Below are 115,343 nucleotides of genomic sequence, written 5' to 3'. Positions count from 1 at the left end.
ATACATTAAGTTTGAATTTTCCTATGATTCCAATCTTGAAAGTGTAAGCACTCAAGAAGCAATTGAACCAGATCCTTATACCACAATTACTTTTTGCGAGCTGAATTTAAAGCACCCAAAAACACAGGCTCAGGCATGTCTGACTTTTTTAAAAAAGACATTTAATCTTGTACTGTTTTTAAAACAGAAAGAGACAAGTAAGCCTATTAATATCAGATTGTTAGTTAATGGCGAATTATTGGGCAAAATTAACAGTTCCGATATTCACTGTATCCAACAAAGCGAACTTGAAAGTAATAACTGTAAATTCAATATTTATACTTTCTTGGAAGATAAGAAATCAGAGCTTGATATTTTATACTGTGCTAATAATCTAGCTGTTAAAACAATGACATACTCGAGTAATCTTGACAAAAAATATCTTTTTGCTGTAACTTCTGATTATTTCGACCGGAAAGCTAACCCTGAAAGAACGAAATTTGACTTTGACTCAAATGAAGAATTAGCACAGCAGGATATTCTGAATTCAACACCTGATAAAAATTTTGATGATTTAATCAAAAGAGCCTGTTTTAATATTGTTCGAGCAAATGAACCAGAATTGGTGCAAAAAAATATAGCTCAATTAGAAAAATTGAAAGAACAATTTGGTTACATAAATTTTGATAAGGTCGATATCAATGATGTTTCTTTCAATGAAACAGAGATTATTAAAAGCTACCGTGAGAGAAGGGATCGCGAAGAAGATAATCTAATCAGACTGCTTAATAATGACACCGCTAGTCTTGATGAAATAGCAGAAAAGGTATCTGAACAGAATAAGCACGAACTGGCTAAATATATCTTTCATAGAAATTTAATTGTTCAAAAAGGACTTAAATTACAGGGTTCAGATGAAAACGAAAAAATTCTGCATGAGTTATTCTTCCCTCAGAAAATATCTACTGAATCTTATGATGTTGCAAACCCAGAACACTTATATTTCAACAATATTTGGTTGTTAGATGATAAATTTATGTCTTATGCTTATGTTGCATCTGATCTAACAATAAAAACAATTAAATCTGATATAGGAAGCGAAGATTGTGAATGTATATCGCAAAAAAGACCCGATTTATTTGTTTTGTATAATAACCCTGAGGATAGCGATTTACGTAAAGATGTTGTCTTGATTGAGTTCAAAAAAGGAAATATCGATTATAAAGAAAAACTTTCTGCGATCGATCAGGTTGATGAATATAAAGAGAAACTCAAAGAAATTGTTAAAATAAATAATTTCTATTGCTATATTATTTGTGATTTTAAGGCTGATGACAGAGATGTTGAAAGAGTTATGACTAATAGAGCGTTTACAAAAGTCTTTAGTAATAATGAATGTATGTATTATGGCTACTTACAAGGATCGAATACTCATGTCACATTTATTTCATCAAATAGTATATTTGCTGATGCAAAAGCACGAAATGAGACTTTTTTAAATATATTAAAAAGAGATAGTAATTAATAGAGTTACTGATAAATCGCAAATAAAGGACGCATAAAAATACCTGTTCCCGTCCACGCATAATAAAGCCCAGAGACTCTGGGCTTTTTTGTTTGGTTAAGTAGTAAATTACTTATATTACATATGATATTTATTTATAGCGGGTTGGCTAATAGCTAATCCGCTTTTTTGTTGGTGTATGCATATTAACCGGCAAAAAGAGACAAGCCTACTTGCACACGTAAGCTTTTTTATTGGAGATTGCCATGGTGGATACCAACAACTCCGCCATGAGCGGATTAACAGAAAAACAGCAGCGTTTTGTTGAAGAGTATCTAATAGATTTCAATGCCACACAGGCCGCAATCAGGGCAGGATACAGTGCCAGAACGGCAAGTGCAGTAGGGCATGAAAACCTCAGAAAACCTGACATTGTAAAGGCACTGAACGAAGCAAAGCAAAAACGCTGTATGCGTACACAGATTAATGCCGATTATGTTCTGCAACGTCTAGTTGAGATTGACCAGATGGATGTGGCGGACATTCTTAATGCTGATGGCTCGGTTTTGCCGGTTAAGGAATGGCCGGAAGTATGGAGAAAGACATTAAGCGGCTTTGATGTACTTACCATGATGGATAAAGAAGATGGTCAGAGTATTCTCAAAAAGATTAAATGGCCGGACAAGGTGAAGAATCTTGAATTACTGGGCAAGCATGTAACTGTACAGGCGTTTAATGAAAAGACCTCTGTATCAGGTGAGTTAAAAATAGAAACGCGCCCGATTAGTGCGATATTTGAGCAGGCAGATGATTAGTAAACACTTTGCCAAATTTGCCAGACCAGCACGTTACAAGGTTGCTTATGGTGGTCGTGGATCGGGCAAGTCGTGGATGTTCGCAGAGTTGGCAATTGAAATAGCCAGACGTACAAAGACAACTATCCCGTGTGTACGTGAATTACAGCTATCAATTGCTGATTCAGTACACAAGCTACTCTCAAATACTATTTCCCGCCTTGGTTATGATGATGAATTTGAAGTACAGAAATCAACCATTATCCATAGAGGGACAGGCACAAACTTTATCTTTTTCGGGATTAAGAATGATCCGGGGAAGATTAAATCACTTGAGGGTGCCGGCGTATGCTGGATAGAAGAAGCGGAAAGTATCACTCAGGAGATGTGGGATACGCTGATCCCTACAATCCGTACGCCGGGCAGTGAGATATGGGTTTCTTACAATCCGAAAAATATGCTGGACGATACACACCAGCGATTTGTAATCCGTCCTCCGAATAACGCAATTGTTATTAAAGCCAACTATTACGATAACCCAAACTTCCCAGAAGTGCTGCGGATAGAAATGGAAGCATGCAAGGAACGGGATTACGAGCTGTACCGGCATATCTGGCTAGGTGAGCCGGTGGCAGACAGTGAGCTGGCTATTATTAAACCGGCATGGATTGAGGCGGCAGTAAATGCGCATACCCGTCTGGATTTAACCGCAGCAGGCAAACGTATTGTAGGGTTTGATGTGGCAGACGAGGGCGAAGACGCTAACGCAACAGTCGGGCGGCATGGCTCGATTGTGTTCTGTATGGATGAATGGCGCGGACAGGATGTCATCTATTCCGCTGATAAAGTCTATCAGGACGCAATGGAAACCAATATTGATAAGGTTATATATGACAGTATTGGTGTGGGTGCCGGCGTCAAAGCTCAGTTTGCGCGTAAAAAAGGCCGCATTCAGACAGTGGGATTTAATGCCGGCGGCAAAGTTTATAAACCTGAATCGCTGTATATGCCGGCTAAAAAGAACAAAGATATGTTTGCCAATATCAAAGCGCAGGCATGGTGGCATGTGCGTGACCGGTTTTATAAGACGTGGCGCGCAGTTGAGAAAGGCGATAGCTACCCTGCGGATGAGCTGATCAGTCTGGATGGAAGTATCAGGGATATTGAATATCTTAAGGCTGAATTAAGCCGGCCACAGGTGGCTTATGACGATAACGGGCGGGTACGGGTAGAAAGTAAAAAGGATATGAAAAAGCGCGGCATTCCATCACCTAACCGTGCCGATGCCTTAATCATGGCTTTTGCTCCGGTATCCGTTGGTTTAAATATCAATCCTAACAGTCTGAATAATTTATGATGAAATTCTGGAAACGCAACAAACTAAGAGAGCGTGAGCTGGCTGCGCAGGAAGAGGCTAACCGGCTTAAAAAGCTTGAGCTGGAAGCCAAGCATAAGCAAAGTATGGCCAATGAGCGGGCAATTGCCTTTATGCAAGAAATGCAATCAGCGAATACCGGACCACAAGGCTACCAAATGCCTGATATTCCTGCCGGTGTGGTACCGAAGGGCAGAAAGCCGGCTATTGCTCAGGACAGTCTCACATCTTCATATGCTTTTGATATTAATGCGCCTCACTTTTACCCATGTTTTATCGGGTATCAGGCACTAGCCAGCATGTCTCAGTCTACGGATTACCGCTGCGTTTATGAAGCCACAGCGCAGGAAATGACCCGCACATGGGGCGAAGTCAAAGTCGCCAGTGACAGCAACGACAAAGACTACCGCGACAAAATCAAAAGCATTGAAGCGCGTATGGAAGCACTGAATATTCGTGAGCTGATGCGCCGCCATATTGAAAATGAAATGATTTTCGGGCGTTCGCAAATATTCATTAATATCAAAGGGCATGAAAACCAAAAAGACATACCGCTGCTGATTGATAAGGCGGTACTGGGTAAAGGCTGCCTTAAAGGGCTTAAACTGATTGAGCCGATCTGGACAACACCAAGCTTTTACAACGCCAGTGATGCAACTGCTGCGGATTTCTTTAAGCCGTCAAAATGGTTTGTTATGGGCGAAGAGGTACATGCAGACCGTTTGCTAACACTAGTTATGCGTCCGGTAACGGATATGCTTAAGCCTGCATATAACTTTAGTGGTATATCCATGTTGCAGCTTATGCAGCCGTATGTGGAAAGGTGGCAACGCACAGTCGACAGCGTGTCTGAGCTGATTCATTCGTTTTCACTCACCGGCATTAAAACCGATATGAGCAATATTCTGGCCGGCGGTGATGATGGTGTTACTCAGTTACTGCTGCGCTCCAAACTGTTTTCGCAATTACGCGGTAATCAGAATCTGATGCTGCTGGATAACGATAATGAAGAGTTTTTCCAATTCAACACACCGCTATCCACGCTGGATAACCTGCTGCAAAAATCACAGGAACAAATGGCCGCACCAAGCCGTACGCCGCTGGTTAAATTGCTGGGGATTACGCCAAGCGGATTAAACGCCAGTAGTGATGGTGAGATTCAGGTTTATCACGAGTACATTTCCGGTATGCAGGAAGCGCATTTACTGCCACAGCTTACTGCCATTATCAAACTGATTCAGCTTGATCTATTCGGGGAAATAGACCCGCAGATTGTCTTTGTGTTTAAACCGCTGGAGCAGTTGAATAAAGAGCAGGAAGCCAACACCGATAAAATTAAAGCAGAAAGAGACAATGCACTGATTAACGCCGGCGTGCTTTCTCAGGAAGAAGTACGCGCGCGTCTGGCTAAAGATGAAAGCGGCGATTACTCAGGTATTGATGTGGAAGACGTACCGGAACAGCCGCAGTGGGATTTTAATCATGGCAATAATCAGGAAGAAGCCGACAACACTGCCGGCACTATGGCCTAATGCCGGCATAGAAAACAGCTACCGCAAAGCACTTATTAAACTGCTTAATCAGATTTCCGATGAAGTGAATCAGGTGCTGGTGACAGAATTTCGCAAACGTGCTGCTCAGGAAAAGGCTCAGATGGCTATGGACGGAATAGTCGACTGGGTTGCCCACATAGTTGATTTTCTGGCGTCTAAATGGTCAGACAATCTGGACAGGCTGGCACCGGAAATTGCTGAGGCATTTGTCAGTAAAACCGTAACTAACTACGAAAGCCTGTTAAAAACACAAATGCGTAAAGCCGGTTTTACTGTCCGGTTTCAGATAACACCATATCAGCGTGAAGCGTTACAAGCGACAATTGAAACTAATGTCGGGGAGATTAAATCCATTGCTTCACAGTATCTGGAGCGGGTACAGAAGCAGGTATGGCAGTGTGTTACCAGCGGTTATGACCTTTCAGGGCTAGCAACAGAACTTGAAAAAAATTATGACATCAGTAAACGCCGTGCTGAACTGATTGCAAGAGATCAGGGGGCAAAGGCGCATGCGGTCATTGAATGCGCCAAACGGCAGGAGCTGGGTATTACCAAAGCAATCTGGTTGCATTCACACCGCAGCAAAAAGCCACGGCAATCACATTTACAGGCAAACGGTAAAGTATTTGAGGTGAGCAAAGGAATGTATCTGGACGGCGAATGGGTACAGCCGGGCATGCTGATTAATTGCCGCTGCGGCAGTAAAAGCATTATAGACGGGATAGGACAATGACCGAAAAAACTCTGGCTATGGATAAATCCATGCGTTCTTATGATGGTAACGGACATTTACTGGTTGAACGAACAATTATCAGTAAGGCTGCCGTTAATCCGTATTTCGGGCGGGAAATACCGGATTACGAAAGGCTGCAACTGCAACCGGACAAAATTTATTACCTGCTACGTGACAAGGGAGAGCTTGAAAAAGCTCTCCTTTCTTTTAACGGGGTGCAATTGCTGCTCAGGCATACGCCAGTCAGCGCAGAAGAGCCACATAACGATATTACGGTTGGAACAGTAATTAACCCACAGCTAGAGGGTAACGATGTTTATGCCAGCTTGCGTATTTTTGACAAAGAAGCCATTGCACTGATTGAAAACGAAAAGCTGAACGAATTGTCTGCCGGATATGCCTACACCGTAGATATGACTTCGGGCGAATTTGAGGGACAGAAATATGACGGAATTATGAGGAATATCCACGGCAATCATGTCGCCATGGTTGAACGCGGACGGATAGGAAGAGATGCAGTTATTGCAGATGGTTTACCAATCGGACTTATGGAGAATTCAATGAAGCTGAAACAAGGTGCAGTTAAGGCTGTAGCAGAAGTGCTAAAGCCTATTATGGGCATGGATGGCGATATTACGCCGGATGTTGTCGAGGGAGTGATTAAAACGGTTGCAGACAATATGCTGGTACCCGCTGCCAGTGACACGGAAGAGCCGGCAAAAGAAGCGGAAGACGAAGATGAAACAGAAAAAACCGCCGAAGATGAGGAATCTGATAATAAGGAAGAAAAGGCAGAAGACGAAGAGCCGGACGATGCAGAAAAATCCAAGCCGGCTATGGATGCCGATTCAATCCGTGCCGCAGCGGTAAAGGATGTTACTGCGTTGTTTGAAGCACGCGAACAGGTCAAGCCGCTGGTTGGTGTGGTGGCTATGGACAGTGCTGAGGCGGTTTACAAATATGCTTTACAGTAAAAAGGCATAAATATTAATGGCGTGCACCCTAGCGCATACAAGGCAATGGTTGGAATGCTGATTACAACGGCACCTAAACCCGCTGTAGCGATGGATAGCATGTTGGCACCTGCGGATAAGCTTACAGAACGTTTTAAATAAAGGATTAAAAATGGGATTTCAAACACATTTAAATAATGATCTGCCGGTTGGTGTTGAGGGTGATTTTGCCTCTACCAATCCCTATTACTCTGTACTTGCAGGTGAAGGGCAAATCAAAGCTGGTGAAAAAGGCGTAATTGTTGGCAGCTTTGCCTGGTTCGATCCTGAAACAGGATTGGCTACTAATACCAAAGTTACCAATGGATTAATCGGGTTTGTGCGCCGAGACAATACCGCACTCCTTAATGAATATCTGGCTGAATCCAGTTTAACCATTCCAAAAGGTTTTATCGTAACACTATATGATGGCGGCGATTTTTGGGCTCGTTTTGCTGGTGGCGCAAATATTGGTCAGAAAGTTTTTGCCAATACAACCAATGGCAGTGTTGTTGCTGCCGATACAGCACCTGCCGATTACGAAGAAACAGGCTTTATTGTGGCCAGCAAAGCAGAAGCCGGTGCATTAGCCAAGATTTCAAAACATTAAAAGGATTTAAAATGGAATTAAATTTTAATACTTTAAATCAACGCGCAGGGATTGTATTTGCAACAGGCAAAGCTCCCGTGGAGCTAACGGAGAAAAGTCGAATGGCACTGGCTATGGATAGTGCCAGCAACCTGCAAACTTCGCCAAATGCCGGTATTCCCGCTTTGTTTACAACTTATGTTGATCCAAAGGTTATTGAGGTATTGGTAACGCCAATGAAAACGGCAAAAGCATTCGCTGAATGTAAAAAAGGTGACTTTACCTCAACAACGGTGACATTTCAGGTACTAGAAAGCACTGGTGAGACTTCGTCCTATGGTGATTTCAATAATAACGGACTAAGTGATGCGAATGTTAACTATCCGTCTCGTCAGCCCTATCACTACCAGACATTTATTCGTATTGGTGAACGGGAGTTAGCAATAGCTGGTGCTGCCGGACTGGATTGGGCAAGCCGTAAGCAGATTGCGGCTGCCTTGACTTTAAATAAATTCCAGAACAAGAGCTATCTTCGCGGAATTGAAGGCTTGCAGAATTACGGTTTGATAAATGATCCTCGTCTATTGCCGTCAATAGTAGATTCATCATGGGAGAGCATAGACGGACAAGAGGTTTATGATTCAATCCAGCGGCTTTTCGCTCAACTCATAAAACAAACGGACGGTTTGGTTGATCTTGAAACACCAATGACTATGCTGTTGTCTCCAAATGCATCTGTACAACTAACGAAAACCAATACCTACAATGTAAACGTGACCGATCAGGTTAATAAAAATTTCCCGAATCTGAAAATAGTCACAATACCGGAATATAAAACCGAAGCTGGCGAATTGGTTCAGTTAATTGTAGACGAGTACGAAGGTCAGCCGACAGTAGAACTGGGATTTACCGAAAAAATGCGCGTACACCCGCTGATTCAGATGTCATCAGGTTATGAGCAGAAGCGGTCACAGGGAACACTGGGGGCTATTATTTACCGGCCGCTGTTTATTGCAAGTATGCTGGCTTCTTAATTTTTATATAAAGACGACCACCCTCAGGGGTGGTTTTTATTTTAGGAGTTCATATGTCGAATGACACAGTTATTATCGGGTGCAAGATAGCTAATGGCTTGCTTTTACAGGTTGATGATAAAACCGTAAAGATTAACGGGTTTAATACATCTAATGTTATTGGCGGGCATGGTATTACTGAAAATGTGCCGGCGGATTTCTGGCAGGCATGGCTGGCTAAAAATAAGGATCGCGATATTACTAAGAACGGACTGATTTTTGCGCACGGCAACACCAAAGACACTACGGCAGAAGCTAAAGAGAAACGCAAAACTAAATCCAGCACAGAGCCTATTTCGCCACCCAAAGACAACGAGCTGGAATAAGGTGCAACTATGAGCGGTATTGTTCAGTTTGATCTCTCCAAGTTCCGGAAACTGTACCCAAAAATCATTGCAACAGATGATCAACTTAGTATGTTTTTTATTGAAGCCTGCATGCAGTGCAATAACACCGATAAAAGCATTATTAAAAATCTTGATGAGCGTGAATTGATGCTGTTTCTGCTGGTGGCGCATATTGCTACCTTACAGCAGCGTATAGACAGCGGTAACGAGGCAGTAGGTCGTGTTGCCAGTGCTGCTGAGGGCAGTGTGTCTGTATCACTGGATAACGGCCAGACTACCCAGTCGGAAAAGTGGTACCAGCAGACACCATACGGGGCGCGTTACTGGGCATTGATCAAACAATACCGCTCATTCTTTTATGTGCTCGGCAAGTTTCCCATGCCGGTTAGGCGTTAGTATGAAAAAAATCGGTGATTTATCGGATGCACTGAAAAAATACGCAGCCGGGAAAAACAAAAAGGTGCAGGTAGGTATTTTTGAGGAAGCCACCTATGCACAAACCGATGGCGATCCGTTGCCTGTTGCACAGGTGGCGTTCTGGAATGAATACGGCGCACAGATTCAGGTTCCGGAACATCAGATAACCGTTTACCGGCTGGTTAGTGAGAAAACAGGGGATTTCCGGCTTAACGGTCGTTTTGTTAAACAATCTAAAGCCAATTTTGCCACTACTCATACCGTACCGGCGCACACAATCAACATTCCGGCGCGCTCATTCTTTCGTAAAACAGTACGGACACATAAGGGCGAATGGATTAAGGCTTTACCGGGGCTGGTTAACCAGCATGGCGCGGCTAAAGGGCTGGAACTGGTTGGCGAGGCGATGAAAGGCGATCTGGTTGAATCAATCATGACATGGACAGACCCGCCTAACTCAAAAGCAACTATCGCCAGAAAAGGCAGAGATGCTCCATTGCGTGACACTATGCAGATGTCCAGATCGATCGGTGTAGAGGTATCAGATAATGATGAATCTTAGAGGAATGGCTAACAGCATTATTGCTGGCGTTAATCCTGATCAGGAGGCGGTCTTAAAAATCAATTCCGGCTCAGCAGTAGATGAATCCGGTACCGTTGCGCCATGCTTTGAGGAAAAGCCTATAACTATTCAGTTGCAAAGCATTTCCTCAGCCGACCTTGAGCACCTTAATCTGGTTAACCAGCAAGGGCAGTTTATCTATGCCTATCTAACCGGTCAGATAGCTGCAATCCGCCGCTCACAGGGCAAAGGTGCGGAACGGGTAATTTTTACCGCATACGGCGAAAACGAGACCTCAGAATGGATGGTTAAACAGGTGCTGGAATCCTTTCCGGCATGGTGCAAGGTGCTGCTATGGCGACAGTAACGCATAAACAGATTTACACAGAAGTCCGCGCATATCTGCTCGGGCTTTTTTTATGCCTGCCTGAATCAGTCATACAGGGTTACCAGAATGATGCACCTTTACCTGATCAGGCAATTGTTATGTCAATTCTGTTTGAGCAGGCACTGGATGTCTCCGCGCATTATTACGAGCCGGCAGACAATCAGACCTTTGTACAGCAGTCAGTTGAGATAACCATGCAGATTGATTTTTATGGTGCTGATTCAGGCGATAAAGCGCGCAAGCTGTGCAATCTCTGGAAAAGCCACTATTCCACAGCGCGGCTTATATCCTGCCAGCCGCTTTACTGCAAAGACCCTGTACAGATGACGTTTATCAATGAGCAGTCACGCTATGAGCAACGCTGGATGGTCGAGCTGCTTTTGCAATACAACCCTGAATTTTCGCATGAACAGACTTATCTGGACATGCCGGTTATAACTTTGAAAAATCTATAGGAAATATTATGTTACCTTCAATTCCTGCAAGTAATATTGTTACTGTCAATCCGGCGGTAATCGGTACAGGCGGTGATGCGCTGGACTTAAATACCGTCGTACTATCAGACAGCAGTGTGTATCCGATAAATCAGTATGCCAGTGCCGCCGATGTGGGTGCTGTATACGGTTATAACAGTAAAGAGTATCAGTTTGCTCAGTGTTATTTTGATGGTTATGTCGGTTCAACTATCAAGCCCGCAACCCTGTTTATCGCCCGATACAATCAGACTGATATTGGTGCACGGCTGATTGGTGCCAGTGTTAAATCATTGCAGTTGAATGAACTGCAAGCCATCAAAGGGGAACTAACCCTAACCATAGACGGCACGGTAATCACTGCAACAATCGATTTGAGCAAAGCTAAAAGCTTTAGTGATGCCGCGATAAAAATCAAAGAGGCTTTAACTAACGATGTTGTCTTTGATACGCAGTTACAGGCATTTATTATCAGCTCGCCGTCTGCCGGTGCAGGTTCGGCCATTTCCTTTGCCAGCGGAACAGCAGCAGAAGCCCTCTGCTTAACTGAAAATACCGGGGCGATTGCCGATAATGCCACTAAGGCAGACAGTCCGGATTCTGTAATGGAGCGAGTATCAGGCTATACCCTGAATTATGCTGTTATTACTACCATTGGCGATGCATTTACTCAGGATGTTCTGAAAGCACTGGCTAAGTGGAACAGCAAACAGAATAGCCGTTACTGGTTTGTTTATTATGCGCAGGAGCCAACTGCCCTGATTGCCAACAATACCAACTGCTTTGCCTCATGGCTGAAAGAAAATGCCATATCCGGAACAACAGCGATTTACGGCACACTGGAACAGGCAGGGCTGGCTTGCGGTTATGCCGCCTCCATCAACTTTAGTGAAAAAAACGGTCGCTCGACTATGGAATTCAAGCGGCAAAGCGGTATCGCCGCCTCTGTCACCGCCCTTAAAGATGCCACGGCACTGGAAAGCAACGGCTACGCCTATTATGGCGCATGGGCAACAGCGAATGAACGGTTTATCTTTTTCAGAAACACCAGAGTAAGCGGCGATTTTGCCTGGGTAGATACTTACCTGAATCAGGTGTACTTCAACGCTCAGCTGCAACTGGCGTTTATGAATATGCTTATCAGCTATAAAGCTATTCCTTATAACGCGGAGGGTATAGCTATTCACCGCGCAGCCGCACAAGACCCGATTAATGAAATGCTGAATTTTGGTGGTATCCAGCGCGGGGTAAACCTTTCTGAAGCGCAGAAATCGCAGATTAATTATGAGGCCGGTTTTGATGCAGCCCGGCAGATTGAAACAACCGGTTACTGCCTGCTGATAAATCAAGCTTCAGCACAGGTACGCGGTCAGCGCGAATCACTGCCATTAAAGCTCTGGTATGCAGACGGCGGCAGTGTTCATACTGTGAATCTGGCTTCTATCGCGGTGCAATAACTTAACCTGATCTATATCGAGATTCCGCGCTGTTTGCGCGGATTTAATTTTGCAAAAGGATTAAATCATGCCAATGGGACATAACCCGCTAACGATTACATCAGCCAATTCCGTACTTATGCTGCGCTGCGCAGGTGTTTACGACAATTATATTACGATGCAAGGCTTTCAGGCGGATAACGCCTGGGGCTTTGGTGATGCAAACATTGCAGAAACCCGCATGGGTGTGGATGGTAAACAGTCAATGGGCTACACGCCGCACGAAGTGGAATGGACGCTGCATTTAGAAGCAAACAGCCCGTCAATCGAGCACATGGAGAATATCCGCAAAGACTTCAATGCCAACATGGAAACACGCCCGATTGATATTGTGGTTGAAATTCCGTCTGTAAAAAAACGCTATAGCGCCACTGGTGCATTGGTTAAATTAACCGGCGGGGCTTCCGGTCAGAAATTACTAGCAGGCAGCCAGTACACATTCAGATTAGTTCTGAATGGCGCAGAGGAGATTAACTGATGGCACGTAAAACAAAAACAATTCAAATAGATACCGGTCGCGATAAAGGTAAAACTTTTCTGATCACCGAAATGCCGATTATACAGGCGGATAAATGGGCGCAGCGTGCCCTGTTTGCCCTTGCCGGAAGCGGCATTGATACAGCGGGTATCAATCCAAACGGCGGCATGTTGGAAATGGCAAAACTGGCCATTAGTGTTATCGGCAAGATAGACCCGCAGATAGGCGGTGAATTGCTGGATGAACTGCTTACCTGCGTGAAGATAGTACCCTCTGGCGGACTGGCGCGCAGTCTGGATATAGAAAGTGATATTGAGGATTTAAAAACACTGTTTGAATTACGCAAAGAGGCTTTACTGGTGCATATCGATTTTTTAACGAACGGCAATCCCCTAGATATGAACTAACGGCGGGATTGCCTTTCCGTGAGGGTGTGCTTGCACAAACAGTGAATGTCTCTTCTTTAGCCAGTCAGGTTATTACAGCCGGACTGGCTTCTTACGTTGAGCTTGATAGTGTGCTGGGGCTTGAGGATGTACTGAATATTCTTGAGGTTTATCAGGTTTCTGAACATAACAAAATGTTGGTGAATAAGTATGACAACGAATATAGTTGAACAAATGCTTGTCGAGCTAGGGCTTGATGCATCTAAATACACTGCGCAGGCAGATAAAGCGGAAAAGAAAAATCAGGCACTAGAAAAGTCTCTGGATAAAACCGAAAAAGCCTCAAAGCAAGCCGGAAAAGCTAATGAAGAACTGGCTAAGAAATACCATAGTTCAATTGAACAGATTGCAAAAATGGGACAGGAATTAGCCAAAGTCACTAAGGAACTAACTAAGTTTTTTGGTGCCATCATAGGCTCAACAGGGCTGTTTAAACTGGCTAATGATGCTGCACATGCCAATATGGAAGTGTCAAAGCTTTCCGGTCAGCTAGGCATGGCTACTGCGAGTATTACAGACTGGCAGAATGCGGCAGGTGCTTTCGGCGGCAGTGCGCAAGGTATAACAGCCTCTTTAACCGGCATTAAACAGGCTATGAACGGGCTGGTTATGTTTGGTGACGCCAGCATGCTGCCTTATTTCAATGCCTTGGGCGTCAGTGTTGTTGATGATGCCGGTAAGGTTCGCAAACTGGATGATGTAATGCTTGATCTGGCTGATTCATTCCAGAAAATGCCAAAGGAACAGGCTTATACAATCGGCAAAAAAATGGGCTTTGATGACGGCACAATCAACGCCTTAATTTCTGGTCGCAAAGAGTTACAGGAAATTCTGGATATTCAGAAAAGAATGTATCACTCAGATGGGGAAGCCATTGCCCGCAGTCGCGAATTAACCAAACAGCAGGCGATATTGAGCGCACACTGGCAAAGCATGAAGCAGTTGGTGGGTGATGCATTAACACCGATACTGCTTACTTTGATTAAGGTAGTAAACAGCTTCTTTGAGTTTCTGCAACGGCATGAAAAAGTTATTAAGGCAGTATTCCAGACCGCAGCCATCGTAATTGGTATGCTGCTGATTCCTACCTTGCTTAGTGCCGGACGTGCACTGCTGGCGTTTATTGCTCCGTTTACGCCGTTAATCCGCCTGTTTGGACTATTGGGCGCAGCCATCAGCCCGGTTACGATTGCCATTACCGCTTTAGGTGCAGCTTTCTTGTTGTTATTAGACGATTACGACACTTGGGCTAAGGGCGGTAAATCTCTGTTTGACTGGACAGCCTTTGCTAATGGCATTAAAAACAGCAAAATAATGATTGATGCACTTGGGGAGTCGTTTAAAAAATTAAGCGCATCATTTTCTGATATGGCTACCGAAATGATTGCCAAGGCGACAGGTGAAAAGAAAGAGGATATAGCAGATTTCATCGGTGAAAGCGCGTACCGTTTATTTCACGGAGGCAAAACGTATGAAGAAGTAAATGGCTCTTATACACCACCAACTAAGCCCATTGTGATTGGAAAGAAAGGTGCTTCTAACGGTGCTCCTGCTGATACAGCAGTGAAAGCAGCGGATTACGCCACCGGACATGCTTTAAAGGCTAGTGCGCAAAAGTGTGCTGAATATGTTAATAACGCATTAAGAGCACAGGGTATTAAAATCTGGGGACATGGGCGCGATGTAGCAGGTAATTTACTTAAAACAGGAAAATTTCAAAGTATTGCCTACAATGGTAAGTATATTGCCCAGAAAGGAGACGTTATGTCTATACCAAGCATGGCAGGACATCCGCATGGACACGTTGCAATATTTAATGGTGAATATTGGGTTTCAGATTACATTCAGACTAACAAAAGAGGGAACACTGCTGCTCCTGGAGATGATTATTTTGCTGCGATCAAAGCAGATAAAATTACGCCGGTTATTGCACGTATGAAATCATCAGAAACACCAAACCAGAAGAAAACGGCAACCAGTGTACCTGTAAAAGGAAATATGAATTATGCTCAGCAAATCTATGCATCTCTTCGTGAACACGGTTTATCCGCACAGCAAGCAAGAATAATGACTGCTGAGATTGGTCGGGAAAATTCATTTAATCCGGATTTTCTTTTTGGTTCGCATACAGACCCGAAAAATGGTGCAACAAATATTGGACTGATTTCTTGGCAGGGAATTCGGGCTAAAAAGCTAATTGCGGAATTAACAGCAAAGGGTTTATATAAAAACGGGAAAATAACCAGATCAAAAGCTTCACTTGATGAAATGGTTAAGTATATGCTGTCTGAAATATCCAACAACTCCGCGTACTCCAAAACCAAAAAAGAATTTTTGGATAATCCGAATGTCGCATACGATAAAGGACACAAAATATTAGGTGATAATTATATTATCTGGCGGCAGGATGACCCAAAATACAAGAGCGGGCATGACAGACGGGATGCTTTTTTTAAACAGACCGCTAATATGGAAATGGTGTATAACGCAAATCGAATATCAAAAGGAGTTAGCCAAAGCAATCAGTTAGCTGGAGGTAATACAGCAACACATACAGACAACAGAAAATATGTTAATGTTAATATACCAAATATGAATGTTAACACTTCATCAAATACTGTTAGTGGAAATACTGTAGCAGCGATGAAAGAACTACAAAACTATACGTTTAACCAGCTTGGAGTATCGATGACATAACTTAGTTAAATAAATATTTTGAAATTTTTATCAGAAAGAAAAAAATGAAAAAAATACTTTTTGTCTTATTAGGTTTATTTATTGGTGCATGTGCAAATGCGGAAAGTCCTCAAGTACAGTACATAAAAGGGATGTATGAATTAAACGCATCTCTAGCAAAAGGAAGCATAACAGAAGATAACGATCTAAATATTTATAACGATGTTGATCAATCTTTCTTTTTGGATTATCTAGATAGTAATATCAAAAAAATCTACGCAAGAAATGATGAATACCAAGAGGCAACTGGAGATATGGCTTGTATAGACCATAATGTTTTATGGCAGGGGCAGGATTTAAATCCGTTTGCTAAACTAACATTTACTGAACCAAGCGCAGACAGGGTTAAAGTAACAATAGGCGCTACATGGGACTTAGAAGAGCGTTCTGTTACTTATCAGGTTAAATGTCAAAAAGACGGGGATTGCAAAATTACAGAAATCTTTGAATATGGTAAGCCTTTCACTAAAGTAACCTCAAAATGTCTTGATGATTTTTATCGTAATGAAATCAAAAAGCATCGAAATAAATAAACTATATGTTTAACCAGCTTGGAATTAGAGGAACATGAAGAAATTTGTTTTATCCGGTACAGCATATTTGAAGTTTTGTTCATCTTGATTTGTTTGTAGTAGCTAAGATAAAAACTTTGATACTGCATAAGGATTTTTTATGTCTAAACCATCATTAACAAATGAACTTACACGCTTGTATGAATTACTGGAAAAAGGGGCAATAACTCAGGAAGAGTATGAAGAACACAAAGCTTTATTACTAAACCAAGCCCGTAATACATCTTCCCATAATGGGTATGGTGATCCAGTTCAAACAAAGCCAACTGAGACAAAGCCGCAGATTATCATTAATCAAAGTGCATCTGCGGCTGCATCATCTAGCGCGACTGCTGTAGCTAAAAATGGTGGCTGTTTAAAAAGTATCTTGGCAACGATTGGTTTCTTGGTTGTAATTAGTGTAATTCTGAAAGCATGCTATGGCGAAGAAAAGACAGCAGCAAGTACGCCCGCAATAGAGCCAGCAGCTCAAACTGTTACCAATACAGATAGTCAAGAGGATACTCAGGAAAATATACAAGCATCATTACAAAGTGCAAAACAGGAGAATGCAGCAGCAAATGACGAGATAAACACCTTATGGACAAATATGGACGTTGATGTGCGCAACCATTTAAAGCCTCAACAGCTTGCATGGAATCAACAAAAGAAAAAGCAGTGCCAGTCAAACCAATATCCTACGCCGGAGCAGAATCAAATTGAGTATTTAAACTGTGAGACTGAATTGACGCGTAGCCGTATTTCAGAACTTCAAGCACAGCAGGATCAAGTTTATGTCAACGTAAAAGAAGCAAAGCTACAGAAATTAAAGCAAGAAGCAGATGATTCATTAAAAACACTAGAAACAACATGGGATGCTATACCAGAATCAATTAGAGATCAGTTAAGCTCAAACCTTAAAAGTTGGACTAAGAGTGCGGATAATGAATGCAATTCAGAAAAGCCGGCTGATACGGAGGTACAGACAGAAATTAACCGGTTCAACTGTAGAATAAAGCTGATAAAAGCCAAAACCAAAGAGCTTGAGGGATATAAACTTTAATCTTGATTCTGTTACGCAATCAACCACTCTTCGGAGTGGTTTTTTATGGCAAAAAAATGCCCGCAAAGATTCGTACTCTTTGTGGGCTTTGTTATTCAAAGAGTGCTTGAACAACATGGCTAATGATAAACGATTTACATTTAAGTTTCTAGGAGTACATATGGAAGCTATTAATTTCACACCCAAAGAATTGCGCAAAACCATGTGGACGGCTGCGTTAATTATTCTGATGATTATAATTGCGTGGAGATTACCTGAGATTATCAGTGCTATCAGATAATCGAATGGTTGAAAACAAAGGCATCATAGCTATTTCCTGAAATCGGGGCGTGATGGTAAGTCTTTGATTTTCTCAATAAGCTCAAATTTGCGCTCAATAGAGCCACCCACTAAAGAATGATTTTTATTGACAAACTAAATTAAGGTTGGCAATATTGAATCCGAGGTTTAGAACCCTCTGCATAAGCGGTAATCACCCCGTTAGCGTGATTTTTTTGTGTCCATGATTCTATCAATGTCTACTAATCCAATTGACATATGATTCCTTTATGGCCGAGAGGGCGAAGAATACAAGACCTGTTTTACAGGGAATAATTCCAGTCTTCTTATGCGGACGTTCTAACCTCTTGGCCACCTAATTTTAGGCGGATTTAGAACAAATAGCATAAGGAATCTATCATGAATGCAGTAGCTATCGACTTTGAGCAATTCGTTCAAATTAACCATTCCGAACCAGTAACAACCAGTGAATTTGTAGCCAAAGCTTTCGGTAAAGAGCATAAGAATATTTTGCGCAAAATTGAAGAAATTTTCACGCAAGTGCCTGATTCTTTCATTAAACTTAATTTTAAGTTTAATGAGAAGCTCGTAAAAGTTGGCTTTGGTGAACGTCGCGACAAATTCTACGAACTAACAAAAGATGGTTTTATATTATTGGTAATGGGTTTTACCGGTAAGAATGCTATGTCAATCAAAATAGCTTACATCAATGCATTTAATGCTATCGCGGAAAAGCTCAGAAAGATTCAGGCTAAACAATATATAGCCACCAGCAACCAGAACAGTAAACCGGGCAGCCGCTATCCAACATTGAATAAACGGCAGCAATATTTGATTAGACAGGCTGTACTAGATAACGTTGCCGAAACCGCTAATACATTTCATTCCGTGTATAAAAAACTCTATACTAGATTTAATGTATATAGATATCAGGATATTTTAGCCAAAGATTTTGATGAGGCGATTGAACTTTTAGGCGGTGTCGTTAATCCAATCGATAACCTGCCTGTATTACCTAACATTAATCAAAATGGACGCTGGTTATTAGTTGTCAGGAATAATCAGATAGCCGAGGTTAAGAGTTTAAAAGGCTATATATGTTTGAATACAGGTGCGATTAATAAGCTAATTATTTGATTGTGTAACAGATTCAAAGCCGGCACATATGTGCTGGTTTTTATAAAGAGTATTGCTAAGTACTATTGAAGTAAATATAATATATTTACAAATAGCAAACGGAGAGAAAGTGATTGATGGATTTGAATGGAATAATGAAAAAGCTAAGCTCAATCTAAAAAAACATGGTATTTCTTTTGAAGAAGCTGTTACCGTGTTTTGGGATGAATACGGCTTAATCATTTCCGACCCTGAACACTCAGAAAGTGAAGACCGCTTTGTATTATTAGGAATGAGCGAAAACCAACGTGTTCTTGTAGTGGTTCATTGTGAACGTGGTGATAGTATTCGCATTATTTCTGCACGAGCTGCTACTAAACACGAGCGCAAACAGTATGAGGAATATTTATGAAAAAAGAATACGATTTTAGTAATGCTAAGCCAAATCCTTATGCTAGCCAATTAAAGAAGACAATTACGATTCGAATAGATGAAGAATGTATCAGCTATTTTAAAGCGCTGGCGGAAGAAACAGGATTACCTTATCAATCGTTGATTAACTTATTCTTAAAGGATTGTGCTGTTAATAAGCGCAAGCCAGATATTCAGTGGAATAAATAGTAGTTATTTTAAAGTTATACAAGCTGCCATAAGGCAGCTTTTTTATTGGAGGTTGTATGCTACCAATTGAAGGTATTCCTAACATACCAAACTTTAAAGGCTTGAATGTTGCCGGTACTAATGCCCTGATCAGTCTGGGCGGGGCGGCATTGATAAATGCCGTATTCGGTAATTACTGGGGTGTATTTAACGAGTATGGAATACCCATTCTGCTGGCTGATAACGTTACCTCTCTCAAATACAGTAATTCAGCCAAAATAGCACAGGCACCGGTTGAAAAAGGCTCATTCGCCTGTTACAACAAAGTCGCTAATCCGTATAAAGCCACCGTACAGCTAACTAAAGGCTCAGGAGGCACTTTAATGCGCGGCGTGTTTCTCGGACAGATTGAAACACTGGCGGCCAGTACATTGCTGTTTTACATCATTACGCCTGAATATGTTTATACCAACGCCTGTATTGTAGGTTACGACACTGCGCGCGAAGCGTCAGACGGTGCACAACTGATTAAAGTAAATCTCCATCTAGAAGAAGTGCGCGAAGTGGTAGTGAAATACGATACCGAAGAGGTAAAAAATCCTGATGATGCAAAAGAAAGCGATGGTGGAGAAAAACAGCCCGAAAAACCCGGGGAATCTTTGTTATCTCAGGCTGTAAACGCTATTAAAGGGTGGTTTAAATGACAACAGTAACCATACCGCTGGATGCTAATCCTAATCAGAATATATCTTTTGTGATTAACGGCAGTCGCTGGCATATCCGATTGTTTACGCGGCTCGGGCAGCTTTTTGCCAGCGTAGAAAACGACAAAGAAGGCGTACAGGTACAAAACCGCGTCTGTCTCAACGGAACGCCGATAACCAGAAATCTTGTATTCATAGATACACATGGCAGCGATAACCCGGCTTACACCGGCCTGAATGGCCGGTTTGTTTTGGTATATACCGATGAAACGTAAACAGATAAAAGTAACCGTTACCCTGCGGGACAAGGACAAACAGGGTGAGCAGATTGTTTTTACCGGCAACTATAACCAGATCAGTGCAACCGGCTTTCGTGTGATGTGCAACATCATGTTCGGTTACGGCTCAGTAATGCCGGTAGCGCAAATACGAATCTACGGGCTGGCATTAGAGAAAATGGCCAAACTGTTCCGTGTGCACTGGAATACGCTTGATGCACTGATGAACAGGGTAAAAGTTGAAGTCGGAGAAGAGAGTGATCAGCTGATTACTGAATTTGAGGGCAATATTACTTTTGCGACAATGGATTTTTCTGTGGCTCCCGATGTCTGTCTGGTTATTGAATCTCAGGCGGCCATTCTGGAGTACAAAAAACCGCAGCCGCCATATGAAAAAGAAGGTGAGGTGGATATTGCCGATGCAATCAAGGATATCTGCGACAGTATGGGTTATCAGCTTGAGAATAACGGCGTATCTGCAATCACCAAAAATCTGACCTTAAACGGCTCTAATCTGGATAAGCTTAAAACGCTTGAACATGATTTTGAGTTTGATATGTACATTGAGAATAACCTGATTGCGGTTACACCGAAAGGCGGCTCACGCAACATCAAAATTCCGGTCATTACGCCCGCCTCAGGATTGATCAGCTATCCGGTACCCGATATACGCGGCGTAACTTTTAAATGCCTGTACGACCCGTTATTGCGTTTCGGCGGTATCTGCAAGATACAGGATAGCCAGGTTGAAGTATGTAACGGCGAATGGCGCATATACGGCATGCATAAAAGCCTTGAATCCAATCAGCCGGACGGGAACTGGTTTTGTGATATAGCCGCAACATGGAGAGACAGCAAAGATGCAGCAATCAGCAGAATATGAAAATCTGGACAACCTGAATATCAATCATTCACTAGGCGGAGCAGCAGAATTTAACGCGGTTATTTCCAACCTGATATCGCGGGTTCAGACCGTAACCCTTGTCAAAGTGCTGGCGGTTTCAGGTACCGGTGTCAGTCCGGTGGGTGAAGTAAACGTACAGCCGCTGGTGCAGATGCTTGACGGTGCAGGTAATGTCTACTCACCAGGCAGAATATTCAGCGTTCCGTATTTCCGCTTACAGGGCGGCAGCAATGCGGTTATCTGCGATCCGGTCGCAGGCGATATCGGCTTATGTGCTTTTGCCTCACGCGACATATCCGCAGTTAAGCGCAATAAAGCCGAATCCGCACCCGGCAGCCGCCGCCAGCATGACTGGAATGACGGGCTGTATATCGGCGGATTTTTAAACGGTACACCGCAGCAGTACATTAGTTTTTCAGACAGCGGCATAGTGATTCACTCACCGACCAGTATCACGCTGGAGGCACCATCAATCAACATGCAAGCTTCAGCGGTAACTACTACGACAGGCAGCTATGCGGTCAATGCTTTACAGACCGCACAGTTTACCGGTGGCGGCGGTATCAGTGCCGATGGAGATATTAAAGCCGGTTCAGTCAGTCTGCAAAATCACACTCACAAAGGTGTAACTACTGGCAACGGCAATACAGGGAAGCCCAATTCATGAAAACATTATTTTTAATGCCTGATACATGGGATCTGGTGCTTGATGCTAATGGCAATATTGCTGTCGCTGAAAGTACCTATCAGCAAGCACAGGACATTGCCAGCGCCTGCCGTACCATAAAAGAAGATATGTATTTTAACCAGCAGGAGGGAATACCGTATTTAACGCGCATTCTTGGCAATGGTCGCTATCCACTGGCTTTATATCGCAAACATCTTCATGATGCCGCGCTGAGCGTCCCCGGAGTCGTCACAGCTCAGGCAGAGTTAATGCTTGACGGTGACCGGATTATCCACGGACAGATTAAATTTACCAACAGCAATCATAAAACGGGAGTAATTGGTTTATGAGCATTCCGCAATTACAGGTTACTGATAAGGGGATTATTGCACCGTCTACAGATGAGGTAATTAGTGGCTTATGGGAGCTGTTCAGAAATGCTTTCGGACAGGACTTGAATACAGCCATGAATACACCGCAAGGGCAGTTAGTAACTTCTCTGGCCGCCATTATTACCGATGAGCGCAATCAGATGATAACCCTGTTAAATCAGTTCGACCCGCGTTATGCGCAGGGTATCTGGCAGGACGGGCTGGGTTATATTTATTTTATGACCCGCAAACAGGCTACGCATTCCAGTGTAATGCTGGTGCTAAATGGGTTGGTCGGGGTAACTATTCCTGCCGGTACAGTATTTAACGACGATAACGGCAATAAATGGCAGTTAACTAACGAAGCAACCATTGCCCAGGATGGTAAAGTGAGCGCGCATGCGCAGTGCGTATCTGCCGGCAATATCAATGCCTCACCCGATACGATTACCGGTATCCCTAAAGCAATTACCGGCTTAGATCGGGTAACCAACCCATATGCTGCCGTTGCCGGGGTCGAAGAAGAAAGTCGTCTGGATTTTGAAAAACGCCGGCGGGCTTCAGTAGCGATTAACAGTAAAAATACCAATGCCTCAACTTACGGCGCGGTGGCTGATTTAGCCGATGTTAAAGATGTGTATGTTATCGACAACCCGACAGATGAGACTATACAGGTTGGTACCACGAATTATCCGGTTATCCGTAACAGTATTCTGGTTTCCGTAGTGGGCGGAGATGATGAAACCATTGCCCGTACCATTTTAAACAAAGCCGGCTCGGGCTGTTCTTTTAATGGCAATACAGAATGCGTGATAGCGGATACGGAAAATTTCCCCGTCAGACCGCCGACATACACTGTAAAGTTTTTACGACCGGCTTTTGTGCCGGTTTTTTTTCAGGTTATGGTTGATGATCCTGATTTGCTGTCATATCAGGATAGCGAGACTGTAAAAGCGGCCATTATTACCGGTTTTACAACCGGAGCCGCAAAGGCGGCAATCGGGCAGCCGGTTATTGCTTCTAAATTTGTCTGTCCGGTTGCTGCTGCTATTCCTCATTTAAGTATTGTGTCGCTGCGGGTGAGTAAGGACGGTGAAAAATGGGCAGACATGCTCGAAATCGGCGTGGATGAATACCCGACAGCCTCAATTTATCAGATTAAAATATCATGAAAAATATTCAAGACACTTTAATGTCACAGTATGCAAACAGTCCGGTTATCTGCAATCTGATTGAAAGCATGAATGAATGCATAGACCCTGCCAGATCAATTGATGATTTTTACCGGCTGGCTTTCAATGTGAAAACTGCACAGAGTTTCGGGCTGGATATCTGGGGGCGGATTGTGGGCGTGAATCGCAATATCAGTATTCCGCCTGATGATATCGATACTTTTGGGTTTAAAACCACTCCGCAAACTTTTACACCGTTTAATAACCGGCCGTTTAGTGCTTCTGGAGCGCGGTTTGCTGCTTATAAATTATCGGATGAGCGTTTCCGCCTGCTTATTATGATTAAGGCAGCAGCTAATATTCTTCATGCAACGGCGCCAAATATTAATAAATACCTGCGCATGATATTTCCAGAAAAGCGCGTGTATTTTTTAATTACCGGCCACATGAAAGGGCGGTATTTTTTTGAATTCATACCCAATAAATTTGAAAGGCATATTATCTATAACCTGCAATTATTACCGCGCCCGTCCGGCGTTTTAATTGATTATCGTGAATCCCCGCCCGCGGGGATTTTTGGTTTTTCCGGAACAGGTTTTCAACCATTTAACCAAGGAAGTTTCGCATGAGTAAAAATCCAGTATTAATCCCGCAGGCATTTGCGGCTAACGGCAGTAAAAACAATATTCAGAACACCCGGCAGCCCGGACAAGATCCGGAGGATGCAACATGGAGCGACGGTTTTCCGAACGTAACCATGCAGCCGATAGAATCGGGCGGCCTACCTCCAAAGGGTATGGACTTTAACGGCATTCTTAACGCCTTATCCGCCACTATTGTACATATGCAGAAAGGCAATCTGTTCTATTTTGATAAAGCCTATTGCGATGCTTTTGGCGGATATCAGAAAGGTGCGATATTGCTGGCTGATGATGGTACGAAGGTATTTATCTCAGTTGCAGATAAGAACACCAATAACCCTAATCAGAATCCCCAGTACTGGGAGGTTATTGCCGGCATAGGGCTTAACGCTGTTACAGCCTCTTTAGTCAAGCAAAACGCAATCCGTATTCAGGACAGCTAAAGAAAGCAATCACTATTCGGATTGATGAAGATAGTATTACCTATTTCAAAAATATGGCTGATGAAACCGGATTACCGTATCAGGTTTTAATGAATATGTATTTAAAAGATTGTGCCGAGAATAAGCGCAAGCTTGATATTAAATGGACTAAGTGAATTTTTGGGAATTGAATAAGCTGCCAGTAGGCAGCTTTTTTTATGGCAAAAAAATACCCTCAACACGGAGGAGTAATTGAGGGCTTTAAACGTATTAAAGGGGAAATAAATTTAATAATACATTAATAAATGTAAATAGTCAATACACAGCAGCCGTTATGACTGCTTTTTTATTTATGAAAGGTTAGATATGTACAAACTAGGCAGTCGTTCTCTAAACAATTTACGTGACGTTGATGTCAATCTGGTTAAGGTCGTTAAGCGAGCTATTGAAATCACTAAGCAGGATTTTGCCGTCATTGAAGGGAAAAGAAGTAAGGAACAGTTTTCCATCAATTACGGTAAAGGACATACAGCTAATGAATGCGTGAAAAAGGGAGTTGATCCGAAATACGCGCGGCCGAACGAGAAAAAAGTGACTTGGGTAAGTAAGCCGCTGGCGAGTAAGCACGCAACAGGGCTCGCAGTGGATATTTATCCATTTCCAATCAATATGAAAGATAACGACCCGAAGAAATTCGCAGCAATTAACGAGGCTATGCAACAGGCTGCTAAAGAACTGAGCGTCAAAATCAACTGGGGCGGCAATATTTATCAAGGTATTGCCATTTAATATGTGCGAACTTTGATGTTCTCCACACTATAAATGACTAGGTTTTCGGCTATTTAGATAAAATAAAATAGCAATTTATGTAATAAAATCTTTTTTCTTTGCTTGCAATTTAAAACATAAATTTATGTTATAACAAAACTGACCACCAAAATATTTTTCCAATAACAGTAATTGCCCCCGAATCAACCTCTTCCTCAGGATATGAGTTAAAGTTATAACTTTGTATCAGAATTTTGTTGCCAGGCCGTCTTTTTAGGATTTTGATACATAATAAACCACCATGATTAATTGCGTATAATTTACCATCTTTGATCTGAGTATGACTGGTATTGATTCCAACAATTGCTCCATCTGGAATAGCTGGTTCCATACTATCATTATCAGCCACAATACATACTAAACATTTTAGATCAATACCTTTTTGATTTAACATCGTTCGTGAAAAGCGCATTTTCATATTATTAAAATTTTGTATATCTGATACAAATCCGTTACCTGCGCTTAAAATATTATCCGTATAAAAAGGAATTTCAACCTCATCATTCCCCAATGGGCATGATTCGTCATATATATATCTGGGTGCTCCTAGATGAAAGGCATTTGATTGATTAATTTTGATTTTATTGTCTTCTTCTTTAGCTAACCAACCTGATGGTAGATTTAAAGTTCGTTCTATATGTAAAGCCAAAGCGTCGCCAACAGTCCTGCGATTAGTTATCCATTGATTAACTTGAGCTGGAGATCTTTTAATTGCCTTTGCAAATTTTACTTGGCTTCCGTTGAATGAATTATTTATTAAATACAATATTTTATCTCGTCTATCCATTTTTAAATCCTAATATTAGAATTGTGAATTATAGTTAATCGTAAAATCTATTGTTTACCTAGAAATTGATCAGATGCGTAACATTTAGAATTAATTAGTTTTTTTGCCAAGTTTATTATGGTTGCTTGGAATGTATACTATAGAGATTTAAATGTCCTTCAAACAAAAAACACCGGTAAACAGCTGTCGGTATTTACATGCAAAAATACTGCGTTAAAACGGCTGAAATCATTTAAATATTGAAAAATAAAATGTTAATTTAAATTATATATCAAAAAAATCTAAAGGTAATGCTTTCCAAAATTTAATGTGAATTATTAATCGATCTAATTCATCTGGTGTAATATCAAAATCTGTATATGAATAAAGTTTATTATCAGATATTATTTTAATTAGCTCCGATTTCCCTCTTGCAAGTCTTTTAATATAGGTATAACCATCAAATGTTATAAGATAAACTCCGTTATCTTGAAATTTATCTATATCAGTTTTAATGAGTGTTATGGAGCGTTTGGGTATAGTAAGTTCCATTAAATCCCCGTCAGGAGGCATAAGCTGGACACCTTGTAAATTTGTTGTATCCAATAGCTTTATAATCGAATCGTTAGGAATCTCAACTGTCCTAATAAGTACTGGAAATTCTGGAATTATGGTTCCTTGACCGCAAAAAACACTCCTATCATATAATTTCAAGATTATAGAATTGCTATTTACTGTTTCCAATGTGCTTGATTTTTGAGCTAATGAGTCAGTGTCATTTGTCTTATATTTTGGACCTGTTCCATCAGCTAGCCATTGAGCTGAAAATCGTGTCTTCTTTGTTGTTCTACCAAAAGTTTTTTACCAAGCCCTGTATCACCATTAAACCATTGATTAACCAATCCTTTGCTAACCTTAGCAAGATTGGCTAGTTCGATTTGTTTGCTGAGACTACACTCAGCCATTAATTCTATTAAACGATCTCTTAGTGTACTTGGCATTTTATTTGTAATAAATATCCATGGAAAGTTTTATTATAATTTATTCTTAAATAGATCTACGCATTAAGTTAAAACAGACCACCAAAACACCCTACCAATTATATGTATTTCTTCCCGATTGACTTCTTCGTCCTTATATTCTGAAGAATTAAAACTTTGGATCAATAATTTGTTTCCTGGGCGTCTTTTTAAAATATTTATTCGCAGTAATCCATTATGATTTATTGCATATATTTTGCCATCTCGAATATCTTTATCATCTGTATTGATCCCGATAGTACTGCTATCTGGAATAACAGGATACATACTATTGCCATTTGCTGTAACGGACACAACGGATTCTGGATTAATGCCGTGCTTTGCAAAAATAGAACGTGCAAAACAAAGTTTATATATATTGTAATCTTTGATGTATTCTGCAAAATCATTACTTGCCGAAAAACTAATTTCCTTATAAAACGGTACTTCCACTTCAACGTCACCTGAAGGTTTAGAATAGCCCCAGATTTCTAGAGCGCCGAGATATACAGAATTTGATTTTGTATTTTTTTGGTGTTCTTGATCCATCCATCCCTTAGGTTTATTCATGGCTTCTTCTAATTTTGAAGCCATGTTTGATCCGATATTTTTTGCTTTGCCATTTTGGACAGGTGTGCGATTAATGATTTGATATAAGTAACTAGACTGTTTATATCCTGCTCTTTTAGCTAGTTGCGTTACACCCCCAGCTTCTTTGACTAATAGGTTTAAATTTTCAAGTCTAATTTTAGATGTAATTTTCATAATTTATCCTAAATAATTTTCAAAACACAATTCTAGTTGTGACTTTTTATTTTCACTAGTTTTTTATTAAAATTTTATCAATATATTCAAAAGATAAAAGAATCGCTTTTATAGCGGTTTAATTATCAGGAGTTGTCGTGTTTTATTTGCTTTAATAACTAAAAAAGCCCCGGTTAACCGGGGCTTTATAATTAAAAGTAAATCAGTTAACAATATCATTTTTTTTAATATGTCTTGTTAAGAAACGATATAGAATTGGATTAATACAGCATTATAACGATAAGGAATGATCGCAAAAAGGATTTACTCAAGTGATTTAGCAAATTGATTGATTAAAGATTGATATTGCTATAGAAAAGATTCAATTGATCGATTTCTTCAGATTAAGAAAGAAATGATATAATTCTGAAAAAAAGAAGCTAATAGTATGAAAATCGTAATAGTTGTAGATTGACATTTCCTAAGGATAAATTCAGATGATTATTGAAGATTTAAATATAAACTGGAAAGCAGATGGCTTATCAACATATGATTGGCCTGCAATGGATAAAAATGGAAAAATTGCAATAATGGTGAATGAATCTTGGGGGGATTTACCTAAAGCACTATTATCCAATGATAATGCAAAATCATTATTAAATCCTTTTTTTGAACATATCTATGAAGGTCTGGATGAATATAGTCAGTATTCATACAACAAACATGGACAAACAATATTGGATTTATATACAAACAATTATACAAATTTAAAAAAGAGGAAAGATGTTGAAAAGTCAGTAGCAAAGTTATCTAAGCAGAAGGTACTTTTAGATGAGGGACTATCTGCGAAAAAGGGTGTGTTTGTATATTATGGATTTCTTGATTATGAGGAAAATTATTTTTTAGTTGATTATATAGGAAAAATTAAAACTGGGGATTATTATAGATCTTACCTTCCAACAATCTATGCTTCAATCGAAGATTTACCGAAAGAGTTGTGGCCGGTAATCGTCGTATCTGATACGGTGGATTTTACAAAAGATAGAATATTCGATAATGATAAAATTAGTGAGTATTTTCCCAAAATGTTTAGCTAAAATATAGTTTAATTAAAGCTCAGCTTATACTGGGTTTTAATAGTTAAAAATCTGAAAAAATTATTAGTATTTAAAGGAACTGAAAACTTTTAGGAAGTAAAATATTATCGTAAAAAAAACATGAGCTAAGGTAGTCAGTAAAAACATTAATTCTTTAAATATTTATAGACTACTAAAAAATGGTAGCTGGACAAGGCAAGAATACCCATTAAGTATGTCTGGACGATTCCCAAAGAGGAAAAGATAATGGATAAAAGAGAAATTTATATAGAGATGCTTTATTGGGCATTACCTTATATTAGAAATCTTCAAACTCATAGTATGCTTAGAAAAGCTATGGATAAATCCTGCTATTTAGAAGCTCAACTGGTACATAATTTGCCATTAAAACTTTTGAATTCAGATTTTAATGAATCTGATGTGCATTTTTTAAATTATCAGGCTAAATATTATTTTGAAAATTGTAATAATAGAATATCACCAAACTATAATATACATATTGAATGTATTAAAAAATTATTTAAATTAGTTCCCGATGAATTAAAAGAAATACTTGAATGGAGTGGTCCTTAATTCTTAAAAAAAATTAAGCATTTAATAAAGCTAATATAAATTCCCTGTTCTTAAACAGGGAATTTTTTTTCCATGAGTGATATACAAAAATTTATTTAAATTCCAGTTTTGCTAAAAAAATTATTTAGCTAGGCTTTTTTCTTTCAGAGCAAAGCAATATTTTTTAGATATATATTACTCATAATTTTATAAATCTATCTTCTAAAATTATGATGTCTACACGAAATAAGATAAACAGATTCAGCTAATCACAAAAATGGTTATATAAACCAATATGACTAAACATACGAAATTTTCTCCTTATAGAGACTTGGATATAAATTTTATTACTGTGCCTATTTTAGTATTTTGAATTGCAAATAAGAAGCTATGTAGTAGAAATAAGCTAAAGCATATTACTGGTATATGGAAAAAATAAAATTTAGATAAAAGAAATATAACTACTTTTGATGTGCCAAAGCTTATTGATAATAGTCGGAATAGAAAATGTTGAAATAAATAATGCTTATTGCCGAAAAGCAATATCTGAATCACTTGAACCAGTTTAAAATAAAAGTTAGGGAAAATCTAAAAATGCAAAAGATAATTATTTAAATAAAAGGATTATGTACATAAATTCGTAGTTAGAAAGAAATAGTTGAAATAGTAAATAAATATACATAAATTATGAATATTCAGGCATGGTGGAACTGAAAATGGTATTCTAAATGGGTATTAATGATAGGATTATAAAATGTTACAAACTGAAGTGACTATAGAATTTATCATATGCGGCCCCAACTTTAATCCAGATAGTGTAAAATTACTAGGAATTTCGCCTACAAAATATACTATCAGGGGAAGTATGAAAAATTGCAAATATAGCCCAGCTATAGAAACCACCTGGTGTTTACAGCATTGTATAAATTCACTAAATGATCTGGATCATCAAGTACGTCAGATAATTGATAGGATTGAAAACAAATTAAATATATTATTAAAATTTAAAGAAGAGAATGATATAGATTTTGTATTCACAATTTATGGCCATGTATATAAGAATGAACAGCGATCAGATATATATTTGAAAAAATACGTTAGATTTCATATCTGATTTAGGTAGTAAATTAACGATAGATATCGAATTTTGGTAAATAGATATACTAATATTTTTCTATAAACTATAATAGAAAGTGAATTAATAATCAAAAAATCCTGGTTTTCAAGCCGGGATTTTTTAAAGTGATTAACTAAAGCAAATGAGTATTCTGATTTATAAAAGAGGGAAATTAATAGGATTGGGCACATTTATAATAACATTAAAAGTAAAATATTTTAATATAAATTGACATTCAAAATTTAGTATCAAATTAATCTAATAAAAACTGAAAATCAATGCGATAATATGAACATATTAGGAAGTATGTATGAAATATACAAAACGTTGGAGATAGTAAAAATGAAAAACTTATTCGAATTTAAAGGAAGGTTGCACGGGGGTACTCATCAACCATTAAATCACCCATCAACAGAGATCTATTTTAAAAAAGAATTTCAAAGCGTGTACGGTGAAGATGTGGATCTTAATCTACCTACATTACATAATCAATCTACATTAGCAGAGATCTTTAAGGGATTTTTTTACCGAATTACAAGAAGAAAAATTCAATCTGATAAAGGAGTTTATATTGATAATACTACATTAGCAGACATTAATGATACTTTAAATTTATTTGTATCTGCGACCGGCTCCCTTTATTTGGAACAATATAAGCAGAAAGGTATTGAATCTTATCAATTAACACTTTACTCACAGAATCAGAAATATATGGTGATGTTTGCATATTCAAATGTAGGAGAAGATGATGAAATCAGAACTTTTTATGATCCGACACGTCCCGATAACATGGTAAATATGCTTGGTAATTTTTGGAATAATAGAATGGTAGTCGAGGATTTTAGTCTGGTTAAAAGAGCTTTTACTGAATTTTATTTAACAGGTGATATTGATCGTGAAATAGTTTCTTAATGATTAAAAAATCGATTAATTGAGTTTTTTAGTTGAAAAATTAACTAAAAAATTAGTATTGAATATTACTAATATAATATCCTCAAATTTCCTCAAAATATATTCAGATACTCCGTTATCAAGAGTCATTAGATTTTAAGGTAAATAAAACAGAGTTAATTAAAACCTAAACCTGAAAAATAGCTGAATCTATATTTAAATCATCAGATAATTAATAATTTGAATATGTAAGTAACCTAGAAATTGAAATACGTGATGCGAACAGTCAGAATTAAAAACCGGATTATCTATTTGTTCTGAATTCATGGAGCAAAACCAGTATCAAACCCATCAGTAAAGTGGGTAAAAATTGAAAAAAAAATTGCCGGAAATGATTTAAAAAAATTCTAAAATTAAGTTAATTGAAATGGTAAAATAATAAATTAGTGATATTTAATAAACATTTTTCATAGAAAATACAGGATTAAAAGATATGCAACAAATTGATGATTTTGGGTTGGGAACAATAGAGTTTGTAAACTATGGTTGTGATTTATTATTACAATTAACAAGTGTCTACCATGAAGGCGCAGAAATGGGAAAAGTTATATGTAAGGATGTTAAGTTTATTTCTTTTTCGAATTTTGATTTAGAAAAGGATGAGGGATTTGGGTGTCGTTATATTCCATCAATGTTTATTAAAAAATTAGACAATATTTGGTTAGAAGAGCCTTATAAAACAGGACGTTCTGTAATTTATACTGATATTGCTGAAGAAAAAATAGCCGCTTATGAAATTAATTTGGAGACTGGGGATTTTGAAGGAAGAATTATTTGTTTAGAAATCATATTGGATATTAAAGATAAATATAAAAATATACTTATTGAAGTGTAAGCTTTAACTTTTATGGACTAAAATTTTTTGGTTTTAAATCATGACTTAATAGTTAATCTAAACATAATTACTCAATCAATAATTTAAAATATACGTTATTGTTATTCAATAGCACGTCAAAAAATGGATGTTATAATAATCCAATTTGATCCACTTAGTTTGACTCTGCAAAGGTTTGCTGTTTAAGCTTTGTGTTAGTGTGTCGATAAAAGCACTTATTATATCGGTATAACTTTAAATGGCAATATTGACTTGAATTAATACTGCATTATGTAGAAAAGGTTTATCAGCAAAGAGTATGTATTGCGGTTGATTTTGTAAGTCAATTGATTAAAGATTGATTTTCCTATAGAAAAGATTTATTTTATCGATTTCTTCAGATTAAGAAAGGGATAAAATGGTTCTGAAGAAAAAAGGTTAGTGGTATAAAAACTGTAATAATTGCTGAGTGAGATATCTTAAGGATAATTTGAGGTAGTTATTGAAGATTTATATATAAACTGAAAAGAGAACTAAATAATGATTAAGTTTACCGAAGCTTTAAAATTGGCAAGAAACCATATATCTAAAATGAATATTTCTTGTGAAATTGTTCATATAGAAAGATTTTCTGAAGGCTGGTATTTTTGTTATCAATCTAGAAACTATTTAGATACAGGCAATTTTTCTGATATATTAGCAGGTAATGCTCCTATTATAGTTGATAAAGATACTGGAGTAGTCATAAATACAGTATCTGCTTATCCTATAGAACAATATATAGAAAAATATATAAATGAGAAAAAATCAAAATCTAAAAAATAAATTCACTAAAATCCTATCTGAAAAATTGACTGAAGTTGTTTAGGAGTTATTTAAAAACCGATATGATAATGACTGTTATTATATATCAGTGAAATTGTAAACAACTGCATATAAATATTGAGTTAGATGGGAAGGATAATCACCATATTCAGAATATCAGATATAGTTATTATTGTGTGCACTAGTTGATCTTGTTAATTTGGTTCTGACTTCCAAATTTGTAGAATACTAAAAATAAGGTAAAAAATCGTTAATTAGAATCTGATAAGGTAGATATAGTCTGGAAAATATTAAAATACAGATACCATAAAGTTGAAAAAAATAATAAAATAAGCTAATTTAGGTAAACTACTAAATATTATTTCATCCTATGATAGAAAAAGAAAATATATTATATAGAGGCTTATGTCTTGCTAAAAATGATTATTTTGCTGCAAAAATTTCCTATACTCGTGTATTTGGAATAAATATTGATTTAAGCATAGTTATTTATAGAAAAGATACGTGGGAATCTTATGAATCTTTTTACTTTAAGGGCTTAGCTTCTGGTGCTGATCAAAAAGAATGGTTTAAAAAAGCTGAAAAAATGGTGATGCAGTTAGATAAGCCTGAAGACTGGAAAAGACCACATCGTTATTGTTTAGCACTTTATGCTAAACAGGTATTAGAAGATGATTTTTTTAGAGAAAATTTATATTTCGACAAAGAAATAAATAGTAAATATATATACAATTATACTATGACTTCGCGTTTAAAGGAAACTGTGTTAATCAAAAAATTAAACCTGTTATCGGAAGAAGAAAAAAAACAGTTATTTATACTGCGCGAATGGGAAAAAAATATATGGGCTTATGAGGATATACATTATGCATTGTTTGGTCGCGAGTATCTTTACAATAATCTGCATGATAAGGAAAAATTTTCAGATTATTATGAAAAATACAATACAGAATTTCAAATCTTCCTTTCAGACTAAAAGCAGTTTATAAAAAGTATTATATATTGATATTGATGAAGGTAATCGAAAGTGTAGTATGTTAGGAAATTGCAATATAACAACCTTTATAAATCAGATTTTCCATCAGGGAAGTAAAAATAAAACCATCTGATTTATCCTGCAAAAGACTCGTTTATCTAAAAATACCTTTTAAAACACCTTAGCTGTAGCTACAACATTAGTAATGATCTGAATAGGATTAGCAATGATTCTGTAATGAACAGGTATGCTCTATAAGCTAAGTGATGAGTATAGACAGAAGGATGTTATCAACATCCGATAATCGAAATTTAAATGCTATATCATCAAAGCTAAACAGTAACAAAATACAAAGCTGGAAAATTATGAAACATGTTGTATTTGAAAACAGTAAACTGAATGCCATAATTGAAATACCAGAAATCTGTAGTTTCAGAGACAATAAAATGATATAAACTTAATTATTGTAAATGACTGCTGAAATTAAAATGGACAAACAGAGCGATATAGGTTGATCTAATATGATTACCAAAGTGTATAAATACCCAAGGCTAAGTGTGTGTGAATCTCTCAGGATAAGAAATCCAAATGCCAAAATGTTTAATATATAAGAGATTTTATAGCTATAAAATACATTCTGTTATAGGCAGAATACCAGAAATAATGAGATTGGGAAAAATAATATTACATTAATCAATACAACCATAATGGTGTAGATATATGTGGAAAAATATAAGTAACAAAGAATGCTTTAAACAATACGATGTAGAAAAAGTAGTTGCAGAGTTTATGATTTCAATGCCTATATTACCAAATGGGAAATTGAAAATTAGAATTATTGACTTTGCGGAACAGTTTGATAAATCATTAAAAAGATATTTGGGTAGTACTAATATACTGATTATTAAAAAATATCTTGATCTTGATAATGGAGAAATTTGGAATGGATTGCCAATAGGATCAGTTGAAGACGGGGAAACTATTGAAGAAGCATTGGAAAATACTATTCGAGGTTTTTTCGAGAGAATGAAAGAGTGCAATCTGGAAAGCTTGACTGATGAAGATATAGAATATGATGACTACTGTATAAATATGTAATATTCAAATGAAATAAATTATTATTTTATAAAGATAGGAAATATTGTATGTGGCGCCAAATAAATTTTAAAAATGTAAAAATAGAAAAACTGGTCGGTGAATTTGGTTTTTGGGTGGCTATCGGTTATCCTTTCAATATGATGACGATTAGGATATATGAAAATGCAGAAGGTGAATTCAGGGGGTGCACAAGTCTGGCTTTTAAATTTACAGACACAGGTAAATTTGAAAACAATTTAGGTAACGGAAACAGCCTAGAGGAAGCACTCAATAATGTAATAACGAAATTTGACTCGCTTGTAAAAGAAGTAGGTCCTGACAATCTTGAATGTAAACCTGTAGATTGGCATATTTTCTAATAGGAATTAAGAAAAAAATCTCTGTGAAAACAGAGATTTTTTTTGCTGGTAATTTGCTGTAAAAAATTTATACTAAGTCAGAGAGGAAATTAACCGGGATATTTACCATTGGCATTTTAGGGGTTTATTGATACATAAATTTTATAAAAAAATGAGGAAAAGATTTAAAATAACTCGTGATATTTATATAACATCTATTAAACTGTCTTAGAACAAGTTTTTGATATCGAGATGGAAAAACCGATAAAAGACCATTTGACGGAATTGTAAGGTGATAGAATTTCAGATTGGAAAATGTATCAGTAATGTTAATCAACCCAGGTATAATTATGAATTATCGGCTAAATTTTATGAAAAATACAGAAAATTAGAAATTTAAGAGTCACAAAAAAATATAGATGAAAAAACAGGAGTAATGTAATGGTGATATCAGATTCTGAAATGGAAACAACAGCCAAAAAGAAACAAAATGCTGAGGCTATGAAAAGCAATAGAATATCGAAATATGATAAAAATCAAGAAGATTTTGAATTTCAGTATTGGGAGCAATGTCGTCATTTGTCTGAAAAAGAATTAGTTGCTTTACTTAGCCATGATAATTTCAACTTAAGTTTAGAGGCTGCAAAAGCATTACTGTTAATAGGAGGAAGTAAAGTTATTAAACTTGCTCAAGCAGATAGTTATAATAATAGCTATAAACGCAGAGTGCTGGCTGCTTTTATTTTAGGACAAATCAGGCTAAACACTAAAGAAGAAAAAAATTCTTTGAAAATACTATATGATTTAACTTTAAATGATCAGTCTGCTATCGTGCGTTCTTACGCGGTATTATCTTTTGGCCAACGATGTAAGGGTATTAAAAATAAAAACTTAGATTCTTTATTAGCCCTTGCTGAAAAGACCATTCTGGATAAATCTTTCAAGGTGAGAGCGAATACTGCCATTGCTTTATCCATGTTTGATTACGAAGTATCAATTCCATTACTGATTAAGCTTTTAAAAGATACTCACAGTGAGGTAAAAAACTGGGCGGCATTTGCAGTGAATGTAAATGGCTATGATACACCGGAAATCCGAAATTGTTTTGTCTTATTATTGAAAGAAAATAATTTTGATGTTCGATATGAGGCAATAACTGGTTTAGCAAAGAGGCTTAATAAAAGTGTTGCTCAGCTTATAATTCAAGAATTAAGTGAAGATAAGATAGATGATAGAATGATAGAACTAATAAGCTACTTAAGAGATGATTCGTTATTACCTGTGCTTTATCAGATAAAAGATAAATTTGGCTTATCCAAAAAATTAAATATGTGTATTGAAAATTTAGAAAAATTAAAAGTCAAAACAAAATTTATATAATAGAAATTCTGCGCAGCTTGAAGAGCAATAGCGGAGAGTAAATTCTCTGAAAAATGCAGGTAGTAGAAAATTGAGAACTGATAATGACATAAAAAAGTGGAGGTATGATGATGGTAAGATCAGCATATGATAAAAAAAAGGATGATATTCACTTTGAGTATTGGCAACGATGCAGGTATTTACCTGAAGATAAATTAATAGCTTTGCTTGATCATGATAATTTTAAATTAAGCTTAGAAGCTGCAGCATCATTGCAGTTAAGGGGTGGAAGTAAAATTATCCGGCTTGCTCAAATGGATAGTTTTAGTAATCGTTATAAACGCAGAGCCCTGGCTGCTTTTATTTTAGGACAAATCAAGTTAAACACTAAAGAAGAAAAAATATCTTTGAAAATATTGTATGATTTAGCTTTAAATGATCAATCTGCTATCGTACGCTCTTATGCGGTATCATCTTTTGGTCATCGCTGTTTTGGTCATCGCTGCGAAAAAGCTAAAAAGAAATATGCAGACACTTTATTATCCCTTGCTCAAAGTACCGTACTGGATAAATCTGTCATGGTGAGAGTAAGTACAGCTTTTGCTTTATCCGTATTTAAAAATAGAGCATCAATACCATTGCTGATTAAACTTTTAAAAGATACTCATAGTGAAGTAAAAAATTGGGCGGCATTCGCGGTGAATGTAAATAACTATGACACACCGGAGATTCGTAATTGCTTTGTATTATTATTAGATGAAAAAAACTTTGAAGCTCGTTTTGAAGCAATAATTGGTTTAGCAAAGAGGCAAGATAAGCGTGTTACTCAGATACTAATTCATGAATTAAGTCAGGAAAGAATATATGATGAAATGGTTGAGGTTACAGCATATCTGGGAGATGTTTCTTTATTACCAACTCTTTATCAAGTAAAAGATAAATTTGGTACATTCAAAGAATTAAACACTTCAATTAAAGTGTTGGAACATTTAAAGTCAAAACTATAGATTTTTGAAATTAGATAAGATAGGTTAATGCTCAATATAATAACAATAAATTAATAAAATATGTAATAAAAATATAAGGTAAATCAATAGAAATGTATTTAGAAGTAGCGAACCGGAAGCAAATAGTTTGATCCTCTGGATACTGATTTTCCGGATATGTATTACTAATATGGTATCTGGCTCTATCAACTACTTTTAATTGTAACTATGCTTGATAAGCAAGGGGAATCAGATAAACTTAGTAGATAAACATAGGTAGTGAGGTCTGAATGAAAAAATATTAAGTAACTAATAATTGATATGTTTAGTAATTTGTAATTATAATAGCTGCAAATTAATCAGGTTAATGTTTATTTCAATAAATTTTAATATAATATGGTAATTTTTTTTATTATTCTCTTTATTTTTTCTATATTGGTTTCTATTTATATAGATAAAAGTCATAAAAAAAATATTTAGAGAATTTAAAAAATACTAGAAAATATTTGGACGATGAAGAAATTTTGAATTTATATCATGACAGTGAATTCTCTGAAACCAGTATTTTGGAACTATGGCATGAAGTTGCCAATAATTTTGACGTTCCCTCAGGTTATTTGAGACCAGAAGATGAGCTGGCGAATATGGGTATAATAAATTTTACAGAAGATCACCCTAAGCTAGAAGATATAACAGATATTGCAATAGAAAGAATGAAAGCGTTGAATAAACCAATTAATTTACAGGATATTTCAACACTTGATGATTATATAAGAGCATTAGCTGTTAAAAAGTAGATAAATTATTCAATTTAAATATTAGGTAATCTTATTATACTTCTAAATAGAAAATGTCGGATAGAAATCAGCAGAAATTATTTTTTATAAGATTAATGAAATAATTTTGACTTATAATTTCAGGCATTATTAAATGCCAATTTATAAATTAAAAAAACGTTGAAGATTCTAAAAAAATATGATAATAATGTATGGGTAAATAAAATTACGCATTAATTTTACATTAGACTAATATGGAAAGCGGATTAAGAAAAGGTTATTTGGCAAGAAATGATTATTTCCGTGTTTATATTTGCGGATTTGTGGAGAGAATGGATACAGGTGAATCTTATGCAAGTTGTGAAGGTATAAGCGAGTGGGAATATAATACTATTACAGATATAAGAATTAAAGAATTGACGGAGCAAGCTGAAAATTTTATTTATCATTTAGGCAAACCTGAAGACTGGAAACGACCGTATCGTTATTGTGTGGCTCGCTATGCCAAACAGATTTTAAAGGATGATGTTTTTAGTGAAAATCTAAATTATAACAAAGATATAAATGATAAATATATATATCGCTACACAATGATTTCACGTTTAAAGGAAACTGCATTAATCAAAAAATTAAATTTATTAACGTATGAAGAAAAAAAACAGTTGTTTATACTAAAAGATTGGGAAAAGAAAGCGTATCGTTATGAGGACGTATTTTATGGAGTCTTTTGTCGAAGATGTATGTATGAATTTTTGAATGATAAAGAAATTTTTGAAAAAGATTACAAGCGATATGAAGCAGAATTCGAGCGATTCAGAAAAGAATATGAATTATTTAGATAAATATTATTTAAAATAAGTTGATATTTTATGAATAAAATACAAAACAAATTTATAGGATTATGTCTGGCAAAGAACAATTATTTTGCAGCCACTATTTGCCGTTTGGAAGAAGTAGAAGGTTATGCTAATGTATATGTAATGGTGAATAGAAAAGATACATGGGAATCTTATAAATCCTTTAGTATTCAAAGTATATTCTCTGACTTAGGGCAGAAGCAATGGTTTGAGACTGCGGAAAAATTTATTGCTCAGTTAGAAAAACCTGAAGACTGGAAAAAACCACATCGATTCTGTTTAGCCCGCTATGCCAGACAAGTGTTAGCTGATAGTATTTTTCATAATAATTTAGCTTATTTTAAAGAGGTCAACGATGTAGCTGTATACATATGGTATTACTATAGGAATTCCCGTTTTCAGGAGGTTATATTAATTAGAAATTTAAATTTATTATCAGCTGAAGAGACAAAGCAGTTATTTGTACTTAAAGAGTGGGAGAAGCAGGCGTTTTCTTATCAGGATATACATAGTGCACTTTATGGTCGAAAATATCTGTATAAACGCATATATAATAGAAATAAATTTAAAGACTATTATGAGAAATATAACAATGAATTAAAAAATTTTATTGCTGAAAACAAAGACAATATTATTGGAAAATCTTAAAATTCATTGTATTTAACAAAGATGACAAGGTATTCGGAATAATTATTAGATATACCATTATTTTATAAAATATACTTAAAAAGATTATGGTGAAAATTTATAATAAAAATAGATAAGCTTGTCAAAGTCATATCCCGATGATGCTTTTGTAAGCTAAAAAGTAAAAGAAAGCGTGTAAAAATAAAAGCATTGAACAAAAATTTTTACTTACTAATTGAGACTAGTAATCTTCAGAATCCATATTGTGAAGATAAAAAAAAATATGAATCTATTGGGAGGTAAGGATTAATGATAAATTGTTACTTAGGACATAACTGATGATGTACTTAGTTGGCCTGGAGGAAAACTTCATCTGTATATGATGCACTTGAGCAGATTGTTTTGCGTATACTTTTGGAATATTATGATAAAATTTTTGTTCTTATAAAAGAAATAGAGGATGTCATAGTGAGCTTAGTCAATTAAAAAATCTTTAGAGGGTGGAGAATTAGACGATGAAGAAATAAACAGAAAGTAATTAAAATAAAAATTATCAATTGATGTTGATATATTTACTTATATTTTATATATTAGACTTATAAAATATAAACAAAGGATATAAAAAATGCAGACTTTATTTCGTTTAAGTTATGTTACTTATTCATATCATGGAAACAAGAAAATCTCACAGGCGTCACCGAATTCTGACGATTTTGATGGTGAGGCATTTCAAACTTTAGGTATTTATAGTACTTATGAGATAGCTTTAGAAAGAAAAAAAAATTTTTCAAAAATTTATTATGTAAGTAATTTGAAAAGATTAGATATTGATGAGACTTATTTAGATGTGGATGAGTGGCGTGAAGGATTTGTCACTATATAAACAAAACAAAAAGATTAGACTGGGAGTTATTATGACGGAAAAAAAAGTATATCTTTTAATCCATGCTAAGGAAACAAAACAGAGCGGTATACAAGAATTTGTAATTGGTTTTTTTTCTTCCTTGGAAAGAGCAATTGAGGAAAAAAAGAAACGGGAGAATGTCTTAGGTTTTAAAGATTATCCTGAAGGATTCAGAGTAGAGGTATTTGTAATTGATAAAGATATTTGTCAAGAAATCATATATCTGTAGGCAAAAATTTATCCTATAAAATGATGGTAATATGCAGCTTCAAAAAATCTTTTAACGTTAAGCAATAAAAAGATGATAATGAAGCTGCATTAGATTTAGCTAAACTATATAATAGATAGTAGAAAAGAACATATGAAGAGTGAAAATATTATTTAATTGAATTTTAAATATTATATATTCTTAAAAAAGTTGTAGTGGATTTTAAAAACTGATTTAAAAAGAAGATTGAAAAAATTAATATAGCCTAGGAAAACCAGCAAAAAGTGATTCCATAAATTTTTAAAAACTGTTTCTTTCAGAAATAAAATTTAATCTGGAAAATTAAGTATTATTTATAAGAGTATAAAATGTTACAAACTGAAGTGATTATAGAATTTATCATATGCGGAACAGATTTTAATCCAGATAGTGTAACCAAATTACTTGGAATTTCGCCTACAAAATATACTATCAGGGGAAGTATGAAAAATTGCAAATATAGCCCGGCTATAGAAACTACCTGGTGTTTACAGCATTGTATAAATTCACTAAATGATCTGGATCATCAAGTACGTCAGATAATTGATAGAATTGAAAACAAACTAAATATATTATTAACATTTAAAGAAGAGAATGATATAGATTTTGTATTCACAATTTATGGTCATGTATATAAGAATGAACAGCGATCAGATATATATTTGAAAAAAAATACGTTAGATTTCATAGCTGATTTAGGTAGTAAATTAACGATGGATATCGAATTTTGGTAAATAGATATACCAATATATATAAATTATTTAGTAAGCAAGATTTAATGAATTATATTGCAGATATAATTGCAAAATTAGATAGAATTAATTCCGCTTTTATTAGATCATTTTTTTCTATTCTGTTAGATAGTGACGATAAAGAAGTTATTCAGTATATTTCGTCGATTATCAATAGTAATAAGTTAGTAAATAAATTATCTGATAAGGAGTTAACTCTATTGAAAAGACAAATTTTGTAAACTCTTTATTTTTAATAAAGTATGTTTTTTGTATAATAAAGTATAATACAATGTTGATTACACAAAAAAGTAATTGTTAATTTATGAGGAGTAATAAAGTAATGAGTGCCTTTGATGAAGAGATTGAAATTGAAATTGATGAGATAATCAAAAAAAGTAATAATTTTGGATATGATTTAAAACAATATTTAGATAATCTTCCAGAAAAACAATTAAGAAGAGCTATATATATTTTATCAAGACACTATTATCATATGGATGTTTCATCAGAAGAAATGTTTAAATTTATAGTTTATATGTTTTCTGATGATAAAATAATATCCCAAGTTACTTTTGATAATTTTGCTTATTATTTTGTATCGATGAGAGATTTTAATAGTGCTCAAAAATATAAATTGAAAAATATAGTAATGGAAAAAATGGAGATTCTATGCAGAAATTCCGTTGACCCTTATAATATGAACACTTTATTAAATCATTTATTTAGTAAGCAAGATTTGATGGATTATATTGCAGATCTAATTGAAAAATTAAATAGAATTAATTCTGATTTTATTACATCATTTTTCTCGATCTTATTTTATAATGACTATAAAGAAGTTATTCAGTATATTTTGTCGATTATCAATAGTAATAAGTTAGTAAATAAACTATCTGATGAGGAGTTAACTCTATTGAAAAGACAAATTTTGTAAACTCTTCGTTTTTAATAAAATATTGTTTTTAAATATTTATAATTTATTTGCTCATTCATATGGTTGTAAATATTGTTTTGGTACAGTTTGAACCAGCCATACTCCATTTTCCGCCAGATAGAATTGATATCCTGCCTGATACATTATTAAGGCGTGTATTTGCAGCACAATAGGGCTGCCATGACGTGTGCCGACTTTTATCGCAGTATTCACATCTGCTGACAGATGTACATAATGGCGGCTCCCTGCGATTAATCCTTGCTGTTTGATTGAATCCATAAATCTTGTGGCTGTACCATGATATAAAAACTCTGGCGGTTTTTGCGCATTATGACTGATATGAACCTGATCAGTTGAATGTCCTTGTGCTGCACGAATTTTTAAGCCATCTTCAGATATGGTAAATCGTTTTTTATCACTTGTTTTAACAACCACTTCGATAATATTTCTGGTGAGTTGTTCTCCATGCAGGTTTGCCTGTTTGATTAAGTATTCTATATTTACCCATCCCTGCTGATCTAAGGTGATATCTATTGTTTCCGGCTTATGTCTTAGAATATAACTTAGGAATTTACTGGTTTTGATAATTTTCTCTGACATTAATTTTGTATTCATATGTTCTATATTGTATTAATTTGAAACCATAGTTTATTAAGTTAAGTATTAGTTCATTGGTGTTGTGTTGGCTGATTTTAATATAGTGAATGTATATTAAAAACGAGAAATAGTATATGTTAAAAACATAAGATTGGTTGAAGAATAGTTAGTTATACCGGAAAATTTTTGAAAATTCAGAGGATTAATTTTTTTACTAGGAGGATAACTAAAAGTATTGATGGTAGTGATGCAGTAAAAAATATATGAAGTCAGTAAAATTGTTAATGAGAATGAGTTATTGCGAAACAAATTTTATTTTTAAGCTTGGTCTGCGTTGATACAACAGCCACCGGATGGTTTTTTATTGATGATAGTAATTAATTGTTTATCGCTCCAGAGCACGTGGATTTTATAGAATCAGGCTGTGGTTATACATATTGCTCAGCCTGATTCTATTAGGAAAGATTAAGGTATTAGTACTGCACGGCCATTAATCTGCCCTTTAATCAGTTTATCGTATACTTCCAGAGCCTGTGAAAGGGGGTAGGTGGTGTATTCGATATTTATAATACCTTTTCTTTTCATGTCCAGTACTTCCATCAGTTCAACCCGTGAACCCCAATAGGGTGTACAAAGCGATGCTCCCCATGGCTGATTCATGCAGTGCCAGTCGAGTTTGCCGCCACCCAGACCAACTACTGTCCAGTCGCCGTTTAATCCGACTGTTTGTGCGCCCAAAGTCAGAGTTGGCTTATTACCAACAAAATCAAGTACGACGGAACATTTCTTCACACCGGTAATACGGGTAATTTCTTCGACAATGCTATCGGTATCGCGGTCGGTACGTATTACATAATCCGCACCATATTTTTTGGCCAGTTCCAGTTTTTCATCATTAATATCACCGGCAATAATGGTGGCTGAATATAGCTGTTTCAGGATTTGTACAGCCATATGTCCTAAACCACCTATGCCGATTACGAGAACAAAAGCAGATGGTGTTATTTTGCCGGCAGAACGTTTAATTGCATGATAGGGAGTTAAGGCTGCATCGGAGAGAGGGGCCACTTCTTCCGGGTGCAGGTCATGCAAAGGTACGAGTAAACGGCTGGAAGGAACAATCATGTATTCAGCCATGCCGCCATTGGTACCCAGTCCACCGCCGAGGATCGGAGATTCCGACTGATGTTCACAGTAGTTTTCCATAGATTGCTGACAAGGCTGGCAATGTCCGCAACCCCATGGTCCGTATACCATGACTGCATCGCCTACTTTAAAATCAGTTACTCCTTCGCCTAGTTCTTCAACCCATCCGGCATTTTCATGTCCCAGGGTAAATGCAGGAGCACCAGCAGGGATACCACTTTCGATCAGGTGTATATCTGAGTGGCACACGCCGGCTGCACCTATTTTAATCAGTATTTCACCAGCTTTGGGTTTTGGTTTTTCGATTTCATCTATGCGGATATCGTGTTGTGCATGTAATCTGACAGCTTTCATGTTTTTCTCTTTTTCTGTTGATAAGATAAATATATAAGTTAATAGTTAATCAATTTGTTTAATTTGTGTCAAGTTACTAGTTTTTATTATATATTTTGTTTATTTTAATAGTTCTGTTTTTTTATGTTATTTTTAAATTAAATTTGTATTTTTCTGCTGATTTATCTGATTTTTTTATTCTGGATTTTGTTTAAATCTATAGTACAAATTTTTAAAATGTAAATAAAGCTGTATCAATTAAGATATTTTTGATATATGTCTCCTGATGAGTTTCATCATTGATACTAATCGATAACTGACTGGTGTTATTTATGATGATTAATATTTGATAGCTGATTCAAATAGATTTTTTCAGTGTTGGATTTGCAATTTGAAATAGCTGGTTTGCAATAATATTGATTGGGTCGGAAAACCATATGTAATAAATGTAATTGATTTGACTCTGGTGTCAGTAAAGCTATAAATCAGTTTGTACATTGGTGTTATGAGGTTGAATTCTGCTATTTTATAAAATGAAACAGGACGGTTGATTTTTAACCGTCCTGTTCTCATGTTGTTGATTTATGTCTAAGCTCAGTGCTGATAACCTTTATTGTATTTTTTCTCCAGCCATGAGAAGAACCAGCTTAAGGCGATGGTCATTATCAGATAGATTATGGCAATGGTGTATAGCGGTGTCTCGTAGTTAAGATAACGTCCGGCTGCTGCGCGGGCAGCAAAAGCTAGTTCGACTACGGCGATGGCGGATAAAAGTGAGCTGTCTTTAAGTAAGGTAATAAATTCGTTACCAATTGGCGGCAGCATACGGCGGATAGCCTGTGGCAGAATGACATAGCGCATGGCTTGTGTATAACTCAGACCAAGAGAGCGGGAGGCCTCGAATTGTCCGCGGTCTATTGACTGGATGCCTGCACGGAAAATCTCGGTAATGTAGGCTCCTGAATTAACTGAAAGTGCAAGTACGCCGGCAATCAGTGCACCGTAGCTGCGGCGCAGTTCGACAGCCAGATCGCCGCTGATAATCAGACCGTCAGCAGGGTTGATAAGCAGTGGAAACCAGACAAAATACCAGATGAAAATCTGTACAAACAGGGGGGTGCCGCGGAAAATGGTTACATAGAGCAGGGAAATCTGGCGCAATGACCATACGAAAGCACGCATGGGCAGCCCGCCTTTTTCAATGCGGATAATGCGTGCAAGGGCAAAAATCAGACCGAGAAGTGTGCCCATAAATGTGGAAATCAGGGTGACGCCGAGTGTTGTAAGCGCACCGTAATAAAACATTTCACGGTATTCGTAGATGATGTCAAAACGAAAGGCCATTGTGTTACCTAATAAATTTTCTGAGGTGTTGCTGGCTATTGATAGCCTTAGCGTCAGGTTGGCGGCTATTTTAGCAAGAAATAGGGGGATAACTGTATTAAAATTTGTTTGTTCTTGAGAATAAAGTGGATTTGATGGTTGAAACGGCTGGAAAATCCTGAGCAATTGCGCTGGCTAAGGTTAGCTGAAATGTTTACAATGATACGTTTTATTATTTGATTTATTCAAGAATTGTATGCGAGTTTGGTTGGGGAGCGGGCAGCAGCCGGATTGGCCGGATGGTACTGCGGTGACTATCGGTAATTTTGACGGGGTTCATTGCGGGCACCGGCATATTTTGATGCGTTTGCGTCAGGAAGCCGGACAGCGCGGGCTTAGTTCGGTGGTGATGATGTTCGAGCCGCAACCACAGGAATTTTTTGCGCAGCAGGCAGGGAAAACTTTGCCGTTTCGTCTGACTCCGCTACGCGATAAGCTGGATCTGCTTGCTGCAAGCGGCTGTGTTGATGCGGTTTATGTTGTGCGGTTTAATCAGCAGTTTGCAGCTATGCAACCGATGGATTTTATCAGTCAGATGTTGGTCAGGCATTTGCACACGCGCTATTTGCTGGTAGGTGATGATTTCCGCTTCGGTACACGGCGCAGCGGTGATTTTACTTTATTGCAGGCGCAGAATGAGTTTGTTACTGAGCACACGCCTTCAATTGTGGTTGAAGATGTGCGCGCATCCAGTACTGCGGTGCGGATGGCACTGGCTTCAGGTAATCTGGCTTATGCACAGTTGTTGCTGGGGCACGAGTATACGCTGAGTGGTCGTGTGAAGCACGGGGCTAAACTGGGGCGTGAACTGGGTTGTCCTACTGCTAATGTGCATTTACCGGCTTTGCACTATGCTCTGAACGGGGTATTTGTGGTCGATGTATCCGGAGCTTTCGGGCGTAAGCGCGGGGTAGCCAGTTTTGGTAAAAACCCGACTGTGTCTTCGGGCAGTTTACAAAAGCTTGAAGTGCATATTTTTGATTGTGAAGATGATTTATACGGGCAGCGTTTACAGGTGCATTTTTTGCATAAGCTGCGCGATGAGCTGAAGTTTGAATCGCTGGCTGCGTTACAGACGCAGATTTTTGCTGATATGGAAGCTGCCCGAATATGGCAGGCTGCCTGAATAGCAGGATTATGTTCGGGTGGCCGTAAAATTTATTGAACTGAATTTATTCTGAATATTAAAAGTTAAATATATTTTAAAGAGAAAGTCATGACTGACTATAGTAAAACAGTAAATTTATTGGATACGCCGTTTCCAATGCGCGGTAATCTGGCCAAGCGTGAAGGCGGCTGGCTGAAATCTTGGTATGAACAGAAGCGTTATCAGAAACTGCGTAAATTGGCAGCGGGAAGACCTAAGTTTATTCTGCATGATGGTCCTCCATATGCAAATGGTGATATTCATATCGGCCATGCTGTAAATAAGGTATTGAAGGATATTATTATCCGGAGTAAGACGCTGGCTGGTTTTGATGCACCATATGTTCCGGGCTGGGATTGTCACGGTTTGCCGATTGAGCTGATGGTGGAGAAAAAGCACGGCAAGAATATTCCGGCTGCAAAATTCCGCGAGTTATGCCGGGAATATGCACGGGAACAGATTGAACGGCAGAAAAAAGATTTTATGCGTCTGGGTGTACTGGGTGACTGGGAACATCCATATCTGACTATGGACTATCAAACTGAGGCAGATATTGTGCGTACGCTGGGACGAATTCAGCAGGGCGGTTATTTGTATCGTGGTGAGAAGCCGGTACAGTTCTGTCTGGATTGCGGCTCTTCGCTGGCAGAAGCAGAGGTAGAGTATAAGGATAAGGTTTCTTATGCGATTGATGTGGCTTATCAGTTTAAAGATAATGCTGCTGTGGCGAAAGCTTTCGGATTGAATGAGCTGCCGGGTGAGGTATATGGTGTTATCTGGACAACAACTCCGTGGACTTTGCCGGCCAGTCAGGCAATTTGTGTCGGTCCTGAAGTGGTTTATCAGTTGATTGATACGCCTAAAGGTAAGCTGGTGCTGGCTAAAGAGCTGGCTGAGGCGGCTTTAGCCCGGTTTGGTTTTGGTGCGGATGATACGGCGGTACTGGCTGAAACAGCTGGCCGGAAACTGGAAAATCTGCATTTAAATCATCCGTTTCTGGATAGAGATATTCTGGTATTACTGGGTGACCATGTTACTACCGAGGCTGGTACTGGTATGGTACATACTGCTCCGGCACATGGTCTGGATGATTATTTTGCCTGTCTGCGCTATGGAATTAAGTTGTATAACCCGGTAAATGCTGAAGGGCGCTATATCAGTGATGTGCCACGGTTAGCCGGTATGACAGTCTGGGAAGGTAACCCGGTGGTAATCGACTGGGTTGCGGATGAAGGTAAGTTACTCTCTAATGGCAAAATTACCCATAGTTATGCACATTGCTGGCGCCATAAAACACCATTGATTTACCGGGCAACCGGTCAGTGGTTTATCGGTATGGATAAGGAAGGTACCGATGGTAAAACATTGCGCAATAAGGCTATGAATGCTGTTGATGTTACTGAATTTTTCCCTGCATGGGGACGTGCGCGTCTGGAGGCAATGATTGAAGGGCGTCCGGACTGGGTGGTTTCCCGCCAGCGTTACTGGGGTACTCCGATGGCGTTTTTTGCGCATAAGGAAACCGGTCAGTTGCATCCGCGTTCGGCTGAGTTACTGGAAGAGGTAGCTAAGCGGATTGAGCAGCACGGAATTGAAGCCTGGTTTGCATTGGATAAGCATGAGCTGTTAGGGGCTGATGCAGATGAATATGAAAAGCTTCCGGATACGCTGGATGTCTGGTTTGATTCGGGCAGTACGCATTATGCAGTATTGCGTCAGCGCCCTGAACTGGCATGGCCGGCTGATTTGTATCTGGAAGGTTCGGATCAGCATCGCGGCTGGTTTCAGTCTTCATTGCTGACAGCTTGTGCAACGGTTGGCAGTGCTCCTTATAAACAATTGCTGACACATGGTTTTGTGGTGGACGGTAATGGACAGAAGATGTCCAAATCTGTTGGGAATGTGGTTGCACCACAAAAGGTCAATGACAGTCTGGGTGCTGATATTCTGCGCCTGTGGGTTGCTTCTACGGATTACTCCGGTGAACTGGCCATTTCTGATGAAATTCTGAAACGGGTTTCTGAAAGCTACCGTCGTTTGCGCAATACGCTGCGTTTTTTGCTGGCCAATCTGAGTGATTTTAATCCGGAAACGGATGCAGTGGCGATTTCAGATATGCTTGAGCTGGACCGCTATGCTCTGGTATTGGCTCAGCAGTTGCAGGAGCGCGTAGCCAATGATCACTTTACCCGTTATGCATTCCATTTTGCGGTACAGGATATTGTGCATTTCTGTTCGGAAGATATGGGTGCTTTCTATCTGGATATTCTGAAAGACCGTCTGTATACAATGCAGGCAGACAGCCATGGTCGTCGGAGTGCACAAACTGCGCTTTATCATATTACGCGTAATCTGGTGTTGCTGCTGAGTCCGATTCTGTGCTTTACGGCTGAAGAAGCCTGGGCTGTTTTAACAGGTAATGATGAGGATAGTGTGCTGTATCATACTGCACATGTGTTCCCGTCTATGGCTGAGGCGGAATTAGCCGGTCTGGCACAGAAATGGCAGGCAATCCGTGCAGTAAGAGATACTGTTAATGCGGCGATTGAACCTTTGCGTGCTGATAAGAATGTTGGTTCGTCATTGCAGGCAGATGTGGCTATTCGAGTACCGGCGGATATTCTGCCTTTTGTTACGGCAATTGGTGATGAGTTACGCTTCGTGCTGATGGTTGCCAAGGTTACCGTTGAGCAGGGTGATGAGCTATCGGCTACGGTCACTGTTGATCAGGGTACTAAGTGTGAACGTTGCTGGCATTATACAAATGATGTGGGTTCTGACCCGAAACACCCGACAATCTGCGGTCGTTGTGCACTTAATATTGATGGTGCCGGTGAACAGAGGTTATATGCTTGATGCGGGTTAATGATTTTAATATTGCCGGTTATTTTGGCATGATTTGAATGATTCAGGCGTAATTGGTTTGGCCGGTTACGCCTGTTTGGTTTTTAGGGAAGGTTATGCTGAGTAAAAAATTGTTTTTATATGGTGCAATTATTATTGCGGGGCTGATAGCTGATCAGTTAACGAAATATCTGGTTTTATGCCATATTCAATATCTGGAAAGAATTACGGTAATACCGGGTTTTTTTGATCTCACACTGACATATAACCCCGGCGCGGCATTCAGTTTTCTTGCAGATGCCGGAGGCTGGCAAAAATTCTTTTTTATGGGACTGGCTCTGGTGATTTGTGTTTATCTGTTACGTGCAATTATCCGTGATGAATTCGCAAAGCTGGGTAAAGTTGCTGCAGCCATGATTATAGGAGGGGCCGCAGGTAATGTAACAGACCGGCTGGTGCACGGGCATGTGGTTGATTTTCTATTGTTCTACTACCATAATTGGTTTTATCCGGCATTTAATGTTGCTGATAGCCTGATTTGTGTCGGTGCGGTGTTGCTGGTGCTGGAAAGTATTTTCCATCAGAAGAAAAAGGCGGTCTGATTGATTCGTCTGTGATGAATTCAGCCAGGTAACGGGATGTTTAATGAGTGACAAAAAGATTTTACTGGCCAATCCGCGTGGATTCTGTGCCGGTGTAGACCGTGCTATCAGTATTGTAGAGCGGGCACTGGAAGAGTATGGTGCTCCGATTTATGTACGGCATGAAGTAGTACACAATAAGTTTGTGGTTGATAATTTGCGCAATAAGGGTGCGGTATTTATTGAAAATCTGGATGATGTGCCTCCTGATGCGACGCTGATTTATTCTGCTCATGGTGTATCTCAGGCTGTACAGCAGGAAGCAGTTGCACGCGGCTTTCGTATTTTTGATGCTACGTGTCCTCTGGTAACTAAGGTTCACCGACAGGTATCTCGGCTGGATGAACAGGGTTATCAGATTATTATGATTGGTCATAAAGGCCATCCGGAAGTTGAAGGAACGATGGGGCAATTGCCGCCGGGTGTGATGTTGCTGGTGGAAACAGTTGCTGATGTGGCAAGTTTACAGGTCCGCAATGAAGAAAAGCTGGCACATGTGAGCCAGACAACGCTTTCGGTTGATGAAACCAGCGGTATTATCGCCGCTTTAAAACAGCGTTTTCCTCACATTAAAAGTCCGCATAAAGAGGATATTTGTTATGCAACCACCAATCGTCAGGATGCAGTGAAAAAACTGGCTGCTACCTGTGATGTGGTGATTGTAGTGGGATCTCCTAATAGTTCGAACAGTAATCGTTTGCGTGAAGTGGCAGCATTACTGGGTGTTGATGCCTATATGGTTGACAATGCCGGCTGTCTGCAAACACAGTGGTTCAGTGGTAAGCATCAGGTTGGTATTACAGCCGGTGCTTCAGCTCCTGAGGTACTGGTGAATGATGTTGTACAAACTATTGTTTCCTGGGGATACCCGACAGTTACCGAAGGTGCTGGTGTGGAGGAAAATATTATGTTTGTTCTACCGAAAGAACTGCGTGGCTCATCATGAGTACGCCGATTTTATCCGGTGAGGGTGTGTGTCAGCGTGCCCATGATGATGGCAGGATGTTATTACAGGATATCGATTTTCAGCTCTGGGCTGGTGCGCGTGTGGCAATCAGCGGTGCATCCGGGGCAGGAAAATCGGTTTTTTTACGTACGATTTCTCTGCTGGATTTACCAGCTTCGGGCACGCTGTATTGTCATAATCAGCCGGTTCGTCTGAATGCACATTGTATTGCACAGCATCGCAGCCAGATCGCTTATGTACGTCAGCAGGCGGTGCTGATTCCGGGTACAGTGCGTGATAATCTGTTTTTACCTTTTACTTTGCATCATTATCAGCATAAAAAATTTCAGCCGGATAATGTACAGCGTGTGTTAGAGAGTCTGGGTAAAGATGGTAATTTCCTGGAACGGGATGCAACGGATTTATCCGGAGGAGAGGCTCAGCTGGTGTGTTTGTTGCGTATATTGCAATTAAATCCGCCGGTTTTGCTGCTGGATGAGCCAACGGCTTCTCTGGATGAAGATTCGGCACAGGCTGTACAAAAGCTGGTCGGTCAATGGCAGAAAGATAATCCTCAGGCTGCCTATATTTGGATTTCACATAGTGAGCAGCAGATTAATCAGGTAGGTGATGAAATCTGGTATCTGGATGCCGGACGGATTACTCACACCAGAAAATCACCACGGGCGGGAGGCAATAATGCAGGGAACTAATTATATTAGTGTTGCAGAACTGGCTCTGGCTTCATTGCTGATTCTGGTGAGTGCCGGTGTTTCATTATGGCTGAAGCTTGGATTGACAAAACGTATTCTGATTTCAGCAGTTCGGGCTATTGTGCAGCTGTCCATTGTAGGTTTGTTATTAAAATGGATATTTGCCTCTAATCAATGGTACTGGGTACTGCTGATTATTGTTGTTATGACTGTGATTGCCGGCTTTTCTGCGCGTTCGCGGGGCAGTTATGTATATCGGGGCTTGACCCGTGATGCTTTATCATCTGTATGGCTGGCTTCGTGGTTAAGTGCTGCTGTGGGATTATATGCGGTACTGCATATCCGCCCATGGTATTCACCGCAGTATGTGATTCCCCTTCTGGGGATGGTATTGGGTAATTGTCTGACAGCTGTAGCATTGTGTCTGGACCGTTTAACACAGGATTTACGTCAGCAACAGGCTCGTGTAGAAGTAATGCTGTCTATGGGCGCTACAGGCTGGGAGGCTTATCGGGATACTGCGCGTGCAGCGGTAGTAGCAGGGATGTTACCAACAATTAATCAATTGAGTGTAGTGGGGTTGGTAAGCTTGCCGGGTATGATTACCGGGCAGATTCTGGCCGGTGCATCTCCTGATCAGGCAATCAGGTTTCAGCTATTTACTATGTTTCTGATTTGTGCCGGTTCTGCCGGTGGTTGCTTATTATGTGCGGTTTTTGTTTACCGGCATGTATTTAATCGTTGCTGGCAATTTTGCAGCTGGCGTTTGAGACGCAGAAAAGCTGATAAGATTTAGTGATTTAATTTATATATTAAACAAACCGGTTGCCTATAGAAGTTGGCAACCGGTTTGTTTCAGTTATAAGCCGGACATCATCTGTAACATCATTATTTGTACGGATATTCTGATAAGTTTAGATGACTAAATTCAGGCAATTTCATCAATCCATGCCTGCTGAACCGCTTCGAGTATGCGCTCGCCGCAGTGCTCCGGATTGTCATCAAATTCTGGTAAAGCCAGTATCAGATCACGCAGTTGGGTAAAGCGGATACTGGTAGGGTTGATGTCTTCGTAGCGGTCGGCCAGTTCTTCGGCGATTCGGTGTATATCAGTCCATTTCATGGTTTAAGCCTGCACTTAATTAGATAATTAAAAAATATTATTAATTCAATCGGTTTGGAGAGTATTGTCATCAAATATGATTAATGCTCTTCTCGTGCATGATTGATGGTATATCTGGGAATTTCGATGGTAACATCACTATCAGCCAGACGTGCCTGACAGCTCAGGCGTGAATCGGCTTCCAGCCCCCATGCCTGATCAAGTAAATCTTCTTCCTGTTCAGTCGGTTCAGGCAGGCTATCATATCCTTTGCGGATAAGAACGTGACAGGTTGTACAGGCGCAGGATTTTTCGCAGGCGTGTTCAATTTCAATATCATGCTCAAGTAATGCATCACAAATACTGGTTCCTGTGGGAATGTCACTTAAAACTTTACCTTCAGGACAGAGTTGAGGATGGGGCAGTACAGTAATTTTGGGCATGGTAATTCCGTGTTTCTAAATAAAGCAGGCGTGTCCGGTTTTAAAATAAAACCATTCACGCCGAAAATGTTATTAAATTATACCTTGTACTTTTAGCACGGTGGATACACCGGCATCAGCACTTACGCGCTGATAGAATTTACTCAGATTATGATATGCGCTCAGATCAATGTTACATCTTTTTGTCCAATGTGCTTCTATAAAAATGTAAACATCTGCAATAGTGATATTATCGCCAGTCAGGTAATCCTGCTGAGCAAGAATATTATCAACGAAGGAAAATAAATTTTTCAGAGTAGCACTAGCATAGGCCTTCAGATTCTCCTGTGCTTTTTCATCATCTACCATGCGTGCTGCATAGAAATAAGGTTTAAAGCTCATGTGTAAATCAGAATTGGCAAAGGCCAGCCATTGACGGGCAAGGGCGCGTGCTTTGGGATCGTGTTGTGCTGTAACACCATAAATACCTTTATCCGGTGCAAGATCATTGATGTAATCAATGATTGCCACATTCTGACGCAGTGCCCAGTTGCCGTCAGTCAGTAATGGTACTTGCCCCTGAGGGTTCAGTGCCAGATATTCCGGCGATTTGATTGTGTCGCGGCCTACCTCTTCAGCGGTATATTCAAGTCCGCTCCATTCTAGTGCCACATGCGGTATAAATGCACAGGTATTTGGTATGTAATATAGCTTTAACATGATGTTATCTCCATTGTATCGGCAGACAGTTCAATTTGTCTGCATTTGAAATATCAGATTTCTCTGACGTTTTTACCTTGTAAAGCACGTTGGATATTGCGGTTCATGCGTTTGGCAGCAAATTCATCAGTTGCGTGATTCAATGCATGAATGGCATCACGAATATCCTGAGCATCTCCTTGCCGGATTTGTTGTCGGGTGTGTTCCAATGCAGTTTGAATAGCCTGTTGTTCATCATTGCTAAGTAAGTCTGCGTCCATAGACAGTGCATTGGTGACCGCTACAATAATGCTTTCTGCTTCTACTGTGGCTTCTGTACGGGCACGTTGTCTGGCATCGGTTTGTGCATGAGTAAAACTGTCTTTCAGCATTTGGGTAATAACGGTATCATCAAGTCCGTACGAAGGTTTTACTTCAATATGAGCCTGTACTCCTGTAGTTTGTTCGCGAGCAGAAACAGAAAGCAGACCATCAGCATCAACCTGAAATGTTACCCGTATGCGTGCTGCTCCGGCGGCCATCGGCGGGATACCGCGGAGTGTGAATTGTGCCAGACTGCGGCAGTCTGCGACTAATTCACGCTCACCCTGTACAACATGGATCATCATGGCTGTTTGCCCGTCTTTAAAGGTTGTAAAATCCTGAGCGCGTGCTGTAGGTAAGGTACTGTTGCGCGGGATAACCTTTTCAACCAGTCCGCCATAAGTTTCCAGCCCGAGTGATAACGGGGTTACATCCAGTAACAGCCATTCATCATCATTTTTATTGCCTGCCAGTACATTGGCCTGCATTGCAGCTCCCAATGCTACGACTTCATCCGGATTAAGATTATTCAGCGGAGTCTGACCAAAGAAAGTGGCTACAGCCTGCTGTACATGCAACATGCGCGTAGCTCCGCCTACCATAATTACCCCTTTTATCTCACTTTTACTGATGCCGGCATCGCGCATTGCCTGTTTAACCGGCTCCAGTGTTTTGGCTACCAGAGGCTGAGTTAGCTGATGAAAAGTGTCACGGCTGATATCAGTGAGAATTTTTTGTCCGTTAGAAAGAGTGGCGGCAATGGTGGTTGATGTTTCACTTGTCAGAGCTTCTTTGGCTGCACGTGAAAGTGATTGTAATAATGCGCTATCCTGAGCATTTAACTGTGATAATTTATTCTGTTCCAACAACCAGCAAAACAAACGCTGGTCGAAATCGTCACCACCCAGAGCACTGTTACCGTTTGTTGCTTTTACTTCAAACAGACCGCGGCTTAAGGTTAGAACTGAAACATCAAATGTTCCTCCGCCAAGATCATAAACGATAAATGTTCCTTCAGCGGCATTGTCCAGACCATAAGCAATTGCAGCCGCGGTGGGTTCATTCAGTAAGCGTAAAACATGCAGACCGGTCAGACGGGCGGCATCTTTGGTTGCCTGGCGCTGTGCATCGTCAAAATAGGCCGGTACGGTAATCACTGCGCCGGCAAGTTCACCACCGAGTGTGTTTTCTGCACGGGTTTTCAAAACACGGAGAATATCTGCAGAGACATCTATCGGGGTTTTATTTCCTGCACGAGTGTGAATGCTGATAATGCGTTCATCATTAGTAAAATGATAGGGCAGATAACGGGTTTCAGACTGATTATTGATATCTTCAAGAGTACGGCCAATCAGACGTTTAGCTGAACTGATGGTGTTGGCCGGATCGATACGCTGTGCTTTTAATGCATCTGTGCCTACTTCCGGTACGCTATCCTGCTGGTAGCGGACAACAGAGGGCAGGGTAATCCTTCCCTGTTCGTCTGCGAGACATTCGGCATAACCACTGCGTACGGTTGCAACTAAGCTATTAGTTGTGCCTAAATCAATACCTACAGCACGACGATGTTCATGTGGTACAGCGGAAAGGCCGGGTTCGGCAATTTGCAATAAAGCCATAATCTGAATTTAGTCCTGATTTCTTAAATATTACTTAATACTTCGATTTTTTTATCAAAGCATATCTCTGATACATTGATTCTGATGATGTCAGGGAAGTGCAGCTTGAATTTCACTTTGTAATTTGTGTAAAAAACGCCCCTGGCGTACCAATTCTGCTGCTTTTTCCGGCTGATTCTGAATAAAGGTCGCATCCAGTTGCTGGTATAAGCCGGTTTGTTCGAGCTCAATAGTTGCTGCAAGTTCTTTCAGTGTTGTCCAGTCAGCTTCTGTACGGGCGTCTTCGAGTGTTTCACGCCATTGCATCTGCTGCATTAAAAACTCAGCCGGAAAGTGCGTATGCTCAGGTGCATCCGCATCTATTCCCTGTTGTTTCAATAAATATGCAGCCCGGTCAAGCGGATTGCTCAGAATACGATAAGCTTCGTTAACGGTAGCAGCCATCATCATGGCCTGCTTTTGTTCAAAAGCACTTCTGGCAGCAAATTTATCCGGATGGCACTGTGCTGCCAGCAGGCGATAATTCTGCTCCAGTTGCTTATCATCAATATTGAACTGTTCGGGTAATTGAAAAAGAGCAAAGTATTGGTTCATGTGGCTCACCTTTATGGTGAAAATTGGGTCAAAGCTAAAGATACCGGACATGAAAAACAGGCTTTTCGCAAAATTTGGTGTAATGCTGTATTTTGCTTATCAGCCGGCAGAATTGCGACATTCCGGCAACAGGGTTATTTATTTAAACATGAAAGCTTTCACCACAACCGCATTCATCTTTGGCATTGGGATTGGCAAATTTAAAACCTTCTTGTAATCCCTCTTTAACAAAATCCAGTTCAGTACCATCCAGATAAACATGGCTTTTAGGATCAACAAATACTTTGACACCATGTTGTTCAAACAATAGATCTTCCGGCTGGATGTTATCAACAAATTCAAGAGTATACGCCATACCCGAACAGCCACTGTTTTTAACCCCGAGACGAATACCTTCGCCTTTACCACGTTTGGTCAGATAATTGCTAATATGCTTAGCGGCTTTTTCAGTCAGAGAAATCATATTCTCACCTGTTGGAAATTTGTCCTGAATTTACTATGCAGTACCTTCAGGGTTTTTACAATTATGATTAAAACGACGTTTGTAAGATGAAAGAAATGAGCGCTTAATGGCAATATTTTCTTCACAGTTAATACAAAAACGTGTACCAGGAAACTCAAGCTGATGTTCAGATGATATTGATTCACCGCATTCCAGGCAAAATTGACTGGTACACATTCTGATATCGTTTAGGCGTACTGCATTAACCGATTGATTGTCATTATTTTCAGTAGTGGGTTCGTTGTTATTTGCGGTACTGCCAAAAATCATCATATTACTCGTTATGTTTTTTTCGATAATCAGCTACAGCAGCCTTAATAGCATCTTCTGCCAGAATAGAACAATGTATTTTTACTGGTGGTAATGCTAGTTCTTCAGCAATGGCACTGTTTTTAATAGCCAAAGCCTCATCCAGACTCTTACCTTTAACCCATTCTGTAATCAGACTTGAAGAAGCAATAGCAGAACCGCAGCCATAAGTTTTGAATTTGGCATCTTCAATAATACCGTTATCACTTACTTTGATTTGTAATTTCATTACATCGCCGCAGGCTGGTGCGCCTACCATACCGGTACCCACGCTCTGGTCACCCTTTTCAAAAGAGCCGACATTGCGCGGATTTTCATAATGATCAATGACTTTGTCACTGTAGGCCATAATAAGTTCCTTTTACAATTCTTCTGATGCCAGAATAACTACAATTGCTTTTATATTCGCAGCAAATAACCTGTTTTTAGTGTGCAGCCCTGCGATATAGCAGGGCAGAATATATCGTTTCAGTCTGAGCTGATTAATGTGCTGCCCATTCGACACTACTCAAATCAATGCCTTCCTGATGCATTTCCCATAATGGAGACAATTCGCGTAATTTACCGATTTTGGATTTAATCAGTTCAGCAGCATAATCAATCTCGGCTTCGGTAGTAAAACGTCCGAATGTAATACGCAGAGAGCTGTGTGCCAGCTCATCATTGCGACCCAGTGCGCGCAGTACATAGCTTGGCTCCAGACTGGCGGAAGTGCAGGCAGATCCGCTGGAAACAGCGATATCTTTAACTGCCATAATCAGACTTTCACCCTCAACAAAATTAAAGCTGATATTCAGATTCTGATAAACGCGATGTTGTAAATCACCATTGATATATACTTCTTCAACACCTTTAATTGCATTGAGAAAACGGTCACGTAGTGCTTTAGCATGAGCATTGTCTTTATCCATTTCCAGACGAGCCAGACGGAATGCCTCACCCATGCCGACAATTTGATGAGTAGCCAGTGTGCCGGAACGGAAACCACGCTCATGCCCGCCGCCATGCATCTGTGCATTCAGGCGGACACGGGGTTTGCGGCGTACATACAAAGCACCAATTCCTTTAGGACCGTAGGTTTTGTGTGCAGACATACTCAGCAAACCAATCTGATTGGCTTTTACATCAATATGAACTTTACCGGTAGCCTGAGCAGCATCGACGTGAAAAATGACTCCTTTTTCAGCACAAAGTGCACCAATAGCTGCAATATCCTGAATCACGCCGATTTCATTATTTACCCACATCACACTGACTAGGGTTGTATCAGGACGGATAGCAGCTTCCAGCTCAGCCATATCAATCAAACCATTTTCCTGTACACCCAGATAGGTAACTTCAAAGCCTTCTCTTTCCAGCTCTCGCATGGTATCCAGAATAGCTTTATGTTCAGTTTTGACCGTAATCAGATGCTTACCTTTACTGGCATAAAACTGTGCCGCACCTTTCAATGCCAGATTGTCAGATTCAGTGGCTCCTGAAGTGAAGATAATTTCTTTAGAATCCGCACCAATCAAAGCAGCAATTTCATTGCGTGCATTTTCTACGGCTTCTTCTGCCTGCCAGCCAAAGCTATGGCTATTGGATGCCGGATTACCAAAAAATTCCGTCAAGTAAGGAATCATTTTTTCAGCCACACGCGGATCAACCGGTGTTGTAGCTGAATAATCAAGGTAGATAGGAAGTTTTACGGTCATTGTCGTGTTCTCTTTAAATATCTATGGCTGCGCCGGAGTATTAATGCAGATTAATTAAGGTAACAGGCTGCTCCGGGTTGCTTTTTTTTTCATTACTGTTGTTATGGTAAGTTCGCTGATTCAGAATGCATTGCAAAGTAATGCCGCGCAAATAGCTGTCTATGGTTTTATTCAGATTTGCCCATAAGTCATGAGTCAGACAGGGTGAACCGTCCTGACAATCAGCATGACCGCCGCAAACGGTAGCATCCAGAGTGTCTTCCGCTGCAGAGATAATATCTGCAATATTAATCTGAGCAGCATCATGACTCAGTACATAGCCACCTCCCGGCCCGCGAATACTTTCTACCAGCCCGGCACGGCGTAATTTTCCGAACAGCTGCTCAAGATAAGACAGGGAAATGCGCTGGCGTTCACTTATTGCAGTCAGGTTTACTGCACCAGATTGCGCATGCATAGCTAAATCCAGCATGGCAATGACGGCAAAACGCCCTTTGGTGGTTAAACGCATGACAAAACCCGAAACAGATTGACAATGTATGAATTATCTAATACCCGACAATTTTAGTCAACTTTATTCATGGATAAATCAAGTAATTATGTCAGAATTAATTCCATCACAAATACATAAAATTCTAAAATCAATACTGGTTAAAACCCTGGAAATACAGAATGTTTCCAGCTGTCTGGCAGCGGAACCGGGTAAATTGTTTTAATTTTTGCGCATGATATTTCCTGATTATTAATAACATTCATCAAATCAGAGCGTTTGTATACGATAAGCACAGAATAATTAAGAAATTCGGAATTATCGGTTTTTCTGAGAACAGGCCAGAATCAAGCTCACGGATATGAAAATGAAAAAATAATGCAAGCCGTAAAAGTACTGAAGTTGTTAATAAAGCTGAGCTAATAGCTTAACTTCAAAAGATATTGATACTTTGTATGGGAAGAAATTAATATTCGAAATATTTATGCTGATTAAAAAATAATATTTCTGATAATAAAACAGGTCTGAATATATTCAGACCTGCAAGAAATGTCCGGAATAAATGTTATAAACTGGCAAAAGCATCGGTAGCAGCCACCAGAGCAGCCTGATTTGCCGGTTCAAAGCCAGAATGACCAGCCATAGTGACTACCAGTCTGGCATGCGGTAAAGCCTGCTGCAATTCCCATGCGCTTTCAATCGGTGTGCACATATCATAGCGCCCCTGAACAATGACAATCGGAGTATCAGCCAGTATCTGAATATTTTCCAGTAAGGCAAATTCGCTTGCCAGCCAGCAGCGATGGACAAAATAATGATTTTCAATCCTTGCAATTGCCAAGGCACGCTGCGGATCATTATATTCGTCTATACCAGCCTGATTATGCTCTAAATGTACAATACTACTTTCCCATTGGGCCCATGCTTTAGCTGCATTGAGCTGAGTTGTTTCATCCGTATAAGGATGGCATAACAACTCATGATAGGCATCTACTAAATTATGCCGTTTATCTTCAGCAATCGGTGCGAGATAATTCTCCCATGCTTCCGGAAAAATATGATTTGCGCCTTGCTGATAAACCCAGGTAATTTCATGTGGCCGGCACAGAAAAATACCGCGCAGTATCAGCTCACTGACTCTTTGCGGATAAGTTTTAGCATAAGCAAGTGCCAGTGAGCTACCCCATGAACCGCCAAATACCTGCCAGCGTTCAATGTGCAGCATTCTGCGAACTTTTTCTAAATCTTCAACCAGATCCCATGTAGTATTGTCGTCAATACAGGCATAGGGCAGGGAACGACCGCATCCACGCTGGTCAAAATAATAATAATACGGTATTTTTCCGGATTGAAGAAGCCGCGGCATGCAGGCGAGGCTCCGGCTCCCGGCCCGCCATGTAAAAAAATAACTGGTTTACCGGCCGGATTGCCGCTTTCTTCCCAGTAAATCTGATGAATTGCAGAAACCTGCAATAATCCAGACTGATATGGTTCAGTTATTGGATACATAAATGTGTTCCCGAAAGCAACTGCAAACTAACTAAATGATTATTATTAAATTATAATTCAATTTGTATCTGGTTTTATCACTGTTCTGCCGGTTGTCTGCGGTTATCAATCAGCGAAACCACTTACGCACGGCATCCAGACCGCCAAAGCGTACATTAATAGACGTTGCAGCCTGTGTTTTCGGTTTGGCGTGGTAGGCAACTCCAAAACCGGCAGCCTGTAGCATCGGAATATCATTAGCACCGTCACCCATTGCCAGTACCTGCATTGGGTTTAGTCCAAGTTTTTCTCTGAATTGAACCAGTAAATCAGCTTTAGCCTGAGCATCAATAATTCTGCCTGCCAGCTCTCCGTTCAGAACATTATCTTGTATCACCAGCTGATTAGCAAAAGTATAATCAAGTCCGTATTGTTGCTGCAGCCGTTGAGTAAAATAAGTAAATCCACCGGAAATCAGCATGAATTTAACTGCATATTTCTGACACTGCTGCAACAGCCATTCTGCACCCGGAGAAAGTTTCAGTACATGTTCATAAACCTGTTTTAATTCTTCAACCGGTAAACCCTTTAATAAAGCTACACGCGCCCGTAACGATTGCTCAAAATCAATTTCACCGCGCATTGAGCGTTCGGTGATGGCCGCAACCTGTGCCTGTAATCCCATTCCGGCAGCAATTTCATCCACACATTCTATGGTAATCAAAGTGGAATCCATATCACTAACAATTAATCCTAAGTCTGCAAAATTCTGGTCAGGCAAAATAGCAAAATCAATTTTTTGCTCAATTAGCTGAGTCTGTGCTGATTCAGATAATTCGAAATCAACACTAACCGGCAGTCGCATCACAGAATTATCAAATGTATATTCCGGATTTAACGGCATAATTGCGTTTAAATGGGATAAGTCACACAGATGTAAATCCGTATGTTGTAAAACCAGAACAGGAAGCATAACAAATATACAGCCAGAAAAAAAATTCAGTATAGACATCCACAATAGGCTTGACAACCAACAGTTAAAAAGAAAATAAGTGCTGAAATCAGAATCCGGAAATTGAGTAAAATTAATCTTATTTAAACTAAAAATAAAAATAAAAAACTTAATTTACATTAAATTCTTTAAACATAAAGAAAAATTACAAATGAGTTTGTACAATGCAACTTTTTGTCCAAAATTGCGGTTGTGAAAGGATAAATAAATATCCAGAAATTTTAGTATTATTGCTATTATTCCAAGTCGCATTTTTATGGAGTTATTACATGCAACACCCCTCAACCACCTCATCGGCGGTCGATCAGTATCGCGAACTTACTGTTCGCGGTATGATCTTAGGTGCATTAATTACAGTAATATTTACTGCATCTAATGTATATCTGGGGCTGAAAGTTGGCCTGACATTCGCTTCATCCATACCCGCTGCCGTAATCTCTATGGCTGTACTCAAATGCTTTCATGGTTCAAATATTCTTGAAAACAATATGGTACAAACACAGGCATCGGCGGCCGGTACCTTGTCTTCAATTATCTTTGTTCTGCCCGGTTTGTTAATGATTGGTTACTGGCAGGGTTTTCCATTCTGGCAGACAACCTTGATATGCGTTGCCGGCGGTATTCTTGGTGTTATTTTCACTATTCCTTTACGCCATGTACTGGTTGTTAATAGTGATTTACCTTATCCGGAAGGTTTAGCCGCCGCTGAAATACTCAAGGCTGGTGACCACAATCAACCACAGGAAAATGATGAAGATTCACCGCAAAGCGGAGTTAAGCAGATTGTTACCGGTGGTATTTTATCCGGTATTTTCAGCTTTCTGGCCGGCGGCTTACGCGTAATCAGTGAAAGTGCCAGTTACTGGTTTAAAGTAGGCGGAGCCGTATTTCAGGTGCCCATGGGCTTTTCACTGGCTTTGCTGGGTGCCGGTTGGCTGGTAGGTATTACCGGTGGTATTGCTGTACTGCTAGGCATGTTTTTTTCATGGGGAATAGCCGTACCGTATTTCACCAGCACCACTGCAATGCCTGAAAATGTTTCAATGATGGATTTTGCAATTAAACTTTGGGTAACCAAAGTCCGCTATATTGGCGCCGGAGCCATCGCTGTTGCTGCAATCTGGACATTAATTACCCTTTTCAAACCTATGCTTGAAGGCATGAAACTTTCTTTTCAGGCCTTTGGATCGGATTCACAAACCAGCAAGACACAGGAGCGGGTAAATCAGGATTTATCGCCTAAAACCATGATGCTGATTGTAGTGGCTACTCTGATCATTCTGGTTGCTACCTTCTACAGCTTTATTGCCACTGCGCCGATATCTTTCGGACTGGCCTGTGCTTTGGTTGCGTGTGCCACCATCATGGCCTTCATTATAGGTTTTCTTGTGGCTGCAGCCAGTGGCTATATGGCTGGTCTGATTGGTTCTTCTTCCAGCCCGATATCCAGTATCGGTATTGTTTCAATCATCATTATATCGCTGGTATTCATGGTGATTGGTCAGTCTAGCGGTATTTTCGCACAAGCTGGTGGTAATCAGTTTATGACAGCTTTAGCATTATTTACTGCTTCTGTGGTTATGGCCATTTCTACTATTTCTAATGATAATCTGCAGGATTTAAAAACCGGCCATCTGGTTCAGGCTACACCGTGGCGCCAGCAAGTAGCACTAATTATTGGCAGCATTGTTGGTGCGATAGTAATCTCACCAGTACTTGAACTGTTGTATAACGCTTATGGTTTTACCGGAGCCTTACCACGTGCCGGAATGGATGCTGCTCAGGCACTGTCAGCACCGCAGGCAACTCTGATGACCACTATTGCCAAAGGGATTTTTTCTCACAATCTGGAATGGGCATACATCAGAGCAGGCGTATTTTTGGGTGTATTCCTGATTGTGCTTGATGTGGTGGTTAAATATCTTCGTCCGGGTTGGAGTGTACCTCCGCTGGCAGTGGGTATGGGTATTTATCTGCCGGCTTCCGTCAATATGCCAATCTTTATCGGAACAGTATTATCCTATTTATGTTTGCGTTATATCAAAAAGCGCCATACTGATCCAGCTATTCAGGAGAAAGAGGTTAAAGCCACAGATCGTCGTGGTACATTACTGGCTGCTGGATTAATAGTCGGTGAAAGTATCGTAGGTGTAGTAATGGCTATGGTAATTGTTGGGTCTATAGCTCTGGGCGGCGGCGAATCTCCGCTGGCTTTGAATTTGCAGGGCTGGGATAAAATTGGAGAACTATTAGGTTTACTTCTCTTTATCTCATTTATGGCAATTCTGGTACGGCAAATAATAAAAAAATAACAGTTAATTAATTAAAACAGCGCATAAAAAGCGCTGTTTTTTTGTATATCTTCTGAGTTATACAGACTTAAATGAAATAATTCTACAGTATATTTATATGCCATTATACTTAAGAAAAATAAAAAAAATAGCTTCAATACTAGCTGTCTCGAAAATATCTAATGTTAATAGAAAACATATAAGTTATTATTGTATAAATATTTTATTAGTATTTTTTTATATATCCTCATAGAGAATAATTTTTCATGTAACGAATATTATTATAAAAATGAATACAGTAATAATTGAAACACATTGTCAAATAAACTGTTATTGCAAATTAATATTTCAACTAACTCTGATTTCTAAAATCATTATATTTGTTGTAAGAATATCTCTTTTATTATAGTAAATTTTGATATTCACATTATCAGTCCGGAAACTGGGAAGTTTTTATTTTCTATTGTTAATGCACAGCGGATGCATTCCGCACCTGGTGTCACGTTGACAGGGGGCGAGCAGGTGAGCAAAGAAGCTACAAGTACCGTGAGTTAGTAGGTTTTATATACTAAAGAAAAAATCAGCTAGGTATTGTGAAGATTAAACTGATTTATACAAGGTAATCTGGATGTAACACATTGCAGCGTTTGTGTTACTAGACGCTGATCTTTGAGACTGATTCTTGTCTGCGTTATCTGATTGTAATTGCCGGCACAAATTATCAAGTCGAGTTGTCAAAAACTCAATGAATATTAAAATGAGCAATATGTCAGCCGAGTTGTGTTAACGTAATCTCATGTTTGAGTTTTTATATACTACTTAATCTCTTCCGCCTTCTTCTTTATATAAGTATAATAAGATTTTTTTGTCTTTATCTAGCTGTATCTATTCTTTCATTTTATTAACAATAAATGAAGCAAATGCTGCTGTTAATGTAGTGAGTAAAATCTCTGAGGATTTTCCTGCAAGTTTTCCTACCAATTCCATCAATTCTTTTGCACAAGTAGGACAAAGCTCATCATCATAATTGTCTCCTCCAACTGCATAATTTCTACATCCATAGTTTCGGCAAACATAAATGGTTGCTTCACAATTTGGACATTCACACTTATCTCTTCTTAAATTATTTTTAACTGAAATTTTTGCCCTGACTTCATGTTTACAACACGGACAAATACCTATTGGTTTATACTCTGATGTTTGTTCATTCATAATTGACACCTTATAAATCCATGTTTGGTCTAATTGAATTGCGTTAATAATGAAAACCAATATATTTCTAATCAACTAAAACCTTAATATTTTGCGAACCAAAATAGAGGTTATACAGCTAAAAATAAATCAAAGTATTAAATAACTGTAGTTTATTTAAGTATATTATAAATTTAATTTGTTTTAGTAAATTTTTTATATTAAATATAGATAAATGGAGATGTTCAACATTTATGTTTAAAAAAATTTTGAACAAAAAGAGCGAGTTAAATTAGTTAAGAATGAGCTGGACGAAGTTAAGAGTAAGTGTGATGCGTTAATAAATGCAATTGAAAACGGCTTAGATGAAGTAAGTTCAATTATGAAACAAATATCAAATTAAGATGAAACAGAAAGAGCTCTATTAATTGAACAGGAAAAATATCTGCTGAGCCTGTCTTTGTGGAGCCATCTGGTATTGAAATTAGTTCAGCTATAAAAGCTCTGCGGAATTTTATAACAAATATAAAGAATTTTAGAAAAAATAGTTTATTATAATCATTTATAAAAAGTATTGAAGTATTTGACGATGAAAAGTTATAAACTATTAACCCAAACGGATTGTGAATACAAAAGCGGTTCATAGTAAGAACGAATGGCACGCCTACAGGGATTCGAACCCCGGTTTCTACCGTGAAAGGATAGTGTCCTCGGCCTCTAGACGATAGGCGCATTAATATGTGTTAGTGTGTATATGATACTACAATTTGTATAAACATATATCATTTTCACAAGTATGAAAAGTAATACTAACAGTTTTAATTATTACAAGAAATATCTCTTTATCAGAATTATTATATTGTCAACTTTGATATTACTTTGCTTTGTTTTTAAAAAGACAAATTAAATTATAAAATTTATTTGAATAAATTTTATAAAAATTAAAATCAATTAATGATATATTCATAACAAATTGATCAAATGTTAAGTTTAGTTAAATATATGTATAAATAAATATTTTATGATATAATATTTTTGTTGTTTAAACAACATACCAATAATATTATATATTTATTTACAAAGGTGAAAATATGGTTTATTTTACAGTTACTGCAGCTAATGGGTGTAAAGCACTTATTAACAGAAATATGGTTAATAAAGTAATTGATTATGGTAATTATCGTGCCATTTATCAAGGAAGTGATACTAATAACTTTCAAGTCAGAGAAAGTTTGTCTTATATTTGGGACTATTTAAATAGTAAATAAAAGTTGTATAGGTTAAATTTTATTCTCTTTGAGAAGGAATTCATAAAATGAAAACTGATTTAACATGTATTCTTTTAACATTACTGTTATCTTTTTCATTTAGCAATGCTTTTGCATATAAACCTTCTCAATTTGATAAAATTCGCCTGAAACAAAATTGTAAAAATGAGCAGGAGTCGCCATTTAAAGACTTCGCTGGTACGCCTAGTTGTGATAAGCTGAAAAAAATCGAAATCGATGAAAATCAGCCAACTTACCGGGTAATTCGTGAACAATAAATGAACCTTATCTGAAAAGGTAAGTATAAACATAGCCTGATTTGACCACTCAGGCTACAATATTGATAGATTTTAATATACAGCAAACTCTTCAAGCTGTATCAGAATAACGGTTCTGATGCAGCTTAATTTTTATTAATAATAGTATTTTTTATAAGATTGAAAGGTGAGTAACTAAATAAATGAATAGTACATATCTTAAATGTACAATTTTAATTTTATTGCAATCTATTATTTAGTTATATGCTTATTTTTTATTATTTAATTTGAAATTTCAATTAAATTTAGTTTTAATGTTATATAATATATAGAAATTATTTTAATTTAGGTATACTAAATTTTAAACTTTTAATAAATACAAATTATGAATGTATTAATATTAACAAATCATTTGGTTGAGCTTTGCGGTTCAGAAATTCAAGTTTTGGAGATATATAAGTATTTCAAAGAAAGAGATCATAATATTTTGGTATATGCAAATATTTTGGGAGATCCTATTATTGAGTATTTTGATAAGAATGATTTAATAACAAATTTAGAACAAATAAATTTAGAAAATATTAATTTTATTTGGTCTCAACATTGTATGATTGCTAGACTATTTCAAAATCAGATTCATAAAAATGTCGATCTTAAATTAATTTCAGTGCATTTATCTCCATATGAAATGATGGAGTTATGCTCGTTACCATATATGAAATTATTAGATTGTATATATGTAGCAAATAGTAAAGAAACAAAAGATAAATTAATTTCGTTGGGTATAGAATCCAATAATATTTTTATTAGCAGTAATTGTGCCCCGAGTAAATATTTGGATAATTCTATTAAAGAAACTAAATTGAATAATATTTTGGTAGTATCTAATCATTTACCACAAGAAATGATTGCAGCTACAAATATATTATCTAAAGATTTTAATGTAAATACTATAGGTGGAAAAAAAGCTGTATTAGTTACCCCTGAGCTAATAAAACAATATGATATGATAATAACCATTGGTAAAACAGTACAATATGGATTATTATCTAATATCCCTGTATATTGTTATGACCATTTTGGCGGACCAGGTTTTTTAAATTTTGAAAATTATGAAGTAGCAAAATATTATAATTTTTCAGGAAGAGGTTTTGAGAAAAAAACTGCAGAAGAAATTGTTTTAGAAATTAGAGAGAATTTTCAATTCTCTGTTGACTTCTTTAATAAATTTTCCAAAAAAAGTGACTTTATACTTGAATACTTTATGGACAATCTCTTTCTACAAAATAAAAAATGTATTCTTACAAAGAAAAAACAGCAATTATTACTTCCTTTTGTGCCTTTTGAAAAAAAAATCGCTGAATTATATTCTTTAATGAAAAAAGAACAGCATTATACTAGTTATCTTTTGTTAGAAATGGTTAAATTGAATACTGAGCTCAATAGTAAAGAAGAAAAACTAACCAAATTTTTTAAAGAATTATATTTTACTAAGGAAAAACTAATCAAATTTTCTAAAGAATTATATTTTACTAAAGAAAAACTAACTAATTTTTCTAAAGAATTATATTTGGCTAATGAAAAAATCAACTATAAAGAAAGTAAAATAATAAAATTACAGAAAGAAAAACAAAAATTAAAAAGAAAATTAAAAAAAATCCAAATTATATTTTTATTAGCACTTACAATGTTATTAGTATCCATTTATAAATTAATATAATTTATCTAGATTAAGAAATATATAACTAAATAGTGAAAATTAATAATAATTATAGATAGAAGATATAGCATATAGAATAAAATTTTAGTATTTTGAATTATCGTTCCCATTAAATAAAATATATTTTTATTAATAATTTTATGTTCAATTTGTTAATAGACACTTAATTGTAAAATTTAAGTATTTCAAATTTTTAAAACTCTTATTTAATTGTACAATTATTTATAAGCTTGGTAATTACATATCTTATGATTTATATATTAAAATTTTATATGAAGTATTTTTTTATATTAAAATATTTACAAACTTAAGATAATAAGATACTATCTTAAGTTTATTGAATATAATTAGCAATATAGCTGGTGTATAAACATGCTAAAGAGAATACAATCATCTAAGTTTGTAAAAATTAAATTGTTGGGATTAACTATTTATAAAAGAGATACCGATTCCGAAAGACAATATATTTTGAAAAGTTTGTTAACCATCAAGAAAAATCAAACACATAAAACTATTCGATTATTGGGAATAAAAATTTACTCTAAAAAAATAATTACAGATAAAAAAAAGTCTAATAATTTAAATCAAACCGATAGTTTGTGGTTCGTTCCTACAATCCCATCAGATGATGACTGGAACAGATTGTCACCTTGCAAATATACACATTCAACTCGTTGTGTAGTGGTTTTACCTGTATATAAAGGATTAGATGAAACTTTATGCTCAGTTTTTCATGCATTAAAAAGTCGAATTTCTGATTCATATAGTCTTTTAGTTATAAATGATTGTGGACCTGATGAAGAGCTTAATAATAAATTACAGCAACTTTCTGAGAAAGGTCTTTTTGATTATTATTGTAATAAAACAAATTTAGGTTTTGTTAAAACAGTTAATTATGCAATTACAAATTTATCACATAATCTCGATGTAATTTTACTGAACTCAGACGCTTTTGTTTTTCCTGGATGGTTTGAGAAAATGATTCGTTATGCTGATCAGGATGAATCTATTGCTACAATCACACCAATGTCAAACAATGCTACAATTTGCAGTTATCCATTTACTAATTATGATAATAATAAAGATTTGGAAATAACACCTGTTCAACTTAATAATCTTGCTTCTGAAATAAATAAAAATTTATATGTAGAAACGCCAACAGGTATTGGTTTTTGTTTTTATATGAGAAGAACTGTTATAGACAAGATAGGACCTTTAGATGATGTACATTTTAAAGTTGGATATGGAGAAGAAAATGATTTTTGTATGAGGGCATTACATGCCGGCTTTAAGAATATTATTATTGGTGATGTCTTTGTTTTTCATGTTGGATCTGTTTCTTTTTCTGCGACTAAATCAGAAAATATGAAGCGTGGAGCAAATGCGTTAAAATTAAAACATCCGAATTACAATTATTTAGTTCACAATTTTATTAAAGCTGATCCTACTTCTATATTAAGAACTAATTTAGATTTGGCAAGATTAAAATTTATAATTAAAAATCAAAAATGTATCGTATTTATATCACATGCTTGGGGAGGAGGTATCGATACATATCTTGAACAGATAATCAATAAATATACTAATGAATCTATTTTTTGTATTGTTATAACTGTTCATGATAGAGAGTTATATTCTATTAGCTTGAAAAAATTTGAACAATTAGATTTTAATAATTTAAAAAATCTTTCTTTAAGAGGAAATTTAGACTTTCTAAATCTTTTTTTTAAAACTATAAATCCAGATTTGGTACATATTAATAGCTTTGCCGGTCTTGATTGGTATTACCATCAAAAATTATTAGCATATTTTTCATCATCTAATTTAAAGTATAAATTTGTTATTCATGACTATGCTTGCATGTCTAATGATTATAAACTTCTAAGTCCTGAATATAACTATGAGAAAGAGCCTTCTTTAGAAAAAAGAAATATTTGGAATAGTTTTAAAACATCAACACCAAACTTAAATATGACAAATGTATTTGAAAGGCAAGAAGCTTATACCAATTTTTTTCATAATTGTTCAATAATTGAAGCTCCTTCTAAACGCGCTAGAGATATTATATTAAGTGATTTTCCTAATTTAAATATAAATGTTATTCCTCATGATAATTTAGTTAAAAATACATTGCCTCTTAAGAGAAGAAAAGAGAATGGTAAAATAAAAATTGCAACAATTGGAGCCATCAGTATAGAAAAAGGGTCGCAATTACTATCAGCGTTGGCTCTTGATTCACAAACTAGAGATTTAAATTTAACTTACTTTGTTGTTGGATATGTAAATGCAGAAGTTAAACATGATATGAAGAAACATGGTATTAGTATTTCTGGAAAATATCAAAATGAAAATGAATGCATTAATAAACTGAGGGCAATTTCTCCAGATATTGTTATACTACCAAGTATTTGGGAAGAAACTTTTTGTTATACCTTGTCTATAGCTTTAGCTTTAAAAATACCAACTATTATTTTTGATATTGGTGCTCAATCAGAAAGGACTCAAGAACTTGATTGGGTTATACGTTTAAACCCAACATTAATGAGTAATCCAAGAGCCATTTCAGATATAATTAGTAGACTAGATATTGATGATTTGTGGGAAAAGGCTAGCAGTTGAAATCATTAAATATTTATATATGTGTAAATATTATATTAAAAAAATAATTAATAAAATTTTGGGCTGAGAATAAACTAATATTAATATTATATAAAGTTTAGTTATGCCTATATGGTAGTTTTTATAGGCATAATAAATAATAATTGTTTATTTATTATTGTATTTATATACCTTTATACTGAAGATAAGTATTAAATATCTTATTAAGTAGCTATTTGTTTAGTATTCAATAATAATATTTATATAATAAGTTCAATTTATTAATTATTAAAAATAATCTTATCAATTATTACCTACTAATTTACTTTAAGGATTTAAACAATAAAACATTTTTAATTTTATAAAAATTTATATTTCAATTTAATTTAAAATATAGAAAATGTATTTTGTTTATTTTTCAAATTTTTAATTTCTAGTTGTAAATTATCTAACACAAGTGATACCATCAATAATAAACAGTCCTAATTAGCTACCACTGCTTTCTTGTTCTGTTGGCCGGAAAAGTGTTCACGCAGATGTTTCAGGTTTTCTAAAACAATATTATTACAGGGATTAGTAATACTGATAGAGTTTGTGTCTAAGGTTAAATCAATAATACTGTGTTCAGGACTATAGCGAATGGCATTATCAAGCAGATTACGGATAAGAATAGTCATCAGGGTATGGTCACCGCAAATAGGTAATACTGCCGCCTCATCAGAATTAAATTGGTGCGGGATACGACACTGGCGTTCACGTACCAGCAAGTTTACACTTTGAATTTACGAATAAAGCCCCAAAAAACGCCTTAAACGAGTGATACCTGATTTACTGGCTGTTCTCCAAAACATCTATGAATCTTGTTGATGAATTTTATGCAAGAAGAGTTAGCTGATGGCCGGTTCTGTTGATTATTTAATGTGATTGATGATTTTAATCCAGAAGGTTTAACTATAGAAGCGAACTTATCTTTGCCCACAGAGCAGGTCATATAATCGATAAATCAGGTCGTTGAATGGAGAGGGCAACTTAAATTGTTACGCTGTGATAATAAGCCCGAGTATATTAGCGAAAAACTCGCTACATGGTTAAAAATAAGGTTTATGTTGTGTTGTATTTAACCAGGCAATGTAGTGTGAGTGAAGTCTCGATATGAAAGACGGTTTCTCATGGCTTTTTGGTAGTTTCCCGGCGTTATTCCGAAATTTCGTCGGAAAATAGAAATAAACCCGCTAATATTGTCATAACCTAAATATAAAGATATTTCTGTGACTGGTTTTCCGGCAGCAAGCAATTCTAACGCTTTTAACATGCGCAGTTTCTGACGCCATTCTGTGAAGTTAAACCCGGTTTCATTTGTAAACCGACGTGTTAATGAACGTCGGGAAATGCCAGCCCAAATGCCCCAGTCGTTAATTTTTCTGTCATCGCCAGGATTATCACACAAAGCTAAAGCGATTTTTAACAGACGCATATCTTTTGGCATTGGAAGTGCTAGCTCAACTTGAGGCATTGTTCTAATCTCGTCAAGGATTACGGCAATTAATCGCTTCTGTTCCGGTTCCAGTTCTGAATTATGCCATGACATGGTTCGTGTAATTGCTTCACGCAGTAAGTCAGATAATTCTAAAACGCATGGTTTGACAGGTAGTTTAGTACATGCGTTTTTTTGTATATAGATGCTCCATCCTTCGAATGGCCCATGTGATCCAAGAAGACTATGCTGTACATTTGGAGGTATCCAGACTCCATGAGTTGCGGGCACTACCCATTGACAATTTTCTGCTTCAATTGAAATTAAACCCTGTAATGTGCCGAGTAGTTGTCCTCTTGAATGACCATGACGTTGTGTCACTCTTTGTGAAGAGTGGCTGACTGTCGATATGATCATCGGTTCGCTATCAGAAGAAGCGATCTGTGGAGAAATGAGCGGAGTATTCATTTATATGGCCCCGATGGGATATTTTGTGGCTTAAATTGGTTAGTAAAACTCTATTCTACTGACTATCCTGAAGTCCTCTTAATTGTATTGAAGATAACAAGTTAGCAATAAATAGATAAGTTGTAGATGAGCAAAATAATAGTTTTTTATACAAATTTATTGGTTATTTTCAAATTTATTAATTATCTAGAGAGAGTTTGACATGGCACAATCAGTTGAGTTCACGGCCGCAGAAAAAAAGTTAGTGTTTGCTATGACGCTATCTAGTATATTGCCATTACTGGATAGCAGCATTGTTAATGTTATTTTATCCTCAATTTCGAATGACATTAATGCCTCTTATGCTTATATACAGTGGGCTGTTACTGTATATATGCTAGCCTGTGCTGCGGGTATATTACTATCTCCTTATATACATGAAAAATTTGGACTCAAGAAAGCATGGATATGCTCAATTTTTGTTTTTCTTGTAGGTTCTATATTGGTTGGATTTTCATATAATCTGGTTTCTTTAATCCTGTTTAGATGTCTGCAAGGTTTTGGTGCAGGAATATTAATTCCTATTACTCAATCCACAATAGCGACTTATTTTGGTAAGGAAAGACTAAAGCCAGTTATGGCATTGATTGCTATTCCGTCAGTCTTTGCCCCTGCACTAGGACCAGTTTTTGGAGCAATCATATCAGAACAGTTAAATTGGAGAATAGCTTTTTTTATTAACATACCTTTAGTGCTTGTGGCTTTTTTCTTTGGCAGGACGACAATACCTGAGAATAAAACGTCTAAATACAATATGAATATTTATGTATTTATGACATTTTTAATTGCTTTAATTCTATTTTTTATCTCTATTAAAAATATCGCATCTGGGCATTTTTTTGATATTTCTAATATTATTATGCTGGTTTTAGGTATTGGTTTGATGATGGTTTCGCTTATTACTAATAACAAGTCAGAGAGTAAACAGATCGATTTAAGTGCATTTAATAGTCCTCAATATTCAATGTCAATAATGATGGGGTTTCTGACGTCGCTTATCTTTTTTGGTTTTATGATTTATTTTCCTTTAATACAAGCAATAAAGGATAATGTATCTATTACATATATTGGTATGCTGCTTGCTCTACAAGGTGTAGGTGCCTGGTTGGCTAGAAAATTTATTTATAAATCTCTAAGTGAGATAAATTCATTTCTAATTATTGGTGTAGGATTAATAATATCAGCAATAAGTATATTAATTATTCAAGTTGGTGGGAACGCCTCTGAAATCATCGGTTTTACTGTCCGAGGCTCCGGATTAGGCATCGCCACGATTGCTGTTCTCTCTTCTCCATTCGAGTTTTGTGATAAAAATCAAATTAAGGACACGAGTGCTGTCACGCGTGTTGTACAGCAGATTGGCGGCGCATTTGGGGGAGTATTATCAGGAATACTTATTTACCTGACGCAAGCTCAATTAATTTCAGTAAACAATGCTTACCATGCAATGTTTTTTGTATCTCTTGTATTTGGTGTTATTGCTGTTATTGCCTATATTTTCTTTGGTCGAGTGAATAAAATCGCCTAACATAAGATTTGGTTCGTTTATATGAATTTTGGGCGCCGATTAACAAGCCTGTTGCTGAGAGAACAGTGCAAACATTAGCTAAAAGTCCCACCATCTCACAAGCAAATCTCAGTTAATATTATTATTGTATTATGATGCTTTTTGTTGCAGTTTAACTTGGAAATTAATAGTTTTATTTTTATACTTTCTAATTTTTACTATATCTAATTCCATTTGCAGCCAGTGCAGCTGAGCAATACCATCAACAATAGACAGTCCCAAGCCACTGCCACTGCTTTCTTGCCCTGCCGGCCGAAAAAAGCGTTCACGCAGACGTTTCAGGTTTTCTGAGGCAATATCATTACAGGGATTAGTAATGCTGATAGAGTTTGTGTTTAGGGTTAAATTAATAATACTGTGTTCAGGGCTATAGCGAATGGCATTATCAAGCAGATTACGGATAAGAATAGTCAGCAGGGTATGGTCACCGTAAATAGGTAATACTGGCGCCTCATCAGTATTAAATTGCCGCAGGATACGACAGTGGCGTTCACGTGCCAGCAAGCTGACACTCTCTATAGCGTCATTGGTAATATCTTTCCAGTTAACTGCTTCGGTATGGGGTAACTCGGTAAGTGGATCAAGACGGGAAAGAGTAAGAAGCTGATCGACTAAGCGGCTAGTGCGGTCGATGCTGTGTTCAATGTTGCGTACACGCTGTTGCTGAGCATCGTTCAGACTGGTAAGTGCCAGCACTTCTGTTTGTACTTTAAGTGCAGCTAATGGGCTGCGCAGTTCATGTGCTGCATCTGCTGTGAAGCGCAGTTCACGTGCGCGAGATTGTTCTATACGCTGAAATAAATCATTCAATGCATTGATAATAGGCAGAATTTCGGTAGGCACAATATTGGAAAGAGGTGTAATACTGTGCGGTTCTCTATGGTACAGAGTTTGTGCCAGTGTCTGAAGTGGCTGTGTACCGCGGCGTACACTCCATGCAATTAGCCATAGTAAAAGCGGCAGAGCAAGTATAGATACTGCCAGTTGTGACCATACTGCACGCAATACAGTTTGCAAACGTTCGTGCATACTGAATGATACGGCTACTTTGAGTTGCTGCTGAGGACTGTTCAGATAAAAAATACGCCATGCATGGCTTTGCCACCAGTATCCCTGATTGATAAATCCCTGATAATCCGGTTGATAGGGAATAGACTGGCCTGTTTCATCGGCATTAATCAGTTTACCTTTATACCAGATGGCGTATCCAGATTCTTTGGCATCAATAAGCCCGCGCTGTGGTTTTGGAATAGATGGTAAAGCGGGATATTGGCTGGAATTGAGGTTGATCGGTGTATGTAATAATCGCTGTGCCAGCTGACTCATTTGTGTATCACCGGCTTCATTGATTTCATGCATTACCGCCACTGCGCTAATGATGGCTGTCAGAATCCACAGAAGTGGCAGGGTGATACCAAGATAGATAATTAAGCGCCGACTAATAGCAGTGGTTGGCTTCAAGGTGCCTCTCCGAGCTGATAGCCCAGTCCGCGCCGGGTACGAATAATGGTTGTACTGATTTTTTTACGTAAATGATGCACGTGTACTTCTATGGCATTGCTTTCGACTTCCTGTTCCCAGCTATACAGTTTATCTTCGATTTGAGCGCGGCTGAAAACATGTTGCGGATGAGTGACGAGTAGCTGTAATAACAGCCATTCACGCTGGGTAAGATTAAGTGGTTTGCCATACAGGCAGGCATGACAGGAGTTAAGTTTCAGACTCAGCTGCCCGAAGTTAATTTCGGTCTGACTGATGCCCTGACTGCGACGAATAAGCGCATGCAAACGTGCAATCACTTCATCAAGCGCAAAAGGTTTACATAAATAATCATCAGCACCGGCATTCAGACCGGCAAGTCTGTCGGGCAGAGCATCGCGGGCAGTGAGAATCAAAACCGGTGTACTGAGATTCTTGCTGCGCCAATGGCTTAAAACGTCCATACCATCTCTTTCCGCCAGACTTAAATCAAGTATTACAGCATCGTATGGTGCTACACTTAATGCCTGTTCTCCAAGGCGGCCGGATGCAAAAATATCGCAAGCCATACCTTGCTGGCTCAGACCGGCAGTAAGGCCGTCAGCAATGTCTCTGTCATCTTCAAGAATCAGTATACGCATATTTTTTCATATAGTGATACCAATAATCCGACCTATCATGCTGGTAAAGGCCAGTGCAAGTGCACCTAATATGACTATTCGGATTACAGCCGGACGTTTGGGAGCTCCGCCCAGATGTGCTGATATGCAGCCCAGAATACCAAGACCGGCTATGGTGGTAACAGACAGTATGCTCATCAGCCATACGGTAGAGCTTAACAGAGATAGTAATACTGGTAATAAAGCACCGCAAGCAAAAGACAGTGCGGAAGCCAAAGCTGCCTGAAGCGGATTGGCTTTACTGACTTCGGTGATACCGATTTCCTCACGGGCGTGGGCTTCAAGGGCATTATGTTTAGTTAGGGCTTCAGCAACCTGTTGTGCAAGTGTTTTGTTTAAACCACGCTGACGATAAATATTAGCCAGTTCTTCCAGTTCTATTTCCGGATATCGGATAAGTGAGTCCAGCTCTTTGCGTAAATCAGCTGCTTCTGTATCGCGCTGGCTGGAAACGGAAACATATTCTCCCGCAGCCATAGAGGCGGCACCTGAAACAAGCGCTGCAATACCGGATATAAGCAAGGTATGCTGATCGGGATCGGCTGCTGCCAGCCCCATTAGCAGGCTGGCAGTGGAAATCAGTCCATCGTTAGCGCCAAGAACGCTTGCGCGTAACCAATTGTTACGGTTAGAAAAATGTTGTTCATCATGCCATGACTGGCTCATTTCGGGCTCCTGATAAGTACAAATTAGTACTTTGCAGACATATTAATTACCGTACCACAATGATGCCGCTTATTGGCATGGTTTACCTTAAGCTTCACTTAAGGCTGTTTTTTTACACTTGCCGCTGTTTAGTTAACAGGGGCTGATGATGCAGTCGAAATGGGTATTAAGCAGTAATCGGGCCATATTATTGCTCAGTATTTATATCTTATTAATATTTAATTTAGGCTTCTGGAGCTATCTGTTTCAGCATGTAACCCTGAAAAATAATGTTATTTTCTGGTTTACCGTGCCCGTTTTGATGCTGGCTGCAATGAATTTTTGTATGCAGTTGTTATTCTGGCCATATTTACATCGGTTGATGGTGCCATTGCTTCTGTTGCTGGGTTCAGCTGTAAGCTATGCAGTGATGATGCAGCATATTTATTTTGATGCCAATATGCTGCAAAACATTATGCAAACTAATATAGGTGAAGCCGGTGCCTGGCTGACGCCTCAATTCTGGATGTGGCTGGGTATTACCGGCTTATTGCCGGCGCAGTGGTATTGCTGGGGTGTTAATATTCACTATACAAAACCATGGTATCGTGAATTCGGCAAACGAATTGTTGTCATAATTACTTCTTTGATTACGGTTTTTACAGTTATTCTGCTTGCGTATGGCAGTTATATTTCTTTTTTCCGGAATAATAAAACTGTGAATCATTTAATAGTGCCCACTAATTTTGTCGGAGCAGCAGTAAAAACTGCTTATAACACATATGATGCTCATCAGCCTTTGCAACGCATAGGACTGGATGCCAGTCATCAGCGTCATGGGAATAAACGGTTATTGATACTGGTGATGGGTGAAACCACGCGCGCTCAGAATTGGGGATTGAATGGTTATCCGCGTCAGACTACGCCAGAGCTTACTGCTATGGGTGATCAGGTTGTCAATTTCCCTCAGGTTAGTTCGTGTGGTACAGCAACGGCTGTGTCTTTACCCTGTCTTTTCTCGAATATGCCACGCCAGCATTATCAGGCTAATCTGGCAAAACATCAGGAAGGGCTGCTGGATGTTTTGCAACGTTCAGGAGTTACAGTAAGCTGGCATGATAATGATGGCGGGTGTAAAGGTGTATGTGACCGTATCCGTCATCTGGATGTGCGGGACTGGGCTCCGAATTTGAAATGTAATAGTGATGGTTGTCTGGATGAAAGCCTGTTAATTAATTTACACGATATGATTACCAATATGCCTGATGATGCTGTTCTGGTATTGCACACAATGGGTAGTCACGGTCCTGCTTATTATCAGCATTATCCTGAGGCATTCCGGCGCTTTACACCGACGTGTGATACGAATCAGATTCAGCAGTGTACCAGGGAGCAATTGCGTAATACATACGATAATACGGTGCTGTATACAGACCATATACTGGCAGAAATAATTAAGTTATTACAAAATGAATCCGGTCTGGCCAGTGCGATGTGGTATTTTTCTGATCATGGAGAATCTTTGGGTGAAAACGGTATATATCTGCATGCAACACCCTATGCCATTGCACCAGAAGAGCAAACCCATGTACCTATGCTATTCTGGGCAAACCATGATTTTGCCAGTATCAGTAATCTGGATATGAACTGCTTACGCCGGCATGCGCATCAGCAAGAATTTTCACATGATAATATTTTTCATTCAGTATTGGGACTAATGGATGTGAAAACCAGTGAATACCAAACTCAGCTGGATTTATTCGCATCGTGCCGGAAAAATAACTTTAATTATTGATTTGAAAATAATTATTATATGAATATTATGTTTTAGTAATTTCTGATTTTGTATGAGCAAATTGCTGTAACCATTTTTTTGTTGCTTGTAAATCAAAAGCCTGACGGGCATATTTCATTAATAACAAATGTTCAGGGAGATAAGAGTCAAATTTTTCCTGTTTATGTTCTGGAACAAGTTGTGCAAGTGCCCAATCTTCACCAAAATCTTCCTCAGCAAGTTGTTTTAATATTTTTTCGACATCTTCAATTGATTTATCATATACTAAAATTATTCCATTATTTATCGCTAGGGTCAGATCTTTCCGATGTAAAAGGGCAAAGAGGGTATTAATAACTTTGTCTCCTTCCCACGTTAATATATACACTGTGTTATCGTACTGGATTAATCTTTCTGTAGAAAGTTTAAAATATTTAAAAAAACGACAGCTTTCAATAAACAGGTTTTTAGCATTATTATCGGTAAAATCTGCTTTCCCGTTTGCAGCTGATATCCTGAAATCTTCATCACATAATATTTGATACATTTCCTTACGGATAGTTTCATGAATATTTAAACTATTATTTTGAAATGTCGGAGGAACTCCTCCTTTTGTTTTATCAACTAAAATGATTTTATCTGTAATATCAATGCTGATTATTTGCCAGCGCTGGCCAGCAAAAATGATATTTTGCCCTTTTATGAGTATATTCGTGACTGGTATAGATCCTAGCGTTTTATTTTTGGTTATTACCCGATACTCAAGCGGAGTTTGGAAGACACTATAAAAAGTATAATGGTTAACAAGTTTTTCACCATTTACGCCTAAAATCAGAATATCGTTGTGTGTCTGGCCAATTAATTGCTCTGAACCCATATGTCTGAGCAAACTTTTAAACTGAGATGTGGTAACGTTTTGAAAAGGTCCTTCCTTGCATAATAATTGGTAAAGCTGTTCTATCCGGATACCACCCCATTGAGCAAGTACAGACAAAATTTGATGCAAAAGTGTTGAGAAATGAAGCAGGCCGTTATCGACTGGTTCAAACCAGTTACTGCTGATTAACAGACGTACCATAGCTAATGCTTGAATTAAGTCCAGATGTAATAAATCGATAAAATTAGATGTTTCTGTTTTTTTTGTTCCAGCTATTAACATCCGTAATATTGATGAATTGCCACGTCTGCCACTTCGTCCTACACGCTGTCGCAAACTAGAAACAGAATGCGGGCTACCTACTTGTATAACCGAATTAACTTTACCAATGTCAATTCCTAATTCAAGCGTCATGGTACAAATTGCAGTAGTTGGAAGTGAACTTTTCTGTAAACGTTGTTCTAAGGATTCCCGAAATGATTTTGCTAAAGAGCCATGATGCGGAAAAAATTCATTCGGCAGATTTTTTTGCTCACACATATCACTCAGGCAAACAGCAATTTTTTCACACTTTGGTCGGCTGTTAACAAAAACAAGATTGTTACTACCGCGGCAAAAGCGAAATATGTCCTGACAAATTTGATCTGTAACAGTATTAGTAGTTTTAGAAAAACGATTTTCTATCTCATCCTGTTCAGATTGATCAATATAGCCACGTACTTGTAATTTAAGTGAAGAATGAGCATGGGTCTCGCGAATTATCTGGCAATGGAGTCTTTGATTTGGTCGTAGCGACAGAGGAACACTATTTAAATCGCCTAATGTAGCACTTAAGGCAATGCGTGGAACTGGTGTTTTTAGCTTGCCAATAAGGTGCTCAGTACGAGTTAGCAGAGATAATAATTGTATGCCTCTTTCTTGACCGATAAAAGCATGAAATTCATCAATAATGATATATTGCAATGACTGAAAAGCTTTTCGGAACCAGCCAGAATCATTGAGAAGCATTGATTCTAACGATTCGGGTGTAATTAGCAGAATACCAGAGGGAGATTTTTTAAATTTAGTTTTTTGGTTTGCAGGAATATCTCCGTGCCATGGGGTAAGTTGCATCGAAAGCACTTTCGTCAGGCTATAAAGGCGACGATACTGGTCATTAATCAATGCCTTTAATGGACTGATATATAAGATACTTACTCCATTTTGTATTTCCATGCATTTACTACAGGCAGGCAAAAACGCAGCTTCCGTTTTGCCTGCAGCTGTTGAGGCACTAATTAGTACATCGGTTTTTCCAGCAAGTATCGGTGCAATAGCAAGTTGCTGAATTTCTCGCAGACTATTCCAACCTTGCTGGTAAATCCACTTCTTTACTTTTTGGTTTAGTAAATGATAGCTTTGCATTACAGTCTGAAATCTGTCAGATTATCATCATTTTCAATTTCTATTTCCATATCAGAGTTTTTTTCTTCTTCTATTTTGAGTGATTCAAGTAGTTGCTGCCATGAAATCTCTGGATGTTGTTCTATAACAGTAAGCATATCCAAAAATGCCTTAATAGTGTTACGTGGCGTTTTGAAATAGGCTTCTCCGATGGTTTGGTTACAATGAATCAGAAATGCCGTTAAAGAATCATCTGGGACAAGGTATTTGGTACTGTCTCCTGAGGCATAAATATGCCGAAGATTTTTTAGTAAAATATATAATTCTTCGGGGGAAAGACAGGCTAAATGTAATGCTGGGGATGAGTAATCGATTACGTCTGCTTGTTTAGCAAAATTATTTTCTGCAAGTCTTGTTTGCAATGCTTCATAACTATATAAGCCTTTGTAAGGATCAAGCAGAAATTCAGGTGTTCCACCTAATAAGAAGCCAATATATTCAGCATTTCCCTGTAAGCAATCATTTAATATGCGTAATATTTGCTCATAATTAGATTTTCTGGCCTGTGTATTGCTTAGCTTATATAAATTTACCATTTCGTCCAGATTAACCAATAATCCGCTATAACCAGCCTGTCGTACAAATAGACTCATTATTTTTAAAGCATCGTAAAAAAAAGCGTCGGAAATAATGGTTCTAACCCCTAAATCATTGCGGGCATCGGTTTTGGTGCTGTATTCTGCTCTTAACCATTTAATCGCACAAGCTTTTAAATGTTCATTATCCTCTTCGCTTGCTTTCCAATATATTTCAATAACTTTGGCAAAATCATAACCTCCAACCATTTCAGATATGGCTGTGAGTCTTTTATGAATAACTTTCTCTACACTGTAGTCGTTACTTTCTGCTTCTTTCTGAACTTGGGTAATGAATTTTTCTACAACACTGGTCAGGGCATTTCCATCAGGTTTATTACGTGTAGACATATTTTTCATTAATTCTGAGTAGAGATTTTTGGCCTGACCACCAGTAGCATGCAGGCGTCTGTCTGGAGATAAATCTGCATGTAATGTTACAAATTTCCGTTCCAGTGCAATTGCTCTTACTACACTCATAAAAAAAGTTTTGCCTGAACCATAGTCACCAATAATCAGCCTGAAAGCAGCTCCTCCATCTTCTATACGCTGGATATCTTGTATCATGGCTTTTAATTCATTAACTCTTCCAACCTGTATATACTGAATACCGATTTTCGGAGTAACACCTGCTTTCAGGGATTGAATAATTGCATCTCTTTCTTTTGCTCTGATTTTTTTTTCTGTCATCATTTTATCCTTGTAATTCAGTTAATATTTCAAAATCTATATAAATATCATTATTTTCTTCTATAAGTGGTGCATCTACACATTCATAGGCCCATTCGTTTATGGTTTCAATTGCACCGTCGGGAAGTAAATTAAATTTTTTGCATAATTCAATATATTCATCACGCTTCCAATGTTCTTTTGTAATCAAAATGTTTAAGAGCTGTTGATGAGTGCTATCAAGATTCTGGTTATCCGGCAATTCAGGCTGAGGTACTGTCGGTTCTTCTTCAATATCAGTAAATATAGAGCTTAGTAACGATTGCACATCACTGGTTTCGCTTTCATGCAGTTTAAGAATAGCCGAGTCAAGGATAATATTGCTTTTTTTATCTGTATCAGTTTTATTATTTTCTGATGCTGCTAATGGTTGTTTTTGCAGAGCTTTGTTGGAGGATGCTGATAGTGTGTGAATGTCATTGACTACGGTAAATTTGTCTAACCCTAAAGCAGTGTATAATTTTTCAATCTGTTTGATTTCAGCAGGTGCTGCATCACCGTCTGCCAGAGCAATGGAAATGAGCAGATGACTAATAATTTTTCTTTGGTTGGAATCAAGTTTTGCTATTTTATCTCTTAAACCTTGCATGCCATGAGTATTATTCAAACACGATAATAAAAAAAGTTGTAAATACTGTTTTTCTGTATCTTGTAAATTTTGATTAGAATCTATAAAACGTTTTAGTAATTCTTTTTCTTTCTCATGAATGAAACCATCAATATTTGCTACGATTACGCCTAGTCTTATTAATAGCTCAGTATATCGAAACTCTGCACTGGGATGAAAATTCACTAAATCCAGAGAATCATGTAGTACAATTTTATCTTCAGGATTGATTTTAATTGTTTGAATGCGGCTGTCAGGTATTATAGTTAAACCAAATTTGTTTGCCATCCGCTGCATCAGCTCATTTTCTTTTTTATTAATTGCTTTTGGTAATTCGGTATTGATATTTTTCCAAAAATCCTTTACCGAAGCCAAACCGTTCCGCTCCAGCAAGACATGATTGACCCATGCTCTGAACTGTTTAATTACAGGAGAATTGTTTATATTAAACAGTTCTGCCGGCAACAAAGTTAGGGCAGTAATATCATTACGGGAAGAATTTTCTCTTGCTAAGTAACGGCTGTATTCGCTTAATAAATTTGTACATAGTTCCGCTATTGCAATCAAGCTTTTTAAAGGTTTTGTTAATATGCTTGGGTCTGGTAAATTGGGATTATCCCATTGGCAAAAGCCAATAGAGCGATTTGCAGCCTGATAGTCGATTTTTAATCTTGTCTTATTAGGTTTAATCAGGATACCCTCAGGAAAATGTTCATTAAATTTCAGAAAGAAAAGCTGTCGAAACTCCTCTTTACAGCGTCGTGCAGCTGTTCTGAAATAATATTCAGAAGTGTAATCTAACCAGTCTAATGCTAAGCTTGCCTTTACAGGTTTTTCATTTTTTACTGTTACAGCCAGTATCAGTTTAAAAAATAATTCATTTGAAAATTGGAATAATTCATTTTTCAGCTGTTTAGTAATAGCTGGACGTAAATAGATCATTAATGCCAGTAAATTGCCCGAATAATTATTGAAAGAATAATTACTGTCATAAATTTTCCGTAAACGTACTATTTCATAAAATATTTCAAAATATTCTTTTGTATCAATTAAATGAATGGAGTTTTTGTTGGCAATGATGCGACGTTCCAAACCATAAAAATATAGGAAAACATAGCCTATAGGCATATTAGGATGAGAACGATCAGATGCCAGCCAATCTAAATATATCCCGCGACATTGAGGAGAAAGTTCTGAATAGCTTGGCCAATAGCATAATGTAGCATCAGTATAGAATTCAGTCTCATTTTCAATTTCAACTGGTTCAGACACAGGTAAAGCAGGATCAATCAAACTATCTTCACTACTGTATCCGTTTAATCCCATTAATTTACTGCCGTAGAAAATAAATCCTTTGTTCAATTCCCGGTTTTGAATGGTAATTGAACTATCCTGCGGGAGCCAGCGTCCGTCTTCGATATCCTGAATTTCTGATTTTTTTGAATAATTATCGGAGGTAATTGTAAAAGTTACCAGTTCATCATCTTCATTTTTATTAACTGATTGTTTATCATTATTATATTGAGTCGATAACTCGATAATCACTGAATTGATATTATTTTGAGAATAGGGTTGTTGCGTGTTGCTATCATATTCTGATTTTTCAGATTCTGTTTCTACAGACAAAATATTATCTTGATGAGGTTTGGCTATTTGCGAAGCCGAGCTTTTCTGAATACGATTGCGTGATGTTGGAGCTGGTGGTTTTTGCTTTTTATTGGAAAAGATGATTATTAATGAAAAAAAAATTGCTATACAAGTAAAAATCACCATTTTATAAAATGCCATTCCACTTTAATTCAATGTTAAAAACATATAGAAATAGTTAACAAACAAAAGCTGACTGCCTAATACACATTTTATGTAAATATATTTTTAGATATTACGACCATATATATATTTAAGCCAAGTTATTTGGCTTTTTTTAATTTGAAATGGAATAATTTATTAATTTGTGTTGTTTTATGTACAATAAATTTGATGTGTATAAAGCTATTGAGATGATTAACTAGGTCAATTCTTATACTATATTAATATTTTTGAAGAAATTAACTTGGTTATTTATTTGAGCAATTATTATTTTATTAAGTTGTATAGATAACGCACTTAGGTTCAAGCTGCCGTATAATCACTCATTTCCTAGTTGGCTGTGAAAGAAATTACGCATGTGGTTTAAGCAATTAAGTATTTATCCGCTCAATAAAGACAATCTGCCGAATTTAGAAACTTTAGTTGATAAGCTGACCGAAGCTCAGTTTAAGCCGTGTATGGGATTGGATTGGGACAGTATTGGTTTTGCCAGCCCTGTATCGTTTAGCCCAGAGATGGTATTTCCGGCACAGAATACGTGGCGCATTGCGCTAAAAAAAGAAGAAAAAGTATTACCGGCAGCCGTTGTGCGCGATATTCTTGACGAAAAAATTAATGAGATTCGTGAAGCTGAGGGGCGGAATGTCGGGCGGAAGGAGAAGATGGAACTAAAAGAAACCATCACCGATGATTTGTTACCGCGTGCTTTTACTAAAAGTGGTAAAACAGAAGCCATTATTGATACTCAGCGCGGCTTATTGATGATTAATCAGGCCAATGCCAATCGTGCTGAAATGCTGCTTACGAAATTACGTGAGGCACTGGGCGGGCTGGAAGCGAAGCTGCCACGCACTCAGCAGTCGCCTGGAAGTCTGATGACGGAATGGCTGTTAAGAGGAGATGCAGCCGGTCATTTTGAGCTGGACTGTGATTGTGAACTCAAAGGACTGGGTGATGCTGCACCTGTAGTTCGTATCAGCCATCAGGATTTAACCGCAGAGGAAGTGGTTAATCTGGTCAAAAATGGTAAGGTTGTTACTCAGTTGGGGTTATGCTGGCAGGACAGAGTACGTTTTGTGCTGACGCAGGATTTTACTCTTAAACGTATTCAGTTTCTGGATGTGATTCAGGAGGAAGCTGCAGGGCAGGGAGACGATATGCAAAGTATAACCTTTGCATCACAAATACTGATGGCAGAAGCCTTAGGCGATTTGCTTGCTGAGCTGGTGCATCATTTGGGCGGCTGGTTACCGGAATAATGGCTTTAAACGGCGTAAATAGTCGCAATTTGCCTGCAACTGTGGCATTGGCTTCGGTATAATGCGCTAAATTTATTAAGGATACTGTCATGAGTATTAAGTCAGACAAATGGATACGCCGTATGAGTGAAGAGCACGGCATGATTGAACCGTTTGAACCTAATCAGATTAAACAGTTAAACGGTGAAAAAATCATTTCCTATGGTACTTCCAGCTATGGTTATGATATTCGCTGTGCACGCGAATTCAAGATTTTTACTAATATCAACAGTACTATTGTAGACCCGAAAAATTTTGATACGCGTAATTTTGTAACTGTTGAAGACGACTTTTGCATCATTCCGCCTAATTCGTTTGCTTTGGCACGTACTGTGGAATATTTCCGTATCCCGCGCAATGTTCTGACTGTTTGTCTGGGTAAATCCACTTATGCACGTTGCGGTATTATCGTTAATGTCACGCCATTTGAACCTGAATGGGAAGGCTATGTAACTTTGGAATTCTCCAATACCACGCCATTACCGGCAAAGATTTATGCTAATGAAGGGGTGGCACAGGTATTGTTTTTTGAAAGTGATGAAGAGTGCGCTACTTCTTATAAGGATCGTGCCGGTAAATATATGGGGCAGACGGGCGTAACTCTACCTAAAGCTTGATATAAGTCTGTGTTTGAAAAAGGACGCGATTGCGTCCTTAAAAATTTGGATGTTCAGGCGACGGTTTTACAGATTAGCGTTTAAAAGCAAAATATACTGCACCAAGAATAAAGCCGAAGCTGATTAAATAGTTAAGTCTGAATTCATCTTTTAAATAAAGAATCGCAAACAGGGTAAATACGACCAGTGTCACTACTTCCTGAATAATCTTCAGTTGGAATGGTTTAATTCCCCACTGTGCCCCCAGATGATTGGCCGGTACTGCAAGACAATATTCAAATAAAGCAATTCCCCAGCTTATCAAAATAATCTGCCAAAGTGGAAATTGGTAATTATTGGGTTTAATATGCCAGTACCATGCTGTAGTCATGACCAGATTAGATGCTGTGAGCAAACAAATAACAATTAAGTAATGCATAATGATGTGGTGTATTTAAATTGATGATCTCTTAATAAGATAAATCATACAATGAAGAAATGGTTTTGTTCATATACTAGGAATGAAAAATATATCTTACTGCAATCAATGTTTTATTCAAAGATAAATAGCAGGAAATAATAGAAATGTAATAAGTAATTAATACAAAATTTTAGATGTTTTATTGATATATATTTCAGCTTTGAATTCAGTTGTTTATTTATACTCAATATTAAGTATATCTGTAATTATCTGGAATTGTATTGAGATAGTTTAAGTAAAAGGTTTACTGTATCTGCGAGTAAAGAGTACAGATGGTGTTTTGAGTAATAAAAATGATGAAGCAGATATTGATTAAGGAAGAAGGTTTTTGCAATATGTGTCTGGATTAATAATTAAAATATATGCTTTTCAACTGAATTTCTTACAAACTGAAATTAATTTCAATTTGGCGCCAGGCAATGGTGATATATCTGAAAAAGATATTTATAACTTGTAATTCTAAATAGATCAATAATTTTTGTGTCAAGGGTGAACTGGATGTTGGTGGTAGTTTCCGGTGATATCAGGTTTACTAAATTATAGCTTATGTCTGTGAATAGATTTTTTGTCTGTATGAACTTATGATGAATAAAACAGGTGTTTGCATTAATATGCAAACACCTGTTTTATTGAATGCCTAATTGCCACAAAGAAGTGATTTCACGATTACGGGCATAGGAAAGCGGATGATGTTGTTCCCGGGCTTTTTGATGTGTAGGTTGGGTATCGATTTTCTGAATAATTTTTAACCCTGCTGCTTCTATCCATTGATGTAAGGCTTCTGAAGGGCGTAAGCCCAGATGTTCAGCTATATCGGACATAATCAGCCATACCTGCCCGTTTGCTGAGAGGTGGTTTCTGACATTTTCCAGAAATGTTTTCAACATTTGATGGTTGGGGTCATAGAGTGCGGTTTCTATATCGCTGCTTGGCTTAGCGGGTAGCCATGGAGGATTGCAGACAATGAGATCAGCCTTGCCCTCAGGAAACAGGCTGGTATGCTGAATATGAATTTGTTTATTTAAACCCAGACGCTCTATATTTGCTTGTGCGCATGCAATGGCGCGCGGGTTATTATCTGTTGCAATGATTTCAGGTATTCCACGCTGTGCGAGTATAGCAGCCAGTACGCCACTGCCGGTTCCTATGTCCCATGCTGTCTGACAGGCAGAGGGAAGTGCTGCATGGGCAACCAGTTCAAGATATTCACCGCGTACGGGCGAAAATACACCGTAAGGAACATGGATTTTTTGTCCTTGCAATGCAGGAATGGAAACACCAGTTTTATGCCACTCGTAAGCGCCAATATAGCCTAATAACAGATGCAATGGCAGAAGTAGGGTGTTCTGATTGGGTTTGCCGAATACGTCGTTCAGAGCAGCTGCAATGTCTGGTGCGCGACTATTGTTAAGTATGCCCTGAGGTTGAATCTCTACTAATAGAAGCTGAAACAGGCGGCTGTGCTGAGCCTGTTGCAAACGATGTTTATGAAAATCAGTATGAATACGGGCTTTACTGCGAACACGTTTTTTAATCGCAGCCAGTAGTTGTTTACCCTGATGATAATCACCGCGCCAGAGCAATGCAGTATGCTGACGCATTAGTTGAATCGCCTGTTCAGCGCAGATCTGAGTGATAGCCTGAATGTGTTTCGGAGCGGGATGGCGGCTGTCGCCTCCCCAGTCTGCCTGCATGTTTTGTGCGTTTTCTGTCCAGTGAATGGTTTCGTTCATGTTGGTTGGTTATATAAAAGGCATTATATAAGAGAATAATATGTTAAACGGGGTTGCAGGTAAATAATATGGCTGTGGATTGGGTATATATAATTTTGCAGAAATAAAAACTGCCTGAACTTAACAGATGTTCAGGCAGTTTTGTAGTTGGTATGTATTTTAGCGGTTATCCATTATCGCCAGCAGAATTTGTATCAGACTGGTAAAGATATTGTACAAAGAGACGAACAGAGTGAGTGCTGCGCTGGTTGCACTGTCTTCACCACCGGCAATAACAGTACGGATTTGCCACATAATCATCAGTGAACTGAAAATGACAAAACCGGCTGCGATAGTGAGTGACAAAACCGGTAAATGCATAAACATATTCAGAATCATACCGATAATTAAAACAACTGCTCCAACGACCAGAAACTGACCAATACCTTTCATTTCAGATTTGGAACGATGAGCAATTGTGGCCATGGTAAAAAATACGGCCGCTGTCATTAATGCTGCCATACCTACAATTTGTGATCCGACAGCAGAAGCCACAGCCAGTTGTAAAAGCGGAGAGATAAAAAATCCGAAAACAAAAGTAAAAACCATTAACAAGGCTATACCCAGATTGTTATAACGGTTTTTTTCAATTGCAAACATCAGCCCGTAAGCGAGAATAAAAAACGCTACAACTGATAGCCATGAATTACTAAACAGAGCATAGAAATTTATATAATTACCTGCGTAAGCACCTGCAGCACAGGGCAGGAAAGAAAGTCCGAGCAGGCTGTAGGCTTTGCGCAGAACAACGGTTTGCGGGTTGTCCCCTGCCTGACCCAGCTGGGTAAAATCGTAAGTGTTACGAGATTTCATGAATAATATTCTCCGTGATTTTGTCAGTAAATAATTTCTCTGGTTAATTATATTGTAACAATTGTTGGCGAAATGTGCACAATAATGATGAATTGTTACAATAAAAATGTTGATTTTAATTTTTAAATATATTTTTAATAATATTAGGCTGATTTGGATTTTTTCAAGGATTTTGAATCGCCGGCAGAATACATAAATGAGCAGAAATATTATTCTATATTGGCCAGTTTGTGTGTCTGAATGCTTAGCAACCATTTATTATTATGGCGGTTTTGATTCAGTCTGCCGAGATATTGTAATGTAGTAAGCATATTGAACTGGTTGTTTTGTTCGCAGGGTGAAAGAAAATAGTGTCTGGCCTGAATCTGTTGTTCTATGTTCTGGCAGAAGGTAAGAAAATCCGGATGGTTTTCAACTACGATGCGTACTTCGTCAGCCTGACGCTGTAGTGGAAACGGATATTGGTGACGATAATAAAATTTCGGGCTCAGGGCTATATAGTCGATAAGCGGGTCTACTGTGCCCAAACCATTGCTTTCGATGGCAAGATAATAATTTTCCTGTTTAAGTGCGCGTAAAAGTAAGGGCAGTTTTTTGTTGATAGTAGGTTCGCCGCCGGTAATGATTATGTTTTTACTCTGAAACTGACTGACGGTATTGAGAATGTGCTCCAGACTCATACTTTGGTAACTCATGAAGTCAGTATCGCACCATGGGCATTTGAGGTTACAGGCTGCCAGACGGATGAAAACAGCAGGCATACCGGTATTGTAGCCTTCGCCCTGCAGGGATTCGAAGATTTCGACAATATTAAACTGGATCATAGCTGGTATTCTGATATTCGCAATAGGAAGTAGGGGTTTCCCATAGGGTAATTTTGGATACTGGCAGATGAGCTGTAAGCTTATTGAAGATAAACCGGCTCATGCTTTCAGCAGTAGTGCGACAGGGAAAGGCAAATACTTTTCGCTCCATTTGGCGAAGGAGGGCTGCGATTTTACATTCGTTGCTATTGGTTTCATCATACAAATAGGCATGATCCAGCTGGCTGATAATATGCTGGTTAATGATTTTTTTGATGTTGGAAAAGTCCATAACCATTTCTTTGCTGGATCCTTGCTGATGTAGCTGGTCGCTTACTTCGACAATTAGGCGATAGGTGTGTCCGTGCAGGTTATGACATTTGCCCTGATGCCCGTCCAGCATATGGCAGGCATCAAACTGGAATTCTTTGGCGATTTTAAACATATTTTCTGTCTAAAAGCCAAAGAAGAAAGATTTGTCATTAAGAGAAGATGATATTGCAGAATACAGTTGATACATGTGTAGCAGGGCTCCTAGTTTTTTTTCGTGGGATGGATTGCGAACCACGTGGTTATTCAGTTTTCAATAACACATTTGCTGTGTGAAGGGATTTCTATTACTTCAAGTATATATTTTAATGGTATCAGCTGTTTTCTTACAAGGGTAACTGAGTAACTGCGGGATTGATTCAGTGTCGTCCTGAGCGCCAGATTGACCAGATTACCCAGAGGCTGTTGCTGAATGCCAGTAAATAGCCAATCAGTCCGAAAAACGACAGGCCGAATACTTTCGGGCCGGAGTTAATACTCATAACAATAGATGAGCCAATGATAAGTGCCGCTGTAACAATTCCCATTGTCAGGCGATTAACAACTTTATCCAGCTGGTTATTAAATTTATCGATGTGCTGAATGTTCAGGTTAACAGGGAGCTGTCCGTGCCGGATGCGTTTACTTAGACGTAATAGATTTTGGGGTAGTGTATCTATTAACTGAGCTAAAAGATGTAACTGTATTTTATTGTGGCGCCAGATTGACTGGATGTTAAAGCGATTGCGCAGTACGTTTTTGATGGTGTTTCGTGCATGATTTAACAGTTCAAAGTCACCGTCTATTTTTTTTATAACGCCATCAAGGGTAATCAGGCATTTGAACAGGATAATCAGATCCGCAGGCAGGGTGAGACCATGTTCACGAATAATATGGGTAATATCGTTAATTATCTGACTGATACGCAGTTCTTTACTATTGAGCTGCTCATAATTATTCAGCATTTCCAATACATCTGTTCCGAGCTGGTCTTCGTTAATAATTTCTCCCTGCGCCCAGTTGGACAGAACATATTGCAGTGCAAACTGGTCGTGTTCCAGCAGTGCATGAATCAGAGTGATGATTTCCTGATGGCGCTGCTGGCTTAACCGGCCGACAAGCCCGAAATCAATTAAGGTGATTCGTCCATCATTTCGTACTAAAATATTACCCGGATGTGGGTCTGCGTGAAATAAACCATGCTGTAATATCATATCAAGAATGGTATCGACCAGTGTGGCTGCAAGTTTTTTTCGCTGCTGCTTGTCCCAGCCGGTGAAATCAAGATTTTTAAGTAAAGTATCGTCAATATATTCTTGTACTAATATTTGCCGGTTAGAATATGCCGCATAAGTTTTTGGTATATGGATTTGCTGCTGATGGTTGTAAAGACGGGAAAAATGTTGCATATTGCGACGTTCGGCAGACAAATCTGTTTCTTTTTCGAGTGAACGGGCAAAATATTGCACCATTTGTACCGGATAGTAACGTCTGGACTCGGGTATTTCCGATTCAAGCAGTTGTGCTATGTGGTTAAGAATACGCAGATCAGCTGCTACGGTTGACTCAATACCCGGGCGTTTAACTTTAATGGCGACCTGCTCTCCGCTGATAAGTGTGGCGCGGTGAACCTGTGCTATGGATGCGCTGCCGGCAGGCTGAGCTTCTATATTACTGAAAATGCTTTCCAGTGGCTGGTTAAGCTGAGCCTGAATAATATTTCTGATGTCTGGAATCGGAAGAGGATGTGTGTTGTTTTGCAGATGGGCAAATTCCTCTGTCCATTCTTCTCCGAAGACATCGGTACGGGTAGCCAATATTTGTCCGAGTTTGATGAATGTTGGTCCGAGCTCTTCAAAGGCGAGCCGCACTCGTTTTGGTGTGCTCAGGTAGTGCTGGTGATTCTGGCCCGATGGGTCGGAGTGTTTGTACCAGCGTCTTGGTAATTTGATACGAACAAGAAATTCACCCAGACCATGTCTGGCCAGAATGGTGATAATTTCGCGCATACGCGCCCAATCGCTGATATGGGATGAGCTGGGTGAATACATATGATGATGTCCCGAACAATTGCTATTTACAGGATAGCAGAATTGTTTGATGAACTGATGGAATAATGTTGGCATGAAGTGGATAAAAACATTAATGAAGACGGCAACGGTATGCTTGTGTGCCAATTTCATTCTGATTTCGCCGGTAATGGCGGCGCCGGATGAAGGTCTGGATAATGCAGCGCTGGAGCGTTTGATTCGTGACAGGACTGCTACACCGGCTGTGCGTACAGGTGATGACGCCAGTGACCTGATTATGAACGCAATGGGACTGCTTGGTGTTGCCTATCATTTTGGCGGAAATTCACCCACAAGCGGACTGGATTGCAGTGGTTTTATGCAATATATCTTTCGGCGCAGTATGGGTGTTACTTTGCCGCGCAGTTCACGGCAGATGGCTACGGTAGGTGAAGCAGTCAGCCGAACCAGTTTGCAGCCGGGGGATCTGGTATTTTTTAGTCCGGGTGGTGGTGGAATTTCCCATGTTGGTATGTATATCGGTAATGGCCGGATGATCCATGCGCCGCGTACGGGTAAGAATATTGAAATTACCAGTATTGAACAGGGTTATTGGTCTCGTGCTTTTGTGACTGCGCGCAGGGTGAAACACTGATGAAACCTTTACCACCGATGCCGAAGTGGGTAGATGATGCGGGTAATGTGGTCTCTTGCACTGAAAAAATTAAGGTGATGCAGCAAAATATGCAGGAGATCTATGAGCTGGCACAGGAAGCTTTTGAAGACGGATTACTGATGGGGTGTCAGGAAAAGCAGTTACGCGCTTATCTGAGCGAACTGATGAACGCAGTGGAGAACCCCTATCAATAATGTATTGATAGTGTGTACTGCTTAAGCACTCATCGAACTTCATCTATCAAAATTCTGAATATTTGGTTATGTATGCTAATTTGTTGCGTACATAGCAATGGTTTACTGCTGCCTTTAAAATGATTAAATACAACTATGAAATTTTGTCAGGGTCACCAGTTGGCCATAAATAACGCCCATCATCAGGATGGGCGTTATTGTTGCTGTGAATATTGGTTTAAAACAGATTATCCAGCGGTTTGCCGTTATTTCCGTTTGCTGCCGGTTTTGGTTTTGTTGTCGGAGCGGTATTAACAGGAGTTTCAGAGTTATTTTCTCTATTAGTGGTAGCGGGTACGTTTATGGGTGTAATAGGCCGAATTTCTTGTGTATTTTCCGGATTGTCTCTGTCTCTGGTATTAGCTCTGCCGGTAGTAACAGGTAGAGCAGGTTCGGAAGCAGTGTCAGGTTCTGTACTCTCTGAAGCAGCTATAGCGGGATTGGGTGAAAATACTGGTGTTGGAACATTACTGCCTGTTACCGGTGCACCGGTCGGAGTCAGTACTTCAAAGCTTGCCTGAGAGGCGAACTCTGTGGTTTCAGAGGTAGAATTCAGAACTTGCCATGCGTGAAAAACAAACCAGACAACAAATATGGCCAGAATCAGAAATAAAGTCAGTAGAATTTTGGTGAATGTACTCAGACCAGTTTTAACCGCTTTTTTTTTGTTTTTTGTTCCCGGTGCGGTAGGTTTAGTGCTCATGACAGGTAATCCTTCAGGGATATTGTTGCGTATAATATCGTTATTATACGCAAAATTTTGTTTACGCTAATCAGATACTGGCAATTTACTGCTTCGATAAGCTTGGTCTATATGGTTGTATCGCAGCAGAATGTCGGTTATCAGGGATTGGTCGGTGTACTCTTCGGAGTATTTTCAAAGGTTTGATACAAAGTAATAACTTTCTGAACACCAGACGTTGTACTGATGGCCGTTGTAGCGGCCTGTTGTTCATCTGGTGTCAGAATACCCATTACATAGGTGACGCCATTATAAGTAACTACTTTGACGTGGTTTGCCGATACGCCTTTGGTATTTAGCAGATTGGAACGTATTTTTGAGGTAACCCAGGTATCATCTGTAACATGACTTAATTTACGATTCTGAGTGGCGATATCAATGTAGTTATAGATTTTTTGTGCCGCAGGCTGGGCACGGGCAACGCGCTCTACCAGATTTTTATCATTTTCACTGGCTACTAAGCCAAGCAGTAATATCTGCCGGTTGTAGCTGATAACGGACAGTGTAGGCTGGAATTTACTTTCCTGTGCCTGACTATTCAGGTATGAGATAGCACCATCATGAATCCGAACTTCCATTATTTTGTCATCTGCCTGTGCGCCAGTAGTACGTCGGTCGATAACTGAAAGCGTACCAACAGTGGCGCCACCTACCAGAACAGCCGGACAGCCGGTCAGGGTAGTGGTCAGGCAAAGTCCCAATGCCAGAGCAGAAAGATATTTTTTCATGAAATACACCTGTAAATTGGTTGTTGCTGGTTATATACCACCTAGCAATAATTGGTCAATCTGTGCGCACAAAGCATGAATAGTTACCTGATGTGCCTCAAGTACACGTAAAGGATGGTCGCCGGGTACATTAAGCCAGAGATCGTCATCGCGCAATAATCCGGCAACTTCACCACCGCTTCCGCCGGTAATCGCCAGCACTCGCATATCACGTTCATGCGCGGTTTTAATCGCACTAACCAGATTGATATTCTGACCATCTGCCGATAGTACACAGAGCATATCATGCTGTTTGCCAAGCGCATGAATTTGCTTGGCAAACATATCGTTAGGACCGCTGTCGGTCAATATACTGAGTACAGAAGGATTATTGCACAGTGATAAGGCAGCCAGTGCCATGCGTTCCTGTTGTAATCGGGTCACCATATAGGCGGCAAGCGTGTTTGCTAGTGATGCATATGCACCATTACCGGCAATAAGCAGCTTGCCATCACTCATCAAGGCCATCAGTATTCCCTGAGCAACTTCGGCAATTGGTTCAGCCAGTAAGTCTGCACACTCGTTCAGAAGCTGGGCACTATCGGCAAAATGTTGATGGACGGAGATGGATTCTGTCATATAAATTAATTTGTTAATTAAGGCGGGAGCAGGCAATATGCTTGGTATTTACAATGTATTACGCGTAAATACCCCTGTGCAGGTTTCAGGCTGCGTGACTTCTGAAACGGCACTATTATACGGTTTATAACCCGTGTAATTGTTAACCGTAAACTCTGAAACATTATCACTACATGGTATAGTAACAGTTTCAGGCTTATGTGCTGAGTTTTCAGTTTAATGCCTGATGCTAAAGTTTAATCAGATTACGGATTTATAAATGCAAGCCCATTACCAGAAAGCTGTTGCCAGCATTGTACCGCAAACCCTTTATGTAGTGGCTACTCCGATTGGTAATCTGGCAGATCTGAGTTTTCATGCATTGGCAGTATTATCCCGGGCAGATTTAATTTGTGCAGAAGATACACGCGTAACACAGCAATTACTGCGTGCATACGGTGTTTCTGCACGATTGATCAGTGTGCGTGAACAGAACGAACAAAGTATGGCAGAACGCGTTATTGCTGCTCTGGCTGCCGGTCAGGTAGTGGCGCAGGTTTCTGATGCCGGTACGCCGGCAGTGTGTGATCCCGGGGCACGGCTGGTAACGCGGGTACGTGCAGCTGGTTATCAGGTAGTGCCGGTAGCCGGCCCGAGTGCGGTGATGACAGCTTTGAGTGTTGCGGGAGTTACTCAGTCAGATTTTTATTTTGCGGGATTTTTACCGGCAAAAAGTGGTGAACGTCATCAAAAGCTACAGTTATGGAAAGAAGTATCTTATCCGGTAGTTATGTTTGAAACGCCTCACAGAATTACAGATACACTGGCACAAATGGTTTTACTTTATCCGCAACGTACTCTGATGCTGGCACGTGAAATCAGTAAAACCCATGAAACCTATCTATGCGGCACAGTTTCTGAAATTCAGTCGATTGTGCAGGCAGATGCTAATCAGAAACGTGGCGAGATGGTACTGATACTTCATCCGGCACCAGTAGAAAAAAATACCGAGCTGTCTGCTGAAGCTATTAATATTATGCAGATTTTAGTGCAGGAACTGCCAACCAAGCAGGCTGCCGTACTGGCTGCGCAGATTAGTGGTGAAAACAGAAAAGCTTTATATGATTGGGTAATTAATGCTAAAAAGTTATCAGAATAAACACAATCATTAGGACATGTTAAAATAATTTATGCCCGATGCTATTTTACACAATGCTGGTCATTGTTTATGATACTGTCTGAATTGGCTATTGCCGCCGCTGTTGCGCTGGCACCCCCTGAATATTGCAATGATTTAAGGTAAACCGTTATGTTGAAAAAAAGTGTGAATCGTTCCGGCTGGTGCTTGCTGGTACTGGCATTAAGTGCCTGTACTCTTTTCAAACAGCCGGCAGCGCCGACAGAAACGGGCAGCAGTGATGCCACTACAGGTACTGCTGCTACCACTGCCGACAATCCATATGGTGCTGCTCCTTATACGCCACCGGCAAATACAGCTCCGGCTTATACACCTGCCGCTGCAGGTACTTCTACTGGTTATGTGGGCAATTACTCTCCGGTTGATATTAATGCAGCAACGCATACGGTACAGCGCGGAGATACGGTATATAACATTTCCAAACGTTATCAGATTACTCAGGATAATCTGCGTTCATGGAATAATATAATAGAGAATGAAATTAAGGTGGGGCAGGTTCTGCGCGTGAAGCCAGCCGGCTATGTGGCGCCGGCTGGTAGTACAAACACAACTACTACTGTGACTGCTCCTGTACAAACAGCAAATGTCACTACCACCACCAGTACAACCACGACAACTACACCAACCAGTACAAGTACTGTATCAACCAGTAAAACAGTGAGTGTTGGAGGCGTCCGCAATGTAAGCGGAATTGAATGGCAGCGTCCGACCGCCGGTAATATTCTGCAGAGTTATGGCGGCAGCAGTAAAGGTATTGATTATGGTGGTAATGCCGGGCAGCCTATTCTGGCAGCTGCTTCTGGTAAAGTAGTGTATGCCGGTAATGGTTTGCGTGGCTATGGTAATCTGATTATCGTACAGCATAATCAGACATATCTGACCGCCTATGGTAACAACCAGAATATTCTGGTAAAAGAAGGTCAGCAGGTCAAACGTGGCCAGCAGATTGCTACTATGGGTAATACTGATGCTAAACGCACTCAGCTGCATTTTGAATTGCGTGAAAATGGTCAGCCACAGGATCCCAGCCGTTTTCTGCCAATGTGAGTATCAGTCGGCTAACTGATTGTATTAGTTATTAATAATAGCACTTATTATTAGGATAAATAAATTCCGAAAACAAGTGCTATTTATATATTTTAATACTGTTTTAAATAATATTAATTTACATAATTAAAATAAATTCAATTTAATAATTAGTAAGGGGTGAATTATGAAAAAACAGATTATCTTTTTGTTTTTAATGCTGCCTTTGTTATGTTGTGCTTATCCTGTTTACCCCCAAAAAGCAGAATCATTGCAATCCTTTGAAATAGGAGACTTTATAAAATTATTTATGCAAATCCCTACAAATGAAAACAAAGATTTTATTGCATGGGATACATTTGTTAATAATGAAAATTTTATTTGGGAAACCGATGGGGTTGATAGTTTAGAATCAGATGATGGTTTAGTTTCCTATTATCGAAATGCAATGGTACGAATTAATGTTAATGGTCTTGCTCCTCTGAGATTAAAGCAAAATTGGACAGAAATGCCTTGGTCGGTAGGGTATTCAACAACTTCTAATCCAAATTTGGGTGCTCAAGTGGTAAGTATTGATAATGAATGCTTTAGTTATTACACTACAAATAATTGTATACTTCCGCCATTTAAGTCGTTAAAAAGAGTGAATATAAATTATAAAAAGATATGCAAAATTGAAAGAGGAAACGGATTTGAGACTGTAGGGTATGAACTAAGTTCTAAAGGTTTAAGAACAATATATTTATTATATGAACAAGATGGCGGGACCGGAGGTTCTTATGAAACTTATCATTTATATTTTAGCAAGCCAGAGAAACTTTGTGAATTTTAGTGAAATTTGAACAAATAAATTATTGATAATCTATATTTTTCTTATATTTAATTATTTTTTTGGGCATAATTTTTCTTTTTCAAATAATTTATATAACTCTAATTTAGAGATAATTTAGAAATATTTGTCATCTTTAGTCAATAATACAAATAAATACACCTGTTTATTCTTTTTGCTAATAAGGTTAACAGGCGTATTTCTAAAAATTTATGTAAGCTGCTGACTGAATTGCGATTCAAGTAAAATTTATACTATTAAAAGTATTAACTGAGGAACTGTTCAGCAGATTGTACAGTAGCAAGATAATTCAATGCGGCTAAAAAACTGTTTTGCACATTTGTTGCACTAATGATGTTGCTATTGAACTCCAGATTCAGTGTTGCGCATGCATCTGCAATAACAATTGGTTGATAACCGAATTCAACTGCCTGACGAGTGGTAGAGTCAACACACATGTGTGTCATCATGCCACAGATAACTAGCTGATCTGTCTTCTGTTGTTGAAGGTGCTCATGCAGGGTTGTTTGTAAGAAGCTATTGGGATAGCTTTTATGAATTATAAATTCATTCGTGTCCGCAATCGGCAGTAATTGATGGTGTAATTCTACACCATGGCTGTCAGGCTGAAAAAAAGTAGCTCCTGGGTTACTATTAATATGCTGGATGTAATACACCGGCAGCTGCTGATTGCGGAAATACTCACGAACCTTCAATATTTTTTTCAGTGCCAGTTGTGGCTGGTACAGTTCCATTTTACCTTCTGAAAAATAATCATTTTGTACATCAATTATAATGAGTGCTTGTTTCATTAGTTATATCCTGTTGGTTTTAATAATTTAATTATGCGCCTTATCTGTTTTCGACAGAATAGGCTGATGAAAAAGATATACTCTATTTATTTTCAGGATGAAACTATGGATAAAAAAGACAGAGCAATTCTGGATTTATTAAAAAATAATAGTCGTTTGTCGTGGAAAGAGATTGGTGAGAAAGTATTTCTTAGCGGACAGGCAGTGGGGCTAAGGGTACAGAACCTGCTTGAGACCGGCGTGATAGAACGTTTTACACTGACTGAAAACTTGATATCGGAACAATTTATTTTTATTTATATGAATAACAGTCGGTTTGCTGAATTCGAGCATTTGGTGAGTACCTTTGCTGAGGTACAGGCTCTGTATAAAATTACGGGTGATGGTTGCTATTATATTCATGCAAATTTTACTGCCGAGCAGCTGGAACCGTTTTTACAGCAGATAACAGTTTATGCACGTTATAAAGTAAGCCATAAATTACGCAGACTGATTTAATCTGATATCTGCGTAAACTTATTGAGTAAGACATGCGGCCATAATAGTATGTTCTTTCAGACATAGATTGTGAGCAAAATATAAACTATTTTCTACCAGCCCCAGATCTTCTTCGCACTGAGTTTCAGTTTCAATAATCAGCATTTGTTCCGGCCGTCCGGCATGCAGGCTCATGCGCATTTGTGCGGGAGTAAACGGCAGATTATGCTTTTGGGCGAAGCTGCGTGCACGGCTGTTTGCTGTTTTCAGCATGGGTATCAGGGTAATATCCAGATGAAAAATTCTTACACCCATTACCAGAATACGTGCGGCAAACCAGTCTGCCTCATCACTGATAATATCAGGAGTAGGTTGTTCAAAGCCCAGACGCTGTGCAGCAATTAACATTGCTATCAGGCGCAGCTGAGGAATCAGAGCTTCACTAAGCATAAATGCAGTCTGGAATTGTGGCTGTAGCTGGCATAGGTCAGAGCGGTGCTGATTGCCGTCAACAATCATGTACCACCGTTGAAGCTGAGCCACAGGTAATTCTGATTGCCGTATCTGATTTAGCGGTAATGCGGACATTTTATTCTCCAGTAGTTGTCGATTCATTTGTAATGCCTTTCTGTATGAGGCGTTTGTAGCAACAAAAAACCGCCTCGGTTTGGCCGGGCGGTTCACTTTTTTATTTTGCTTATTAGATATTATATAAACGCAAAAAAGCACCGCACCGAGGTGTGGTACCAATAATAAGCAAAAGAGAAAGTGGTTGCGTTTTTCATCATTAAACCTTAAACCTTATTGAAACATGTGTCAAGAATTATTTTTTTCACCCCAGCGTGTAATCAACTGATGAGGTATATGCAACTGGTCCAAAATACGTCCTACTACAAAATCCACCATATCCTGAATAGTTTGAGGGTGCTGATAAAAACCGGATACTGGGGGCAGAATGCATACACCCAAACGTGACAGTTTAAGCAGATTTTCCAAATGAATGGCTGATAAAGGCGTTTCCCGCGGTACGATGATTAGCGGACGATTTTCTTTAATCGATACATCAGCTGCCCGTTCAAGTAAATGGTCGGAAGTGCCGGCTGCAATGGCAGCAACACAACCCATGCTGGCCGGACAGATAATCATTGCATCAGCGGGATTGGAACCGGAGGCCGGAGGTGCAAACCATTCATCGCGGCCAAATACAGTAAGCATGGATGAGTCTACGCCGTATTCTGCACACAATGCGGCATTACACTGTTTAGCATTTGCAGGTAAATGCCAGTTGATTTCCTGTTGTGCGACTATCTGGGCAGCCTGTGAATACAGTAACCAGACCCTTATATCAGCCTGTAACAGGCAGCCCAGCAGACGTTTGGCATAAGGCATACCCGATGCTCCGGTAAGAGCCAGTGTAACGGTTTTGACAGAATGAGCAGAGGGAAAAATCATAATAAAACTAGTGTATATTCAAATATGCCTGTTATTATAGCTATTTTGTTTTCAATATAACATTTGGCATATGACAGCTATATTCAGATGAAAACCATTATTAGCCAGTTGAAGTTTTATTTTCTGTAATTGTGATTAATTAATCAAGCTCTGCGGAAAATGGCAGGCTGGCAAAAAACTTAAATTTCTGAATAACTAAATACAAATATTAATACTGATCATGGAATGATAAGCATGTTGTGGAAAAAAATATTATGGTGGCCCTGTTTTTGTGTCAGTATTCTGGCCGGCTGTGCTCAGGTTCCTCCTCCTGTTGCTGAAGAGCGTGAATGTGATTCGAGAGCGATGGCAATGGCTTTATTGCAATCTAATCAGCCTTATGGTACCAATAATGTTCGCTGTGCGGTATCGTCAAAAAACTTACCTGTAATGAAACCTGAACGTTCCGCACCACCTGAAGTCAGCCTGCGTATTGAACGGCCGGTGACAGAAGTGAGTAAGTGTCTGCATGAAAAATTTCAGTCACGGTTTAAACTGCCGCAGGAATTTTACAAAATCAGCTCCTATCCTAATGGCACTCAGACACTGGCACTGGTCAATCCTTTCACACAGACAGAAGGTTTACAGATAGACGTAGTTAAAGCAGGTATGTCACAAAGTATAGTGAATCTATATTCTAATGGTATGACTTTGTCGCAAGCGTGGAAAAAATTTCCTGAGCTGTGCCGCTAAATGGCATCAGTTTTGATTTGCATAAAGTAGAATGTATCAAGCCCCTCTCAAAGGAGGGGCTTTTGCAAACATGGGATTTAGTCGGAAATTTATTTTCCTGCTTTAAGATTTTGCCATAATCGCAATTCGTATTTCAGAGTATCCGATTTTGCCGGTAATACCAGATAACTGTTAGCCAGAACTTCATCTGACGGAAAAATACTGTTATCTTCGCGATATTCTTTTTTTATCAGTTCTTTTGCCGGCATGCTTGAAGGCGCGTAACTAACATAATTGGCGTTTCTGGCCGCTATTTGCGGTTCCAGTATCCAGTTCAGGTAGCGATAGGCATTTTTGAGGTTGGTTGCATCTTTCGGGATAGTTAATGTATCTATCCAGAGAGAAACTCCCTGAGTCGGAACCAGTACCACGATATCTTTTTTACCGGTTGCATCCAGCCGGCGTCGTTTGGCAATGTTTAAATCACCGCCAAAACCAATGGCTACACAAACATCGCCGCGTGCCAGATCGTCGATATAACCAGAAGACGAATAACGCAATACATTGCTTCGGTTCGCTTTGATAATATTAGCTGCAATATCTATATCATCTTTGCTTTGGCTGTTCGGATCTTTGCCGGCATAATGCAACGCCAGCGGAATCATCTCTACCGGACTATCCATGTAACTGATGCCACAGTTTTTCAGTTTGTCGGTATACTCAGGATTAAACACCAAATCCCAGCTATTATGCGGCATTGGTGTAGCACCGAGTGCGGCATTCACTTTTTCAATATTGATTGCAATGGTATTCATACCCCAGTAGTTGGGTACCGCATACTGATTATCCGGATCTACGTCTTTTAATAAGTCCAGTAATTTCGGGTTAATGTATTTCCAGTTAGGCAACTGATTTTTGTCTAGTGGCTGGTATGCTCCGGCTTTAATCTGGCGTCCGACAAATGAGTTGGACGGCCCGACAATATCATAGCCGGACTGTCCGGTCAGAATTTTGCTTTCTAGTGTTTCGTCACTGTCATAAAAATTGTAAGTGACTTTAATGCCATATTTTTTTTCAAATTCACCAATGGTTTTCGGGTCAACATAGTCTGACCAGTTAAATATTTTAAGTGTCTTGGTGTCGCTCAAACTACCAGGTTTGCTGGCCGCTACAGCAGAAGCCGGTTGAGGACCGGCATTGTCGTGTGAACCGCTGCATGCAGTCAGAATACATAAAATCAAACCGGATAAACCCAGACAGGCTGTGTTTTTCATGTCCGTCCTTTTCAAAGATGTGCCAAGGCTGGCTGGCATGGTTATGTGTTAACCACCTTTGTAACTTCAATCTGTTCGTATGGGGGTAACTATACCGCATAAGGCATTAGTGTTGTCGGAATTGTCATTTTGGCATGGATTTTCGTCTGTTCAGGTAGGCTTATGCGTAAAACTGCGGTAAGATAAGCGGATGATTTTAACAAGGGTGATGGTTGAGGTGGACTAACCAGTGTCCTGTTTTTATATCTATGTTCAGGCAGTCTGTGTTTTATACAGACTGCCTGAATACGATTAATCACCCGTCTTATTGAAACTACCATGAAAACAGCAGAATTACGTTCTAAATTTCTTCAATTTTTTGCAAGTAAGGGTCATCAGGTTGTACCTTCATCTTCACTTGTACCTCCGCAGGATGATAAAACCCTGTTGTTTACCAATGCGGGTATGAATCAGTTTAAAGATGTGTTTCTGGGTTTTGACAAGCGCCCGTACAGCCGTGCGACAACTGCACAAAAATGTGTGCGTGCCGGTGGTAAACACAATGATCTGGAAAACGTTGGTTATACCGCGCGCCATCATACATTTTTCGAAATGCTGGGCAATTTCAGCTTTGGCGATTATTTTAAGCGTGATGCCCTGCATTTTGCCTGGGAATTTCTCACCAGTAAGGACTGGCTGAACCTGCCACCGGAAAAACTGCTGGCAACTGTATATGCAGATGATGATGAAGCTTATGATATCTGGTTAAATGAGATTGGTCTGCCACCGGAAAAAATTATCCGTATAGGTGACAATAAAGGCGCACGTTATGCTTCTGATAATTTCTGGCAAATGGGCGATACTGGTCCGTGCGGTCCTTGTTCGGAAATTTTTTATGATCATGGCGAACATATCTGGGGCGGGCCTCCGGGCAGTGCCGAAGAAGATGGTGACCGTTTTATAGAAATCTGGAACTGTGTATTCATGCAGTATAACCGGGATGAAAACGGTAACATGAATCCGCTTCCTAAGCCGTCAGTTGATACAGGGATGGGACTGGAGCGGGTGTCGGCGGTATTGCAGCATGTACACAGTAATTATGAAATCGATCTGTTTGTCAATTTGCTGCATGCTGTAGCCCGTGTTGTAGGCATTCCCTATAGTCAGGATGTACCGAGTCTGAAAGTCATTGCCGACCATATCCGCTCTTGTGCGTTTTTAATTGCTGATGGTGTATTACCCAGCAATGAGGGGCGTGGCTATGTATTGCGGCGTATTATCCGCCGGGCTGTACGCCATGGTTATAAACTGGGTTGTAAACAGGCATTTTTCCATTTGCTGGTAACGGATCTGGTGCAGGAAATGGGCTCTGCCTATCCTGAGCTGGTTGAAAAACAGACACAAATCTGTGATGTACTGAAACAGGAAGAAAGCCGTTTTGCACAAACACTGGAAACCGGAATGACTCTGCTGGAAAGTGCCTTGCAGGATGGCGGACAGACACTGGCTGGTGAGGTAATTTTCAAACTGTATGATACTTATGGCTTTCCATATGATTTAACCGCTGATATTGCGCGTGAGCGTAATATCAGTCTGGATGAAGAAGGGTTTGAGCGTGAAATGGCTGCTCAGCGTGCCCGTGCCCGTGCAGCGCAGAATTTTAAAGCCAATACTCAGCTTACCTATGAAGGTGCTGACACAGAATTTACCGGCTATCAGCAACGCCAGAATGAAAGCAAAGTTCTGGCTTTGTATCAGGATGGTGAAGCTGTTGAGCAGTTAAATGCCGGTGAATCAGGTGTGGTCGTGATTGACTTCACACCGTTTTATGCAGAATCTGGTGGTCAGACTGGTGATACTGGTTATATTTTTGCCGGTGAAAACCGCTTTCAGGTAGAAGATACGCAAAAAATCAAAGCTAAAGTATTTGGTCAGTTTGGCGAAATGCTATCCGGCAGTCTGAAAGTGGGTGATGCTGTTACTGCTCAGGTAGACAGTGTACTGCGCGAAGCCAGTATGCGTAATCACAGTGCCACTCATCTGATGCATCGCGCCTTGCGTGAGGTATTGGGTACACATGTTGAGCAGAAAGGTTCTCTGGTTAATGCTGAGCGCACCCGCTTTGACTTTTCACATCCACAGCCGGTTACCGCTGCACAACTGACCGAAGTTGAACGTCGGGTAAATCAGGCGATTGTGGCCAATGTTCCTGTATGTGCACAGAATATGAGCTTTGATGAAGCCATCGCTGCCGGTGCAATGGCGCTGTTCGGAGAAAAATACGGTGACGAGGTACGTGTACTGAGCATGGGCGAATTTTCTACCGAATTATGCGGCGGTACCCATGTTGCACGGACTGGAGATATTGGTCTTTTCAAAATTATTTCTGAAAGTGGTATTGCTGCCGGAGTACGGCGTATTGAAGCTGTGACCGGATTGAATGCTTTACAATTTGTTCAGCAGCAGGAAGAGTTGCTTAAGGCTGCGGTTGCCGAAGTAAAAGCACAGACTGCTGAAGATTTGCTGCCTAAACTTCAGGCAATACATACTCAGACCAAACAGTTGGAAAAGGCATTAACTGAAGCCAGAAGTGAACTGGCCAGACAGGCAGGTACCGCTTTGCTGGCTCAGGCCAGAACTATTGGTACAGCTCGTCTGGTGCTGGGACAAATTGAGGCAGAAAGCAGTGCTCTGAGAGATATTGCTGCTGATTTAATTGCACAGGGTGATAATATTATCGTTCTGCTGGCAGCAGTAAATGATGGTAAAATTGCCATCATAGCAGGAGTATCAAAAGCATTAACTAAAACAATCAAGGCTGGTGAGCTGGTTAATTATGTTGCCGGTCAGGTTGGTGGTAAGGGTGGCGGTCGTCCCGAACTGGCACAAGCCGGCGGGCAGGATATAGCTGCATTAGAACCGGCGCTCGCCAGTGTAACTGACTGGTTAGCTTCCAAATTAGGATAAAGACTTAGTAAATGAAAACAGCAAGCGGTTTATGAATGATAAAAAAACATAAGCCGTTTTTTTTGCTTATTCACAGGAGAATACAATGCAGAGGTATGTAAAAGCTTGTTTGGCAGGCTGGATGCTCATGGTTGCAGTATGTTCGTTCGCTGCAACGCAGGAACAGCTGGCACAACAACAGTTACAGCAAAATGTGGATATGGTGTTATCAGTGGCTCGTGACAAAAGCCTGAATGAACAACAGCGTATTAGTCAGATAGAACGTTATGCAGATCAGTATCTGGATTATGAGCGTATTTCAGCTTTGGCTGTAGGTATGCAATGGCGACAGTTTACTGCACAGCAAAGACAGGATTTCAGTGCGGCCTTTAAGAATATGATTGTGCGCATTTATGCACATTCAGCATTGATGGGTGCCAGTAATGCATCTGTGAAGGTTATACCTAAAGTAGTGAATCAGGGTAATAACCGGCTGGAAACATTTACCGAAATTGTTAGTGCCGGTAATAAGCACTACACCGTGGGTTATCAGATGTATTATGCTAATGGTGTGTTTAAAATTTATAATTTCCGGGTCAATGGTACCAGTCTGGTAACTGTATACCGCAGTCAGTTTGATCAATTGATTCAGAAACAGGGTATTGATGCAACTATTGCTCAGTTACGTGATAAAGGTTTGGGTAAAGTGCAGATCAATAAATAATACATTTATTTGAACAAAAAAACGGTGATGGATTAAATATCCATCACCGTTTCGTTATATCTGTCTGTTTTTAATTTTGCCGTAAATAAACAGAATAATGCAGGCAAAAATAATCGAAGCTATTAAACCGGCTTTTTCACCTGCATGGTACCAGCCAAATGCCTGACCAACATATCCGGCCAGTAATGAGCCGCCGATACCAAGTAAAGTGGTGACCACTAACCCAAGTTGCTGTTTGCCCGGATAGATTAGTTTGGCAATTAAACCAATGATAAAGCCAACTATAATTGTCCAGAGTAACCCCATGATGTTGTACTCCTGAGAATAAGGAAGCTTTATCTTAATCCTGTGGCTATAATAAAAGTTGAGTTATTAAGTAAAATCAATATTAATTATGATTTTTTAAATAAATATATGTAATCAATAAGTTATATTTTAAAGATAAACACAAGAACAGCTGACAGAAGATTTAAGCAGCGTGAAAGAGAAAGTGTAAGATAATTCTTAGTTTAATCTCTAAGAGAATAGTATTTGCATAAAAATAGATAAGTTAAAAAAAAGCATAACAATAAGTTATGCTTTTTTTTATTGCCAGACTGTTAGTGATTACCAGCATAGGTATTAACAGTACGGAAAGGAGTATTTTCTGGTGTAGAGTCAGAAACATGAGTGTTTTGACCATTTTGAGCAGTAGATTCGCTGAAATGACGAACATCAGTATCATCGTTGTTACTATTAGCCATAGCGAAACCTGCAGTCATAGCTAAAGAAGCAGCCAGTAAAGCGGAAGAAACTAATTTTTTCATTTTTGTTTCCTTTCAAAATGAATTATCAAAATATTTTAAATTTAAACGCCAAATTGTTATTTTTGCTTTTGCAATATGGTTATATTAATACTTTATTAGTATTTTGATAATACCTGATTAGTTAAAGATGAATTTCTTATTGAGAAACTCAATGGCGATGTTTAATGTCAATAAAAAACAGACTAAAACATCATTGATTCAATGATGAAAAAGTCTGCTTTGAGTATAAGTACTATTTTATAGTCAATCAACAGGAATGATTGGAAATTATATTAATACTATAATATTGTGGTTTATTTACCATATACAGGTAAACGATTGCAAATTTTCTGTATTTTTTCTGAGACTTCTGAAATAACTTTTTCATTGTCTGCATTATCCAGAACATCAGCAATCAGATGACCAAGTTCACGCGTATCTGTTTCAGTAAAGCCGCGAGTAGTAATGGCTGCCGTGCCTAAACGGATACCGGAAGTGACAAATGGTTTTTCCGGATCATTAGGGATGGCATTTTTATTAACAGTAATATGTGCTTTGCCCAGCACCGCTTCCGCCGTTTTACCGGTAAGTTTTTTTGGTTGCAGGTCTACCAGAAATACATGGCTTTCAGTACGGCCTGAAACAATACGCAAGCCACGTTCAATCAAGGTTTCTGCCAGTACTTTGGCATTGGCTTTAATCTGACGGGCATATTGTTTGAATTCCGGCTGTAAGGCTTCTTTGAAGGCTACTGCTTTGGCTGCAATCACATGCATTAACGGACCACCTTGCAGGCAGGGGAAAATAGCTGAATTCAGTGCTTTTGCATGTTCATCGCTGCGGCACATAATTACACCGCCGCGCGGTCCGCGCAGAGTTTTATGGGTAGTAGTGGTAACAAAATCAGCAAAAGGCACCGGATTCGGATACTCTCCGCCAGCGACCAGACCGGCGTAATGCGCCATGTCTACAAACAGATAAGCACCTACTTTATCTGCAATCTCACGGAAACGTGCCCAGTCTATTTCCAGTGCATAAGCAGAAGCACCGGCCACAATCATTTTCGGCTTATGCTCCAGTGCCAGCTGTTCCACCTGTTTGTAGTCGAGGATTTCATTTTCATCCAGACCATAGGTAATGGCGTTATACAGGCGACCGGAAATGTTGACACTGGCTCCGTGAGTCAGATGACCCCCATGCGCCAGAGACATGCCCAGAATAGTGTCGCCTGGTTGTAATACGCTGGCGTAAACGGCCTGATTGGCCTGAGAACCAGAATGAGGCTGTACATTGACATAACTGGCGCCAAATAATTCTTTCAGGCGGTCGATAGCCAGCTGTTCTACTTCATCAACATATTCGCAGCCACCATAATAACGTTTACCCGGATAGCCTTCGGCATATTTATTGGTTAGCTGGCTGCCCTGAGCCTCCATTACGGCGCAGCTTACGTAGTTTTCTGATGCAATTAGTTCTACGTGATCTTGCTGGCGCTGATCTTCACGGGCAATGGCACCGGCCAGTTCCGGATCAAATTTTTCGATGGTTAACGCTTTGGAAAACATGGTGGTTGTTCCTTTTGAGGATGAAGAAATAAAGAATTTGCTGAATGCAGCAGAGAATGAGTGGTGGTTATTTTAACTGATAGTATTGTGTATGTGGCTGAATTTGATAATGTGTGATGATGAAGTATATTCATAAATACTCATTCAGACGATGTAATACTGGATTTCCGCCTGGTAATGGTAATAACCTGTTTATAGGATTCAGTAAATCAATTGCGGATGCTGAATCAAAAATAAATTATCTGGTCGAGAAGTGATGCAGTCTGATAAAAAACAGCCCTGTTAGAAACAGGGCTGTCTGACATTATCCGGAATCAATTACATTTTCATAGAACCGGTTTTCAGGAATTGTTCATGCCAGCTTAAAGCTTCAGTAAGAATATGAGGTGTATGAATACCTTTTGCCGTTTGCAAAGCACGGTCGTAGTAATCCTGCAACTGATCGCGATAATCCGGATGAGCACATTTTTCAATCATCACTTTTGCTCTCTGCCGCGGAGCCAGACCGCGCAAATCAGCCAGACCCTGCTCAGTAACAATAATCTGTGTATCGTGTTCGGTATGATCAACATGCGAAACCATCGGCACGATGCAGGAAATCTTGTCATCTTTAGCAGTAGATGGGGTAACAAAGAAATTCAGGAAGCTATTGCGTGCAAAGTCACCTGAGCCGCCGATACCATTCATCATGCTGGTACCCATTACATGGGTAGAATTGATGTTGCCGTAAATATCGGCTTCAATCATTGAATTCATCCCAATAATACCTAAACGGCGCACCAGTTCCGGGTGATTGGAGATTTCCTGCGGGCGCAGAATAATGCGGTCACGGTAAAAATCAATATTGTCTGCAAAATCCTGGAATGCCTTAGCAGACAGGGAAATAGCGGTAGCAGATGCAGTAGCCATTTTTCCGGCACGTATCAGATCCAGCATACCGTCCTGCAATACTTCGGTATAGCCATACAGATTTTCAAACGGACCGGTTAACAGACCTGCCAGTACGGCATTTGCCACGTTACCAACGCCAGACTGAATTGGCAGCATTTCTTTAGGCAGACGCCCCATTTTGATTTCATGAGACAGGAAATCAACAATATAAGCGGCAATCTGTTTGGATTTGTCATCAGGTTCGCTGAAAACATTGTCGCGATCCGGAGCATTGGATTCAACAATAGCGACTATTTTGTTTAAATCAACTTTCAGGTATTTTTCACCGATGCGATCATCAGCGCGGGTCATGTTAATTGGTTTGCGGTGGGGCGGAATAGCATTATCCATAGGAATATCATGCATACCTTCCATTTGTATCGGCAAACCGGTATTGATTTCCAGAATAACCTTGTCCGCCATATCCAGCCACGTCTGATTATTACCGATTGCGGTAGACGGAATCAGATGTCCGTCTTCAGTAATGCCCAGTACTTCGATAATGGCTACATGCATGTGACCCAGAAAACCAAACCATGCCTGCTGGGCAACATGCGATAAATGCATGTCAATAAAATTGACATCGCCATTGTTGATTTCCTGACGCATATGGCGATCAGTATTAAATGGTAAACGCTGATTTATTGCATGTGCCTCAGCCAGTGCGCCATCACATTCCGGCGCAGTGGAAGCACCAGTCCATACATTAATTTTATATGGCCGACCGGCAGCATGTTCAGCACGAGCAAAGTCAGCAATAGCTTTGGGCAAAACTTTAGGATAGCTGGCGCCGGTAAATCCGCTCATGCCGACATTGGCATTATTATCTATCAGGGTAGCAGCTTGCTCAGCAGACATAAGGCGGGAATGAAGTGAGGTATAACGAATGCGATCCTGTACGGACATCGTGTTTTCTCCTTATTAAATCAAAAATGCCTGACCCTTGCCTGGTCAGAGTGAGGCGTAGAAGATAAGTGTTTGTCTTTGCCGTATATTCAATTCAGTACGAATGCTATGACATAATGACTCTAACAACGGACTGCATTTTACTGTAAATAATTTTGTTTTGCTGTTCTGTCTTTGTACTGAAAAAGTGCAGAACAGCAGATACAGATAAATAATTACAAATTAATAATTAAGAATTTGAATTAATACATTAAGTTGCAAAATAAACAGACTATCAGATTAGACAATGTTTACACAATATTTTAATAGTATTGCCTAAGGTTTCGTTGCCGGATATTTTTCTAAATTAAATCAGTTTAAGCAAAAAACTGCTGTATTAATTGCTGCGCATGTTCTTGCAGCCCTGCAGGATTAAACGGATCGCATACATGTTCGGGATTCAGTTTACGCAACCATGTAAGCTGACGTTTTGCCAGTTGCCGGGTGGCAGTAATTCCGCGTTCAACAAATGTACTGTAATTAGTTGTGCCATTAAGATAATCAAAAGCCTGCCGATAGCCTACACAGCGAATTGAAGGCAAATCAGGATGCAATTCCGGGTATTGCAGACGAAGTGCTTCCACTTCTTCCACAAAACCCTGTGCCAGCATCGAATGAAAGCGGGTGGCAATCTGTGTATGCAGACGGGCACGGTCGGCTGGTAAAAGTGCCAGTGTACATACATTTAAAGGACTCTGCCGGTTTTCCTGTTTAGCCAGATGGCTGCTCATGGGAACACCGGTGATGTGATAGATTTCCAGTGCCCGTTCAATACGCTGGCTATCACCGGCAGGCAAGCGGGCAGCAGTAATGGGATCCACCCGCTGTAATTGTGCATACAGAAAGTCTGTACCGTGCTGTTGTTTAAGTTTATCCAGTTCGGCACGGATTTGCGGATTGGCTTCGGGCAGGCTGTTCAGTCCCTGTGTCAGGGCATGGTAATACATCATGGTACCGCCCACGAGCAAAGGCAGGTGACCGCGTGTATGAATTTCCTCGACTAAATCCACACAATCACTGACAAACTGCGCAGCACTGTAGCTTTCAAGCGGTGAAATAATATCAATCAGATGATGGGGCACTGCTTCTAACTCTTCTGCACTGGGTTTAGCCGTACCAATATTCATATCACGATAAATCAGGGCGGAATCCAGACTGATAATTTCAATCGGAAACTGCTCAGCCAGACTCAGAGCCAGACTGGTCTTGCCTGACGCTGTAGGACCAAGTAGAGCAAAAACTTTTGGCAGAGATGCAGACATAGTGGCTACCGTAGTTTAAACAGTTATTGTAGCGATTTACGCTCAATTGAGCGATAGATAGTTAGATAAGAGTATAAATCGGGATAAGCAGCATAATGTGATGTAATCTGTTAAAGCAGTTAAAGAAAATCAAAGCATAAATATGAAGATTATTTTTTGTACATTAGATATTTTAAAATTTTCTTTTATTCGAAGATATTTGAAGCAATAAAGTAACCAAAAATTAGCGAGTAATTTCAATTGTTGATTAGCTGAATTGAGTAGGAAACAGCTATTGTACGAAAGCAATGATATTTACTTGCATAATACGGGTGTATTTCTAATTAGATGTCAGCTAAACGACTTTAAAATTAATCTATGCCGGCAAATTAATATAACTGTTGTGCAAGAAGTATTCTGCTAATAATTAATATTTTGTTTTAAGTTAAGATTAAATTTTATGATTCGGAATAATCAGATACTTCAGTAGCAGACATTTCAGCCAGCTAAAAAAATAAGTGCTGCGGATATCAGCTCTATGAAAGTAATATCTTATATTTATACCTTTTCAAATTTGCTATCAGTGCATTTGCATAATATTTGCATTCGGCATGAAAATGCACATAATATAAGTTTATTGT

General features: G+C 38.7%; 121 protein-coding genes, 1 tRNA gene and 1 riboswitch (1 of these 123 only partly in view). Of the genes, 74 read left to right on the top strand and 48 right to left on the bottom strand.

Going from position 1 to position 115,343, the window contains the following annotated elements:
* The 33 genes from H3U82_RS06855 to H3U82_RS06690 all read left to right on the top strand — a co-directional run.
* Positions 1-1,504 carry the 3' portion of an ATP-binding protein gene (locus H3U82_RS06855; RefSeq protein WP_171991485.1) on the top strand. The gene continues 350 nt to the left of window position 1, outside the view, so only the last 1,504 of its 1,854 coding nucleotides appear in the window; its start codon lies beyond the left edge, outside the window; the stop codon is at positions 1,502-1,504.
* Between the two features lie 245 nt (positions 1,505-1,749).
* Positions 1,750-2,298: a terminase small subunit gene (locus H3U82_RS06850; RefSeq protein ID WP_198209771.1), complete on the top strand. Its 549-nt coding sequence runs from the start codon at positions 1,750-1,752 to the stop codon at positions 2,296-2,298.
* Positions 2,291-3,634, top strand: a complete 1,344-nt coding sequence (locus H3U82_RS06845; protein ID WP_198209769.1) for a PBSX family phage terminase large subunit — start codon at positions 2,291-2,293, stop codon at positions 3,632-3,634. Before H3U82_RS06850 ends, H3U82_RS06845 begins: the two co-directional genes overlap by 8 nt.
* Entirely contained in the window at positions 3,631-5,184 is a 1,554-nt protein-coding gene (locus tag H3U82_RS06840; RefSeq protein ID WP_198209767.1) for an anti-CBASS protein Acb1 family protein, read from the top strand. The genes H3U82_RS06845 and H3U82_RS06840 overlap by 4 nt, the downstream gene beginning before the upstream one ends.
* Positions 5,135-5,938 (top strand): phage minor head protein, encoded by an 804-nt coding sequence (locus H3U82_RS06835; RefSeq protein WP_110413937.1) that lies wholly within the window; start codon positions 5,135-5,137, stop codon positions 5,936-5,938. The genes H3U82_RS06840 and H3U82_RS06835 overlap by 50 nt, the downstream gene beginning before the upstream one ends.
* Entirely contained in the window at positions 5,935-6,912 is a 978-nt protein-coding gene (locus tag H3U82_RS06830; protein WP_198209765.1) for a DUF2213 domain-containing protein, read from the top strand. Before H3U82_RS06835 ends, H3U82_RS06830 begins: the two co-directional genes overlap by 4 nt.
* Positions 6,913-7,063: 151 nt before the next feature.
* Positions 7,064-7,540: a hypothetical protein gene (locus H3U82_RS06825; protein ID WP_198209764.1), complete on the top strand. Its 477-nt coding sequence runs from the start codon at positions 7,064-7,066 to the stop codon at positions 7,538-7,540.
* Positions 7,541-7,551: 11 nt separating this feature from the next.
* Positions 7,552-8,553: a DUF2184 domain-containing protein gene (locus tag H3U82_RS06820; RefSeq protein WP_198209763.1), complete on the top strand. Its 1,002-nt coding sequence runs from the start codon at positions 7,552-7,554 to the stop codon at positions 8,551-8,553.
* 53 nt (positions 8,554-8,606) lie between these two features.
* Positions 8,607-8,918, top strand: a complete 312-nt coding sequence (locus tag H3U82_RS06815) for a hypothetical protein (protein WP_198209762.1) — start codon at positions 8,607-8,609, stop codon at positions 8,916-8,918.
* A 9-nt stretch (positions 8,919-8,927) separates the two neighbouring features.
* Positions 8,928-9,335 carry a DUF4054 domain-containing protein gene (locus tag H3U82_RS06810; RefSeq protein ID WP_198209761.1) on the top strand — a complete coding sequence of 136 codons (408 nt, stop codon included), beginning with the start codon at positions 8,928-8,930 and terminating at the stop codon, positions 9,333-9,335.
* 1 nt (position 9,336) lies between these two features.
* On the top strand, positions 9,337-9,918 hold the full coding sequence (locus tag H3U82_RS06805; RefSeq protein WP_198209760.1) for a hypothetical protein: 582 nt from the start codon (positions 9,337-9,339) through the stop codon (positions 9,916-9,918).
* The gene (locus tag H3U82_RS06800; protein WP_232336119.1) at positions 9,905-10,285 is read left to right on the top strand and encodes a hypothetical protein; all 381 of its coding nucleotides are present in this window, start codon (positions 9,905-9,907) and stop codon (positions 10,283-10,285) included. Before H3U82_RS06805 ends, H3U82_RS06800 begins: the two co-directional genes overlap by 14 nt.
* On the top strand, positions 10,255-10,761 hold the full coding sequence (locus H3U82_RS06795; RefSeq protein WP_198209759.1) for a hypothetical protein: 507 nt from the start codon (positions 10,255-10,257) through the stop codon (positions 10,759-10,761). The genes H3U82_RS06800 and H3U82_RS06795 overlap by 31 nt, the downstream gene beginning before the upstream one ends.
* Before the next feature lie 8 nt (positions 10,762-10,769).
* Positions 10,770-12,236 carry a DUF3383 domain-containing protein gene (locus H3U82_RS06790; protein WP_198209757.1) on the top strand — a complete coding sequence of 489 codons (1,467 nt, stop codon included), beginning with the start codon at positions 10,770-10,772 and terminating at the stop codon, positions 12,234-12,236.
* Positions 12,237-12,303: 67 nt separating this feature from the next.
* Positions 12,304-12,753, top strand: a complete 450-nt coding sequence (locus H3U82_RS06785) for a hypothetical protein (protein WP_198190239.1) — start codon at positions 12,304-12,306, stop codon at positions 12,751-12,753.
* Complete coding sequence (locus tag H3U82_RS06780) at positions 12,753-13,160, top strand: hypothetical protein (protein ID WP_198209755.1); 408 nt, start codon at positions 12,753-12,755, stop codon at positions 13,158-13,160. Before H3U82_RS06785 ends, H3U82_RS06780 begins: the two co-directional genes overlap by 1 nt.
* 8 nt (positions 13,161-13,168) lie before the next feature.
* On the top strand, positions 13,169-13,369 hold the full coding sequence (locus tag H3U82_RS06775) for a hypothetical protein (RefSeq protein ID WP_025330135.1): 201 nt from the start codon (positions 13,169-13,171) through the stop codon (positions 13,367-13,369).
* Positions 13,350-15,896 carry a phage tail tip lysozyme gene (locus H3U82_RS06770; protein ID WP_198209753.1) on the top strand — a complete coding sequence of 849 codons (2,547 nt, stop codon included), beginning with the start codon at positions 13,350-13,352 and terminating at the stop codon, positions 15,894-15,896. The genes H3U82_RS06775 and H3U82_RS06770 overlap by 20 nt, the downstream gene beginning before the upstream one ends.
* 44 nt (positions 15,897-15,940) lie before the next feature.
* Positions 15,941-16,468: a hypothetical protein gene (locus H3U82_RS06765; protein ID WP_198209751.1), complete on the top strand. Its 528-nt coding sequence runs from the start codon at positions 15,941-15,943 to the stop codon at positions 16,466-16,468.
* Positions 16,469-16,607: 139 nt separating this feature from the next.
* Positions 16,608-17,549, top strand: a complete 942-nt coding sequence (locus H3U82_RS06760; RefSeq protein WP_198210010.1) for an SHOCT domain-containing protein — start codon at positions 16,608-16,610, stop codon at positions 17,547-17,549.
* Positions 17,550-18,227: 678 nt separating this feature from the next.
* Positions 18,228-18,965, top strand: coding sequence for a Rha family transcriptional regulator (locus tag H3U82_RS06750; RefSeq protein WP_198209747.1), 738 nt, complete (start codon positions 18,228-18,230; stop codon positions 18,963-18,965).
* A 109-nt stretch (positions 18,966-19,074) separates the two neighbouring features.
* Positions 19,075-19,356 (top strand): BrnT family toxin, encoded by a 282-nt coding sequence (locus tag H3U82_RS06745; RefSeq protein ID WP_084548142.1) that lies wholly within the window; start codon positions 19,075-19,077, stop codon positions 19,354-19,356.
* A complete protein-coding gene (locus H3U82_RS06740; RefSeq protein ID WP_084548143.1) occupies positions 19,353-19,565 on the top strand; it encodes a CopG family antitoxin in 213 nt (70 codons plus the stop codon). The genes H3U82_RS06745 and H3U82_RS06740 overlap by 4 nt, the downstream gene beginning before the upstream one ends.
* 56 nt (positions 19,566-19,621) lie before the next feature.
* Positions 19,622-20,248 (top strand): phage baseplate protein, encoded by a 627-nt coding sequence (locus H3U82_RS06735; protein WP_084551418.1) that lies wholly within the window; start codon positions 19,622-19,624, stop codon positions 20,246-20,248.
* Complete coding sequence (locus H3U82_RS06730; protein WP_198207515.1) at positions 20,245-20,523, top strand: hypothetical protein; 279 nt, start codon at positions 20,245-20,247, stop codon at positions 20,521-20,523. The genes H3U82_RS06735 and H3U82_RS06730 overlap by 4 nt, the downstream gene beginning before the upstream one ends.
* Complete coding sequence (locus tag H3U82_RS06725) at positions 20,513-21,409, top strand: hypothetical protein (protein WP_198209745.1); 897 nt, start codon at positions 20,513-20,515, stop codon at positions 21,407-21,409. Before H3U82_RS06730 ends, H3U82_RS06725 begins: the two co-directional genes overlap by 11 nt.
* Positions 21,387-22,097, top strand: a complete 711-nt coding sequence (locus H3U82_RS06720; protein WP_198185956.1) for a Gp138 family membrane-puncturing spike protein — start codon at positions 21,387-21,389, stop codon at positions 22,095-22,097. The genes H3U82_RS06725 and H3U82_RS06720 overlap by 23 nt, the downstream gene beginning before the upstream one ends.
* Positions 22,094-22,447 carry a hypothetical protein gene (locus tag H3U82_RS06715; RefSeq protein WP_174829849.1) on the top strand — a complete coding sequence of 118 codons (354 nt, stop codon included), beginning with the start codon at positions 22,094-22,096 and terminating at the stop codon, positions 22,445-22,447. Before H3U82_RS06720 ends, H3U82_RS06715 begins: the two co-directional genes overlap by 4 nt.
* Positions 22,444-23,640, top strand: coding sequence for a baseplate J/gp47 family protein (locus H3U82_RS06710; protein ID WP_198209743.1), 1,197 nt, complete (start codon positions 22,444-22,446; stop codon positions 23,638-23,640). The genes H3U82_RS06715 and H3U82_RS06710 overlap by 4 nt, the downstream gene beginning before the upstream one ends.
* Complete coding sequence (locus H3U82_RS06705) at positions 23,637-24,269, top strand: DUF2612 domain-containing protein (RefSeq protein ID WP_198209741.1); 633 nt, start codon at positions 23,637-23,639, stop codon at positions 24,267-24,269. The genes H3U82_RS06710 and H3U82_RS06705 overlap by 4 nt, the downstream gene beginning before the upstream one ends.
* Positions 24,266-24,724: a hypothetical protein gene (locus H3U82_RS06700; RefSeq protein WP_198209739.1), complete on the top strand. Its 459-nt coding sequence runs from the start codon at positions 24,266-24,268 to the stop codon at positions 24,722-24,724. Before H3U82_RS06705 ends, H3U82_RS06700 begins: the two co-directional genes overlap by 4 nt.
* Positions 24,725-24,732: 8 nt before the next feature.
* Entirely contained in the window at positions 24,733-24,879 is a 147-nt protein-coding gene (locus H3U82_RS06695) for a hypothetical protein (RefSeq protein WP_078474645.1), read from the top strand.
* 190 nt (positions 24,880-25,069) lie between these two features.
* Positions 25,070-25,492, top strand: a complete 423-nt coding sequence (locus H3U82_RS06690; RefSeq protein WP_078474644.1) for a M15 family metallopeptidase — start codon at positions 25,070-25,072, stop codon at positions 25,490-25,492.
* 127 nt (positions 25,493-25,619) lie between these two features.
* Here H3U82_RS06690 and H3U82_RS06685 read toward each other — a convergent pair whose 3' ends face one another.
* The 4 genes from H3U82_RS06685 to H3U82_RS06670 form a co-directional block, all read right to left on the bottom strand.
* On the bottom strand, positions 25,620-26,318 hold the full coding sequence (locus H3U82_RS06685; protein WP_100125170.1) for a S24 family peptidase: 699 nt from the start codon (positions 26,316-26,318) through the stop codon (positions 25,620-25,622).
* A gap of 264 nt (positions 26,319-26,582) precedes the next feature.
* Entirely contained in the window at positions 26,583-26,870 is a 288-nt protein-coding gene (locus H3U82_RS06680) for a S24 family peptidase (RefSeq protein WP_143557979.1), read from the bottom strand.
* A 236-nt stretch (positions 26,871-27,106) separates the two neighbouring features.
* Positions 27,107-27,262 (bottom strand): hypothetical protein, encoded by a 156-nt coding sequence (locus H3U82_RS06675; RefSeq protein ID WP_171991484.1) that lies wholly within the window; start codon positions 27,260-27,262, stop codon positions 27,107-27,109.
* Positions 27,263-27,361: 99 nt separating this feature from the next.
* On the bottom strand, positions 27,362-28,081 hold the full coding sequence (locus H3U82_RS06670) for a helix-turn-helix transcriptional regulator (RefSeq protein ID WP_078474640.1): 720 nt from the start codon (positions 28,079-28,081) through the stop codon (positions 27,362-27,364).
* A gap of 476 nt (positions 28,082-28,557) precedes the next feature.
* On the opposite strand from H3U82_RS06670, the gene H3U82_RS06665 reads away from it, so the two are divergent.
* From H3U82_RS06665 to H3U82_RS06580, 18 genes are all read left to right on the top strand, one after another.
* Positions 28,558-29,157, top strand: coding sequence for a hypothetical protein (locus tag H3U82_RS06665; RefSeq protein ID WP_198209737.1), 600 nt, complete (start codon positions 28,558-28,560; stop codon positions 29,155-29,157).
* A 246-nt stretch (positions 29,158-29,403) separates the two neighbouring features.
* Positions 29,404-29,730: a hypothetical protein gene (locus H3U82_RS06660; protein ID WP_198209735.1), complete on the top strand. Its 327-nt coding sequence runs from the start codon at positions 29,404-29,406 to the stop codon at positions 29,728-29,730.
* A 733-nt stretch (positions 29,731-30,463) separates the two neighbouring features.
* Positions 30,464-30,823: a DUF4279 domain-containing protein gene (locus H3U82_RS06655; RefSeq protein WP_078474637.1), complete on the top strand. Its 360-nt coding sequence runs from the start codon at positions 30,464-30,466 to the stop codon at positions 30,821-30,823.
* A 291-nt stretch (positions 30,824-31,114) separates the two neighbouring features.
* Entirely contained in the window at positions 31,115-31,738 is a 624-nt protein-coding gene (locus tag H3U82_RS06650; protein WP_084561245.1) for a hypothetical protein, read from the top strand.
* 472 nt (positions 31,739-32,210) lie between these two features.
* Positions 32,211-32,612: a hypothetical protein gene (locus H3U82_RS06645; protein WP_025330093.1), complete on the top strand. Its 402-nt coding sequence runs from the start codon at positions 32,211-32,213 to the stop codon at positions 32,610-32,612.
* A 519-nt stretch (positions 32,613-33,131) separates the two neighbouring features.
* Entirely contained in the window at positions 33,132-33,416 is a 285-nt protein-coding gene (locus H3U82_RS06640; RefSeq protein WP_078474635.1) for a YrhB domain-containing protein, read from the top strand.
* A gap of 370 nt (positions 33,417-33,786) precedes the next feature.
* On the top strand, positions 33,787-34,392 hold the full coding sequence (locus H3U82_RS06635; protein WP_078474634.1) for a hypothetical protein: 606 nt from the start codon (positions 33,787-33,789) through the stop codon (positions 34,390-34,392).
* Positions 34,393-35,112: 720 nt separating this feature from the next.
* Positions 35,113-35,490 (top strand): hypothetical protein, encoded by a 378-nt coding sequence (locus tag H3U82_RS06630; RefSeq protein ID WP_037391701.1) that lies wholly within the window; start codon positions 35,113-35,115, stop codon positions 35,488-35,490.
* Positions 35,491-35,537: 47 nt separating this feature from the next.
* The gene (locus tag H3U82_RS06625) at positions 35,538-35,849 is read left to right on the top strand and encodes a hypothetical protein (RefSeq protein WP_198209733.1); all 312 of its coding nucleotides are present in this window, start codon (positions 35,538-35,540) and stop codon (positions 35,847-35,849) included.
* 420 nt (positions 35,850-36,269) lie between these two features.
* Positions 36,270-37,208 (top strand): HEAT repeat domain-containing protein, encoded by a 939-nt coding sequence (locus H3U82_RS06620; protein WP_198209731.1) that lies wholly within the window; start codon positions 36,270-36,272, stop codon positions 37,206-37,208.
* A 107-nt stretch (positions 37,209-37,315) separates the two neighbouring features.
* Positions 37,316-38,194 carry a hypothetical protein gene (locus tag H3U82_RS06615; protein ID WP_084584888.1) on the top strand — a complete coding sequence of 293 codons (879 nt, stop codon included), beginning with the start codon at positions 37,316-37,318 and terminating at the stop codon, positions 38,192-38,194.
* 485 nt (positions 38,195-38,679) lie between these two features.
* Positions 38,680-38,970: a hypothetical protein gene (locus tag H3U82_RS06610; protein WP_198209729.1), complete on the top strand. Its 291-nt coding sequence runs from the start codon at positions 38,680-38,682 to the stop codon at positions 38,968-38,970.
* Positions 38,971-39,203: 233 nt separating this feature from the next.
* On the top strand, positions 39,204-39,791 hold the full coding sequence (locus H3U82_RS06605) for a hypothetical protein (protein WP_084553224.1): 588 nt from the start codon (positions 39,204-39,206) through the stop codon (positions 39,789-39,791).
* Between the two features lie 27 nt (positions 39,792-39,818).
* On the top strand, positions 39,819-40,454 hold the full coding sequence (locus H3U82_RS06600) for a hypothetical protein (protein WP_198209727.1): 636 nt from the start codon (positions 39,819-39,821) through the stop codon (positions 40,452-40,454).
* A 604-nt stretch (positions 40,455-41,058) separates the two neighbouring features.
* Positions 41,059-41,316 (top strand): hypothetical protein, encoded by a 258-nt coding sequence (locus tag H3U82_RS06595; protein ID WP_100125180.1) that lies wholly within the window; start codon positions 41,059-41,061, stop codon positions 41,314-41,316.
* A gap of 31 nt (positions 41,317-41,347) precedes the next feature.
* On the top strand, positions 41,348-41,566 hold the full coding sequence (locus H3U82_RS06590; protein ID WP_037475665.1) for a hypothetical protein: 219 nt from the start codon (positions 41,348-41,350) through the stop codon (positions 41,564-41,566).
* A gap of 347 nt (positions 41,567-41,913) precedes the next feature.
* Entirely contained in the window at positions 41,914-42,318 is a 405-nt protein-coding gene (locus tag H3U82_RS06585) for a DUF4279 domain-containing protein (protein WP_198209725.1), read from the top strand.
* A 340-nt stretch (positions 42,319-42,658) separates the two neighbouring features.
* The gene (locus H3U82_RS06580) at positions 42,659-43,252 is read left to right on the top strand and encodes a hypothetical protein (RefSeq protein WP_198209723.1); all 594 of its coding nucleotides are present in this window, start codon (positions 42,659-42,661) and stop codon (positions 43,250-43,252) included.
* 51 nt (positions 43,253-43,303) lie between these two features.
* Here the strand turns inward: H3U82_RS06580 and H3U82_RS06575 are convergent, their stop codons facing one another.
* The 3 genes from H3U82_RS06575 to H3U82_RS06565 form a co-directional block, all read right to left on the bottom strand.
* On the bottom strand, positions 43,304-43,852 hold the full coding sequence (locus tag H3U82_RS06575) for an RNA 2'-phosphotransferase (RefSeq protein WP_084549969.1): 549 nt from the start codon (positions 43,850-43,852) through the stop codon (positions 43,304-43,306).
* Positions 43,853-44,314: 462 nt separating this feature from the next.
* Positions 44,315-45,349 carry an NAD(P)-dependent alcohol dehydrogenase gene (locus H3U82_RS06570; protein ID WP_198209721.1) on the bottom strand — a complete coding sequence of 345 codons (1,035 nt, stop codon included), beginning with the start codon at positions 45,347-45,349 and terminating at the stop codon, positions 44,315-44,317.
* Positions 45,350-45,922: 573 nt separating this feature from the next.
* Positions 45,923-46,672 carry an amino acid ABC transporter permease gene (locus H3U82_RS06565; protein WP_025330161.1) on the bottom strand — a complete coding sequence of 250 codons (750 nt, stop codon included), beginning with the start codon at positions 46,670-46,672 and terminating at the stop codon, positions 45,923-45,925.
* A 235-nt stretch (positions 46,673-46,907) separates the two neighbouring features.
* Between H3U82_RS06565 and ribF the strand changes: the two genes are divergently transcribed.
* The 6 genes from ribF (at position 46,908) to fetB (ending at position 53,798) form a co-directional block, all read left to right on the top strand.
* Positions 46,908-47,837, top strand: a complete 930-nt coding sequence (gene ribF, locus H3U82_RS06560; protein WP_025330162.1) for a bifunctional riboflavin kinase/FAD synthetase — start codon at positions 46,908-46,910, stop codon at positions 47,835-47,837.
* Positions 47,838-47,927: 90 nt separating this feature from the next.
* Positions 47,928-50,714 carry an isoleucine--tRNA ligase gene (ileS, locus tag H3U82_RS06555; RefSeq protein WP_198209719.1) on the top strand — a complete coding sequence of 929 codons (2,787 nt, stop codon included), beginning with the start codon at positions 47,928-47,930 and terminating at the stop codon, positions 50,712-50,714.
* Between the two features lie 104 nt (positions 50,715-50,818).
* Complete coding sequence (gene lspA, locus H3U82_RS06550) at positions 50,819-51,304, top strand: signal peptidase II (protein WP_037475735.1); 486 nt, start codon at positions 50,819-50,821, stop codon at positions 51,302-51,304.
* 43 nt (positions 51,305-51,347) lie between these two features.
* Positions 51,348-52,289, top strand: coding sequence for a 4-hydroxy-3-methylbut-2-enyl diphosphate reductase (ispH, locus tag H3U82_RS06545; protein WP_037475651.1), 942 nt, complete (start codon positions 51,348-51,350; stop codon positions 52,287-52,289).
* Positions 52,286-53,002: an ATP-binding cassette domain-containing protein gene (locus tag H3U82_RS06540; protein WP_174829876.1), complete on the top strand. Its 717-nt coding sequence runs from the start codon at positions 52,286-52,288 to the stop codon at positions 53,000-53,002. The genes ispH and H3U82_RS06540 overlap by 4 nt, the downstream gene beginning before the upstream one ends.
* A complete protein-coding gene (gene fetB, locus H3U82_RS06535; protein ID WP_198209717.1) occupies positions 52,920-53,798 on the top strand; it encodes an iron export ABC transporter permease subunit FetB in 879 nt (292 codons plus the stop codon). Before H3U82_RS06540 ends, fetB begins: the two co-directional genes overlap by 83 nt.
* Before the next feature lie 132 nt (positions 53,799-53,930).
* Here fetB and iscX read toward each other — a convergent pair whose 3' ends face one another.
* The 13 genes from iscX to serB form a co-directional block, all read right to left on the bottom strand.
* Positions 53,931-54,125 (bottom strand): Fe-S cluster assembly protein IscX, encoded by a 195-nt coding sequence (iscX, locus tag H3U82_RS06530; RefSeq protein WP_198209715.1) that lies wholly within the window; start codon positions 54,123-54,125, stop codon positions 53,931-53,933.
* Between the two features lie 80 nt (positions 54,126-54,205).
* Positions 54,206-54,547 carry an ISC system 2Fe-2S type ferredoxin gene (fdx, locus tag H3U82_RS06525; RefSeq protein ID WP_174829878.1) on the bottom strand — a complete coding sequence of 114 codons (342 nt, stop codon included), beginning with the start codon at positions 54,545-54,547 and terminating at the stop codon, positions 54,206-54,208.
* Between the two features lie 72 nt (positions 54,548-54,619).
* On the bottom strand, positions 54,620-55,246 hold the full coding sequence (locus H3U82_RS06520; protein WP_174829879.1) for a glutathione S-transferase family protein: 627 nt from the start codon (positions 55,244-55,246) through the stop codon (positions 54,620-54,622).
* Positions 55,247-55,299: 53 nt separating this feature from the next.
* A complete protein-coding gene (hscA, locus tag H3U82_RS06515) occupies positions 55,300-57,168 on the bottom strand; it encodes a Fe-S protein assembly chaperone HscA (RefSeq protein ID WP_198209713.1) in 1,869 nt (622 codons plus the stop codon).
* A gap of 90 nt (positions 57,169-57,258) precedes the next feature.
* Complete coding sequence (gene hscB, locus H3U82_RS06510) at positions 57,259-57,762, bottom strand: Fe-S protein assembly co-chaperone HscB (RefSeq protein WP_078474327.1); 504 nt, start codon at positions 57,760-57,762, stop codon at positions 57,259-57,261.
* A 142-nt stretch (positions 57,763-57,904) separates the two neighbouring features.
* A complete protein-coding gene (gene iscA / locus H3U82_RS06505) occupies positions 57,905-58,225 on the bottom strand; it encodes an iron-sulfur cluster assembly protein IscA (protein WP_025330173.1) in 321 nt (106 codons plus the stop codon).
* Between the two features lie 33 nt (positions 58,226-58,258).
* On the bottom strand, positions 58,259-58,537 hold the full coding sequence (locus H3U82_RS06500; RefSeq protein ID WP_084564986.1) for a hypothetical protein: 279 nt from the start codon (positions 58,535-58,537) through the stop codon (positions 58,259-58,261).
* A 1-nt stretch (position 58,538) separates the two neighbouring features.
* A complete protein-coding gene (iscU, locus tag H3U82_RS06495; protein WP_025330175.1) occupies positions 58,539-58,922 on the bottom strand; it encodes a Fe-S cluster assembly scaffold IscU in 384 nt (127 codons plus the stop codon).
* A 133-nt stretch (positions 58,923-59,055) separates the two neighbouring features.
* On the bottom strand, positions 59,056-60,270 hold the full coding sequence (locus H3U82_RS06490; RefSeq protein WP_025330176.1) for an IscS subfamily cysteine desulfurase: 1,215 nt from the start codon (positions 60,268-60,270) through the stop codon (positions 59,056-59,058).
* A gap of 40 nt (positions 60,271-60,310) precedes the next feature.
* Positions 60,311-60,781 carry a Fe-S cluster assembly transcription factor gene (locus H3U82_RS06485; protein WP_025330177.1) on the bottom strand — a complete coding sequence of 157 codons (471 nt, stop codon included), beginning with the start codon at positions 60,779-60,781 and terminating at the stop codon, positions 60,311-60,313.
* Between the two features lie 544 nt (positions 60,782-61,325).
* Positions 61,326-62,099, bottom strand: coding sequence for a prolyl aminopeptidase (gene pip / locus H3U82_RS06480; RefSeq protein WP_370524563.1), 774 nt, complete (start codon positions 62,097-62,099; stop codon positions 61,326-61,328).
* Positions 62,000-62,269, bottom strand: coding sequence for a hypothetical protein (locus H3U82_RS10970; RefSeq protein WP_370524490.1), 270 nt, complete (start codon positions 62,267-62,269; stop codon positions 62,000-62,002). Before H3U82_RS10970 ends, pip begins: the two co-directional genes overlap by 100 nt.
* A 109-nt stretch (positions 62,270-62,378) precedes the next feature.
* Positions 62,379-63,221 carry a phosphoserine phosphatase SerB gene (serB, locus tag H3U82_RS06475; protein WP_198209711.1) on the bottom strand — a complete coding sequence of 281 codons (843 nt, stop codon included), beginning with the start codon at positions 63,219-63,221 and terminating at the stop codon, positions 62,379-62,381.
* Positions 63,222-63,529: 308 nt separating this feature from the next.
* Between serB and H3U82_RS06470 the strand changes: the two genes are divergently transcribed.
* A complete protein-coding gene (locus tag H3U82_RS06470) occupies positions 63,530-65,572 on the top strand; it encodes an OPT family oligopeptide transporter (protein WP_198209709.1) in 2,043 nt (680 codons plus the stop codon).
* Positions 65,573-66,436: 864 nt separating this feature from the next.
* Here the strand turns inward: H3U82_RS06470 and H3U82_RS06465 are convergent.
* Together H3U82_RS06465 and H3U82_RS06460 are read right to left on the bottom strand one after the other, a co-directional pair.
* Positions 66,437-66,763, bottom strand: coding sequence for a hypothetical protein (locus H3U82_RS06465; protein WP_084549933.1), 327 nt, complete (start codon positions 66,761-66,763; stop codon positions 66,437-66,439).
* A 635-nt stretch (positions 66,764-67,398) separates the two neighbouring features.
* Positions 67,399-67,474: transfer RNA gene (locus H3U82_RS06460), tRNA-Glu, on the bottom strand.
* A gap of 583 nt (positions 67,475-68,057) precedes the next feature.
* Between H3U82_RS06460 and H3U82_RS06450 the strand changes: the two genes are divergently transcribed.
* From H3U82_RS06450 to H3U82_RS06440, 3 genes are all read left to right on the top strand, one after another.
* Positions 68,058-68,288 (top strand): hypothetical protein, encoded by a 231-nt coding sequence (locus H3U82_RS06450; RefSeq protein WP_025330182.1) that lies wholly within the window; start codon positions 68,058-68,060, stop codon positions 68,286-68,288.
* Positions 68,289-68,652: 364 nt separating this feature from the next.
* On the top strand, positions 68,653-69,987 hold the full coding sequence (locus H3U82_RS06445; RefSeq protein ID WP_198209707.1) for a hypothetical protein: 1,335 nt from the start codon (positions 68,653-68,655) through the stop codon (positions 69,985-69,987).
* A 372-nt stretch (positions 69,988-70,359) separates the two neighbouring features.
* On the top strand, positions 70,360-72,606 hold the full coding sequence (locus tag H3U82_RS06440; protein WP_078474180.1) for a glycosyltransferase: 2,247 nt from the start codon (positions 70,360-70,362) through the stop codon (positions 72,604-72,606).
* Positions 72,607-73,067: 461 nt separating this feature from the next.
* Here the strand turns inward: H3U82_RS06440 and H3U82_RS06435 are convergent, their stop codons facing one another.
* Positions 73,068-73,352, bottom strand: coding sequence for an ATP-binding protein (locus H3U82_RS06435; RefSeq protein ID WP_198209702.1), 285 nt, complete (start codon positions 73,350-73,352; stop codon positions 73,068-73,070).
* Between the two features lie 350 nt (positions 73,353-73,702).
* Positions 73,703-74,527, bottom strand: coding sequence for a helix-turn-helix domain-containing protein (locus tag H3U82_RS06430; RefSeq protein ID WP_198209700.1), 825 nt, complete (start codon positions 74,525-74,527; stop codon positions 73,703-73,705).
* 202 nt (positions 74,528-74,729) lie between these two features.
* On the opposite strand from H3U82_RS06430, the gene H3U82_RS06425 reads away from it, so the two are divergent.
* Positions 74,730-76,094: an MFS transporter gene (locus H3U82_RS06425; RefSeq protein ID WP_198209698.1), complete on the top strand. Its 1,365-nt coding sequence runs from the start codon at positions 74,730-74,732 to the stop codon at positions 76,092-76,094.
* A 129-nt stretch (positions 76,095-76,223) separates the two neighbouring features.
* Here H3U82_RS06425 and H3U82_RS06420 read toward each other — a convergent pair whose 3' ends face one another.
* The 3 genes from H3U82_RS06420 to H3U82_RS06410 are packed head-to-tail and all read right to left on the bottom strand — an operon-like array spanning position 76,224 to position 78,958.
* Positions 76,224-77,594: a histidine kinase dimerization/phospho-acceptor domain-containing protein gene (locus H3U82_RS06420; RefSeq protein WP_198209696.1), complete on the bottom strand. Its 1,371-nt coding sequence runs from the start codon at positions 77,592-77,594 to the stop codon at positions 76,224-76,226.
* The gene (locus H3U82_RS06415) at positions 77,591-78,253 is read right to left on the bottom strand and encodes a response regulator (protein ID WP_037475621.1); all 663 of its coding nucleotides are present in this window, start codon (positions 78,251-78,253) and stop codon (positions 77,591-77,593) included. Before H3U82_RS06415 ends, H3U82_RS06420 begins: the two co-directional genes overlap by 4 nt.
* Before the next feature lie 6 nt (positions 78,254-78,259).
* Positions 78,260-78,958: a VIT family protein gene (locus H3U82_RS06410; protein ID WP_037475619.1), complete on the bottom strand. Its 699-nt coding sequence runs from the start codon at positions 78,956-78,958 to the stop codon at positions 78,260-78,262.
* A 148-nt stretch (positions 78,959-79,106) separates the two neighbouring features.
* Here H3U82_RS06410 and H3U82_RS06405 point away from each other — a divergent pair, with 148 nt between their 5' ends.
* On the top strand, positions 79,107-80,732 hold the full coding sequence (locus H3U82_RS06405) for a phosphoethanolamine transferase (protein ID WP_232336117.1): 1,626 nt from the start codon (positions 79,107-79,109) through the stop codon (positions 80,730-80,732).
* A gap of 25 nt (positions 80,733-80,757) precedes the next feature.
* On the opposite strand, the gene H3U82_RS06400 is transcribed toward H3U82_RS06405, so the two are convergent.
* The 3 genes from H3U82_RS06400 to H3U82_RS06390 are packed head-to-tail and all read right to left on the bottom strand — an operon-like array spanning position 80,758 to position 86,715.
* A complete protein-coding gene (locus tag H3U82_RS06400; protein ID WP_198209692.1) occupies positions 80,758-82,992 on the bottom strand; it encodes a DEAD/DEAH box helicase in 2,235 nt (744 codons plus the stop codon).
* Positions 82,992-84,296, bottom strand: coding sequence for an ATP-binding protein (locus H3U82_RS06395; RefSeq protein ID WP_025330193.1), 1,305 nt, complete (start codon positions 84,294-84,296; stop codon positions 82,992-82,994). The genes H3U82_RS06400 and H3U82_RS06395 overlap by 1 nt, the downstream gene beginning before the upstream one ends.
* A 4-nt stretch (positions 84,297-84,300) precedes the next feature.
* Positions 84,301-86,715 carry a TerB N-terminal domain-containing protein gene (locus H3U82_RS06390; protein ID WP_198209690.1) on the bottom strand — a complete coding sequence of 805 codons (2,415 nt, stop codon included), beginning with the start codon at positions 86,713-86,715 and terminating at the stop codon, positions 84,301-84,303.
* Positions 86,716-87,107: 392 nt separating this feature from the next.
* Here H3U82_RS06390 and H3U82_RS06385 point away from each other — a divergent pair, with 392 nt between their 5' ends.
* Positions 87,108-88,010: a recombination-associated protein RdgC gene (locus H3U82_RS06385; protein ID WP_025330195.1), complete on the top strand. Its 903-nt coding sequence runs from the start codon at positions 87,108-87,110 to the stop codon at positions 88,008-88,010.
* Between the two features lie 89 nt (positions 88,011-88,099).
* Positions 88,100-88,666, top strand: coding sequence for a dCTP deaminase (gene dcd, locus H3U82_RS06380; protein WP_025330196.1), 567 nt, complete (start codon positions 88,100-88,102; stop codon positions 88,664-88,666).
* A 73-nt stretch (positions 88,667-88,739) separates the two neighbouring features.
* Here dcd and H3U82_RS06375 read toward each other — a convergent pair whose 3' ends face one another.
* The 6 genes from H3U82_RS06375 to H3U82_RS06350 all read right to left on the bottom strand — a co-directional run bounded on the left by H3U82_RS06375 (position 88,740) and on the right by H3U82_RS06350 (position 94,874).
* Positions 88,740-89,084, bottom strand: coding sequence for a DMT family protein (locus H3U82_RS06375; protein ID WP_037393604.1), 345 nt, complete (start codon positions 89,082-89,084; stop codon positions 88,740-88,742).
* Between the two features lie 668 nt (positions 89,085-89,752).
* Positions 89,753-90,859 carry a class I SAM-dependent methyltransferase gene (locus H3U82_RS06370; RefSeq protein ID WP_232336115.1) on the bottom strand — a complete coding sequence of 369 codons (1,107 nt, stop codon included), beginning with the start codon at positions 90,857-90,859 and terminating at the stop codon, positions 89,753-89,755.
* 159 nt (positions 90,860-91,018) lie between these two features.
* Positions 91,019-91,711 (bottom strand): Bax inhibitor-1 family protein, encoded by a 693-nt coding sequence (locus H3U82_RS06365; RefSeq protein ID WP_198209688.1) that lies wholly within the window; start codon positions 91,709-91,711, stop codon positions 91,019-91,021.
* 209 nt (positions 91,712-91,920) lie between these two features.
* A complete protein-coding gene (locus H3U82_RS06360; protein WP_198206728.1) occupies positions 91,921-92,535 on the bottom strand; it encodes a 7-carboxy-7-deazaguanine synthase QueE in 615 nt (204 codons plus the stop codon).
* A complete protein-coding gene (gene queD / locus H3U82_RS06355; protein WP_198209676.1) occupies positions 92,522-92,959 on the bottom strand; it encodes a 6-carboxytetrahydropterin synthase QueD in 438 nt (145 codons plus the stop codon). Before queD ends, H3U82_RS06360 begins: the two co-directional genes overlap by 14 nt.
* Positions 92,960-93,042: 83 nt before the next feature.
* Positions 93,043-93,088: riboswitch (PreQ1 riboswitch) on the bottom strand.
* A 115-nt stretch (positions 93,089-93,203) separates the two neighbouring features.
* Positions 93,204-94,874 carry an AarF/ABC1/UbiB kinase family protein gene (locus tag H3U82_RS06350; RefSeq protein ID WP_198209674.1) on the bottom strand — a complete coding sequence of 557 codons (1,671 nt, stop codon included), beginning with the start codon at positions 94,872-94,874 and terminating at the stop codon, positions 93,204-93,206.
* A gap of 73 nt (positions 94,875-94,947) precedes the next feature.
* Here H3U82_RS06350 and H3U82_RS06345 point away from each other — a divergent pair, with 73 nt between their 5' ends.
* Positions 94,948-95,487, top strand: coding sequence for a C40 family peptidase (locus tag H3U82_RS06345; protein WP_025330203.1), 540 nt, complete (start codon positions 94,948-94,950; stop codon positions 95,485-95,487).
* On the top strand, positions 95,487-95,702 hold the full coding sequence (locus H3U82_RS06340; RefSeq protein ID WP_025330204.1) for a hypothetical protein: 216 nt from the start codon (positions 95,487-95,489) through the stop codon (positions 95,700-95,702). The genes H3U82_RS06345 and H3U82_RS06340 overlap by 1 nt, the downstream gene beginning before the upstream one ends.
* Before the next feature lie 217 nt (positions 95,703-95,919).
* Here the strand turns inward: H3U82_RS06340 and H3U82_RS06335 are convergent, their stop codons facing one another.
* From H3U82_RS06335 to H3U82_RS06325, 3 genes are all read right to left on the bottom strand, one after another.
* Positions 95,920-96,444 (bottom strand): hypothetical protein, encoded by a 525-nt coding sequence (locus tag H3U82_RS06335; RefSeq protein ID WP_084551849.1) that lies wholly within the window; start codon positions 96,442-96,444, stop codon positions 95,920-95,922.
* 140 nt (positions 96,445-96,584) lie between these two features.
* Positions 96,585-97,211: a BON domain-containing protein gene (locus H3U82_RS06330; protein ID WP_084551848.1), complete on the bottom strand. Its 627-nt coding sequence runs from the start codon at positions 97,209-97,211 to the stop codon at positions 96,585-96,587.
* A 30-nt stretch (positions 97,212-97,241) separates the two neighbouring features.
* Positions 97,242-97,829: an SIS domain-containing protein gene (locus H3U82_RS06325; protein WP_025330207.1), complete on the bottom strand. Its 588-nt coding sequence runs from the start codon at positions 97,827-97,829 to the stop codon at positions 97,242-97,244.
* 259 nt (positions 97,830-98,088) lie between these two features.
* Here H3U82_RS06325 and rsmI point away from each other — a divergent pair, with 259 nt between their 5' ends.
* From rsmI to H3U82_RS06310, 3 genes are all read left to right on the top strand, one after another.
* The gene (rsmI, locus tag H3U82_RS06320; protein WP_084551847.1) at positions 98,089-98,967 is read left to right on the top strand and encodes a 16S rRNA (cytidine(1402)-2'-O)-methyltransferase; all 879 of its coding nucleotides are present in this window, start codon (positions 98,089-98,091) and stop codon (positions 98,965-98,967) included.
* A 150-nt stretch (positions 98,968-99,117) separates the two neighbouring features.
* A complete protein-coding gene (locus tag H3U82_RS06315) occupies positions 99,118-100,053 on the top strand; it encodes a peptidoglycan DD-metalloendopeptidase family protein (RefSeq protein ID WP_078475108.1) in 936 nt (311 codons plus the stop codon).
* A 166-nt stretch (positions 100,054-100,219) separates the two neighbouring features.
* Entirely contained in the window at positions 100,220-100,864 is a 645-nt protein-coding gene (locus H3U82_RS06310; protein WP_198209672.1) for a hypothetical protein, read from the top strand.
* A gap of 263 nt (positions 100,865-101,127) precedes the next feature.
* Here H3U82_RS06310 and H3U82_RS06305 read toward each other — a convergent pair whose 3' ends face one another.
* Positions 101,128-101,673, bottom strand: a complete 546-nt coding sequence (locus H3U82_RS06305; protein ID WP_174829896.1) for a cysteine hydrolase family protein — start codon at positions 101,671-101,673, stop codon at positions 101,128-101,130.
* Between the two features lie 66 nt (positions 101,674-101,739).
* Here H3U82_RS06305 and H3U82_RS06300 point away from each other — a divergent pair, with 66 nt between their 5' ends.
* A complete protein-coding gene (locus H3U82_RS06300) occupies positions 101,740-102,171 on the top strand; it encodes an Lrp/AsnC family transcriptional regulator (protein WP_171991506.1) in 432 nt (143 codons plus the stop codon).
* A gap of 18 nt (positions 102,172-102,189) precedes the next feature.
* On the opposite strand, the gene H3U82_RS06295 is transcribed toward H3U82_RS06300, so the two are convergent.
* Both H3U82_RS06295 and H3U82_RS06290 read right to left on the bottom strand, forming a co-directional pair.
* The gene (locus tag H3U82_RS06295) at positions 102,190-102,765 is read right to left on the bottom strand and encodes a hypothetical protein (protein ID WP_232336114.1); all 576 of its coding nucleotides are present in this window, start codon (positions 102,763-102,765) and stop codon (positions 102,190-102,192) included.
* Between the two features lie 201 nt (positions 102,766-102,966).
* Positions 102,967-103,602: a flavin prenyltransferase UbiX gene (locus H3U82_RS06290; protein ID WP_084565458.1), complete on the bottom strand. Its 636-nt coding sequence runs from the start codon at positions 103,600-103,602 to the stop codon at positions 102,967-102,969.
* 234 nt (positions 103,603-103,836) lie between these two features.
* Between H3U82_RS06290 and H3U82_RS06285 the strand changes: the two genes are divergently transcribed.
* Complete coding sequence (locus H3U82_RS06285; protein WP_198209670.1) at positions 103,837-104,334, top strand: hypothetical protein; 498 nt, start codon at positions 103,837-103,839, stop codon at positions 104,332-104,334.
* An 89-nt stretch (positions 104,335-104,423) separates the two neighbouring features.
* Here the strand turns inward: H3U82_RS06285 and H3U82_RS06280 are convergent, their stop codons facing one another.
* Complete coding sequence (locus tag H3U82_RS06280) at positions 104,424-105,587, bottom strand: extracellular solute-binding protein (RefSeq protein WP_038648710.1); 1,164 nt, start codon at positions 105,585-105,587, stop codon at positions 104,424-104,426.
* A gap of 318 nt (positions 105,588-105,905) precedes the next feature.
* Here H3U82_RS06280 and alaS point away from each other — a divergent pair, with 318 nt between their 5' ends.
* The gene (alaS, locus tag H3U82_RS06275; protein WP_198209668.1) at positions 105,906-108,533 is read left to right on the top strand and encodes an alanine--tRNA ligase; all 2,628 of its coding nucleotides are present in this window, start codon (positions 105,906-105,908) and stop codon (positions 108,531-108,533) included.
* An 85-nt stretch (positions 108,534-108,618) separates the two neighbouring features.
* A complete protein-coding gene (locus H3U82_RS06270) occupies positions 108,619-109,236 on the top strand; it encodes a phospholipid-binding protein MlaC (protein ID WP_025330218.1) in 618 nt (205 codons plus the stop codon).
* 54 nt (positions 109,237-109,290) lie between these two features.
* Here the strand turns inward: H3U82_RS06270 and H3U82_RS06265 are convergent, their stop codons facing one another.
* The 5 genes from H3U82_RS06265 to miaA form a co-directional block, all read right to left on the bottom strand.
* Positions 109,291-109,542: a GlsB/YeaQ/YmgE family stress response membrane protein gene (locus H3U82_RS06265; protein WP_084551839.1), complete on the bottom strand. Its 252-nt coding sequence runs from the start codon at positions 109,540-109,542 to the stop codon at positions 109,291-109,293.
* A gap of 293 nt (positions 109,543-109,835) precedes the next feature.
* Entirely contained in the window at positions 109,836-110,042 is a 207-nt protein-coding gene (locus tag H3U82_RS06260; RefSeq protein ID WP_025330220.1) for a hypothetical protein, read from the bottom strand.
* Between the two features lie 293 nt (positions 110,043-110,335).
* Positions 110,336-111,586 (bottom strand): serine hydroxymethyltransferase, encoded by a 1,251-nt coding sequence (gene glyA, locus H3U82_RS06255; RefSeq protein ID WP_025330221.1) that lies wholly within the window; start codon positions 111,584-111,586, stop codon positions 110,336-110,338.
* A 318-nt stretch (positions 111,587-111,904) separates the two neighbouring features.
* Positions 111,905-113,422, bottom strand: coding sequence for an acetyl-CoA hydrolase/transferase family protein (locus H3U82_RS06250; protein ID WP_025330222.1), 1,518 nt, complete (start codon positions 113,420-113,422; stop codon positions 111,905-111,907).
* A 356-nt stretch (positions 113,423-113,778) separates the two neighbouring features.
* Positions 113,779-114,723 (bottom strand): tRNA (adenosine(37)-N6)-dimethylallyltransferase MiaA, encoded by a 945-nt coding sequence (gene miaA, locus H3U82_RS06245; protein WP_084551837.1) that lies wholly within the window; start codon positions 114,721-114,723, stop codon positions 113,779-113,781.
* Between the last annotated feature and the right edge of the window lie 620 nt (positions 114,724-115,343).

The sequence above is a fragment of the Snodgrassella sp. W8132 genome (genome assembly GCF_016100865.1).
GTDB classification, from domain to species: Bacteria; Pseudomonadota; Gammaproteobacteria; order Burkholderiales; family Neisseriaceae; genus Snodgrassella; species Snodgrassella alvi.
Note: the sequence above shows the minus strand (reverse complement) of the source record. Positions and strands in the feature narration are given on the sequence as shown.

What these genes read in the sequence shown, in the direction of transcription:
- H3U82_RS06850 (WP_198209771.1), top strand. Translation starts at nt 1,750, where the DNA reads ATGGTGGATACCAACAACTCCGCCATGAGCGGATTAACAGAAAAACAG.
- H3U82_RS06845 (WP_198209769.1), top strand. Translation starts at nt 2,291, where the DNA reads ATGATTAGTAAACACTTTGCCAAATTTGCCAGACCAGCACGTTACAAG.
- H3U82_RS06840 (WP_198209767.1), top strand. Translation starts at nt 3,631, where the DNA reads ATGATGAAATTCTGGAAACGCAACAAACTAAGAGAGCGTGAGCTGGCT.
- H3U82_RS06835 (WP_110413937.1), top strand. Translation starts at nt 5,135, where the DNA reads ATGGCAATAATCAGGAAGAAGCCGACAACACTGCCGGCACTATGGCCT.
- H3U82_RS06830 (WP_198209765.1), top strand. Translation starts at nt 5,935, where the DNA reads ATGACCGAAAAAACTCTGGCTATGGATAAATCCATGCGTTCTTATGAT.
- H3U82_RS06825 (WP_198209764.1), top strand. Translation starts at nt 7,064, where the DNA reads ATGGGATTTCAAACACATTTAAATAATGATCTGCCGGTTGGTGTTGAG.
- H3U82_RS06820 (WP_198209763.1), top strand. Translation starts at nt 7,552, where the DNA reads ATGGAATTAAATTTTAATACTTTAAATCAACGCGCAGGGATTGTATTT.
- H3U82_RS06815 (WP_198209762.1), top strand. Translation starts at nt 8,607, where the DNA reads ATGTCGAATGACACAGTTATTATCGGGTGCAAGATAGCTAATGGCTTG.
- H3U82_RS06810 (WP_198209761.1), top strand. Translation starts at nt 8,928, where the DNA reads ATGAGCGGTATTGTTCAGTTTGATCTCTCCAAGTTCCGGAAACTGTAC.
- H3U82_RS06805 (WP_198209760.1), top strand. Translation starts at nt 9,337, where the DNA reads ATGAAAAAAATCGGTGATTTATCGGATGCACTGAAAAAATACGCAGCC.
- H3U82_RS06800 (WP_232336119.1), top strand. Translation starts at nt 9,905, where the DNA reads ATGATGAATCTTAGAGGAATGGCTAACAGCATTATTGCTGGCGTTAAT.
- H3U82_RS06795 (WP_198209759.1), top strand. Translation starts at nt 10,255, where the DNA reads ATGGTGCAAGGTGCTGCTATGGCGACAGTAACGCATAAACAGATTTAC.
- H3U82_RS06790 (WP_198209757.1), top strand. Translation starts at nt 10,770, where the DNA reads ATGTTACCTTCAATTCCTGCAAGTAATATTGTTACTGTCAATCCGGCG.
- H3U82_RS06785 (WP_198190239.1), top strand. Translation starts at nt 12,304, where the DNA reads ATGCCAATGGGACATAACCCGCTAACGATTACATCAGCCAATTCCGTA.
- H3U82_RS06780 (WP_198209755.1), top strand. Translation starts at nt 12,753, where the DNA reads ATGGCACGTAAAACAAAAACAATTCAAATAGATACCGGTCGCGATAAA.
- H3U82_RS06770 (WP_198209753.1), top strand. Translation starts at nt 13,350, where the DNA reads ATGACAACGAATATAGTTGAACAAATGCTTGTCGAGCTAGGGCTTGAT.
- H3U82_RS06765 (WP_198209751.1), top strand. Translation starts at nt 15,941, where the DNA reads ATGAAAAAAATACTTTTTGTCTTATTAGGTTTATTTATTGGTGCATGT.
- H3U82_RS06760 (WP_198210010.1), top strand. Translation starts at nt 16,608, where the DNA reads ATGTCTAAACCATCATTAACAAATGAACTTACACGCTTGTATGAATTA.
- H3U82_RS06750 (WP_198209747.1), top strand. Translation starts at nt 18,228, where the DNA reads ATGAATGCAGTAGCTATCGACTTTGAGCAATTCGTTCAAATTAACCAT.
- H3U82_RS06740 (WP_084548143.1), top strand. Translation starts at nt 19,353, where the DNA reads ATGAAAAAAGAATACGATTTTAGTAATGCTAAGCCAAATCCTTATGCT.
- H3U82_RS06735 (WP_084551418.1), top strand. Translation starts at nt 19,622, where the DNA reads ATGCTACCAATTGAAGGTATTCCTAACATACCAAACTTTAAAGGCTTG.
- H3U82_RS06730 (WP_198207515.1), top strand. Translation starts at nt 20,245, where the DNA reads ATGACAACAGTAACCATACCGCTGGATGCTAATCCTAATCAGAATATA.
- H3U82_RS06725 (WP_198209745.1), top strand. Translation starts at nt 20,513, where the DNA reads ATGAAACGTAAACAGATAAAAGTAACCGTTACCCTGCGGGACAAGGAC.
- H3U82_RS06720 (WP_198185956.1), top strand. Translation starts at nt 21,387, where the DNA reads ATGCAGCAATCAGCAGAATATGAAAATCTGGACAACCTGAATATCAAT.
- H3U82_RS06715 (WP_174829849.1), top strand. Translation starts at nt 22,094, where the DNA reads ATGAAAACATTATTTTTAATGCCTGATACATGGGATCTGGTGCTTGAT.
- H3U82_RS06710 (WP_198209743.1), top strand. Translation starts at nt 22,444, where the DNA reads ATGAGCATTCCGCAATTACAGGTTACTGATAAGGGGATTATTGCACCG.
- H3U82_RS06705 (WP_198209741.1), top strand. Translation starts at nt 23,637, where the DNA reads ATGAAAAATATTCAAGACACTTTAATGTCACAGTATGCAAACAGTCCG.
- H3U82_RS06700 (WP_198209739.1), top strand. Translation starts at nt 24,266, where the DNA reads ATGAGTAAAAATCCAGTATTAATCCCGCAGGCATTTGCGGCTAACGGC.
- H3U82_RS06690 (WP_078474644.1), top strand. Translation starts at nt 25,070, where the DNA reads ATGTACAAACTAGGCAGTCGTTCTCTAAACAATTTACGTGACGTTGAT.
- H3U82_RS06685 (WP_100125170.1), bottom strand. Translation starts at nt 26,318, where the DNA reads ATGGATAGACGAGATAAAATATTGTATTTAATAAATAATTCATTCAAC.
- H3U82_RS06680 (WP_143557979.1), bottom strand. Translation starts at nt 26,870, where the DNA reads ATGCCTCCTGACGGGGATTTAATGGAACTTACTATACCCAAACGCTCC.
- H3U82_RS06675 (WP_171991484.1), bottom strand. Translation starts at nt 27,262, where the DNA reads ATGGCTGAGTGTAGTCTCAGCAAACAAATCGAACTAGCCAATCTTGCT.
- H3U82_RS06670 (WP_078474640.1), bottom strand. Translation starts at nt 28,081, where the DNA reads ATGAAAATTACATCTAAAATTAGACTTGAAAATTTAAACCTATTAGTC.
- H3U82_RS06665 (WP_198209737.1), top strand. Translation starts at nt 28,558, where the DNA reads ATGATTATTGAAGATTTAAATATAAACTGGAAAGCAGATGGCTTATCA.
- H3U82_RS06660 (WP_198209735.1), top strand. Translation starts at nt 29,404, where the DNA reads ATGGATAAAAGAGAAATTTATATAGAGATGCTTTATTGGGCATTACCT.
- H3U82_RS06655 (WP_078474637.1), top strand. Translation starts at nt 30,464, where the DNA reads ATGTTACAAACTGAAGTGACTATAGAATTTATCATATGCGGCCCCAAC.
- H3U82_RS06650 (WP_084561245.1), top strand. Translation starts at nt 31,115, where the DNA reads ATGAACATATTAGGAAGTATGTATGAAATATACAAAACGTTGGAGATA.
- H3U82_RS06645 (WP_025330093.1), top strand. Translation starts at nt 32,211, where the DNA reads ATGCAACAAATTGATGATTTTGGGTTGGGAACAATAGAGTTTGTAAAC.
- H3U82_RS06640 (WP_078474635.1), top strand. Translation starts at nt 33,132, where the DNA reads ATGATTAAGTTTACCGAAGCTTTAAAATTGGCAAGAAACCATATATCT.
- H3U82_RS06635 (WP_078474634.1), top strand. Translation starts at nt 33,787, where the DNA reads ATGATAGAAAAAGAAAATATATTATATAGAGGCTTATGTCTTGCTAAA.
- H3U82_RS06630 (WP_037391701.1), top strand. Translation starts at nt 35,113, where the DNA reads ATGTGGAAAAATATAAGTAACAAAGAATGCTTTAAACAATACGATGTA.
- H3U82_RS06625 (WP_198209733.1), top strand. Translation starts at nt 35,538, where the DNA reads ATGTGGCGCCAAATAAATTTTAAAAATGTAAAAATAGAAAAACTGGTC.
- H3U82_RS06620 (WP_198209731.1), top strand. Translation starts at nt 36,270, where the DNA reads ATGGTGATATCAGATTCTGAAATGGAAACAACAGCCAAAAAGAAACAA.
- H3U82_RS06615 (WP_084584888.1), top strand. Translation starts at nt 37,316, where the DNA reads ATGATGGTAAGATCAGCATATGATAAAAAAAAGGATGATATTCACTTT.
- H3U82_RS06605 (WP_084553224.1), top strand. Translation starts at nt 39,204, where the DNA reads ATGGAAAGCGGATTAAGAAAAGGTTATTTGGCAAGAAATGATTATTTC.
- H3U82_RS06600 (WP_198209727.1), top strand. Translation starts at nt 39,819, where the DNA reads ATGAATAAAATACAAAACAAATTTATAGGATTATGTCTGGCAAAGAAC.
- H3U82_RS06595 (WP_100125180.1), top strand. Translation starts at nt 41,059, where the DNA reads ATGCAGACTTTATTTCGTTTAAGTTATGTTACTTATTCATATCATGGA.
- H3U82_RS06590 (WP_037475665.1), top strand. Translation starts at nt 41,348, where the DNA reads ATGACGGAAAAAAAAGTATATCTTTTAATCCATGCTAAGGAAACAAAA.
- H3U82_RS06585 (WP_198209725.1), top strand. Translation starts at nt 41,914, where the DNA reads ATGTTACAAACTGAAGTGATTATAGAATTTATCATATGCGGAACAGAT.
- H3U82_RS06580 (WP_198209723.1), top strand. Translation starts at nt 42,659, where the DNA reads ATGAGTGCCTTTGATGAAGAGATTGAAATTGAAATTGATGAGATAATC.
- H3U82_RS06575 (WP_084549969.1), bottom strand. Translation starts at nt 43,852, where the DNA reads ATGTCAGAGAAAATTATCAAAACCAGTAAATTCCTAAGTTATATTCTA.
- H3U82_RS06570 (WP_198209721.1), bottom strand. Translation starts at nt 45,349, where the DNA reads ATGAAAGCTGTCAGATTACATGCACAACACGATATCCGCATAGATGAA.
- H3U82_RS06565 (WP_025330161.1), bottom strand. Translation starts at nt 46,672, where the DNA reads ATGGCCTTTCGTTTTGACATCATCTACGAATACCGTGAAATGTTTTAT.
- ribF (WP_025330162.1), top strand. Translation starts at nt 46,908, where the DNA reads ATGCGAGTTTGGTTGGGGAGCGGGCAGCAGCCGGATTGGCCGGATGGT.
- ileS (WP_198209719.1), top strand. Translation starts at nt 47,928, where the DNA reads ATGACTGACTATAGTAAAACAGTAAATTTATTGGATACGCCGTTTCCA.
- lspA (WP_037475735.1), top strand. Translation starts at nt 50,819, where the DNA reads ATGCTGAGTAAAAAATTGTTTTTATATGGTGCAATTATTATTGCGGGG.
- ispH (WP_037475651.1), top strand. Translation starts at nt 51,348, where the DNA reads ATGAGTGACAAAAAGATTTTACTGGCCAATCCGCGTGGATTCTGTGCC.
- H3U82_RS06540 (WP_174829876.1), top strand. Translation starts at nt 52,286, where the DNA reads ATGAGTACGCCGATTTTATCCGGTGAGGGTGTGTGTCAGCGTGCCCAT.
- fetB (WP_198209717.1), top strand. Translation starts at nt 52,920, where the DNA reads ATGAAATCTGGTATCTGGATGCCGGACGGATTACTCACACCAGAAAAT.
- iscX (WP_198209715.1), bottom strand. Translation starts at nt 54,125, where the DNA reads ATGAAATGGACTGATATACACCGAATCGCCGAAGAACTGGCCGACCGC.
- fdx (WP_174829878.1), bottom strand. Translation starts at nt 54,547, where the DNA reads ATGCCCAAAATTACTGTACTGCCCCATCCTCAACTCTGTCCTGAAGGT.
- H3U82_RS06520 (WP_174829879.1), bottom strand. Translation starts at nt 55,246, where the DNA reads ATGTTAAAGCTATATTACATACCAAATACCTGTGCATTTATACCGCAT.
- hscA (WP_198209713.1), bottom strand. Translation starts at nt 57,168, where the DNA reads ATGGCTTTATTGCAAATTGCCGAACCCGGCCTTTCCGCTGTACCACAT.
- hscB (WP_078474327.1), bottom strand. Translation starts at nt 57,762, where the DNA reads ATGAACCAATACTTTGCTCTTTTTCAATTACCCGAACAGTTCAATATT.
- iscA (WP_025330173.1), bottom strand. Translation starts at nt 58,225, where the DNA reads ATGATTTCTCTGACTGAAAAAGCCGCTAAGCATATTAGCAATTATCTG.
- H3U82_RS06500 (WP_084564986.1), bottom strand. Translation starts at nt 58,537, where the DNA reads ATGATGATTTTTGGCAGTACCGCAAATAACAACGAACCCACTACTGAA.
- iscU (WP_025330175.1), bottom strand. Translation starts at nt 58,922, where the DNA reads ATGGCCTACAGTGACAAAGTCATTGATCATTATGAAAATCCGCGCAAT.
- H3U82_RS06490 (WP_025330176.1), bottom strand. Translation starts at nt 60,270, where the DNA reads ATGACCGTAAAACTTCCTATCTACCTTGATTATTCAGCTACAACACCG.
- H3U82_RS06485 (WP_025330177.1), bottom strand. Translation starts at nt 60,781, where the DNA reads ATGCGTTTAACCACCAAAGGGCGTTTTGCCGTCATTGCCATGCTGGAT.
- H3U82_RS10970 (WP_370524490.1), bottom strand. Translation starts at nt 62,269, where the DNA reads ATGTATCCAATAACTGAACCATATCAGTCTGGATTATTGCAGGTTTCT.
- serB (WP_198209711.1), bottom strand. Translation starts at nt 63,221, where the DNA reads ATGCTTCCTGTTCTGGTTTTACAACATACGGATTTACATCTGTGTGAC.
- H3U82_RS06470 (WP_198209709.1), top strand. Translation starts at nt 63,530, where the DNA reads ATGCAACACCCCTCAACCACCTCATCGGCGGTCGATCAGTATCGCGAA.
- H3U82_RS06465 (WP_084549933.1), bottom strand. Translation starts at nt 66,763, where the DNA reads ATGAATGAACAAACATCAGAGTATAAACCAATAGGTATTTGTCCGTGT.
- H3U82_RS06450 (WP_025330182.1), top strand. Translation starts at nt 68,058, where the DNA reads ATGAAAACTGATTTAACATGTATTCTTTTAACATTACTGTTATCTTTT.
- H3U82_RS06445 (WP_198209707.1), top strand. Translation starts at nt 68,653, where the DNA reads ATGAATGTATTAATATTAACAAATCATTTGGTTGAGCTTTGCGGTTCA.
- H3U82_RS06440 (WP_078474180.1), top strand. Translation starts at nt 70,360, where the DNA reads ATGCTAAAGAGAATACAATCATCTAAGTTTGTAAAAATTAAATTGTTG.
- H3U82_RS06430 (WP_198209700.1), bottom strand. Translation starts at nt 74,527, where the DNA reads ATGAATACTCCGCTCATTTCTCCACAGATCGCTTCTTCTGATAGCGAA.
- H3U82_RS06425 (WP_198209698.1), top strand. Translation starts at nt 74,730, where the DNA reads ATGGCACAATCAGTTGAGTTCACGGCCGCAGAAAAAAAGTTAGTGTTT.
- H3U82_RS06415 (WP_037475621.1), bottom strand. Translation starts at nt 78,253, where the DNA reads ATGCGTATACTGATTCTTGAAGATGACAGAGACATTGCTGACGGCCTT.
- H3U82_RS06410 (WP_037475619.1), bottom strand. Translation starts at nt 78,958, where the DNA reads ATGAGCCAGTCATGGCATGATGAACAACATTTTTCTAACCGTAACAAT.
- H3U82_RS06405 (WP_232336117.1), top strand. Translation starts at nt 79,107, where the DNA reads ATGCAGTCGAAATGGGTATTAAGCAGTAATCGGGCCATATTATTGCTC.
- H3U82_RS06400 (WP_198209692.1), bottom strand. Translation starts at nt 82,992, where the DNA reads ATGCAAAGCTATCATTTACTAAACCAAAAAGTAAAGAAGTGGATTTAC.
- H3U82_RS06395 (WP_025330193.1), bottom strand. Translation starts at nt 84,296, where the DNA reads ATGACAGAAAAAAAAATCAGAGCAAAAGAAAGAGATGCAATTATTCAA.
- H3U82_RS06390 (WP_198209690.1), bottom strand. Translation starts at nt 86,715, where the DNA reads ATGGTGATTTTTACTTGTATAGCAATTTTTTTTTCATTAATAATCATC.
- H3U82_RS06385 (WP_025330195.1), top strand. Translation starts at nt 87,108, where the DNA reads ATGTGGTTTAAGCAATTAAGTATTTATCCGCTCAATAAAGACAATCTG.
- dcd (WP_025330196.1), top strand. Translation starts at nt 88,100, where the DNA reads ATGAGTATTAAGTCAGACAAATGGATACGCCGTATGAGTGAAGAGCAC.
- H3U82_RS06375 (WP_037393604.1), bottom strand. Translation starts at nt 89,084, where the DNA reads ATGCATTACTTAATTGTTATTTGTTTGCTCACAGCATCTAATCTGGTC.
- H3U82_RS06370 (WP_232336115.1), bottom strand. Translation starts at nt 90,859, where the DNA reads ATGAACGAAACCATTCACTGGACAGAAAACGCACAAAACATGCAGGCA.
- H3U82_RS06365 (WP_198209688.1), bottom strand. Translation starts at nt 91,711, where the DNA reads ATGAAATCTCGTAACACTTACGATTTTACCCAGCTGGGTCAGGCAGGG.
- H3U82_RS06360 (WP_198206728.1), bottom strand. Translation starts at nt 92,535, where the DNA reads ATGATCCAGTTTAATATTGTCGAAATCTTCGAATCCCTGCAGGGCGAA.
- queD (WP_198209676.1), bottom strand. Translation starts at nt 92,959, where the DNA reads ATGTTTAAAATCGCCAAAGAATTCCAGTTTGATGCCTGCCATATGCTG.
- H3U82_RS06350 (WP_198209674.1), bottom strand. Translation starts at nt 94,874, where the DNA reads ATGTATTCACCCAGCTCATCCCATATCAGCGATTGGGCGCGTATGCGC.
- H3U82_RS06345 (WP_025330203.1), top strand. Translation starts at nt 94,948, where the DNA reads ATGAAGTGGATAAAAACATTAATGAAGACGGCAACGGTATGCTTGTGT.
- H3U82_RS06340 (WP_025330204.1), top strand. Translation starts at nt 95,487, where the DNA reads ATGAAACCTTTACCACCGATGCCGAAGTGGGTAGATGATGCGGGTAAT.
- H3U82_RS06335 (WP_084551849.1), bottom strand. Translation starts at nt 96,444, where the DNA reads ATGAGCACTAAACCTACCGCACCGGGAACAAAAAACAAAAAAAAAGCG.
- H3U82_RS06330 (WP_084551848.1), bottom strand. Translation starts at nt 97,211, where the DNA reads ATGAAAAAATATCTTTCTGCTCTGGCATTGGGACTTTGCCTGACCACT.
- H3U82_RS06325 (WP_025330207.1), bottom strand. Translation starts at nt 97,829, where the DNA reads ATGACAGAATCCATCTCCGTCCATCAACATTTTGCCGATAGTGCCCAG.
- rsmI (WP_084551847.1), top strand. Translation starts at nt 98,089, where the DNA reads ATGCAAGCCCATTACCAGAAAGCTGTTGCCAGCATTGTACCGCAAACC.
- H3U82_RS06315 (WP_078475108.1), top strand. Translation starts at nt 99,118, where the DNA reads ATGTTGAAAAAAAGTGTGAATCGTTCCGGCTGGTGCTTGCTGGTACTG.
- H3U82_RS06310 (WP_198209672.1), top strand. Translation starts at nt 100,220, where the DNA reads ATGAAAAAACAGATTATCTTTTTGTTTTTAATGCTGCCTTTGTTATGT.
- H3U82_RS06305 (WP_174829896.1), bottom strand. Translation starts at nt 101,673, where the DNA reads ATGAAACAAGCACTCATTATAATTGATGTACAAAATGATTATTTTTCA.
- H3U82_RS06300 (WP_171991506.1), top strand. Translation starts at nt 101,740, where the DNA reads ATGAAAAAGATATACTCTATTTATTTTCAGGATGAAACTATGGATAAA.
- H3U82_RS06295 (WP_232336114.1), bottom strand. Translation starts at nt 102,765, where the DNA reads ATGAATCGACAACTACTGGAGAATAAAATGTCCGCATTACCGCTAAAT.
- H3U82_RS06290 (WP_084565458.1), bottom strand. Translation starts at nt 103,602, where the DNA reads ATGATTTTTCCCTCTGCTCATTCTGTCAAAACCGTTACACTGGCTCTT.
- H3U82_RS06285 (WP_198209670.1), top strand. Translation starts at nt 103,837, where the DNA reads ATGTTGTGGAAAAAAATATTATGGTGGCCCTGTTTTTGTGTCAGTATT.
- H3U82_RS06280 (WP_038648710.1), bottom strand. Translation starts at nt 105,587, where the DNA reads ATGAAAAACACAGCCTGTCTGGGTTTATCCGGTTTGATTTTATGTATT.
- alaS (WP_198209668.1), top strand. Translation starts at nt 105,906, where the DNA reads ATGAAAACAGCAGAATTACGTTCTAAATTTCTTCAATTTTTTGCAAGT.
- H3U82_RS06270 (WP_025330218.1), top strand. Translation starts at nt 108,619, where the DNA reads ATGCAGAGGTATGTAAAAGCTTGTTTGGCAGGCTGGATGCTCATGGTT.
- H3U82_RS06265 (WP_084551839.1), bottom strand. Translation starts at nt 109,542, where the DNA reads ATGGGGTTACTCTGGACAATTATAGTTGGCTTTATCATTGGTTTAATT.
- H3U82_RS06260 (WP_025330220.1), bottom strand. Translation starts at nt 110,042, where the DNA reads ATGAAAAAATTAGTTTCTTCCGCTTTACTGGCTGCTTCTTTAGCTATG.
- glyA (WP_025330221.1), bottom strand. Translation starts at nt 111,586, where the DNA reads ATGTTTTCCAAAGCGTTAACCATCGAAAAATTTGATCCGGAACTGGCC.
- H3U82_RS06250 (WP_025330222.1), bottom strand. Translation starts at nt 113,422, where the DNA reads ATGTCCGTACAGGATCGCATTCGTTATACCTCACTTCATTCCCGCCTT.
- miaA (WP_084551837.1), bottom strand. Translation starts at nt 114,723, where the DNA reads ATGTCTGCATCTCTGCCAAAAGTTTTTGCTCTACTTGGTCCTACAGCG.